Source organism: Pseudomonas chlororaphis (genome assembly GCF_001921865.1).
Lineage (GTDB): Bacteria > Pseudomonadota > Gammaproteobacteria > Pseudomonadales > Pseudomonadaceae > Aquipseudomonas > Aquipseudomonas chlororaphis_D.
On the sequence record NZ_MSCT01000025.1, the window covers coordinates 111547 to 226199 of the forward strand.

Annotated in this window: 101 protein-coding genes and 1 riboswitch (2 of these 102 only partly in view); of the genes, 49 read left to right on the forward strand and 52 right to left on the reverse strand. The window is 64.1% G+C overall.

The window, feature by feature from the left end:
- From BTN82_RS30005 to gshB, 6 genes are all read right to left on the reverse strand, one after another.
- Positions 1-729 carry the 5' portion of an aspartate carbamoyltransferase catalytic subunit gene (locus BTN82_RS30005; RefSeq protein ID WP_075122615.1) on the reverse strand. 276 nt of this gene lie to the left of the window's left edge, so the window shows 729 of its 1005 coding nt (coding positions 1-729); the start codon lies at positions 727-729; the stop codon falls past the left edge of the window.
- A 30-nt stretch (positions 730-759) separates the two neighbouring features.
- Positions 760-1266 carry a bifunctional pyr operon transcriptional regulator/uracil phosphoribosyltransferase PyrR gene (gene pyrR, locus BTN82_RS30010; RefSeq protein WP_075122616.1) on the reverse strand — a complete coding sequence of 169 codons (507 nt, stop codon included), beginning with the start codon at positions 1264-1266 and terminating at the stop codon, positions 760-762.
- 112 nt (positions 1267-1378) lie between these two features.
- Positions 1379-1816, reverse strand: coding sequence for a Holliday junction resolvase RuvX (gene ruvX, locus BTN82_RS30015; RefSeq protein WP_075122617.1), 438 nt, complete (start codon positions 1814-1816; stop codon positions 1379-1381).
- A complete protein-coding gene (locus BTN82_RS30020; RefSeq protein WP_075122618.1) occupies positions 1816-2385 on the reverse strand; it encodes a YqgE/AlgH family protein in 570 nt (189 codons plus the stop codon). The genes ruvX and BTN82_RS30020 overlap by 1 nt, the downstream gene beginning before the upstream one ends.
- A gap of 144 nt (positions 2386-2529) precedes the next feature.
- Positions 2530-3429, reverse strand: a complete 900-nt coding sequence (locus BTN82_RS30025) for an energy transducer TonB (protein WP_075122619.1) — start codon at positions 3427-3429, stop codon at positions 2530-2532.
- Between the two features lie 130 nt (positions 3430-3559).
- Positions 3560-4534, reverse strand: a complete 975-nt coding sequence (gene gshB / locus BTN82_RS30030) for a glutathione synthase (RefSeq protein WP_075122620.1) — start codon at positions 4532-4534, stop codon at positions 3560-3562.
- A 235-nt stretch (positions 4535-4769) separates the two neighbouring features.
- On the opposite strand from gshB, the gene pilG reads away from it, so the two are divergent.
- The 16 genes from pilG (at position 4770) to madM (ending at position 23327) form a co-directional block, all read left to right on the forward strand.
- A complete protein-coding gene (pilG, locus tag BTN82_RS30035) occupies positions 4770-5177 on the forward strand; it encodes a twitching motility response regulator PilG (protein ID WP_075122621.1) in 408 nt (135 codons plus the stop codon).
- A gap of 43 nt (positions 5178-5220) precedes the next feature.
- Entirely contained in the window at positions 5221-5586 is a 366-nt protein-coding gene (gene pilH, locus BTN82_RS30040; protein ID WP_075122719.1) for a twitching motility response regulator PilH, read from the forward strand.
- A gap of 11 nt (positions 5587-5597) precedes the next feature.
- The gene (locus BTN82_RS30045) at positions 5598-6137 is read left to right on the forward strand and encodes a chemotaxis protein CheW (protein ID WP_075122622.1); all 540 of its coding nucleotides are present in this window, start codon (positions 5598-5600) and stop codon (positions 6135-6137) included.
- Between the two features lie 99 nt (positions 6138-6236).
- Positions 6237-8300 carry a methyl-accepting chemotaxis protein gene (locus tag BTN82_RS30050; protein WP_075122623.1) on the forward strand — a complete coding sequence of 688 codons (2064 nt, stop codon included), beginning with the start codon at positions 6237-6239 and terminating at the stop codon, positions 8298-8300.
- 24 nt (positions 8301-8324) lie between these two features.
- A complete protein-coding gene (locus BTN82_RS30055) occupies positions 8325-14285 on the forward strand; it encodes an Hpt domain-containing protein (protein WP_075122624.1) in 5961 nt (1986 codons plus the stop codon).
- Positions 14278-14733: a chemotaxis protein CheW gene (locus BTN82_RS30060; RefSeq protein ID WP_075122625.1), complete on the forward strand. Its 456-nt coding sequence runs from the start codon at positions 14278-14280 to the stop codon at positions 14731-14733. The genes BTN82_RS30055 and BTN82_RS30060 overlap by 8 nt, the downstream gene beginning before the upstream one ends.
- 888 nt (positions 14734-15621) lie before the next feature.
- On the forward strand, positions 15622-15882 hold the full coding sequence (locus BTN82_RS30065) for a hypothetical protein (RefSeq protein ID WP_075122626.1): 261 nt from the start codon (positions 15622-15624) through the stop codon (positions 15880-15882).
- Positions 15883-16030: 148 nt separating this feature from the next.
- Complete coding sequence (mdcA, locus tag BTN82_RS30070) at positions 16031-17701, forward strand: malonate decarboxylase subunit alpha (RefSeq protein WP_075122627.1); 1671 nt, start codon at positions 16031-16033, stop codon at positions 17699-17701.
- Positions 17702-18577 (forward strand): triphosphoribosyl-dephospho-CoA synthase, encoded by an 876-nt coding sequence (locus tag BTN82_RS30075; RefSeq protein ID WP_075122628.1) that lies wholly within the window; start codon positions 17702-17704, stop codon positions 18575-18577.
- On the forward strand, positions 18577-18876 hold the full coding sequence (locus BTN82_RS30080) for a malonate decarboxylase subunit delta (protein ID WP_075122629.1): 300 nt from the start codon (positions 18577-18579) through the stop codon (positions 18874-18876). The genes BTN82_RS30075 and BTN82_RS30080 overlap by 1 nt, the downstream gene beginning before the upstream one ends.
- On the forward strand, positions 18869-19717 hold the full coding sequence (locus BTN82_RS30085) for a biotin-independent malonate decarboxylase subunit beta (protein ID WP_075122630.1): 849 nt from the start codon (positions 18869-18871) through the stop codon (positions 19715-19717). The genes BTN82_RS30080 and BTN82_RS30085 overlap by 8 nt, the downstream gene beginning before the upstream one ends.
- Positions 19717-20520 (forward strand): biotin-independent malonate decarboxylase subunit gamma, encoded by an 804-nt coding sequence (gene mdcE, locus BTN82_RS30090; protein ID WP_075122631.1) that lies wholly within the window; start codon positions 19717-19719, stop codon positions 20518-20520. Before BTN82_RS30085 ends, mdcE begins: the two co-directional genes overlap by 1 nt.
- A gap of 5 nt (positions 20521-20525) precedes the next feature.
- Entirely contained in the window at positions 20526-21146 is a 621-nt protein-coding gene (locus BTN82_RS30095) for a malonate decarboxylase holo-ACP synthase (RefSeq protein WP_410002852.1), read from the forward strand.
- Positions 21143-22078, forward strand: a complete 936-nt coding sequence (gene mdcH / locus BTN82_RS30100) for a malonate decarboxylase subunit epsilon (protein ID WP_075122633.1) — start codon at positions 21143-21145, stop codon at positions 22076-22078. The genes BTN82_RS30095 and mdcH overlap by 4 nt, the downstream gene beginning before the upstream one ends.
- A 66-nt stretch (positions 22079-22144) precedes the next feature.
- Positions 22145-22561 carry a malonate transporter subunit MadL gene (gene madL / locus BTN82_RS30105; RefSeq protein ID WP_075122634.1) on the forward strand — a complete coding sequence of 139 codons (417 nt, stop codon included), beginning with the start codon at positions 22145-22147 and terminating at the stop codon, positions 22559-22561.
- A gap of 1 nt (position 22562) precedes the next feature.
- Positions 22563-23327: a malonate transporter subunit MadM gene (gene madM / locus BTN82_RS30110; protein ID WP_075122635.1), complete on the forward strand. Its 765-nt coding sequence runs from the start codon at positions 22563-22565 to the stop codon at positions 23325-23327.
- A gap of 83 nt (positions 23328-23410) precedes the next feature.
- Here madM and BTN82_RS30115 read toward each other — a convergent pair whose 3' ends face one another.
- Positions 23411-24322 carry a LysR substrate-binding domain-containing protein gene (locus BTN82_RS30115; RefSeq protein ID WP_075122636.1) on the reverse strand — a complete coding sequence of 304 codons (912 nt, stop codon included), beginning with the start codon at positions 24320-24322 and terminating at the stop codon, positions 23411-23413.
- A gap of 151 nt (positions 24323-24473) precedes the next feature.
- On the opposite strand from BTN82_RS30115, the gene trhA reads away from it, so the two are divergent.
- Complete coding sequence (trhA, locus tag BTN82_RS30120) at positions 24474-25091, forward strand: PAQR family membrane homeostasis protein TrhA (protein WP_075122637.1); 618 nt, start codon at positions 24474-24476, stop codon at positions 25089-25091.
- Between the two features lie 124 nt (positions 25092-25215).
- Here the strand turns inward: trhA and BTN82_RS30125 are convergent, their stop codons facing one another.
- Positions 25216-26130: a LysR family transcriptional regulator gene (locus BTN82_RS30125; protein ID WP_075122638.1), complete on the reverse strand. Its 915-nt coding sequence runs from the start codon at positions 26128-26130 to the stop codon at positions 25216-25218.
- A gap of 107 nt (positions 26131-26237) precedes the next feature.
- Here BTN82_RS30125 and BTN82_RS30130 point away from each other — a divergent pair, with 107 nt between their 5' ends.
- Genes BTN82_RS30130 through BTN82_RS30140 form a run of 3 tightly spaced genes read left to right on the forward strand, consistent with a single transcriptional unit; the run spans position 26238 to position 28787 of the window.
- Positions 26238-27479 (forward strand): D-amino acid dehydrogenase, encoded by a 1242-nt coding sequence (locus BTN82_RS30130; protein WP_075122639.1) that lies wholly within the window; start codon positions 26238-26240, stop codon positions 27477-27479.
- A gap of 27 nt (positions 27480-27506) precedes the next feature.
- The gene (locus tag BTN82_RS30135; protein WP_075122640.1) at positions 27507-27857 is read left to right on the forward strand and encodes a RidA family protein; all 351 of its coding nucleotides are present in this window, start codon (positions 27507-27509) and stop codon (positions 27855-27857) included.
- Between the two features lie 27 nt (positions 27858-27884).
- Complete coding sequence (locus BTN82_RS30140) at positions 27885-28787, forward strand: transporter substrate-binding domain-containing protein (protein ID WP_075122641.1); 903 nt, start codon at positions 27885-27887, stop codon at positions 28785-28787.
- Between the two features lie 133 nt (positions 28788-28920).
- Here the strand turns inward: BTN82_RS30140 and BTN82_RS30145 are convergent, their stop codons facing one another.
- Entirely contained in the window at positions 28921-29640 is a 720-nt protein-coding gene (locus BTN82_RS30145; protein ID WP_075122642.1) for a 16S rRNA (uracil(1498)-N(3))-methyltransferase, read from the reverse strand.
- Between the two features lie 99 nt (positions 29641-29739).
- On the reverse strand, positions 29740-31146 hold the full coding sequence (locus tag BTN82_RS30150) for an adenosylmethionine--8-amino-7-oxononanoate transaminase (protein ID WP_075122643.1): 1407 nt from the start codon (positions 31144-31146) through the stop codon (positions 29740-29742).
- Between the two features lie 280 nt (positions 31147-31426).
- On the opposite strand from BTN82_RS30150, the gene BTN82_RS30155 reads away from it, so the two are divergent.
- Positions 31427-31978, forward strand: a complete 552-nt coding sequence (locus BTN82_RS30155) for a cytochrome b (RefSeq protein ID WP_075122644.1) — start codon at positions 31427-31429, stop codon at positions 31976-31978.
- Positions 31979-32010: 32 nt separating this feature from the next.
- Complete coding sequence (locus BTN82_RS30160) at positions 32011-32610, forward strand: YceI family protein (protein WP_007932534.1); 600 nt, start codon at positions 32011-32013, stop codon at positions 32608-32610.
- A gap of 206 nt (positions 32611-32816) precedes the next feature.
- On the opposite strand, the gene BTN82_RS30165 is transcribed toward BTN82_RS30160, so the two are convergent.
- From BTN82_RS30165 to ahcY, 5 genes are all read right to left on the reverse strand, one after another.
- Positions 32817-34694, reverse strand: coding sequence for a DEAD/DEAH box helicase (locus BTN82_RS30165; protein WP_075122645.1), 1878 nt, complete (start codon positions 34692-34694; stop codon positions 32817-32819).
- A gap of 224 nt (positions 34695-34918) precedes the next feature.
- Complete coding sequence (locus BTN82_RS30170; protein WP_075122646.1) at positions 34919-35734, reverse strand: substrate-binding periplasmic protein; 816 nt, start codon at positions 35732-35734, stop codon at positions 34919-34921.
- Between the two features lie 56 nt (positions 35735-35790).
- The gene (locus BTN82_RS30175) at positions 35791-36873 is read right to left on the reverse strand and encodes a hypothetical protein (RefSeq protein ID WP_075122647.1); all 1083 of its coding nucleotides are present in this window, start codon (positions 36871-36873) and stop codon (positions 35791-35793) included.
- 82 nt (positions 36874-36955) lie between these two features.
- Positions 36956-37801, reverse strand: a complete 846-nt coding sequence (metF, locus tag BTN82_RS30180) for a methylenetetrahydrofolate reductase [NAD(P)H] (RefSeq protein ID WP_075122648.1) — start codon at positions 37799-37801, stop codon at positions 36956-36958.
- 189 nt (positions 37802-37990) lie between these two features.
- Positions 37991-39400, reverse strand: coding sequence for an adenosylhomocysteinase (gene ahcY / locus BTN82_RS30185; protein ID WP_075122649.1), 1410 nt, complete (start codon positions 39398-39400; stop codon positions 37991-37993).
- 22 nt (positions 39401-39422) lie between these two features.
- Positions 39423-39529: riboswitch (S-adenosyl-L-homocysteine riboswitch) on the reverse strand.
- A gap of 197 nt (positions 39530-39726) precedes the next feature.
- Here ahcY and BTN82_RS30190 point away from each other — a divergent pair.
- A complete protein-coding gene (locus tag BTN82_RS30190; protein ID WP_053281242.1) occupies positions 39727-40131 on the forward strand; it encodes an acyl-CoA thioesterase in 405 nt (134 codons plus the stop codon).
- 77 nt (positions 40132-40208) lie between these two features.
- On the opposite strand, the gene BTN82_RS30195 is transcribed toward BTN82_RS30190, so the two are convergent.
- Both BTN82_RS30195 and BTN82_RS30200 read right to left on the reverse strand, forming a co-directional pair.
- Positions 40209-41468 carry a cation:proton antiporter gene (locus BTN82_RS30195; protein ID WP_075122650.1) on the reverse strand — a complete coding sequence of 420 codons (1260 nt, stop codon included), beginning with the start codon at positions 41466-41468 and terminating at the stop codon, positions 40209-40211.
- Positions 41469-41613: 145 nt separating this feature from the next.
- Positions 41614-42783, reverse strand: coding sequence for an MFS transporter (locus BTN82_RS30200; protein WP_075122651.1), 1170 nt, complete (start codon positions 42781-42783; stop codon positions 41614-41616).
- A 211-nt stretch (positions 42784-42994) separates the two neighbouring features.
- On the opposite strand from BTN82_RS30200, the gene BTN82_RS30205 reads away from it, so the two are divergent.
- Positions 42995-43828, forward strand: coding sequence for an EamA family transporter (locus BTN82_RS30205; RefSeq protein ID WP_075122652.1), 834 nt, complete (start codon positions 42995-42997; stop codon positions 43826-43828).
- A gap of 39 nt (positions 43829-43867) precedes the next feature.
- Positions 43868-44254 (forward strand): MAPEG family protein, encoded by a 387-nt coding sequence (locus BTN82_RS30210; RefSeq protein ID WP_075122653.1) that lies wholly within the window; start codon positions 43868-43870, stop codon positions 44252-44254.
- Positions 44255-44384: 130 nt separating this feature from the next.
- Here the strand turns inward: BTN82_RS30210 and BTN82_RS30215 are convergent, their stop codons facing one another.
- The gene (locus tag BTN82_RS30215) at positions 44385-45560 is read right to left on the reverse strand and encodes a murein transglycosylase A (protein ID WP_075122654.1); all 1176 of its coding nucleotides are present in this window, start codon (positions 45558-45560) and stop codon (positions 44385-44387) included.
- 128 nt (positions 45561-45688) lie between these two features.
- Between BTN82_RS30215 and BTN82_RS30220 the strand changes: the two genes are divergently transcribed.
- Positions 45689-46138 carry a c-type cytochrome gene (locus tag BTN82_RS30220; RefSeq protein WP_075122655.1) on the forward strand — a complete coding sequence of 150 codons (450 nt, stop codon included), beginning with the start codon at positions 45689-45691 and terminating at the stop codon, positions 46136-46138.
- A gap of 52 nt (positions 46139-46190) precedes the next feature.
- On the opposite strand, the gene BTN82_RS30225 is transcribed toward BTN82_RS30220, so the two are convergent.
- From BTN82_RS30225 to BTN82_RS30240, 4 genes are all read right to left on the reverse strand, one after another.
- The gene (locus BTN82_RS30225; protein WP_075122656.1) at positions 46191-46586 is read right to left on the reverse strand and encodes a DUF1090 domain-containing protein; all 396 of its coding nucleotides are present in this window, start codon (positions 46584-46586) and stop codon (positions 46191-46193) included.
- A 98-nt stretch (positions 46587-46684) separates the two neighbouring features.
- Positions 46685-48367: an NAD-dependent DNA ligase LigB gene (gene ligB / locus BTN82_RS30230; RefSeq protein WP_075122657.1), complete on the reverse strand. Its 1683-nt coding sequence runs from the start codon at positions 48365-48367 to the stop codon at positions 46685-46687.
- 213 nt (positions 48368-48580) lie between these two features.
- Positions 48581-49771 (reverse strand): methionine adenosyltransferase, encoded by a 1191-nt coding sequence (gene metK / locus BTN82_RS30235; RefSeq protein ID WP_075122658.1) that lies wholly within the window; start codon positions 49769-49771, stop codon positions 48581-48583.
- Between the two features lie 19 nt (positions 49772-49790).
- Positions 49791-50786, reverse strand: coding sequence for an ArsR/SmtB family transcription factor (locus tag BTN82_RS30240; protein ID WP_075122659.1), 996 nt, complete (start codon positions 50784-50786; stop codon positions 49791-49793).
- A gap of 273 nt (positions 50787-51059) precedes the next feature.
- Here BTN82_RS30240 and tkt point away from each other — a divergent pair, with 273 nt between their 5' ends.
- From tkt to BTN82_RS30280, 7 genes are all read left to right on the forward strand, one after another.
- Entirely contained in the window at positions 51060-53057 is a 1998-nt protein-coding gene (gene tkt / locus BTN82_RS30245; protein WP_075122660.1) for a transketolase, read from the forward strand.
- 153 nt (positions 53058-53210) lie between these two features.
- Positions 53211-54266 (forward strand): erythrose-4-phosphate dehydrogenase, encoded by a 1056-nt coding sequence (gene epd, locus BTN82_RS30250; protein WP_075122661.1) that lies wholly within the window; start codon positions 53211-53213, stop codon positions 54264-54266.
- A gap of 41 nt (positions 54267-54307) precedes the next feature.
- On the forward strand, positions 54308-55471 hold the full coding sequence (locus BTN82_RS30255; RefSeq protein ID WP_075122662.1) for a phosphoglycerate kinase: 1164 nt from the start codon (positions 54308-54310) through the stop codon (positions 55469-55471).
- Between the two features lie 31 nt (positions 55472-55502).
- Positions 55503-55721, forward strand: a complete 219-nt coding sequence (locus BTN82_RS30260; RefSeq protein ID WP_075122663.1) for a hypothetical protein — start codon at positions 55503-55505, stop codon at positions 55719-55721.
- 60 nt (positions 55722-55781) lie between these two features.
- A complete protein-coding gene (locus BTN82_RS30265; protein ID WP_075122664.1) occupies positions 55782-56111 on the forward strand; it encodes an MliC family protein in 330 nt (109 codons plus the stop codon).
- 255 nt (positions 56112-56366) lie between these two features.
- Positions 56367-57431, forward strand: coding sequence for a class II fructose-bisphosphate aldolase (gene fba / locus BTN82_RS30270; RefSeq protein WP_003229012.1), 1065 nt, complete (start codon positions 56367-56369; stop codon positions 57429-57431).
- Positions 57432-57924: 493 nt separating this feature from the next.
- Positions 57925-59931: an acyltransferase family protein gene (locus BTN82_RS30280; protein WP_081375528.1), complete on the forward strand. Its 2007-nt coding sequence runs from the start codon at positions 57925-57927 to the stop codon at positions 59929-59931.
- 260 nt (positions 59932-60191) lie between these two features.
- On the opposite strand, the gene BTN82_RS30285 is transcribed toward BTN82_RS30280, so the two are convergent.
- A complete protein-coding gene (locus tag BTN82_RS30285; protein ID WP_075122721.1) occupies positions 60192-60863 on the reverse strand; it encodes a polysaccharide lyase family 7 protein in 672 nt (223 codons plus the stop codon).
- A 318-nt stretch (positions 60864-61181) separates the two neighbouring features.
- On the opposite strand from BTN82_RS30285, the gene BTN82_RS30290 reads away from it, so the two are divergent.
- The 3 genes from BTN82_RS30290 to BTN82_RS30300 are packed head-to-tail and all read left to right on the forward strand — an operon-like array spanning position 61182 to position 64179.
- Complete coding sequence (locus tag BTN82_RS30290; protein ID WP_075122665.1) at positions 61182-63305, forward strand: putative bifunctional diguanylate cyclase/phosphodiesterase; 2124 nt, start codon at positions 61182-61184, stop codon at positions 63303-63305.
- A gap of 42 nt (positions 63306-63347) precedes the next feature.
- Positions 63348-63860: a M48 family metallopeptidase gene (locus BTN82_RS30295; RefSeq protein ID WP_075122666.1), complete on the forward strand. Its 513-nt coding sequence runs from the start codon at positions 63348-63350 to the stop codon at positions 63858-63860.
- A 22-nt stretch (positions 63861-63882) separates the two neighbouring features.
- Positions 63883-64179: a helix-turn-helix domain-containing protein gene (locus tag BTN82_RS30300; protein WP_075122667.1), complete on the forward strand. Its 297-nt coding sequence runs from the start codon at positions 63883-63885 to the stop codon at positions 64177-64179.
- Positions 64180-64291: 112 nt separating this feature from the next.
- On the opposite strand, the gene BTN82_RS30305 is transcribed toward BTN82_RS30300, so the two are convergent.
- Positions 64292-64744, reverse strand: a complete 453-nt coding sequence (locus tag BTN82_RS30305; protein ID WP_075122668.1) for a GNAT family N-acetyltransferase — start codon at positions 64742-64744, stop codon at positions 64292-64294.
- A 273-nt stretch (positions 64745-65017) separates the two neighbouring features.
- Here BTN82_RS30305 and BTN82_RS30310 point away from each other — a divergent pair, with 273 nt between their 5' ends.
- Entirely contained in the window at positions 65018-65755 is a 738-nt protein-coding gene (locus BTN82_RS30310; RefSeq protein WP_075122669.1) for a substrate-binding periplasmic protein, read from the forward strand.
- 3 nt (positions 65756-65758) lie between these two features.
- On the opposite strand, the gene yccS is transcribed toward BTN82_RS30310, so the two are convergent.
- The 9 genes from yccS to betI all read right to left on the reverse strand — a co-directional run bounded on the left by yccS (position 65759) and on the right by betI (position 79650).
- The gene (gene yccS, locus BTN82_RS30315) at positions 65759-67951 is read right to left on the reverse strand and encodes a YccS family putative transporter (RefSeq protein ID WP_075122670.1); all 2193 of its coding nucleotides are present in this window, start codon (positions 67949-67951) and stop codon (positions 65759-65761) included.
- A 186-nt stretch (positions 67952-68137) separates the two neighbouring features.
- Positions 68138-69316: an NAD(P)/FAD-dependent oxidoreductase gene (locus BTN82_RS30320; RefSeq protein WP_075122671.1), complete on the reverse strand. Its 1179-nt coding sequence runs from the start codon at positions 69314-69316 to the stop codon at positions 68138-68140.
- Between the two features lie 156 nt (positions 69317-69472).
- Positions 69473-70810: an ATP-dependent RNA helicase DbpA gene (gene dbpA / locus BTN82_RS30325; RefSeq protein ID WP_261793038.1), complete on the reverse strand. Its 1338-nt coding sequence runs from the start codon at positions 70808-70810 to the stop codon at positions 69473-69475.
- A gap of 168 nt (positions 70811-70978) precedes the next feature.
- Entirely contained in the window at positions 70979-72409 is a 1431-nt protein-coding gene (gene mdtD / locus BTN82_RS30330) for a multidrug transporter subunit MdtD (RefSeq protein WP_075122672.1), read from the reverse strand.
- A gap of 124 nt (positions 72410-72533) precedes the next feature.
- Positions 72534-73871, reverse strand: coding sequence for a TldD/PmbA family protein (locus BTN82_RS30335; protein ID WP_075122673.1), 1338 nt, complete (start codon positions 73869-73871; stop codon positions 72534-72536).
- Positions 73871-75313 (reverse strand): TldD/PmbA family protein, encoded by a 1443-nt coding sequence (locus tag BTN82_RS30340; protein ID WP_075122674.1) that lies wholly within the window; start codon positions 75311-75313, stop codon positions 73871-73873. Before BTN82_RS30340 ends, BTN82_RS30335 begins: the two co-directional genes overlap by 1 nt.
- 274 nt (positions 75314-75587) lie before the next feature.
- Positions 75588-77291, reverse strand: a complete 1704-nt coding sequence (gene betA / locus BTN82_RS30345) for a choline dehydrogenase (RefSeq protein ID WP_075122675.1) — start codon at positions 77289-77291, stop codon at positions 75588-75590.
- Between the two features lie 153 nt (positions 77292-77444).
- Positions 77445-78917 (reverse strand): betaine-aldehyde dehydrogenase, encoded by a 1473-nt coding sequence (gene betB, locus BTN82_RS30350; protein WP_075122676.1) that lies wholly within the window; start codon positions 78915-78917, stop codon positions 77445-77447.
- A 124-nt stretch (positions 78918-79041) separates the two neighbouring features.
- Positions 79042-79650, reverse strand: coding sequence for a transcriptional regulator BetI (betI, locus tag BTN82_RS30355; protein WP_075122677.1), 609 nt, complete (start codon positions 79648-79650; stop codon positions 79042-79044).
- 482 nt (positions 79651-80132) lie between these two features.
- On the opposite strand from betI, the gene BTN82_RS30360 reads away from it, so the two are divergent.
- On the forward strand, positions 80133-82073 hold the full coding sequence (locus tag BTN82_RS30360) for a BCCT family transporter (protein WP_261793039.1): 1941 nt from the start codon (positions 80133-80135) through the stop codon (positions 82071-82073).
- Positions 82074-82229: 156 nt separating this feature from the next.
- On the opposite strand, the gene choV is transcribed toward BTN82_RS30360, so the two are convergent.
- The 3 genes from choV to BTN82_RS30375 form a co-directional block, all read right to left on the reverse strand.
- The gene (gene choV / locus BTN82_RS30365; protein ID WP_075122679.1) at positions 82230-83408 is read right to left on the reverse strand and encodes a choline ABC transporter ATP-binding protein; all 1179 of its coding nucleotides are present in this window, start codon (positions 83406-83408) and stop codon (positions 82230-82232) included.
- Positions 83405-84250, reverse strand: coding sequence for a choline ABC transporter permease subunit (gene choW, locus BTN82_RS30370; protein WP_075122680.1), 846 nt, complete (start codon positions 84248-84250; stop codon positions 83405-83407). The genes choV and choW overlap by 4 nt, the downstream gene beginning before the upstream one ends.
- Before the next feature lie 70 nt (positions 84251-84320).
- Positions 84321-85274 (reverse strand): choline ABC transporter substrate-binding protein, encoded by a 954-nt coding sequence (locus BTN82_RS30375; RefSeq protein WP_075122681.1) that lies wholly within the window; start codon positions 85272-85274, stop codon positions 84321-84323.
- A 422-nt stretch (positions 85275-85696) separates the two neighbouring features.
- On the opposite strand from BTN82_RS30375, the gene BTN82_RS30380 reads away from it, so the two are divergent.
- Positions 85697-87073 (forward strand): L-serine ammonia-lyase, encoded by a 1377-nt coding sequence (locus BTN82_RS30380; protein ID WP_075122682.1) that lies wholly within the window; start codon positions 85697-85699, stop codon positions 87071-87073.
- A 518-nt stretch (positions 87074-87591) separates the two neighbouring features.
- Positions 87592-88686, forward strand: coding sequence for a GlxA family transcriptional regulator (locus tag BTN82_RS30385; RefSeq protein ID WP_075122683.1), 1095 nt, complete (start codon positions 87592-87594; stop codon positions 88684-88686).
- On the opposite strand, the gene aac(6') is transcribed toward BTN82_RS30385, so the two are convergent.
- From aac(6') to BTN82_RS30420, 7 genes are all read right to left on the reverse strand, one after another.
- Positions 88687-89133 (reverse strand): aminoglycoside 6'-N-acetyltransferase, encoded by a 447-nt coding sequence (aac(6'), locus tag BTN82_RS30390; protein ID WP_075122684.1) that lies wholly within the window; start codon positions 89131-89133, stop codon positions 88687-88689.
- A 62-nt stretch (positions 89134-89195) separates the two neighbouring features.
- Positions 89196-89456 (reverse strand): hypothetical protein, encoded by a 261-nt coding sequence (locus BTN82_RS30395; RefSeq protein ID WP_075122685.1) that lies wholly within the window; start codon positions 89454-89456, stop codon positions 89196-89198.
- A 378-nt stretch (positions 89457-89834) separates the two neighbouring features.
- Positions 89835-90998, reverse strand: a complete 1164-nt coding sequence (locus BTN82_RS30400; protein ID WP_075122686.1) for a gamma-butyrobetaine dioxygenase — start codon at positions 90996-90998, stop codon at positions 89835-89837.
- Positions 90999-91021: 23 nt separating this feature from the next.
- A complete protein-coding gene (locus tag BTN82_RS30405) occupies positions 91022-91498 on the reverse strand; it encodes a thioesterase family protein (RefSeq protein ID WP_075122687.1) in 477 nt (158 codons plus the stop codon).
- A gap of 149 nt (positions 91499-91647) precedes the next feature.
- Positions 91648-92613 (reverse strand): L-carnitine dehydrogenase, encoded by a 966-nt coding sequence (locus BTN82_RS30410; RefSeq protein ID WP_075122688.1) that lies wholly within the window; start codon positions 92611-92613, stop codon positions 91648-91650.
- A gap of 193 nt (positions 92614-92806) precedes the next feature.
- A complete protein-coding gene (locus tag BTN82_RS30415) occupies positions 92807-93694 on the reverse strand; it encodes a 3-keto-5-aminohexanoate cleavage protein (protein ID WP_075122689.1) in 888 nt (295 codons plus the stop codon).
- Positions 93695-93766: 72 nt separating this feature from the next.
- A complete protein-coding gene (locus tag BTN82_RS30420) occupies positions 93767-94711 on the reverse strand; it encodes a choline ABC transporter substrate-binding protein (RefSeq protein ID WP_075122690.1) in 945 nt (314 codons plus the stop codon).
- 194 nt (positions 94712-94905) lie between these two features.
- Between BTN82_RS30420 and BTN82_RS30425 the strand changes: the two genes are divergently transcribed.
- Complete coding sequence (locus BTN82_RS30425) at positions 94906-95853, forward strand: GlxA family transcriptional regulator (protein ID WP_075122691.1); 948 nt, start codon at positions 94906-94908, stop codon at positions 95851-95853.
- A 100-nt stretch (positions 95854-95953) separates the two neighbouring features.
- Here the strand turns inward: BTN82_RS30425 and BTN82_RS30430 are convergent, their stop codons facing one another.
- From BTN82_RS30430 to BTN82_RS30445, 4 genes are all read right to left on the reverse strand, one after another.
- The gene (locus BTN82_RS30430; RefSeq protein ID WP_075122692.1) at positions 95954-96370 is read right to left on the reverse strand and encodes a DUF3010 family protein; all 417 of its coding nucleotides are present in this window, start codon (positions 96368-96370) and stop codon (positions 95954-95956) included.
- 33 nt (positions 96371-96403) lie between these two features.
- A complete protein-coding gene (locus tag BTN82_RS30435) occupies positions 96404-96730 on the reverse strand; it encodes a helix-turn-helix domain-containing protein (RefSeq protein ID WP_075122693.1) in 327 nt (108 codons plus the stop codon).
- A complete protein-coding gene (locus BTN82_RS30440) occupies positions 96711-96965 on the reverse strand; it encodes a type II toxin-antitoxin system RelE family toxin (RefSeq protein WP_075122694.1) in 255 nt (84 codons plus the stop codon). The genes BTN82_RS30435 and BTN82_RS30440 overlap by 20 nt, the downstream gene beginning before the upstream one ends.
- 190 nt (positions 96966-97155) lie before the next feature.
- Positions 97156-97557, reverse strand: a complete 402-nt coding sequence (locus tag BTN82_RS30445; RefSeq protein ID WP_075122695.1) for a lysozyme inhibitor LprI family protein — start codon at positions 97555-97557, stop codon at positions 97156-97158.
- A 221-nt stretch (positions 97558-97778) separates the two neighbouring features.
- Here BTN82_RS30445 and BTN82_RS30455 point away from each other — a divergent pair, with 221 nt between their 5' ends.
- The 6 genes from BTN82_RS30455 to BTN82_RS30480 all read left to right on the forward strand — a co-directional run bounded on the left by BTN82_RS30455 (position 97779) and on the right by BTN82_RS30480 (position 105666).
- Positions 97779-98756, forward strand: a complete 978-nt coding sequence (locus BTN82_RS30455) for a dipeptidase (protein ID WP_075122697.1) — start codon at positions 97779-97781, stop codon at positions 98754-98756.
- A 210-nt stretch (positions 98757-98966) separates the two neighbouring features.
- Positions 98967-99497: a DUF5943 domain-containing protein gene (locus BTN82_RS30460; RefSeq protein ID WP_075122698.1), complete on the forward strand. Its 531-nt coding sequence runs from the start codon at positions 98967-98969 to the stop codon at positions 99495-99497.
- Between the two features lie 15 nt (positions 99498-99512).
- A complete protein-coding gene (gene dgcA, locus BTN82_RS30465; protein ID WP_075122699.1) occupies positions 99513-101573 on the forward strand; it encodes a dimethylglycine demethylation protein DgcA in 2061 nt (686 codons plus the stop codon).
- Between the two features lie 140 nt (positions 101574-101713).
- On the forward strand, positions 101714-103660 hold the full coding sequence (gene dgcB, locus BTN82_RS30470) for a dimethylglycine demethylation protein DgcB (RefSeq protein WP_075122700.1): 1947 nt from the start codon (positions 101714-101716) through the stop codon (positions 103658-103660).
- Entirely contained in the window at positions 103660-104880 is a 1221-nt protein-coding gene (locus tag BTN82_RS30475; RefSeq protein ID WP_075122701.1) for an electron transfer flavoprotein subunit alpha/FixB family protein, read from the forward strand. Before dgcB ends, BTN82_RS30475 begins: the two co-directional genes overlap by 1 nt.
- 15 nt (positions 104881-104895) lie before the next feature.
- Complete coding sequence (locus BTN82_RS30480) at positions 104896-105666, forward strand: electron transfer flavoprotein subunit beta (protein WP_075122702.1); 771 nt, start codon at positions 104896-104898, stop codon at positions 105664-105666.
- An 852-nt stretch (positions 105667-106518) separates the two neighbouring features.
- Here the strand turns inward: BTN82_RS30480 and gbcA are convergent.
- The gene (gene gbcA, locus BTN82_RS30485; RefSeq protein WP_075122703.1) at positions 106519-107814 is read right to left on the reverse strand and encodes a glycine-betaine demethylase subunit GbcA; all 1296 of its coding nucleotides are present in this window, start codon (positions 107812-107814) and stop codon (positions 106519-106521) included.
- 281 nt (positions 107815-108095) lie between these two features.
- Between gbcA and gbcB the strand changes: the two genes are divergently transcribed.
- Complete coding sequence (gene gbcB, locus BTN82_RS30495; protein ID WP_075122704.1) at positions 108096-109196, forward strand: glycine-betaine demethylase subunit GbcB; 1101 nt, start codon at positions 108096-108098, stop codon at positions 109194-109196.
- Between the two features lie 708 nt (positions 109197-109904).
- Here gbcB and BTN82_RS30500 read toward each other — a convergent pair.
- The 4 genes from BTN82_RS30500 to BTN82_RS30515 form a co-directional block, all read right to left on the reverse strand.
- Positions 109905-110729 carry an SDR family oxidoreductase gene (locus tag BTN82_RS30500; RefSeq protein WP_075122705.1) on the reverse strand — a complete coding sequence of 275 codons (825 nt, stop codon included), beginning with the start codon at positions 110727-110729 and terminating at the stop codon, positions 109905-109907.
- Positions 110730-110865: 136 nt separating this feature from the next.
- A complete protein-coding gene (locus BTN82_RS30505) occupies positions 110866-111690 on the reverse strand; it encodes a nitrilase-related carbon-nitrogen hydrolase (RefSeq protein WP_075122706.1) in 825 nt (274 codons plus the stop codon).
- A complete protein-coding gene (locus BTN82_RS30510) occupies positions 111687-113132 on the reverse strand; it encodes a purine-cytosine permease family protein (protein WP_075122707.1) in 1446 nt (481 codons plus the stop codon). The genes BTN82_RS30505 and BTN82_RS30510 overlap by 4 nt, the downstream gene beginning before the upstream one ends.
- Positions 113133-113300: 168 nt before the next feature.
- On the reverse strand, positions 113301-114341 hold the full coding sequence (locus BTN82_RS30515) for a low specificity L-threonine aldolase (protein WP_075122708.1): 1041 nt from the start codon (positions 114339-114341) through the stop codon (positions 113301-113303).
- Between the two features lie 213 nt (positions 114342-114554).
- Between BTN82_RS30515 and BTN82_RS30520 the strand changes: the two genes are divergently transcribed.
- Positions 114555-114653, forward strand: the 5' portion of a protein-coding gene (locus BTN82_RS30520) for a TraX family protein (protein WP_075122709.1). It continues 645 nt past the right edge of the window; only the first 99 of its 744 coding nucleotides appear in the window; the start codon lies at positions 114555-114557; its stop codon lies off the right edge, out of view.

The window sequence follows — 114653 nt, forward strand, 5'->3', positions numbered from 1 at the left end:
TTCGCGTTGCAGGCGCAGCATGATCACCACGTCGACGTCTTTCAGGCCTTCGGCCATGTCGGTGTAGACCTTCACCCCGTATTGCTCGATGCCGATCGGCAGCAGGGTCTTGGGCGCGATCACGCGGATATCCGAGCAACCGAGGGTTTTCAGGGCCAGCATGTTCGAGCGCGCCACCCGCGAGTGCAGGATGTCGCCGACGATGGCCACCGAGAGGTTCTCGAAGCCGCCCTTGTGCCGACGGATGGTGAGCATGTCGAGCATGCCCTGGGTCGGGTGGGCGTGCCGGCCGTCGCCGCCGTTGATGATCGCCACCTGCGGGCATACGTGTTCGGCGATGAAGTGCGCGGCGCCGGAGTCGCCGTGGCGCACCACGAACATGTCGGCGGCCATGGCTTCGAGGTTGCGCAGGGTGTCGAGCAGGGTTTCGCCTTTGCTCGCCGAGGAGGTGGACACGTTGAGCGTGATCACGTCCGCCGACAGGCGCTGGGCCGCCAGTTCGAAGGTGGTGCGGGTACGGGTGGAGTTCTCGAAGAACACGTTGCACACGGTTTTACCGCGCAGCAACGGGACCTTCTTGACCGCCCGGGCGCCGACTTCGAGGAAGGAGTCGGCGGTGTCGAGGATTTCCGTCAGCAACTCGCGACGCAGGCCGTCGAGCGAGAGGAAGTGGCGCAGCTGGCCCTGATCGTTGAGCTGCAGCGGGCGCTTGGCGTCTAGAGGCGTCATCGCAATGGACTCTGTTGAAAGGGCGAATAATTAAGGCGCGAGGTCTTGAAGCTCGAGTTGGAGCGGCGCAGGACCGGACAATTTTACCCGTTCGTGGGCCGCCAGCGACAGGGTGGCGCCAACCACGTTGGGGCGAATCGGCAGCTCGGCGGCGTCCAGGTCGAGCAGGCAGACCAGGGTCACGCTGGCCGGGCGGCCGTAGTCGAACAGTTCGTTGAGGGCGGCGCGGATGGTCCGACCGCTCATCAATACGTCGTCGATCAGGATCAGGTGCTGGCCCTCGATCTCGAACGGCAGTTCGGAAGGGCGCACCTGTGGGTGCAGGCCGTTCTGGCTGAAGTCGTCGCGGTAGAACGACACATCCAGGGTGCCCAGCGGCGCCTCGCTGCCCAGTTCGGCGAGCAGCGCTTGGGCGACCCAGACGCCGCCGGTACGAATACCGATGAAGCGGGGTTCGCTGATGGCGCGTTGTTCCAGGTGGGCCTTGAGGCGCACGGCCATCTGGCTGATCAGTTCGGCGGGGTTGGGCAGGCTCATGGTTGCTCCTTCGTGGGCCCGCGCCTCGTTGCATCCAGCAAGGCGCAGGGTCTTACGGCTGGTGTTGGGGCCAGGAAGCGCGGGTGAGCGCGCCTCTACAGGATTCGGCGTTTCAGGTGTTCAACAGCGCTGCGTTTTCGTCGAGCCAGCCTTGCAGCAGCAGGGCGGCGGCGATGGCGTCGAGCGGGTTGTCGCGGTAACTGCCTTTCTGGCCGCCGCGGGCTAGGCGTTCGCCCTTGGCCTCGAAAGTGGTCAGGCGTTCGTCGTGGGTATAGAAGGGCACGTTGAAGCGGCCGTTGAGACGTCGGGCGAACTTCTCGGCGCGCACGCACATCTCGCTCGGGGTGCCGTCCATGTTCAGCGGCAGGCCGACGACCACGGCGTCCGGTTTCCATTCCTTGATCAGGGCTTCGACCTGGTTCCAGTCGGGCACCCCGTTCTGCGCCTTCAGGGTGCACAGCTCGCGGGCCTGGCCGGTAATCGCCTGGCCGACCGCCACGCCGATCTGTTTGGTGCCGTAGTCGAAACCGAGGATCAGTCGCAGGGCCATCAGGCGTGGCCCGCCTGGCTGGTCAGCAGGGCGAGGTTGACGCCCAGGTGCCGGGCCGCCGCTTCCAGGCGCAGCTCGCTGCTGGTGTTGAACAGGATGTCGGCGTCGAACGGGCAGGTCAGCCAGGCGTTGTCCGCCAGCTCGGCTTCCAGTTGCCCGGCTTCCCAGCCGGCATAACCCAGGGCGATCAGGCTTCTGGCCGGGCCGACGCCGTCGGCGATGGCGAACAGCACATCCTGGGACGTCGACAGCGACAGGCCTTCAAGCTCCACCGTGGCCTGGAAGGTCGGGCCGCTGGGGTGCAGGACAAAACCGCGATCGGGCTGCACCGGGCCACCGGTGAAGATCGGCACATGCTGGCACAGCGCCGGCGGCTCGATGTCGGGGCGCAGTTGCTCGAGGATGTCGGCGAGGTTCAGGTCTTGCGGGCGATTGACCACCAGCCCCATGGCGCCATTGGCGTTGTGCTCGACGATGTAGGTCAAGGTGTGCGCAAAGTTCGGGTCGGCCATATGCGGCATGGCGATCAGGAACTGATGCTTGAGGTAGCTGGGGCTGACGTTTTTCATGAGCGCTAGTGTGGCGGTGGAGGGGCCGGCTGACAAGCTGGCGATGTGCGGCAATGTCCCTGCGTCTAACCCTGTAGCCGCTGCCGCAGGCTGCGATCGACAGCGGCTACAGGATGTATTGCCAGACAGATTGCCGTGTGGGGGTCAGTTGCTGGACAGCTTGTCGCCGCGGGCGAATTTCCAGGTGCGGATGATTTCCAGCCGGTCGATGTCCGACAGGTCGCCGGTAAAGGGCGCGAACGGCGCCGCCAGGCGCACGATGCGTTGCGCCGCCTGGTCCAGCAGCGGCTGGCCGGAAGACTCCAGCACCAGCACTTCGTACAACGAACCGTCGCGGTTGATCGACACCATCAGCCGCAGGTTGCCGTAGATCTGCTTGCGCCGGGCTTCCTCCGGGTAGTTGAGGTTGCCGATGCGCTCGACCTTCTTGCGCCACTCGTCCTTGTACCAGGCACCCTTGTCGCGCATGGTCGAGGCCGCGCTCAGGCGGTGGATGCGCGGGCGCTTGGCATAGAGTTGCTGTTCCTGGGCCAGTTCGGCTTCCAGGCTGGCGATATCGCTGGACAGCTGCGAGCTGTCGAACGTCGGCACGGGAACCTTGGGTTTGGCCTCGGTCTTGACCTCTTCGCGCTGGGTGACGGTCTTTTTCGGCTTCGGCGCGGTGGTGGCGACCGCGGCCTTGGGCGCGGCCTCCTTGACTTCGGTCTTGGCCGGAGGCGGCGGAGTGACCTTGTTCACCTTGTTTTCCTGGAACGGCGCGACTTCGGTGGTCTTCGGAATCGCTTTCTTGTCCAGGGTGCCGCTGCCCTGCTGGTTTTCCTGGGCGAGGAAATCGGCCTTCTTCGGCTTGGTTTCGCTCTTGAAGGTGGCCAGGGTGATTTCCAGGGTCTTGCTGATCTGCTTGGGTTCGGCGAAGGAAAACCCCAGGCCGAGGATCAGCGCGATATGCAGCAGGGCGGCCAGGAACAGGGTAAATCCCAGGCGATCGGCCGGGCGCACGCCGCTGTGGGCCAGCTCGGGGGGCAGGTCGGCAAGGAGTGTCATTGGTGGTTCAACATCACAGGAAGCATCACAGGACCAACATCGCGCGTTTCACAGGCGGCGCATGATAACGCAATGTTGGTTTCAAGCCGTAAGCCTCAAGCTTCAAGCGACAAGCTGCATGTGACGCCGGTCAAGCTTGTGGCTTGCGGCTCGCCGCTTGCAGCTTCTTCTCGATGGCATCCATCAGCATCGCGCCGATATGGGTGCCGAAGGCGTTGTCGATCTCACGGATGCAGGTGGGGCTGGTGACGTTGATTTCGGTGAGGTTCTCGCCGATCACGTCGAGGCCCACGAACAGCAGGCCTTTCTCGCGCAGGGTCGGCCCGACCTGGGCGGCGATCCAGCGATCCTTGTCGGTCAGCGGGCGGGCTTCGCCGCGACCGCCGGCGGCGAGGTTGCCGCGGGTTTCGCCGCTGGCTGGAATCCGCGCCAGGCAGTAAGGCACCGGCTCGCCGTCGATCATCAGGATGCGCTTGTCGCCGTCCTTGATCGCCGGCAGGTAGGCCTGGGCCATGATCTGCTGGGTGCCGAGGGCGGTCAGGGTCTCGAGGATCACCGACAGGTTCGGGTCGCCCGCGCGGTGGCGGAAGATCGAGGTGCCGCCCATGCCGTCCAGCGGCTTGAGGATCACGTCGCCGTGCTGCGCGGCGAACTCGCGCAGGATGTCGGCGCGGCGGCTCACCAGGGTCGGCGGGGTGCATTGCGGGAACAGCGTGGCGAACAGCTTTTCATTGCAGTCGCGCAGGCTCTGCGGCTTGTTGACCACCAGCACGCCGTCACGCTCGGCCTGCTCCAGCAGGTAGGTGGAGTAGACGAACTCCATGTCGAACGGCGGGTCCTTGCGCATCAGGATCACGTCCAGCTCGCTCAGGGCGCTGTCAGTCTCGGCTTCCAGCTCGAACCATTTGTCCGGGTTGGCGAACACCTTCAGCGGACGCATCCGCGCCCGGGCCACGCCGCCTGCGGCCTGATACAGGTCCTGCTGTTCCATGTAGAACAGGGTCCAGCCGCGTTCCTGGGCGGCCAGCAGCATGGCCAGCGAGCTGTCCTTCTTATAGGAGATGCTGGCGATAGGGTCCATGACAATCCCGACGCGAACGCTCATGGGCGGTTTCCTCGAAAATTTAGTGGGCGCAATGGCTTGAAAAGTGGCGTCAGAGTGGCGCTCGGGCGGTTCCCGGTCAAGGAAAAACCACCGTGCCGGCCGGCCGATAGATTGCGTAGGGAGAGTATGCTAAAAAGGCTCGCATGCCGGGCCCAGGCCTTGAACATCAAGGGCTTGAGGCACTGACAACCCGTACGGGCAGAAAATCGGTTCGCTGTGGCGACGGTAGAGAGATATGGAACAGCAATCCAGTGCCCTGAAGGTGATGGTGATCGACGATTCGAAGACGATTCGTCGCACGGCCGAAACGCTGTTGAAGCATGTGGGGTGTGAAGTCATTACCGCGGTCGACGGTTTCGAGGCCCTGGCCAAGATCGCCGACCACCACCCGGGCATCATCTTCGTCGACATCATGATGCCGCGGCTCGACGGCTATCAGACCTGCGCGCTGATCAAGAACAACAGCGCGTTCAAGTCCACGCCGGTGATTATGCTGTCCTCCAGGGATGGCCTGTTCGACAAGGCCAAGGGTCGCATCGTCGGCTCTGACCAGTTTTTGACCAAGCCTTTCAGCAAGGAAGAGCTGCTGAGCGCGATCAAGGCCCACGTGCCGGGGTTCGCCGCAGTAGAACAAGCACATTGAGGTTCGGCCTGCGGGCCGCGCGCCTATTCGTATGGGGAAGACCATGGCTCGTATTCTGATCGTCGATGATTCGCCGACTGAAATGTACAAACTGACCGGCATGCTGGAAAAGCACGGCCATGAAGTCCTGAAGGCCGAAAACGGCGCCGACGGCGTGGCCCTGGCGCGCCAGGAGAAACCCGACGCGGTACTGATGGACATCGTCATGCCCGGGCTCAACGGTTTCCAGGCCACCCGCCAACTGACCAAGGACGCGGAAACCAGCCATATTCCGGTGATCATCATCACCACCAAGGATCAGGAAACCGACAAGGTCTGGGGCACCCGCCAGGGCGCCAGGGATTACCTGACCAAGCCGGTCGAAGAAGACACCCTGATCAAGACCCTGAACAACGTCCTGGCCGGCTGACCGCCCGCGCCATGGCCGAGTCGCAAACCGCCTTCGAACTGCTGCTCGAGATCGACCAGCGCTGCCGCCTGCTGGCGGCCGACCTGCCTTCCCAGGAAACCCGCCAGCACGGCTGGAGCGGCATCGGCTTTCGCCTCGGCGAGCACTGGTACGTCGCGCCGATGGGCGAAGTCAGCGAAGTCCTGCACGAGCCTCGCTACACCCTGTTGCCTGGGGTCAAGCCGTGGGTCAAGGGCGTGGCCAACCTGCGCGGGCGGCTGCTGCCGATCATGGACCTGTGCGGCTTCTTCGGCCACGAGCTGTCGGCCCTGCGCAAACAGCGGCGGGTGCTGGTGGTCGAGCATAAAGAGGTGTTCGCCGGCTTGATGGTGGACGAAGTGGCCGGCATGCAGCATTTCCAGCAGAGCCGCCTGGAAACCGGCGCCGACGATGGCGAGCAGGGCGGCATTGCGCCCTATTTGCGCGGGTACTTCCCGTGCGAGCCGGTCTGGCGGGTATTCAGCCCTTTTGCCCTGGCGCAGTCGCCGGGCTTTCTCGACGTAGCGATTTGAGTGGTGTGATCGACCGATAGGCGCGGGCTCGCTCGCGATAGCCTTCTCGCAGACCACCCCTATAAACAGTGGCGCACAACCAGGCCGGGGGCCTGAACGATGACCAAAGCCAGACCAGGCAAGCCAATGGAAGGAACGCGCAGCCGCTCGCAGATCATCGTGCTGTTCATCGCCCTGATCGTGTTCATCATGCTGCTGTTCGCCAACTTCGCTTACCTCAACACCCAGGCCACTTACGACAAGCAGTACATCGGCCATGCCGGCGAGCTGCGGGTGCTGTCCCAGCGCATTGCCAAGAACGCCACGGAAGCTGCGGCGGGCAAGGCCGCGGCGTTCAAGCTGCTGGGCGATGCGCGCAACGATTTCGCCCAGCGCTGGGGCTACCTGAAAAAGGGCGACCCGGCCACCGGGCTGCCCGGTGCGCCCGTAGCGGTGCGCCAGGAAATGCACGCGGTGCAGGAAGACTGGGACAAGCTGGCGCATAACGCCGACGCGATCCTGGCCAGCGAACAGACCGTGCTGTCCCTGCATCAGGTGGCCGCGACCCTGGCGGAAACCGTGCCGCAGTTGCAGGTCGAGTATGAAAAGGTCGTGGAAATCCTCCTGCAACGCGGCGCCCCGGCGGCCCAGGTGGCCATGGCGCAACGCCAGTCGTTGCTGGCCGAACGGATTCTCGGCGCGGTGAACACGGTGCTGGCCGGCGACGAAAACGCGGTGCAGGCCGCCGATGCCTTCGGCCGCGACGCGGCGCGCTTCGGCCAGGTGCTCAGCGGCATGCTCCAGGGCAACCCGACCCTGAAGATCAGCCAGGTCGAGGACCGCGATGCGCGGGCGCGCCTGACCGAAATCAGCGAGCTGTTCCAGTTCGTCTCGGGTTCCGTGGACGAAATCCTCGAGACCTCTCCCGAACTGTTCCAGGTCCGCGAATCGGCGAGCAATATCTTCAGCCTGTCGCAGACCCTGCTCGACGAGGCCTCGCGCCTGGCCATCGGGTTCGAGAACCTGGCCGGCGGGCGCTCGCTGGACACCATCGGCGGCTACGTCCTGGGCCTGGCGGCGCTGGCCTCGATCATCCTGATCGGCCTGGTGATGGTGCGCGAAACCAACCGCCAGTTGCGCGAAACCGCCGAGAAGAACGAGCGCAACCAGAACGCGATCATGCGTCTGCTGGACGAGATCGAAGACCTGGCCGACGGCGACCTCACGGTGACCGCCTCGGTGACCGAGGATTTCACTGGCACCATCGCCGACTCGATCAACTATTCCGTGGACCAGTTGCGCGACCTGGTGGCGACCATCAACCTTACCGCCGGCCAGGTCGCCGGCGCGGTACAGGAAACCCAGGCCACCGCCATGCAGCTGGCCGAAGCCTCGGAGCACCAGGCCCAGCAGATTTGCGAAGCCTCCACCGCGATCAACGACATGGCCCAGTCCATCGACCAGGTGTCGGCCAACGCCGCCGAGTCCTCGGCGGTGGCCGAGCGTTCGGTGGAAATCGCCAACAAGGGCAACGAGGTGGTGCACAACACCATCCACGGCATGGACAACATTCGCGAGCAGATCCAGGACACCGCCAAGCGGATCAAGCGCCTGGGCGAGTCTTCCCAGGAAATTGGCGATATTGTCAGCTTGATCGACGACATTGCCGACCAAACCAACATACTGGCACTCAACGCGGCGATCCAGGCGTCGATGGCCGGCGATGCCGGACGCGGGTTCGCCGTGGTCGCCGACGAAGTACAACGCCTGGCGGAGCGTTCTTCGGCGGCGACCCGGCAGATCGAGACCCTGGTGCGGGCGATCCAGACCGATACCAACGAGGCGGTGATCTCCATGGAGCAGACCACCTCGGAAGTGGTGCGCGGCGCGCGGCTGGCGCAGGATGCCGGAGTGGCCCTGGAAGAAATCGAAGGCGTCTCCAAGACCCTGGCGGCGCTGATCCAGAGCATCTCCAACGCCGCCCAGCAACAGACCTCGTCGGCTGGGCAGATCTCTTTGACGATGAACGTGATCCAGCAGATTACTTCGCAGACCTCGTCCGGCTCGACTGCGACGGCCGAGAGCATCGGCAACCTGGCGAAAATGGCCAGTCAGCTGCGGCGCTCGGTGTCCGGTTTCACCTTGCCGGCGAGTCGCGGGCAGACGCCGCGTGAAAACCGCTGAGGCCGGGGCATGATGGGAGTGGTTATGGGTGATCGGCACGACTACGTGGCCCTGGAATGGGTCAAGGGCGAAATTGCCGAAACGCTGAAGCAGGCCCACCAGGCGCTCGACCATCTGGTCGACGAGCCCCAGGCGGTGGCGGCGCTCGACCAGTGCCTGGCGTGCATCCACCAGGTCCACGGCAGTTTGCAGATGGTCGAGTTCTATGGCGCGGCGCTGCTGGCCGAAGAAATGGAAGCCCTGGCCCTGGCCCTGCGCGAGTCCCGCGTGGCCCAGCGCGAGGAAGCCATCTACCTGCTGCGCCAGGCCATCAGCCAGTTGCCGCAGTACCTCGAACGGGTGCAAAGCGCGCGCCGCGACCTGCCGCTGGTGGTGCTGCCGCTGCTCAACGACCTGCGCAGCGCCCGCGGCGAAAGCCTGCTGAGCGAAACCAGCCTGTTCAGTCCGCAGCTGCCGGACGTGCCGGCGCTGGACGAAGCGGCGCTGCACCGCCTGGCGCCTCCCGACTTGACCATCCTCTTGCGCAAACTGCGGCACATGTTGCAGACCGCACTGGTCGACCTGCTGCGCGAACAGGATGTGAAAGCCAGCCTGGGCTACATGGCCAAGGTCTTCGAGCGGCTCCAGGGGGTGTGCCAGAACGCGCCGCTGGAGCCGTTATGGCAGATCGCCCTGGCCCTGGTCGAAGGCATGGGCAGCGGCGCGATCGCCAACAGCCCGGCGGTGCGCAGCCTGCTCAAGGATGCCGACCGCGAACTCAAGCGCCTCTATGAACAGGGCATGGTCGGGGTCAACCAGGCGGCTCCCGAGGAATTGCTGAAAAGCCTGCTGTTTTACATTGCCAAAGCCCGCTACCCCACCGCGCAGATGCAGACCATGAAAGAGCTTTACGGACTCGACGAGGCGTTGCCCGACACGGCGCTGGTCGATCAGGAACGCGCGCGCATGGCCGGCCCGGACCGCGACGCCATGCGTTCGGTGCTGGCGGCCTTGTGCGAGGAACTGGTGCGGGTCAAGGAGCGCCTGGACCTGTTCGTGCGCAGCGACCGCCAGCATGCGGCGGACCTGGACAGCCTGCTGGCGCCGCTGCGGCAGATCGCCGACACCCTGGCGGTGTTGGGGTTCGGCCAGCCGCGCAAGGTCATCATCGACCAGCTGGCGGTGGTGCTGAGCCTGGCCCAGGGCCAGCGCGAACCGAACGACGCGGTGCTGATGGACGTGGCCGGAGCCTTGCTGTACGTCGAGGCGACGCTGGCCGGCATGGTCGGCCCGGCCGAACCCGAGAGCCGCGAGGACAGCCGCCTGCCGACCACCGACCTGACTCAGATCCACCAACTGGTGATCAAGGAGGCGCGGATCTGCCTGCAACAGGCCAAGGACCTGATCGTCGACAGCCTCGACGCCGGCTGGGACCGCGAGCGCTTGCAGGCGCTGCCAGAGTTGCTGACCCAGGTGCGCGGCGCCCTGGCGATGATCCCCCTGGCCCGGGCGGCGGGCCTGCTGCAAGCCTGCATCGGTTTCGTGCGCGAACGCCTGCTGCCGGCCCCGCGCCGGCCCGGCGGGCAGCAGCTGGACAACCTGGCCGACGTGATCACCAGCATCGAGTACTACCTGGAGCGCTTGAGCGACGATCATCAGGCACCGGGCGAGAAGATCCTCGACGTCGCCGAGCAGGGCCTGGCCGCGCTGGGCTATGCGCCGCAAGAGCGGGCGCCGCAGGAGCTGTCGCCGAACGAACAGGTGCCGTTGCTCAGCGACGTGCTCAGCCCCAACGAAGCCCTGGTGATGCAGGACCTGCAAGAGCTGGACAGCCCGGAAGTGGCGCAGTCCCTGGCCGCGGTGCTGGCCAGCCCGGTCTCGGCGCTCAACCCGCCGGCGCTGGATACGCCGGGCAGCCTGTTGCCGCCGCCGGGCGACGAAGAACCGGTGGACGACGAGTTGCGCGAAGTCTTCCTCGAAGAGACCGAGGAAGTGCTCGACGTACTGCGCGAGTACCTGCCGCTCTGGGCCGCCGACCCGCACAGCACGGCCGCGCTGGGCGAACTGCGCCGGGCCTTCCACACCCTCAAGGGCAGCGGGCGCATGGTTCGCGCCCTGGTGCTGGGGGAACTGGCCTGGGCTGTGGAGAACCTGCTCAACCGGGTCCTGGAACTTAGCGTGGCGCCGGGCCCGCGGGTGCTGCAACTGCTCGAAGAGGTGTTGCAACTGCTGCCGGAGCTGATCGACGAGTTCGCCGCCCAGGCCCAGAGGCAGCGCGACGACGTCGACCGCCTGGCGGCCCGCGCGCATGCCCTGGCCAAGGGCGATGCCGCGCCGGCAGCCGGCGAGGAGCAGGACGACGAGTTCGATCCGCAGCTGCTGGAGATCTTTCGCAACGAAGCCGACAGCCATCTGCAGAGCATCGAGCGCTTTCTCGAACAGGCCTCCGAACACCTGCCCTTGCAGGCCAGCGACGCACTGCAACGCGCCTTGCACACCCTCAAGGGCAGCGCCTACATGGCCGGCGTCTTGCCGATCGCCGAACTGGCGGCGCCGCTGGACCTGCTGGCCCGGGAGTACCGGGCGCACTTGCTGCCCCTGGACCTGGACGAGGTCGAGCTGCTGCTGGAAGCCGAGGGCCTGTTGCGCCGCGGCCTGCGCCAGCTGGGCAACGATCCGCTGGCGCCCATCGACGGCGCCGACGACCTGATCGAGCGGGTTCGCGCGCTGACCGCCGAACGCCTGGAAGCCCTGCTCAACACCCCGAATACCGGGCTGCGGGTCAAGCGCGATGCGCAACTGATCAGCAACTTCCTGGCCCAGGGCATGGACATCCTGCTGGATGCCGAGAGCCTGTTGCGTCGTTGGCGGCAGCACCCCGGCGAGCGTCAGGAACTCAGCGCCCTGCTGGACGAATTGACCACCCTCGGCGAAGGCGCGCACCTGGCCGACCTGCGGCCGATGGACGAACTGTGCGAAGCGCTGCTGGACCTGTACGGCGCCGTGGAGGAAAGCAGCCTGGCGGTCGGCGAGCGGTTTTTCCATGAGGCGGAAAGCGCCCACGAAGCCCTGCTCAACATGCTCGACGAACTGGCCGCGGGGCAGGAAGTCAGCCCACAACCGACGCTGATCCGCGCGCTGCGCGAACTGCTGGAAGAAGGCCTCGACCCGGCGGCCATGGGGCTGATCCGCAGCGACGGCAGCCGCACCCTGAGCATCAGCGACCTGGCCAGCGTCACCGCCGAGCTGGAGCAACAGATACCGCCCGAGACACCCGGCCCGGACGCTGAAATCGTGGCGATCTTCCTCGAAGAGGCGGTGGATATCCTCGACAGCGCCGGGCAAGCGCTGGAACGCTGGCTGGCCGACCCGGACAACGGCGCGCCGCTGTCGTCCCTGCAACGCGACCTGCACACCCTCAAGGGCGGCGCGCGGATGGCCGAAGTCGGGCCCGTGGGCGACCTGGCCCAGGAACTGGAAAACCTCTACGAAGGCCTGGTGGACCGCCGTTACCAGCACGGCGAGGCCCTGGCCGAGCTGCTGCGACGCAGCCACGCGCAACTGGCGTTGCAGCTGCAGCAGTTGCAGGCGCAACAGGAGCTGGACGATCCCAAGGCACTGATCGAGGCGATTCGCGGCGTGCGCCAGCGCAGCGGGGTCGCCAGCGAAGGGCTGCCCGAAGCTGCGGCGGCCGACGATTCGGCGGCGCACGACCCGGAACTGCTGGAGATTTTCCTCGAAGAAGGCTTCGACATCCTCGACAGTTCCGGCGCGGCGCTGACCCGCTGGCAGGCCGAGCCGAGCAGCCGCCAGGAAATCGAAAACCTGCTGCGCGACCTGCACACCCTCAAGGGCGGCGCGCGCATGGTGGAAATCGCACCGATCGGCGACCTGGCCCATGAGCTGGAGTTTCTCTACGAAGGCCTGTCCAGTGGTCTGTTGCAGGCGACCCCGACGGTGTTCCGCCTGTTGCAGAAGAGCCACGACCGGTTGGCGCAGATGCTCGACGCCGCCCGGGCCGAGCAGCCGATCAAACCGGCCGACAGCCTGATCGAGGCGATCCGCGGGGTCAGCCACCCGGCCCAGGCCGAGGCGCCGCCCTTGCCGCCGACCGAGGCGCCCGCGGGCAAGCCCGAGACGCCGCTGCTGCCGGCCGATGCGGCGGTGGCCGGGGACATGGTCAAGGTCTCGGCCGAGCTGCTCGACGATCTGGTCAACCTGGCCGGGGAAACCTCGATCTTTCGTGGGCGTATCGAACAGCAGGTCAACGATGCGCGGGTGGCCCTGAGCGAAATGGAAACCACCATCGAGCGTATCCGCGACCAGTTGCGGCGCCTGGACACCGAGACCCAGGGGCGCATTCTCAGCCGCCAGCAGGTCGAGGCCGAGCGCCTGGGGTACGAGGAGTTCGACCCGCTGGAGATGGACCGCCATTCGCAATTGCAGCAGCTGTCGCGGGCCTTGTTCGAGTCGGCCTCGGACCTGCTCGACCTCAAGGAAACCCTGGACCGGCGCAACCAGGACGCGGAAAACCTGTTGCAGCAGCAAGGAAGGGTCAACACCGAGCTGCAGGAAGGCCTGATGCGTACGCGCATGGTGCCGTTCGAGCGCTTGGTGCCGCGTCTCAAGCGCATCGTTCGTCAGGTGGCCGAAGAACTGGGCAAGGACGTGGCGTTCAGCGTCGGCAATGCCGAGGGCGAGATGGACCGCAACGTCCTGGAACGCATGGTCGCGCCCCTGGAGCATATGCTGCGCAACGCCGTCGACCATGGCCTGGAGTCCGTCGAGGCGCGCCGCGCCGCGGGCAAGCCGGAGCAGGGGCGGATCACCCTGGACCTGTCCCACGAAGGCGGCGATATCGTCTTCGACATGCGCGACGACGGCGCCGGGGTGCCGCTGGACGCGGTGCGGCGCAAGGCGATCAAGCGCGGCCTGCTCGACCCCAATGCGCAGATCAGCGACCGCGACGTGCTGCAATTCATCATGCAGCCGGGGTTTTCCACCGCGGAGAAGATCACCCAGATTTCCGGGCGCGGGGTGGGCATGGACGTGGTCCATGAAGAGGTGCGCCAGCTCGGCGGCTCGATGACCATCGATTCGATTCCGGGGCAGGGCGTACATTTTCGCATTCGCCTGCCGTTCAGCGTGTCGGTCAACCGGGCGCTGATGGTGCAATGCCTGGATGAGCAATACGCGATCCCGCTGAACACCATCGAAGGCATCGTCCGTGTGTTGCCCCACGAGCTGGAAAGCTACTACCAGCTCGATTCGCCCCACTATGAATACGCCGGCCAGCGCTATGAACTGTGCTACCTCGGCGAGCTGCTGCACACCGTGCCGCGGCCGAAACTGCTGGGCCAGAGCCTGCCGCTGCCGGTGCTGCTGGTGCATTACAACGAACACCGAATCGCCGTGCAGGTGGATGCCATGGCCGGCACCCGGGAGATCGTGGTCAAGGGCCTGGGGCCGCAGTTCGCGGCGGTGCAGGGGCTGTCCGGCGCGACCATTCTCGGCGACGGCCGGGTGGTGCTGATTCTCGACCTGCTGGCGCATATCCGCGCCCTGCAAACCCGGCTGCCGCTGCCGCGTGTGGTGGCTGGCGACGAAGCGCCGGTTGAGGTCGCGCCGCTGCGGCCGCGGCTGGTGCTGGTGGTCGACGATTCGGTGACCGTGCGCAAGGTCACCAGCCGCCTGCTGGAGCGTCACGGCATGAATGTGCTGACCGCCAAGGACGGGGTCGACGCCATGGCGTTGCTGCAGGAGCACACCCCGGACCTGATGCTGCTGGATATCGAGATGCCGCGCATGGACGGCTTCGAGGTGGCGCTGCAGGTCCGCGCCGATCCGCGCCTGCGCCAGCTGCCGATCATCATGATCACCTCGCGCACCGGGCAGAAACACCGCGACCGGGCGATGGCCATCGGCGTCAACGATTACCTCGGCAAGCCTTACCAGGAGTCGGTGTTGCTGGAGAGCATCGCCCAGTGGAGCAGATCCCATGCATGACTACCGCGCCAGTTCCCTTACCGGGTTGCTGCTGCCCCTGGCCGACCGCACGCTGATCTTGCCCAATGTCGCGGTGGCCGAGTTGATCGACTACCAGCGCGGCGAGCCGGCCAGCGATGCGCCGCCCTGGTACCTGCGCCCGGTGGCGTGGCGCGATCGGCAGTTGCCGTTGATCAGCTTCGAGGCTGCATGTGGCCAGCCGATCGCCATCGGCGAGCGGGCGCGCATCGTGGTGCTCAATGCCTTGGGCGGTCGGCCTGAGTTGAAGTTCATTGCCTTGGTGATCCAGGGCATCCCGCGCTCGTGTCGGCTCGACAGTCAGTTGAGTTATGTCGATGTGCCGTTGGCGCCGCTGGAGAAAGCGGCGGTACAGGTGGGGGAGCAGGTGGCGAAGATTCCGGATTTGTTGGGGTTGGAGGCTTTGCTGGTGGCGGCGGGGGTGTCCTAGGGCCTTTCGTTCCGCGACCGTTTTTTACGATGGCACCGGACCTGTAGGAGCGAGCTTGCTCGCGATGACGTCTGTGTTGGCGCTGCATTTTTTTGATCGTGTACATATCCGTTTCTGCGGTCACGGCGGCTTAGGGTTCCGCCCTTACGGCGGGTCACTTTTGGCAAACGCCCCAAAAGTAACCAAAAAGTCTTGCCCCCGCGTACGGCCCTCGCTGCGCTCGGGTTCCCTCGTTCCGGCGTCCCTCAGGGGGCATCGCCGCCGGCGATGTCCTCGACTGCGTCGAGGGGCGCTACGCGCCATCCCCCTGATGAACGCCTCCACTCGGCCTGCCGAAGGGGCAGGTAGATCAAGATCAAAAGCCTGCGCTGGCGCGACCTACCGGTCGGCGCAGATCCCTGTAGCCGCTGCCGAGCCCGCGAGGCTGCGTACGAGGACGCAGTCCTCGCCAAACCTGGCGATGCGGTTTATCGGGAGGAATGGGGTGTCCGCCTTTGCGCCCGCTGCGCGGTCGTACGCAGCCTCGCTATGGCTCGGCAGCGGCTACAGGGCGTGGTGTTAGCAGGCATTTCAGTTGTAGGGAGTGGCAACAGTTTGCCGGTTGCTGGGGTGGGTATCAGGCGCCATAGTCCGGGCTGTCGCCGACGCATCGGCGGCCGATCTTAGCCGGTCGAAATGTGGGGCTATGAACGCTTAAGCGCCATCCATTACCATGCTGGCGCTTTTTGCTGCACGGCATCCTTTATGGCAGCTGTGCGCGGGACACCTCTGGGTGTGCCGGGGAATGTTCATAGCTCCATCCCTGGTCGGCTAACCCTCGCACAGCTGCCTCCCATTTGTTTAGCCGCAAAGAGTGGCAGCTCTTTATGCAACTAAGGAGCTATGACCATGACGGACTTCATCCCGCTGCAAAGCAACCTCACCTCCACCCCGGTGCTCTACCTCAACCCCAAGGCCTCTGCGGCCGACCTGCATGGCTGCGCTGTGCAGCGCGTCAAGGCCACTCGTGACTTGATGCACAGCCTCAACTGCCTGGGCCTCAAGGGCGTCCACGACCAGGACTTGCAACACATCGTCAATGCGGCCCATCTGTTGTTGCAGGACGGCTGCGATGCGCTGGATGCATTGCAGTGGCGAATTGAAGGGTAAGAACAACGCCGTTGCCGGGGCGTAGGCGTAATGGCCTAGGCCCCTCAACCATTACGCTCACCGTAACGATCCGCCGCTGTGCTTGATTGATGCCTTGCCTCCTGTGCTCCTAAGGTAGCGGCCACGACAGCGAACCCGTGGAGTGAGCATGACAACAACAATATCCCCCGACTCGCGCTGGACGCGGCGGCGCAGTGAGAAGCAGCGCCGGCTCGAGCAGGTGCGGGCGCTGGCCGATGGCGCCGTGTTGCCCACCGACAAGATTGTCGCGGCGTTGGAGGCGTTGATTCTGCCCGGCGACCGTGTGGTGTTGGAGGGCAATAACCAGAAGCAGGCGGACTTCCTCTCTCGCTCCTTGGCCAAGGCCGATCCGGCGAAGTTGCACGATTTGCACATGATCATGCCCAGCGTCGGCCGCTCGGAGCATCTGGATCTGTTCGAGCGCGGCATCGCGCGCAAGCTCGATTTTTCCTTCGCCGGTACCCAGAGCCTGCGCATCAGCCAGTTGCTGGAAGACGGCCTGCTGGAAATCGGTGCGATCCATACCTACATCGAGCTCTATGCGCGGCTGGTGGTGGACCTGATTCCCAACGTGGTGCTGTCGGCCGGGTTCATGGCCGACCGCGCGGGCAATATCTACACCGGGCCGAGCACCGAGGACACCCCGGCGCTGATCGAGCCGGCGGCGTTCAGCGACGGTATCGTCATCGTCCAGGTCAATCAGTTGGTGGACGACGTCAGCGAGCTGCCGCGGGTGGATATCCCGGCGTCCTGGGTGGATTTCGTGGTGGTGGCCGACAAGCCGTTCTATATCGAGCCGCTGTTCACCCGTGACCCGCGCCATATCAAGCCGGTGCATGTGCTGATGGCGATGATGGCGATCCGCGGCATCTACGAGAAACACAACGTCCAGTCGCTGAACCACGGCATCGGTTTCAACACCGCGGCCATCGAGCTGATTTTGCCGACCTACGGCGAATCCCTGGGGCTGAAAGGCAAGATCTGCCGCAACTGGACCCTCAACCCGCACCCGACGTTGATCCCGGCCATCGAAAGCGGCTGGGTGGAGAGCGTGCATTGCTTCGGCACCGAACTGGGTATGGAAAACTACATTGCCGCGCGGCCGGATGTATTTTTCACCGGGCGCGACGGTTCGTTGCGTTCCAACCGGATGTTCTGCCAGCTGGCCGGGCAGTACGCGGTGGACCTGTTTATCGGCGCGACCTTGCAGGTCGACGGCGACGGCCATTCCTCCACCGTGACCCGCGGCCGCCTGGCCGGCTTCGGCGGCGCGCCGAACATGGGCCACGACCCCCGCGGCCGGCGCCACGGCACCCCGGCCTGGTTGGATATGCGCCACGACGACTCGCCGCAACCGATGCTCGAGCGCGGCAAGAAGCTGGTGGTGCAGATGGTCGAGACCTTCCAGGAGGGCGGCAAACCGACCTTCGTCGAGACCCTGGACGCGGTGGACGTAGCGAAGAAAAGCGGCATGCCCCTGGCGCCGATCATGATCTACGGCGACGACGTGACCCACCTGCTGACCGAGGAAGGCATCGCCTACCTGTACAAGGCGCGTTCGCTGGAAGAGCGCCAGGCGATGATCGCCGCGGTGGCCGGGGTCACCGCCATCGGCCTGCGCCACAACCCGAAAGACACCGCGCGCATGCGCCGCGAAGGCTTGATCGCTCTGCCCGAAGACCTCGGCATCCGCCGCACCGACGCCACCCGCGAGCTGCTGGCGGCGAAGAGCGTGGCCGACCTGGTGGAGTGGTCGGGTGGCCTGTACAACCCGCCCGCCAAGTTCAGGAGCTGGTAAATGCACGCCTTCAACCTGCAAAGCAAACCCCTGAGCCTGGCCGAGCGCCTGGCGGACCTGGCGGTGGACGCGCTGATCGACGAAGCCGACCTGTCGCCCAAGCCGGCCCTGGTCGACCGTCGCGGCAACGGCGCCCACAGCGACCTGCACCTGGGGCTGATGCACGCCTCGGCCCTGTCGTTGTGGCCGGCCTTCAAGGAAATGGCCGAAGCCGCCCGCGAGTTCGGCGACGTCGGCTTGCCGCTGCGCGAAGCCCTGGGCCGTATCGGCCGCGAGGGCGAAGCGGCGATGCTCGCCACCACCAATGGAGTGAACACCCACCGCGGGGCGATTTGGGCCCTGGGCCTGCTGGTGGCCGCCGCCGCGCTGGAACCCGAGGCCAATACGGCCGGCGCCGTCAGCCTGCGGGCCGCGCGCCTGGCGCTGCTGGACGACCGTTACGCGCCGCGGCCCCTCAGCCACGGCGCGCAAGTGGCGCTGCGTTATGGCGTGCGCGGCGCCCGCGAAGAAGCCCAGCTGGGCTTTCCGGCGGTGCTGCAACGCGGCCTGCCGCAACTCCAGCGCAGCCGCGCCCAGGGGCACGGCGAACAGAACGCCCGGCTCGATGCGCTGCTGGCGATCATGAGCGGCCTGGCCGATACCTGCGTGCTTTATCGCGCTGGCGAAGAAGGCTTGCAGGCCATGCAACAGGGCGCCCAGGCGGTGCTCGAGGCCGGCGGCAGCGCCAGCCTCGCCGGGCGTCGTCGGCTGCATGAGCTGGACCAGTGCCTGCTGGCCTTGAATGCCTCGCCCGGCGGCGCCGCGGACTTGCTCGCGGCCTGCCTGCTGATCGACCGGATCGCCTCCGGCGCCGCCTTTATCCAGGGAGCAGAGTGATGGAAACCTTGTCTTTCGAATTTCCCGCCGGGCAGCCTGCCCGGGGCCGGGCGCTGGTGGGCTGTGTCGGCTCGGGCGACCTGGAAGTGCTGCTCGAACCCGGGCAGCCGGGCAAGCTGAGCATTCAGGTGCAGACCTCGGTCAACGGCAGCGCGTCGCGCTGGCAACACCTGTTCGCGCGCATGTTCGACGGCCAGACGCCGCCGGCGCTGAGCATCGACATTCACGATTTCGGCGCCACCCCGGGGGTAGTACGCCTGCGCCTGGAGCAAGGCTTCGAGGAGATCGGCCATGACTGACAGCGCCCGTTTGCTCAACAAACACAGCTTCGTCGAACTCGGCGCCCGGCAACGGGCCAAGGCCTTGCTCGACGCCGGCAGCTTTCGCGAACTGCTCGACCCGTTCCAGCGCGTGATGTCGCCGTGGCTGGCCCGCCAGGGCGTGGTGCCCCAGGCCGACGACGGCGTGGTCATCGCCAAGGGCAGCATCGACGGCTTGCCCGTGGTGATCGCCGCCATCGAAGGCGCGTTCCAGGGCGGCAGCCTGGGCGAAGTCGGCGGGGCGAAGATCGCCGGCGCCCTGGAGCTAGCCGCCGAAGACAACCGCAACGGCATTGCCACTCGCGCCGTGCTGCTGCTGGAAACCGGCGGCGTGCGCTTGCAGGAGGCCAACCTCGGGCTGGCGGCGATTGCCGACATCCATGCGGCCATCGTCGACCTGCGCCAGTACCAACCGGTGATCAGCATTGTGGCCGGCAGCGTTGGCTGTTTTGGCGGCATGTCGATTGCCGCGGGGTTGTGCAGCTACCTGCTGGTGACCCAGGAGGCGCGCCTGGGCCTCAACGGCCCGCAAGTGATCGAACAGGAAGCGGGCCTGGAGGAATACGACTCCCGCGACCGGCCCTTTATCTGGAGCCTGACCGGCGGCGAGCAGCGTTTCGCCAGCGGCCTGGCCGACCGTTATGTGGCCGACGACGTGGCGCAGATCCGCCAGCAGCTCGGCGAACTGCTGGCCCAGGGCTTGCCCGATGTGCAACGCAGCCGTCAGGCCGAGCTGTACCTGCAACGCCTGGCCCGGCTGGACACCCAGCCGCAGATCGAACCGGCAACGGTTCGCCAGCTGTATCGAGGAGACCGCTGATGAGCGCTTATTCCCTGAGGGGCCTGCACTGGTTCGCGGCGTTGAGCGCCGGGGCGACCCCGGTAGATGGTTTGCCCGCGTCGTTGCGGGTGGCGGACGGCACGCTGGGCGAACAGCCGGCGCGCTTTATCGCGGTGGTCGCCGACCCGGCCAACCCTTTCGTCCGGGCGCGTAAAGGCGAGGTCGGCCTGTTGGAAGGCTGGGGTCTGGCCAAGGCGGTGGACGAGGCGATCGAAGCCGATCGCGAGCAGAGCGCCAAGCGCGCATTGATCGCCATCGTCGATGTGCCGAGCCAGGCCTATGGGCGGCGCGAAGAAGCCCTGGGTATCCACCAGGCCTTGGCCGCGGCCGCCGACAGTTATGCCCGGGCACGGCTGGCCGGGCATCCGGTGATCGGTCTGCTGGTGGGCAAGGCCATGTCCGGGGCCTTCCTGGCCCACGGCTACCAGGCCAATCGCCTGATCGCCCTGCGCGACCCGGGGGTGATGGTGCATGCCATGGGCAAGGCCTCGGCGGCGCGGGTCACCCTGCGCAGCGTCGAGGAACTGGAAGCCCTGGCCGCCAGCGTGCCGCCCATGGCCTACGACATTGACAGCTACGCCAGCCTTGGCCTGCTCTGGGAGACCCTGGAGGTCAGCCGGATCGAACAGCCGAGCGCGGACGATCTGGCCCGGGTGCGGCAGTGCCTGAGCCAGGCGATTGCCGATGTGCGGGCCCATGGCCGCGACCTGTCGAGCCGCCTGGGCGCCAGCAACCGCGGCGCTTCCAGCCGCGTCCGCCAGTTGTTGCGCGAGCAATGGTGAGCGCCCTGCATGGCACCTTGTTGCCCCATGACCTGCTCTGGGGCCTGACCCCGGGGCAGTTGCCCGCCGAGGTCCCGGCCTGGGCGGTGGCGGCCATGGCCGCGGGGCAGCCGGTGGTGGTGCGCCGCGCGCTGACCGCGCCGGGGCAGGTGGCGGTGGGCGTGCGCGGCGCGTTGCGCGAGCAGCGTTATGCAACGCTGATGGCGGTGGCGGACATCCAGCGTCGGGTGCGGCCGGAAGACCTGTGCCATGTCGAGTCGGATCGTGGCTGGCCGGCGCTGCAAGCACTGGCTCAACTCCGCGCGTCGCTGGATAGCGGCAGCTGGACCTGGGGTGTCAGCGGCAGTGCCGGTTTCGAACTGGCCAGCGGTGTGCCGGCGTTGCATCAAGCCAGCGACCTGGACCTGATCCTGCGCACCGAACAGCCCATGAGCCGGGAGCAAGCCCGGACATTGCTGGCATTGCTTGACGGCGCCGCCTGCCCGGTGGACATGCAATTGCAGGTGCCCAATGGCGCCGTGGCCCTGCGCGAGTGGGCCGGCGCTTCGCCCCGGGTACTGCTGAAAAGCGCCAGCGGCGCGCGGCTGGTCGACGACCCGTGGCAAGCCCTGGAGCAGGTGGCGTGAGCAGCCTGCTGGTATTTCCGGGCCAGGGCGCGCAGCAGCCGGGGATGCTCCATCGCCTGCCGCCCAGCGCCGTGGCGCAGGCCTGCCTGCAACAGGCCAGCGAAGTGTTGGGCGAGGATGCCCTGGGCCTGGATACGCCCGCGGCCCTCGCCAGCACCCGTGCCGTGCAGTTGTGCCTGCTGATCGCTGGCGTGGCCAATGCCCGGGTGCTGCTGGAAAACGGGGCGCAGGCGGATTACGTGGCCGGCCTGTCGATTGGTGCCTACCCGGCTGCGGTGGTGGCTGGGGCGTTGGATTTCAGCGATGCGCTGCGTCTGGTCAGCCTGCGCGGCGAACTGATGCAGCAGGCCTATCCCCAGGGATATGGCATGACCGCGATCATCGGCCTGGAGTTGGCGGCGGTGGAGGCTTTACTGGCGCGGGTGCACAGCCCGGAGAACCCGGTGTACCTGGCCAATATCAATGCCGACAGCCAGGTGGTGATCGCCGGCAGCGAAGCGGCCATGGCCCAGGTCGCCGAGCTGGCCCGGGGCTGCGGGGTCGGTGTGGCCAAGCGCCTGGCGGTCAGCGTGCCGTCCCATTGCCCGCTGCTGGAGCAACCGGCCCGGGCCTTGGCCGAGGCCTTCGCCGGGGTGACCTTGCAGCCGCCGCGCCTGGGCTATCTCAGCGGCAGCCGGGCCCGGCCGTTGCGCACCCCGGAGCAACTGCGCGACGACCTGGCCTTCAACATGTGCCGGGTGGTGGATTGGCGCGGCACCGTGCAAAGCGCCTACGAGCGCGGCGTGCGGTTGCAGATCGAGCTGCCGCCCGGCGCGGTGCTCACGGGCCTGGCGCGCCGGGTGTTCGAGCAAGGCACCGTGATTGCCTGCGACGGCGCCCGGCTCGACACCTTGCAAGCGCTGCTGCGTGAGGAGGGAAGCCGCCGACCCTAGACACCGACTCAAGCTGGCGAAGCACAAAAACAACAACTTCGACGATGCACTTTGAGGATTACAACAATGATTATCTACGGTGTGGCGCTGCTGGCGATCTGTACGCTGGCAGGGGTGATTATCGGTGACATGCTCGGCGTGCTGCTGGGGGTGAAGTCCAACGTCGGCGGCGTGGGCATCGCGATGATCCTGTTGATCTGCGCGCGTTTGTGGATGCAAAAGCGCGGCGGCATGACCAAGGACTGCGAGATGGGCGTCGGCTTCTGGGGCGCCATGTACATCCCGGTGGTGGTGGCCATGGCCGCGCAACAGAACGTGGTCACCGCCCTGCGCGGCGGCCCGGTGGCGGTGCTGGCGGCCATCGGTTCGGTGCTGCTCTGCGGCTGCACCATCGCCCTGATCAGCCGTACCCACAAAGGCGAACCGTTGCCGGACGAGCCGGACGGTGCCGCTCCCGATGCCGCGCCGGCAGGGGGACGCTGATATGTGGGACCTGATCGAGAAAGGCCTGGAACACAACGGGTTGGTCACCGCCTTCGCCTTCGTCGGCGTGATCATGTGGATTTCGGTGCTGCTGTCCAAGCGCCTGACCTTCGGCCGGGTGCACGGCTCGGCCATCGCCATCGTCATCGGCCTGGTATTGGCCTGGGTCGGCGGTACGCTCACCGGCGGGCAAAAGGGCTTGGCGGACCTGGCGCTGTTTTCCGGGATCGGCCTGATGGGCGGCGCCATGCTGCGCGACTTCGCAATTGTCGCCACGGCCTTCGAGGTACAGGCCACCGAGGCGCGCAAGGCCGGAATGATCGGCGCCATCGCATTGCTGCTGGGCACGGTGCTGCCGTTCATCGTGGGCGCGAGCATCGCCTGGGCCTTCGGTTACCGCGACGCGGTGAGCATGACCACCATCGGCGCCGGCGCGGTGACCTATATCGTCGGTCCGGTGACCGGCGCGGCGATTGGCGCCAGTTCCGATGTGGTGGCGCTGTCCATCGCCACCGGGCTGATCAAGGCGATCCTGGTGATGGTCGGCACGCCCATGGCGGCGCGCTGGATGGGCCTGGACAACCCGCGCTCGGCGATGGTCTTCGGCGGCCTGGCCGGCACCGTCAGCGGCGTGACCGCGGGGCTGGCGGCGACCGACCGGCGCCTGGTGCCTTATGGCGCGCTGACCGCGACCTTCCATACCGGGCTGGGGTGCCTGCTTGGGCCTTCGTTGTTGTTTTTCATCGTGCGTGGGTTGGTGGGCTAGGGCCTTCTGGCCTTATCGCGAGCAAGCTCGCTCCTACAGACGCCGTGTACCTTGTAGGAGCGAGCTTGCTCGCGATGGCGTCCTCATGACCCGCGCGAATACATCCGGCATTCCGCCAACAGCGCCAACAGGTTCGGATCGCGTTCCTTGGCCTTGAGAAACACCACGCCGATATGCTGTTGCAGGCGGTAGCGCGCCTGCAGCGGAATCAGCTTCACGCGGTTTTCGTACACCGCCGCGATCCTTCCCGGCAGCAAGGCATAGCCCACCCCCGAGCTGACCATGCTCAGCAGGGTGAAGATGTCGTTGACCTGCATCGCCACCTTCGGCTCGAAGCCTGCCTGCTTGAACACCCGCACCCCGTCCTGGTGGGTGGCGAAACCCTGGGTCAGGGTGATGAAGGTCGCGTCGCGCACGTCGCTGAGGTCGACTTCGGCCTGCTGGGCGAACGGCGAGTCGGCGGGCGTCGCCAGGAAGATATCGTCGGAGAACAGCGGGATCTGCTCGCAGTCCGGGTCGCTGACGCTGTCGTCCAGCGACACCAGGATCGCGTCGACTTCCATGTTCTTGAGCTTGTACAGCAGGTCGATGTTGGAGCCCAGGATCAGGTCGATGTTCAGCTCGCTGCGGCGCAGCTTCAGGCCCATGATCAGCTGCGGCACGGTCTTCACCGTCAGCGAATACAGGGAGCCGAGCTTGAAGCGCTCCGCCGAGAACCCGGCGGCTTCGCGGGTCAGGCGCACGCTTTCGACCACGTCCTGGATCAGCTTCTGCGCCCGCTCTTCCAGGACGAAGGCGCTTTCCAGTGGCGTCAGGTTGCGCCCTTCATGCTTGAACAGCGGGCAGCGCAGGGCGCTTTCCAGGGAGTGGATGGCCCGGTGCACGCTGACATTGCTGGTCTGCAACTCGGCGGCGGCGCGGGCCAGGTTGCCGGTGCGCATGAAGGCGAGAAACACTTCGAGCTTTTTCAGGGTCAACTCTTCGTCGATCAGCATGGTCGGCACTCTTGGTCGAATGGTTCGATTGTGCCTGCCGGGTCATGACTTGGCTGGAGGTTTTTTCGTCCATACCTTATTCGGAAACATTGCGCTTGCAGGCTACAGGCCTGAGCCTTGCGCAGATTTCGCCTTGGGAGGTGAGTGGCACATGTATCACGGGGAACGACTCAACGCCTGGACGCACCTGGTCGGCGCGGTGGCGGCGCTGGTCGGGGGGATCTGGTTGGTGGTGCTGGCCAGCCTCGACGGCAGCCCGTGGAAGATCGTCAGCGTGGCGATCTACGGCTTCACCCTGCTGGTGCTGTACAGCGCCTCGACCGTGTACCACAGCGTGCGCGGGCGAGCGAAGAACATCATGCAGAAGGTCGACCACTTCTCCATCTACCTGCTGATCGCCGGCAGCTACACGCCGTTCTGCCTGGTGACCCTGCGCGGGCCCTGGGGCTGGACGCTGTTCGGGATCGTCTGGGGGCTGGCGCTGATCGGCATCTTGCAGGAAATCAAGCCGCGCTCCGAGGCGCGCATCCTGTCCATCGTGATTTACGCGGTCATGGGCTGGATCGTGCTGGTGGCGGTCAAGCCCCTGCTGGCGGCCCTGGGCACGGCCGGCTTCACCTGGCTGGCCATGGGTGGGGTGCTCTACACCGTCGGCATCGTCTTCTTTGCCCTCGACAGCCGTTTGCGCCACGCCCATGGGATCTGGCACCTGTTTGTGATCGCCGGCAGTCTGTTGCACTTCGTGGCGATCTTCTTTTACGTGTTGTGATCGGGAACCGCGTCATCGTTCATCGCGGGCAAGCCTCGTTCCTACAGGTGCGGCGCAGGTCCTGACGTTTCGCGTGCTTCTGTAGGAGCGAAGCTTGCTCGCGATGACGTCCTGACAGGCAACCTCAATCTGCGGCCATCAACCGATCCAGCTGCTCCTGCGCCTGTTTGGCGAAGATCTCCAGCAGGCTGCTCAAGGTGTGCGGCAGCGCCTCGGCGGCGCGGGTCACGGCGTACAGGGTGATCGGCAGCGCGGGCATCAGCGGGCGGATCGCGGTGCTGGCGGGGGAGGCGCCGAGGGCGGTGAACGGGTCGATCACCGCCAGCCCGGCCCCGGATTCGACCATGGCCCGGGCCAGGGAATAGGTCTGCACGGCAATGCCGACCCGCGGCGCCGGTTCCACGGCTTTCAGGTAACCGTCGAGTTTCGCCGCCAGCGGGTCGGCGCTGGACAGGCCGATCAGCGGCGCGCCCGCCAGTTCCTGCAACGGCAGCGGCGTGCCCCTGGCAGCGTGCGGCCAGTAGTCCAGCGGCGCCAGCGCCACCAGCACGCCGCGAGCCAGGGCCTGGGCGGTCAGCCCCGGATGGTCCGGGCGTTGCAGGGTCAGGGCGACGTCGATCTCGCGCATCAGCAGGTTCTGCACCAGTTCGCGGCTGTGGGCGCTGGACAGCTCGCAGACGATATCCGGGTAGCGCCGGGTCCACTGGTGGATGGCCGGCGGCAACAGCGACAGGGCCAGCGCCGGCGTGGCGCCGATGCGCAGGCTGTGGCCCGGCTCGCGGCGCAGGCTCTGGGCCAGGCGCCGCACCCCTTGCAGGCTTTCGCTGACCTTGTCGACCTCACGCTCCAGCTCCAGGGCCTCGGGAGTGGCCTGCAACTTGCCCTTGACCCGCAGGAACAGCGGGAAGCCCAGTTGCTGCTCGGCGTGTTGCAAGACCTTGGTCACCGCCGGTTGGGAGACGTGGAGCAATTGAGCGGCGCCGCTGACCGAGCCGGTCTGGCGGATGGCCTGGAAAATCTCGATATGGCGCAGTCGCATGATCAGTCCATAACCTTTGTTTATGGGTGGCTCATCTTTATTCATTGTCCCGCGCCTGTCATCTGCTCCTAACCTGAAGCCCGCTCAACACCGGTTTAAGGACTGACATGGCACAGCGGGTTTGCATCATCGGCGGCGGGGTCATTGGCCTCGCCAGCGCCTATGCCCTGGTTCGCGAGGGGTTCGAGGTCAGCCTGGTGGAGGCGCGGGAGTCCTTCGCCAGCCAGACCAGCTTCGCCAACGGCGGCCAGCTGTCGTACCGCTATGTGGCGCCGCTGGCCGATGCCGGCGTGCCCTGGCAGGCCCTGGGCTGGATGCTGCGTGGCGACTCGCCGCTCAAGCTGCGCCCGCGCCTGGACCCGGCGCAATGGCGATGGCTGGCCGGGTTCCTGGCGGCCTGCCGCGGTTCGGTCAACCGACGCAACGGTGCCCATCTGCTGCGCCTGGCGCTGTTGAGCCAGGCCACCTTGCAGCGCTGGCGCGACGAGGACGGCCTGGACGGTTTCCACTGGCGGCGCAACGGCAAGCTGGTGACTTTCCGCGAAACCGCCAGCTTCGAGCATGCCCGTCAGGGCCTGGCCGACCCGCGCCAGCAGCAGGTGTTGTCCGCCGGTGAATGCGTGCATCTGGAGCCGACCCTTGGCGGCGCGCCCTTCGTCGGCGGCATCTTCACCCCGGACGAAGAAGTGGCCGACTGCCACGCCTTCTGCCAGCAGCTGGTGGCGCGGCTGCACGCTTCCGGGCGCTGCCAGCTATTGGCGGGGCGCCAGGTCACGGGCATTCGCCAAGCGAACGGCCAGGTGCAGGCTATCGAGCTGGGCGACGAGGTACTGGCGGTGGATCAGCTGATCCTCGCCGCTGGCCATCGCAGCGGCGAACTGGCCTTGCCCGGCCTGAAGCTGCCGCTGTACCCGCTCAAGGGCTACAGCCTCAGCGTGCCGATCGGCGCGGGGCACCGGGCGCCGGACATCAGCATCACCGACTACAACCGCAAGATCGTCTACGCGCGGATCGGCCAGCAGCTGCGGGTGGCGGCCATGGTCGATATCGTCGGCTTCGACCCGGCCCTGGACCCCAAGCGCCTGGCCCTGATGCAGCGCCAGGCCCGGGAAACCTTTGGCAACGCCGGCGATTACGACGCCGCCGTCGAATGGGCCGGCATGCGCCCGGCGACCCCCAGCGGCGTGCCGCTGATCGGCGCCAGCGGTTTTCGCAACCTGTGGCTCAACCTCGGCCATGGCGCCCTGGGTTTCACCCTGGCTTGCGGCAGCGGGCGCCTGTTGGCCGAGCTGATCGGCCAGCGCCGGCCTTCCATCGACATGCAGGGCCTCGCGCCCCATGCCGCCTGACTTTTTCTGCGTACAAGGAGCGGTTCCATGACTATCCAGCGTCTTCACACCAACGAGCGTCTCAGCGGCGTCGTGAGCTTTGCCGAGCTGGTGTTTCTGTCCGGCCAAGTGCCGGGTTCGGCCACGGATGCGGCGGGCCAGACCCGCGAAGTGCTGGCCAAGATCGATGCCTTGCTGGCCGAGGCCGGCAGCGACAAGGATCATCTGCTCAGCGCGACTATTTACCTGAAAGACATCCAGCAGGATTTCGCGGCGATGAACGAGGTCTGGTCGGCCTGGCTGTCGCCCGGGCAGGCGCCGAGCCGCACCACGGTGCAGGCCGCGCTGGCGCGCCCGGAAATATTGGTGGAAATCACCGTCATCGCGGTTCGCCGCTAACGCCTTCACCCACAACGGAGAATAACAATGCAAAAAATCACGTTGCTTGGCTGCACCCTCGGCCTGTTGCTCGGCTCGCCACTGTACGCCAGCGAGGCGCCGCTGACCGGCACCCTGGGCAAGATCGCCAATGCCGGCAGTATTACCCTGGGTTATCGCGATGCCTCGGTGCCGTTCTCTTACGTGGGCGACAACAGCGGCAAACCCATGGGCTACTCGGTGGACCTGGCCAGCAAGATCGTCGAGCGCATTCGCGACAAACTGGCGCTGCCGCAACTGGCGGTGAAGTACAACCTGGTGACCTCGCAAACGCGCATCCCGCTGGTGCAGAACGGCACCGTCGACCTGGAGTGCGGTTCCACCGGGGTCACGGCCGAACGGCAGAAGCAGGTGGCGTTTTCCTATGGTTTCATCTACGTCAAAGGCCAGTTGCTGACCGCCAAGGACAGTGGGATCAAAAGCTTCGCCGACCTGCGCGGCAAGAACGTGGTGACCACCGCCGGCACCACCAACGAGCGGTTCCTCAAGAGCTACAACGTCGAGCACAAGATCGATATGTTCGTGATCAGCGCCAAGGACCACGGCGAAGCCTTCCAGATGCTGCAATCGGGGCGTGCCGCAGCGTTCTACATGGACGACGCGCTGCTCTACGGCGAACGGGCCAAGGCCCGCGATCCGCACAACTGGGTGGTGGTCGGCGAGGAGCAGTCGCGGGAGATCTACAGCTGCATGGTGCGCAAGGATGATCCGCAGTTCCTCGAACTGGTCAACGCCACCCTGGCGGACCTGTACCGCTCCGGGGAGATCAACGGCATCTACCAGCGCTGGTTCGAGCAGCCGATTCCACCCAAGGGCCTGAACCTGGAATTCCCGATGACCAGCGAGTTGAAGGCGATCATCGCCAAGCCGGTGAGCGACCCGGTGGAGTAAACGCTGCGTACGGAGGCGGGGCTGCTGCCGACGGGCTTCTGTAGGAGCCCAGCTTGCTGGCGATGGCCGCGCCGCGGTGTGTCAGGCAAAACGCCTCGCGGGCAAGCCTAGCTCCTACGCAGGCAGATGTGGGTTAGAAATCGCCCCAGAGTTGTTGCGCCACCGCCAGCGCCACCACGGGCGCGGTCTCGGTGCGCAACACCCGCGGGCCGAGGCGCGCCGAATGAAAGCCTGCCTGTTGCGCCTGCTCCACCTCGGCGTCGGACAACCCGCCTTCCGGCCCGATCAGGAACGCCAGGCTTGTCGGCTTGGCATGGCTGAGCAGCGGCTCGGCCACTGGGTGCAGCACCAGCTTGAGGTCGGCCTGGGTCTGTTTGATCCAGTCGGCCAGCAGCAGTGGTGGATGAATCACCGGCACCCGCGAGCGCCCGCATTGTTCGCACGCGCTGATCGCCACCTGGCGCCAGTGGGCCAGGCGCTTGTCGGCGCGTTCGTCCTTGAGCCGCACTTCGCAGCGCTCGCTGAAGATCGGGGTGATTTCATTGACCCCCAGTTCAGTGGCCTTCTGGATCGCCCAGTCCATGCGCTCGCCCCGGGACAGGCCCTGGCCGAGGTGGATCTGCAGCGGCGACTCGACCTGGCCGGCGAAGCTGTCGTCGAGCTGGACCACCACGCGTTTCTTGCCGACTTCCAGCAGCGTGCCGCGAAACTCGTTGCCCGAGCCGTCGAACAGCTGCAACGCATCGCCCTCGGCCATGCGCAGCACGCGTCCGATGTAATGGGCCTGGGCTTCGGGCAGTTCGTGCTGGCCGAGGCTCAGGGGGAGGTCGATAAAGAAGCGGGACAGTCTCATGGTGGTTCTCTGGGGAAGATTCTTGAGCGTTGTGGGGCAGTCGGATTTTTTCGCGAGCAGTCTCGCTCCTACAGGGGAGCGAGACTGCCCACGAAAGCGTCAGCCCGGATCGCGGAAGCCCGGGTGGAAGTCCTTGGGCACGGCCACGCTGACCTTGTCGCTGGTGGCGATGTCGATGCCTTCGCTGGCGACTTCTGCGAGGAAGTCGATCTGCTCCGGCGTGATCACGTAAGGCGGCAGGAAATACACCACGCTGCCCAGCGGGCGCAGTAGGGCCCCGCGCTCCAGGGCGTGCTGGAAGACTTTCAGGCCACGGCGTTCCTGCCACGGGTAGGCGGCTTTGCTGGCCTTGTCCTGGACCATCTCGATGGCCAGCACCATGCCGGTCTGGCGCACTTCGGCGACGTGCGGATGGTCCGCCAGGTGCGCGGTCGAGCTGGCCATGCGCTGGGCCAGGGCCCGGTTGTTCTCGATGACGTTGTCCTGCTCGAAGATATCCAGGGTCGCCAGCGCCGCCGCACAGGCCAGTGGGTTGCCGGTGTAGCTGTGGGAGTGGAGGAAGGCGCGCAGGGTCGGATAGTCGTCGTAGAAGGCGCTGTAGACCTCGTCGGTGGTCAGGCACGCAGCCAGCGGCAGGTAGCCACCGGTCAGGGCCTTGGACAGGCAGAGGAAGTCCGGGCGGATACCGGCCTGCTCGCAGGCGAACATCGTCCCGGTACGACCGAAACCAACGGCGATTTCGTCGTGGATCAGGTGCACGCCATAGCGGTCGCAGGCCTCGCGCAGCAGCTTGAGGTACACCGGGTGGTACATGCGCATGCCGCCGGCGCCCTGGATCAGCGGTTCGATGATCACCGCGGCGATAGTTGCATGGTGTTCGGCCAGGGTCTGTTCCATGGCGGCGAACATGTTGCGCGAGTGTTCTTCCCAGCCCATGCCCTCAGGGCGCAGGTAGCAGTCCGGGCTCGGCACCTTGAGGGTGTCCAGCAGCAGGGCCTTGTAGGTTTCGGTGAACAGCGGCACATCGCCCACCGACATCGCGGCGATGGTTTCGCCGTGGTAGCTGTTGGTCAGGGTGACGAAGCGCTTCTTGTCTTTCTGGCCGCGGTTGAACCAGTAGTGGAAGCTCATCTTCATCGCCACTTCGATGCACGACGAACCGTTGTCGGCGTAGAAGCAGCGGGTCAGGCCTTCCGGCGTGATCTGTACCAGGCGCTCGGACAGCTCGATCACCGGCTGGTGGCTGAAACCGGCGAGGATCACGTGCTCCAGCTGGTCGACCTGATCCTTGATGCGCTGGTTGATGCGCGGGTTGGCATGGCCGAAGGCGTTGACCCACCAGGAGCTGACGGCATCGAGGTAGCGTTTGCCTTCGAAGTCTTCCAGCCATACGCCGTCGCCCCGCTTGATCGGGATCAGCGGCAGTTGCTCGTGGTCTTTCATCTGGGTGCAGGGATGCCATAACACCGCGAGATCGCGTTGCATCCACTGTTGGTTGAGGCCCATGTTCAGTCTCCAGGAGGGGGTGTCGAAGCACGCCGGCAAACAATCGCGCAAGCCTATGCAATGCCTGGCTGTGTCACAACCCATTGCATGGGGTGCGAACCCATTCGACGCGGTGGCAGAACGCTCCGTCACGTTTGCCCCACGTAGACCTTAATGCCTGGTTAATTTACTGTTCGTACCCTCAACATCGTATTTCTCGATATTTCAAAGCGAAAATTTCCGCTTTAATTCGATAGTTAAACCGATAGTCTTGGCCAGCAGTTCTTACAGGATTCAAGCAATGCAGCTACGTAATTCGTCTTCCCGCTACGGCTGGGTCAGCATTTTTCTGCACTGGAGTGTGGCGCTGGTCGTCTTTGGATTGTTCGCCCTGGGCCTGTGGATGGTGGGGCTGGATTACTACAGCGCCTGGCGCAAAGACGCGCCGGAGCTGCACAAGAGCATCGGCCTGACGCTGTTCGCGGTCATGTTGCTGCGGGTGTTGTGGCGCTTCGTCAGCCCGCCGCCGCCCGCGCCGGCCAGCCACGGCCGCCTGACGCGCCTGGGTGCCCTGTTCGGCCATGCCTTTCTGTATCTCAGTCTGTTCGTTGTGATGATTGCCGGTTACCTGATTTCCACCGCAGACGGTGTCGGGATCCCGGTGTTCGGCCTGTTTGAAATTCCTGCCTTGGTTTCCGGTCTACCGGACCAGGCGGATGTGGCTGGCGAGGTGCACCTGTACCTGGCCTGGGCCCTGGTGATCTTTGCCGGGCTGCATGGTCTGGCCGCGCTGAAACACCACTTTATCGATCGTGACGCGACCCTGACTCGAATGCTGGGGCGCAAAGCCTGATGTTCAACCTCAACTCAAAAGGAATAGAAAGCATGTTGAAAAAGACTCTCGCCGCTCTGGCAATCGGTTCCGCCCTGCTGTCTGCTGGTCAGGCGATGGCCGCGGACTATGTGATCGACAAGGAAGGCCAGCACGCCTTCGTCGACTTCAAGATCAGCCACCTGGGCTACAGCTTCATCACCGGGACCTTCAAGGACCTGGACGGCAAGTTCAGCTTCGACGCAGCCAAGCCTGAAGACGCCAAGATCGAAGTCAACGTGCGTACCGCCAGCGTGTTCACCAACCACGCCGAGCGCGACAAGCACGTCAACAGCAAGGACTTCCTGGAGTCGGGCAAATTCCCTGACGCGAAGTTCGTGTCCACCAGCGTCAAGCCTACCGGCAAGAATGCTGACGGCAAGCAGACCGCTGATGTAGCTGGCGACCTGACGTTCCACGGCGTGACCAAGCCAATCGTGGTCAAGGCCACCTTCCTGGGTGAAGGCAAGGACCCATGGGGCGGCTACCGCGCAGGTTTCGAAGGCACCACCAGCATCAGCCGCAAAGAGTTCAACAAGGATGGGATGGATGTTGGCCCGCAGTCCGACACCGTTCAGCTGTACATCACCTTCGAAGGTGTGAAAGCGAAGTAATGCTTCGCCGTAGCCGCTGCCGAGCCTGCGAGGCTGCGTAAAGGTCCGCAGGACCTTGGGCCCTCGAGGCCTGCGACCGGTTCCCGCTCGATTGCGGCCTCGGCACCGGCGACAGAAGCAAAGAAATGCCCCAGGCATAGCGCTTGGCCTAAACAAAAACGCCCCTGATCTTGCGATCAGGGGCGTTTTTTATTGCCGTGGAAAACTCAGCGGTTGCGGGTCAGCAAGGCTGGTTTCTCGCCACGCGGACGGCTTGGCAGTTGATCGAGCTGCTCGGGTGTCGGGAAGCGGTCGGCTTTCGACTCCTTGTGCATGATCTTTGGCTGGTTGCCGCGAGGGTTTTGCACCGCCGGCTCCTGACGCGACTGGTCGTCACGGGCCGGGCGGCGATTGCGCGACTCTTCGCGACGGGCCTGGCCGTCACGTGGAGCGCCACTGCGCGGGCCGTTGCGCTTGGCGCCTGGGGTGCCGCTACCACCAGCCCCCCCGCTATTGGCGCCATTGTTGTTGCGCTGACCGCCGGTGCGACCCTGGCCGCCGCTGCGTGGGGCATTGTTGTTGGCCGCGCCCTGGCTTGGCGCGCCCGGACGGCGGCCGCGACCCTGGTTCTTGTTCTGGTACGGGCTGACGTAGTCGGCTCGGTTGCCGAAGTTATCCACGTCGTCGTCCAGGAACTCTTCCGGGTCACGGTCGGCGCTTGGCTTCGGCTGGCGCTGCTCGCGCGCCGGGGTGCCTTCGCGCGGCTTCTGTTCGCGGGCCGGACGGTCGCCGCGAGCGGCTGGTTTTTCCTTGTCCTTGCCTTTGTCCTTGCCTTTGTCTTTGCGACCGCTGCCACCGCCACCGCCGTTCGGGCCATCGCCGCGCGAGCTGCGGGAGTTACGCGGGTTGCGCACGTCCGGACGCTCGCGCACTTCCGGTTTCTCGGCTTCCACGGTGCTGGCGTCGAAGCCTGCCAGATCGCCGTCGGGGATCTTCTGCTTGGTCATGCGCTCGATGCTTTTGAGCAGCTTCTCTTCGTCCGGCGCAACCAGCGAGATCGCTTCGCCCGAGCGACCGGCACGGCCGGTACGGCCAATGCGGTGCACGTAGTCTTCGTCGACGTTCGGCAGCTCGAAGTTGACCACATGCGGCAGTTGGTCGATGTCCAGGCCGCGGGCAGCGATATCGGTGGCGACCAGGATGCGCACTTCACCGGCCTTGAAGTCGGCCAGGGCCTTGGTGCGGGCGTTCTGGCTCTTGTTGCCGTGGATGGCGACGGCGGTCAGGCCGTGCTTGTCCAGGTACTCGGCCAGGCGGTTGGCGCCGTGCTTGGTACGGGTGAAGACCAGCACCTGTTCCCAGGCGCCGGCGGTGATCAGGTGGGCCAGCAAGGCACGCTTGTGGCTGGCGGGCAGGCGGAACACCCGTTGCTCGATGCGCTCGACCGTGGTGTTCGGCGGCGTGACTTCGATGCGCTCGGGGTTGTGCAGCAGCTTACCGGCGAGGTCCGTGATGTCCTTGGAGAACGTCGCGGAGAACAGCAGGTTCTGGCGCTTGGCGGGCAGGCGCGCGAGGACTTTCTTCACGTCGTGGACGAAGCCCATGTCGAGCATGCGGTCGGCCTCGTCGAGCACGAGGATTTCCACGTGCGACAGGTCGACGCTGCCCTGGCCGGCCAGGTCGAGCAGGCGGCCGGGGCAGGCCACCAGCACGTCGACGCCGCGGGCCATGGCCTGGACCTGGGGGTTCATGCCGACGCCGCCGAAGATGCAGGCGCTGACGAACTTCAGGTCGCGGGCATAGAGCTTGAAGCTGTCATGCACCTGCGCGGCGAGTTCGCGGGTTGGGGTCAGGACCAGGACGCGCGGTTGGCGCGGGCCGTGACGCTGGGATTTGTCCGGGTGACCGTTGGGAAACAACCGTTCCAGGATCGGAAGGGCGAAACCGCCGGTTTTACCAGTACCTGTCTGTGCCGCCACCATCAGGTCGCGACCTTGCAACACGGCGGGAATGGCCCGCTGTTGCACCGGAGTAGGCTGGGTGTAGCCGGCGGCTTCGATGGCGCCGACTAAAGCCTCGGAGAGACCGAGGGAAGCAAAGGACATGAGTAATCCTGTTTTAGTGAGGGCTTGGCCCAAAGGGATAGTCTTGCCGGGCGCGAATGGCGTTCAAGAGGACGCAATCCCGTCCGGTCCTGCTGGCTCCTGAAGGCTCTTCGCGAGGGCTCGCGCGGGCCTTGTGGCTGCGCTGTAGCGGTATCGAGAGGCCTTGAACAGGGTCGAGCGTCCGGGCGTGAGCCTGGCGGGAAGGCCGGAGTATAACAGAGCAATCAGCGCGCGCTGCGTTCCTGCTGCTCAACGGTTTTCAGCGGCCTATCGAGCGCAGGGGTGTCGGAGCCGGCGACGGCCGGCGCCGCTCCATAACGAGCGCTCAACTCGGCGTAGGCCGGTTCCTGCTTGAAACGCTTGAGTTCGGCACCGAAACGTTGCACCAGCAGGTCCATGCCGGCGTTGCGCCGCACGGCCAGGAACTGGCTTTGCCGGCTGATGACCACGGGGTTTTCGCTGATCTGCTGGCGAATCTGCAGTTGGTCCAGCAGGTACTGGCCGACCCGCCGGTCGGTGATCAGCAGGTCGATGCGACCGCGCAGCAGCTTGCCGAAGTTGGCTTCGTGGGTCGGCGCCGGCTCCTGGGTGAACAGCGTGGACTCACGAAATTCCTGGCTGTACAGGTAGCCGGGGGAGGTGCCCACCGTCAGCCCGCGCAGGTCCTCCAGGGTGCGGAACGGGTGGGGCCGGGCGTTGGCGTAGAACATCACGAACTCGACGTCCGACAACGGTTCGTTGGGGTAGAGCAGGCTGCTTTCGCGCTCGTCGCTGTGGAAGATGTCCAGGGCGCCGTCGGCCTGGCCCTGCTCGAGCATGGCCAGGCAGCGCTTCCAGGGCAGGAACTGCCATTCGACCTCGATCCCCAGGCGCTGGAAGACAATGGCCGTGGTTTCGTAATCCAGCCCCCGGGCCTTGCCCTGTTCTTCGTAGACGTAAGGGGCCCAGGGCTCGGTGACAATGCGCAACTTCTCGCCATGGGCGGTCAGGCTCAGGCAAGCGAGGAAAAAGGCTGTCAGCAGTTGGACAATGGCGGGCATCGCTGGAGATTACGACGAGAGGTTGTCCAATGGCTAGAGGCTGTCTATCTCAAGCTTCAGTCGGCTTTTGTCTCGATCAGGTGCAGGTAGATCGCCCTGCGCCGCCGGCCCAGTACCAGGCGAATGACCGGATGGTTGAACCAGCGTTCGAGTTGGTGGCTGTTGAGTGGCTTTTTCAGCCGGCCTTCGGCGTTTTCCCGGGCCTTTTCCCACCAGACCGGGGCGCAGGCCTGATCGAATTCGTTGGTGTGGCGGTAGCAGCCATAGAGGATCTCGCGCATGAACTGGCGCTGGTGTCCGGGCAGGGCCAGGGTCACGACCTTGTAGGCCAGGCGCAGCAGTACCGGCGGACGTGGCAGCGTCGCGGTGACCAGGCGGGTTTCGTCCAGGGCGACCGTGCTGGTGGGGGCTGCGCTGTGCTTGTTCAGCCAGGCCTTGGTCTTGGCGCGAAACAGCTGCTTGCGGCTCCAGTAGTGGTGGATCAGGTCGGGGCATTCGCGGACCTGCTGGTTGCGGTAGGCCGCCACCGACAGGCAGAACTCTTCCAGGGTGTAGGCGCCATGGGCCAGGGGATACAGCTCGTCCATCAGGGCGATGGAGCGCTCCAGCACATCGGCATCGGTGCGGTGCAGGCCGATGACCCCGGAGTTGAGCAGCGGCATCCGGTCGTCGGCCAGTGAGCGTTCACGCAGCAGGTCGGCCAGATGCTGGTAGAGGCCGGATTCCTTGTTGGCGCCGTAGCACATGCCAAAGGCGTTGCACAGCAGGGTACCGGGCTCGATACGGCGGAACAGCTCCAGCGGCGAACAATGGAAGAAGGTGTCGGTGTCGATCAGCAGTGCCAGTTCGGATTCTTGCAGCACTTGGCGCATCACCACATGTTTGGCGCGGAAGTGGTAACCGTGCGGTGCGATCCACGCCTGACGGGTATTTTCGTCCAGTGGACGCACGCGCACGGGCAGGTCGCGATAAGGCGCGGCATTGTCGGTGAAGACCTGGATGTCGAGGGCCTCTCCCGGTGTTTCACGCAGCCCGGCCAGCGCGCTGGCGATACTGAACACGGCTTCCTGGTGGTAGGTCGCGGCACCGTAAACCAGGTAGATCAATTGCGGGCGCGCTGCGGTACTGCCTGTGGACATCTACGGCGATCCTTCGGATGGATAGGGGGATAAAAAAAGGCCTTGGATTTCGCCAAGGCCTTTTTCTGATGCGGTCGTGCGTTTAGCGCGGCAGCTTCAGATTGTTCCAGACGGCGAGGCTCGGCTCAGCCTGGTTCAGGGTATAGAAATGCAGCCCTGGCGCACCGCCCTGCAACAAACGTTCACACATTTCGGTGATGACCTGTTCGCCGAACGCCTGGATGCTTTGGCTGTCGTCGCCGTAGGCTTCCAGTTGCTTGCGGATCCAGCGTGGGATCTCCGCGCCGCAGGCATCCGAGAAGCGTGCGAGCTTACTGTAATTGGTGATCGGCATGATGCCCGGAACAATCGGAATGTTTACGCCCATTTTCTGAATGCGCTCGACGAAATAGAAGTAGCTGTCGGCGTTGAAGAAATACTGGGTGATCGCACTGTTGGCCCCGGCGTTGGCCTTGCGCACGAAGTTGTTGAGGTCGTCTTCGAAATTGCGCGCTTGCGGGTGCATTTCCGGATACGCCGCCACTTCGATGTGGAAGTGGTCGCCGCTCTCTTCGCGAATGAAGCTCACCAGGTCGTTGGCGTGACGCAGCTCGCCGCTGGCCATGCCCATGCCCGAAGGCAGGTCGCCGCGCAGGGCGACGATACGCTTGATGCCGGCTGCCTTGTATTGGCTCAGCAGGCCGCGCAGGTCGGCTTTGCTGTCGCCCACGCAGGACAGGTGCGGCGCGGCCGGAACCTTCACTTCGCTCTCGAGTTGCAGCACGGTGTTGATCGTGCGGTCGCGCGTCGAGCCGCCGGCACCGTAGGTGCAGGAGAAGAAGTCGGGGTTGTAGCTGGCCAACTGACGGGCAGTGGCGAGCAGTTTTTCATGCCCAGCATCGGTCTTGGTCGGGAAGAACTCGAAGCTGTAGCGACGGTCTTGGGACATGGAGGAAACCTCCAGCTACAAGCCGCAAGCCACAAGCTGCAAGAGTAGCGGAGGTGCGCTCAGCTCTTGTGCCTGGAACGGGCCGCTTGAAACTGTTTAAGCAAATAGGGACGAAGCCGCAAGCTTCGAGCGGCAAGTACGGCTTGTGGCCTTTGCTTGCCGCTTGAAGCTCAAAGCTTGCAACTGCTTTTAGTACCGATAAGCGTGTGGCTTGAACGGGCCTTCGACGGTCACGCCGATGTAGTCGGCCTGGGTCTTGGTCAGTTGAGTGACCACGCCACCGAAGCCGCGGACCATTTCCAGGGCCACTTCTTCGTCGAGTTTCTTCGGCAGTACTTCAACGGTCAGGCGCTCGGCTTTCTGGGCCGGCGACAGGTCGGCGTACTTCTGGCCGAACAGGAAGATCTGCGCCAGTACCTGGTTGGCGAACGAGCCGTCCATGATGCGGCTCGGGTGGCCGGTAGCGTTGCCCAGGTTCACCAGGCGGCCTTCGGCCAGCAGAATCAGGTAGTCGTCGTTCTGGGCGTCGAAAGCACCGGCGCCGGTACGGTGGATCTTGTGTACCTGTGGCTTCACTTCTTCCCATGCCCAGTTCTTGCGCATGAAAGCGGTGTCGATTTCGTTGTCGAAGTGACCGATGTTGCAGACCACGGCACGCTTCTTCAGGGCCTTGAGCATGTTGGCGTCGCACACATTGACGTTACCGGTGGTGGTCACGATCAGGTCGATCTTGCCCAGCAGGGCCTTGTCGATGCTGGCTTCGGTGCCGGTGTTGATCCCGTCGATGAACGGCGAAACCAGTTCGAAACCGTCCATGCAGGCTTGCATGGCGCAGATCGGGTCGACTTCGGAAACCTTGACGATCATGCCTTCCTGACGCAGGGACTGGGCCGAGCCCTTGCCCACGTCGCCGTAGCCGATGACCAGCGCTTGCTTGCCGGACAGCAGGTGGTCGGTACCGCGCTTGATCGCATCGTTCAGGCTGTGACGGCAGCCGTACTTGTTGTCGTTCTTGCTCTTGGTCACCGAGTCGTTGACGTTGATGGCCGGGATTTTCAGCTCGCCCTTGGCCAGCATGTCCAGCAGGCGGTGTACGCCGGTGGTGGTTTCTTCGGTCACGCCGTGGACGCGATCCAGCACCTGCGGGTACTTCTTGTGCAGCAACTCGGTCAGGTCGCCGCCATCGTCGAGGATCATGTTGGCGTCCCAAGGCTGGCCATCCTTGAGGATGGTCTGCTCCAGGCACCACTCGTACTCTTCTTCAGTCTCGCCCTTCCAGGCGAACACCGGGATACCGGCAGCGGCGATGGACGCAGCGGCCTGGTCTTGAGTCGAGAAAATGTTGCAGGACGACCAGCGTACTTCGGCGCCCAGGGCAACCAGGGTTTCGATCAGCACGGCGGTCTGGATGGTCATGTGGATGCAGCCGAGGATCTTCGCGCCCTTGAGCGGTTGTTCGGCGGCGTACTTGCGGCGCAGACCCATCAGGGCCGGCATTTCCGACTCGGCGATGATGGTTTCGCGACGGCCCCAGGCGGCCAGGGACATGTCGGCGACTTTGTAGTCGGTAAAATCTGCGGGCGTGATTACAGCGCTCATGAAGAGCCTCCATTCGTAAGTATGCGAATGGGCGCCGTTGTGCGTTTAGTGACTGATCGAACCTTCGCGACCAGACAACGCCCCATCCGAGCCTGACAGGTCGAACCTGCTGCAGCGCCCCTCGGACAGGTGGCGGGAAAACGGTACCAGCTGAGCGTTACCGTTTTGAAACGGAGGCGATTATAGCCGGGTGCCTGCGACTTCCCAAGGATTTCCGTCGGACGATGCGCGAACAGTAATCGCGACCATAGTAGAAGCCCAATAGAGCTCTGCGCCGGGGTCTGCCATGATGCCGGCATCAATCGGCAAGACGGTCAGGAGTGAGCATGAATTTCCACACCCGCAAATGGGTAAAACCCGAAGACCTCAACCCCAACGGCACGCTGTTCGGCGGCAGCCTGTTGCGCTGGATCGACGAAGAAGCGGCGATCTACGCCATCGTCCAGCTGGGCAACCAGCGCGTGGTCACCAAGTACATTTCCGAAATCAACTTCGTCAGCGCCTCGCGCCAGGGCGACATCATCGAGCTGGGCATCACCGCCACCGAGTTCGGCCGCACCTCGATCACCCTGACCTGCGAAGTGCGCAACAAGATCACCCGCAAGAGCATTCTCACCGTCGAGAAGATGGTCTTCGTCAACCTCGGCGAGGACGGCTTGCCGGCGCCTCACGGCCGTACCGAAATCAGGTATGTGAAGGACCAGTTCAAGGACGACGAGCCCGTCGCCTGACCCGCAAACCCCTTCCCCTTGTAGGAGAGAGCAAGCTCGCTCCTACAGGTACAGGTACAGGTACAGGTTCGGGAGTGTCAGTGAGCCTCGGGCACGGCGGGCGGTGCGTCCTTGGTGACATGACGCACCAGCTTGCCGATGGTCAGGCCCTGCAAGAGGATCGACGACAGCACCACGATGTAAGTGATGCTCAGCACCAGGTCGCGCTCCGGGCCCAGCGGCAAGGCCAGCGCCAGGGCCACCGAAACCCCGCCGCGCAGGCCGCCCCAGGTCAGGACCCGGATAGTGCCGCGCGGCACGCTGCGCCAGCGGCGTAGCAGGACGATGGCCGGGGCCACGGTGAGCAGGCGCGAGAGCACGATGGCCACCGCCAGCAGGCTCGCGGCCAGCAAGTGCAGCCAACTGAACGGCAGCAGCAACAGCTCCATGCCGATCAGGGCGAACAGCAAGGCATTGAGCATGTCGTCGAGCAGCTCCCAGAAACCGTCCAGGTAGCGCCGGGTCATCTCGTTCATCGCCAGGTTGCGCCCAAGGTTGCCGATGATCAGGCCCGCCACCACCATCGCGATCGGCGCCGAGACGTGCAGTTCGCTGGCCATCGCCGAACCGCCGATCACCAGGGCCAGGGTCAGCATCACCTCGATCTGGTGCTGCTCGATGCTCTTGATCATCAGGTACACCAGGTAACCGATCAGCCCGCCGAACACCACGCCGCCGATGGCTTCATGGGCGAATAGCAGGGCGGTGGCGCCAATGGTCGGGGTCTCGCCGAGCTGGGCGATGCCCAGCAGCACGGTGAACACCACCACCGCGGTGCCGTCGTTGAACAACGATTCGCCGACGATGGTGGTTTTCAGCGGTTTGGACGCGTTGGCGGTGCGCAGCACGCCGAGCACCGCGATCGGGTCGGTCGGCGAGATCAGGGCGCCGAACAGCAGGCAATAGAGGAAGCTCACGTGCCAGCCGAACAGGCCGAAGATCCAGTAGGCCAGGCTGCCGATGACGAATGTGGCGATCAGCACGCCGACCGTGGCCAACAGGCCGATGGGCCAGCGATAGCTGCGCAGGTCGTTGAGGTTGACGTGCAGGGCGCCGGCGAACAGCAGGAACGACAGCATCCAGTTCATCAGCAGGTCGCCGAAGTCGATCTGGCCGATCAGCTGTTGCACACGCTCTTCCAGGCCGGGGTAGCCGAGGAAGCTCAGGCCTTGCAGCAGCAGGGAAAACAGCAGGGCGGTGACCATCACGCCGATGGTCGGCGGCAGGCCGATAAAACGGAAGTTGACGTAGGTCAGCAGGGTGGTCAGGCAGATAAAGGCAGCGACAAGCTCGAGCATCCGGACTCCTTTGGATCAAAGCGTGAACAGAACGCCCGAACACCATCGGGCACAAGATTGGATGGACCGCTGGCGGGCGGGGGCACACCGGCCAGGAAAGTTCAGATTGTTCTATTGGCGCGTCGGCCCGAGGCGCGGCCCAGACTCAACCTGATACGTTGACCGCGGCAGTGCCGCGACGTTGCAGGTAAATGAAGAACAGCGCGGTCAGCACTGTCAGCCCGCCGACCAGGGCGCCGGTCCACGGCAGGTCGGCCAGGTCGGCGCCGCTGGCGACCACCAGGCCGCCGATCCAGGCGCCGGCGGCGTTGCCCAGGTTGAAGGCGCTCTGGTTCAGGGTCGAGCCCAGGTTGGGCGCCTCCGAGGCCTGGTCGATGATCAGCAATTGCAGGATCGGGCACAGGGCGAAGGCGAAAATGCCCCACAGCACCAGGGTGATCGCCGCCGGGATGACGGCCTGGCTGGTCTGGCTGAATGCCGCCAGCACCAGCACCACGGCCAGCGCCATGGCCACCAGCGACGGCAGCAGGCGGCTGTCGGCCAGGCGTCCGCCGAGCATGCTGCCGGCAGTCAGGCCGACGCCGAACAGCAGCAACATGATGGTCACGCCATGGGGGCTGACGCCGGTGACGTCCTGCAGGATCGGCGCGATATAGGTGAAGACGCTGAACAGGCTGGTGGACGCCAGTACGCTCATGCCCAGGGCCAGCAGCACATTGGCCTTGCCCAGCACCTTGAATTCGCTGGCCAGGTTGGCCTTGTCCATGGCGATATGCCGGGGCAGCCAGAGCCATTGGGCAATGGCCGCCAGCACGCCGATCACCGACACCGCCCAGAAGGTCGAGCGCCAGCCGGCGTATTGCCCCAGCGCGGTGCCCAGGGGGACCCCGAGCACATTGGCCAGGGTCAGGCCGGTGAACATCATGGCGATTGCCTGGGCCCGCTTGTTCGGGGCTACCAGGCCGGCGGCGACCACTGAACCGATACCGAAAAACGCCCCGTGGCACAGCGCGGTAATCACCCGCGCGGCCATCAGCGTGGCGTAGTTCGGCGCCAGCGCGCAGAGCACGTTGCCGAGGATGAACATCAGGGTCATGCCCAGCAGCGTGGCTTTACGCGGCATGTTGGCGGTGCCGACGGCGAGGATCGGCGCGCCGAATACCACGCCCAGGGCGTAGCCGGTAATCAGCAGGCCGGCGTCGGGAATGCTGACGGACAAGTCACGGGCGACATCGGGCAACAGGCCCATGATGACGAATTCAGTGGTGCCGATGCCGAAGGCGGCAACGGCCAGTGCAAGCAAGGCGAGTGGCATGCAAGGATTCTCTGTCTGTAGTCTTGACGCGCTGATCAGGCATACGCATGCCGGCTGTGTCCCTCCAGTGGATCGAGTCCAGCGGATCGGGCAGCGGCAGACATTATTGGAATAGGTACATGCGCAACTGAGTGCGGCGTGGTCGGCGTCAGTATAGACAGCCGCCGCGTTCAGGTGAATCGATTCTCTTCAAGTAAACAGGGAGTGTGAGGTGCTGGCGACAACTCTGGTTCTGGTGGCGGCGTTGCTGCATGCGGCGTGGAATACCCTGATCAAGTTCAGTGGTGAGCGGTTACTGGTGGTGGCTTGCATGGACAGCGTCGCCTTGCTGTTCGTGGCGCTGATGCTGGGGTTCGTCGAATGGCCGCCGCTGGCGCTCTGGCCGTGGATCCTGGCGTCGGCGGTCTTCGAGTTGCTCTATCGCTACCTGTTGATCCAGGCCTATCGGGTCGGCGACCTGGGCCTGGTCTATCCGCTGATGCGCGGTCTTTCGCCGTTGGTGGTGCTGGCCCTGACCCTGATCTTCGCGGGCGAGGTCCTCAGCCTCCAGCAGATCTTCGGCATCCTGCTGATTCCTTTCGGCATGCTCTGCCTGCTCTGGCAGGGCGGAGGCGGCGACCGCCTGCCGTGGTCGATGCTGCCGGTGGTGGCGCTGATCGGCCTGTGCATCGGTTGCTACACCTTTATCGACGGCCAGGCATTGCGCCGCTGGTCCCATCCGCTGGATTACCTGGTGTGGGTGACGCTGCTCAGTGCCTGGCCGTTTCCGCTGCTGGCGCTGCTGCGCAAGCGGGCGGCCTTCACCCTGTTCTGGCGCGAGCAATGGCAGCTGGGGTTGAGCGTCGGGTTCTGTGTGTTGTTCAGCTACGCTCTGGTGCTGTGGGCGATGCAACTGGGATCGATCGCCGAGGCGGCGGCGCTGCGGGAGATCAGCGTGATCCTGGTGGTGCTGTTTGGCATGCGCTACCTGAAAGAGCCTTTCGGCCGGCCCCGGCTCCTGGCTTGCGGCCTGGTGCTGATCGGCATGCTGGTGATGAAATTCTGACCCCGCTCCCTTCCTATAACGTTAAAAAAGGACCCTGCCATGACTGTCGCTTTCTGGTGTGTATTGATCGCAATCGTTCTGCCTTACCTGTGTGTCAGCGTCGCCAAGTTCAGCGGAGGCACCTACGGCGCGCAGCATAACCATGACCCGCGGGCCTATCTCGCGACCCTCGAGGGGTTCGCCAGGCGGGCGCATGCGGCGCAGCTCAACAGTTTCGAAGTGACCCCGGCCTTTGCGGCCGGGGTGATCATTGCCCATATCGCCAATGTCGCCGAGCTGGTGACCATCGATGTCATCGCGGTGCTGTTTATCACCAGCCGCCTGCTGTACATCATCTGCTACCTGGCGGACTGGTCGATCCTGCGTTCGCTGGTGTGGTTCGTCGGCATGGCGCTGATCGCCAGCTTGTTTTTCGTCTCGATCTGACCTGTCGCCGCTGCCGAGCCTGAGCGCGCAGCGCTCCGACGAGTGTCAATGCATGCTCAGGTTTGCGCCTGCTGCGTCGAAATGCCGCCCAAGTCGATCGCAGCCTCGCGGGCTCGGCAGTGGCTACAGGCTACTTGCTGTCGGCGACCTCGGGCACTTTTGGCAGCGTGGCGCCCTTGGGCCAGAGCATCCAGATCTGGCCCTGCTGTTTCATGTCTCCCGCCAGTTGCCCGGCCGCCTCGCCAGTGCCCCAGAACAAGTCGGCGCGCACTTCGCCGGTAATCGCGCCGCCGGTGTCCTGCGCCGCCACCGGACGGATCAGGCTGCTGCCGTCCGGGCGGGTGGTGGAGAGCCACAACAGGCTGCCCAGGGGAATCACCTTGCGGTCCACTGCCACGCTGTAGCCGGAGGTCAGCGGCACGTTCAGCGAACCGCGCGGGCCTTCGTTGCTGTCCGGGTTGCGGTTGAAGAACACATAGCTGGGGTTGCTGCCCAGCAGTTCCGGGATGCGGTTCGGGTTGGCCTTGGCCCAGGCCGCGATGGTGCCCATGGTCACGTCTTCTTTCTTCAGCTCTCCCTGGTCCACCAGCCAGCGGCCGATGGGCCGGTACGGATGGCCGTTCTGGTCGGCGTAGCCGATGCGCAGTTGGCGCCCGTCGTCCAGCTGGATGCGGCCCGAACCCTGGATCTGCAGGAATTGCAGGTTCATCGGGTCGGTCAGCCAGGCGATCACCGGCGCCTTGACCCCGTTGGCCTCGATGGTCGCGGCATCGTCGTAGGGTTTCAGCACCCGGCCTTCAAGGCGACCGCGCAGGCGCTTGCCCTTGAGTTCGGGGTAAATGCTGTCGAGGGCGACGACGATCATGTCTTCCGGCACGCCATAGACCGGCACCGACGCGGTCTTGGTCTGGCTCAGGCTGCCCGGGTAGACCGGTTCGTAGTAGCCGGTGATCAGGCCGTTGCTGCTGCCGCTGGCCGAGCGCAGGCCATAGACGTCCAGGTGTTGCTTGAGGAAGCTGCGCACGTCGAGGGCGGTGAGCGGGACGCTGGCCGCGGTGGCGCAGGTCGGGCCCCAGACTGGGTCGGCCTTCAGCCGGGTACAGGCGCTGCGCCAGGAGCCGAAGCCGGCCAGCAGGTCGTCGTCGGACACGCTGGGCAAGGCTTCCCAGGTGGCGCTGGTATAGGTGGCGATGGCGTGGGTCTGGGGCGGCTTGCCGACTTCGCCGCCATTGCAGCCGGCCAGCAGGATCGCCGTTGGTAGGGCCCAGGCCAGGTGTCGGCGCCACAGTTTGAAGCGGGTATTCATGGGGTATTTCCTTTGTGGCTTGCCCGGGCGGATTAGGCCGTCGGGCAACCCATATTATTAATAGGGCTATTGGTCTTTGCCGGGCAGGCGAGGATACTGGCGGCCGTTTCCCGTGACCCGAAGCCACCATGACTCTTAAAAGACTCTCTGTTGTATTGCTGGCCTGCCTGACGTTGTCCGCCTGCGGCGGCGTCGATCCGAACTCTCCGCTGGGTCAGCGCAAGGCGATCTTCAAGCAGATGCTCAAGACCGGCGAAGACCTGGGCGGCATGCTCCGCGGCCGCATTCCGTTCGATGGCCCGCGTTTTACCGAGGGTGCGATCAAATTGGACAGCTTGTCTCACGAACCCTGGAAGCACTTCCCGCAGGTCAAGGAACAGGACCACACCAGCGCGACCGACGATGTCTGGCAGAAGCAGGCCCGTTTCCAGGAACTGGCCCGCACCCTCGAGGCGGCCACCGGTGAATTGGTGATCGCAAGCCGAGTCCAGCCCTACAAGGCCAGCAACCTGGGGCCGGCGGTGCAGAAGGTCGAAGATGCCTGCAGCGCCTGCCATAAAGAGTTTCGCGATCACTGATCCCGTTGCCTGAGGCGACGGCGGCCGGTGCTAGCGCCGCCGTCGCGCCGACTTACTTGTCCAGTTCGTCGAGGGCTTCCTGCAGTTCCTTGCGGGATTCGGCCAGCTTGTCCTTGCGTTTGTTGATCTTCTCGGCGTCGCCTTTCTTCATGGCCTTTTCCAGGTCGGCCTGACGCCGGCTGACTTCATGCTTGGCTTCCAGCACTTTGTTTTCGCGCTCCTTTTTCAGCGAGGCGTCGGTGCAGTTGGCGGTGGTTTCGCTCAGGGCTTTTTCCAGGCCGGCCTGTTGTTCGCTGTTGCCGTGGGCCTTGGCCTGCTCGATCTGGGCGCTGATGGCCTGGCGCTTGGCGGCGCAGCCGGTCAGTTCGGGGGCTTGCTCGGCGGCCATCAGGGCGGAGGCGCTGAGACTGAGCGCGGCGAAAAGGGTGAACGGTGCAAGAAATTTCATAAGGGCTCCGTGTGAAAAAGGTCTGCATGTCAGGTGCGGGCGGTGGGCTGTTTGAGCCTGTCGCACCACTTGGGTTCAACTCCGCGGGAAGCGAGGGCTCAGAAGCCTTCGATCCCGGCGGCACGTAATTTTTCACTCAAGGCCAGGACCTGCGGATCGCGGAAGAAGGCACTCAACTGAGCGGCGCGTTCCGGGCCGATAGCGCTGTGGGTCTGCCATTGTTCGGTGGTTCTGGCTGCCAGTGCTTCCCAGCTGGATTCGAGCCTGGCGTTGCCGGTCGGGGGCAATCCGAGGGCCTTGAGCCATCGATGAAACGGCTGTTGGCGAGCACTGTGCAGGCTCTTCAGCAGGCGCGCGACGCTGCGCTCGCCCAGGCCGGCAATGTTAGCAAGCTCCGCGGGGTCGAGGGTCAACCAATCGACCAGCCCGTGGATCAGTTGTGCGTCTAGAAGTGTATTCCAGGTTCCGGGCCCTACATGCGGCAGGTTCAGCCCGGATTTGCCGCTGAGCCAGGTCAGGCGTGCCAGGAACTGGCTTCTGCAGCCGGGCAGGGGCTGCCAGCAACTGAGGGTGTGGAAGGCTCCGGCATCCGGGGGGTGTACCGCCAGACGCTGGCTTGACCGCAGGACCACGGTATCCAGGCGCGGTATGGTCAGGCCGGCCAGGCTGATCGACACGTGGTCGCCGGGGCGGATGTCCAGCTCCTGCCAGCGTGCCAACGACCCTGTACTGACCCGTCTGACCTGGCGGTCGTCGAGTTGGACCGGCTCGAGTTCGAGCACCGGGGTGATCCGGCCTGTGCGACCGATTCTGAAATCGACCTTGCGCACCACGGCCAGGGCCTGGGCGAACGGGTACTTCCAGGCGGCGATCCAATAGGGGGCCTTGGCTTGCCAGCGTTGTGCCTGCGGGCGCCTGCCCTGGCGCAGGACGATACCGTCGCTGGCAAAGGGCAGGGCCGAGCGGTACCAGGACTCTCGCCAATGCCGGACCTCGGCGAACGTGCTGGCGCGCTGGCTGTATTCGCTGCTTTCGGGAAACCCCAGGGCTTTGAGGCTGGCCAGCCGCTCCGGCAGGGTGTCCGGGCCTTGTGGCCAGTCCCAGACGAACAGGCCGATTTGCCCGGCCTGATCCCTGTCCAGCGTGTTTCGGGCGAGCAGGCCGGCGACCTGGCCACGGGCATTCAGGCTACCGGCATTGGCTTGTATGTGGTCGTTCTGGCGCCAATAGAGTTCGCCCTGCAGTAACAGGTCCCGCGGTTCGGGCAACTGCTTGGGGATGGCGCTTATCAAGCGAGCGGGAGCGGTCCAGTCCTGGCCCTGTAGGCCATCTCCGCGGCTGATGGCTTGCTGGAACTGTCCCCGGCGATAGATCAGCGTTACTGCCACGCCGTCGATCTTGGGTTGCAGCCAGACGTCCTCGCGCCCGGCGAGCCAATGCCGCACCGCGCTTTCGTCGGCCAGTTTCTCCACGCCGGTATGGGGAATGGGATGGCGGACGGTGCCGCGGGCGCTGCGCAGTGGGTTGTCGGGTTCCTGGATAACGCCGGGAAAGCAGCGTTGCCACTGCGCGAGCCGCGCGCGGGATTGGTCGTAAAGCTCGTCGGCCACCGGCGACTGGCCCGCGCGGTGGTAACTGTCGTCCCAGTGGTCGATTTGCCGGTGCAGGGCGTGCATTTCGGTGTGCGCCTGGGAGGCGCTCCAGTCGGGGCAAGTGCTGGCGGCGCCCGGCGAGGAGAAGGCGGTCAGGAGGCCGGCCAGCAGAAACGATCGGTAGGGCATGGGGAGCATCCTTGCTCGGGGGAATCTGCTTGCAGGCTAGAGGGGCGGGCTGGCGAGTGAAAGCGCCGATGGGTTGCCGGGTATTTCTCGGGAGTGGCTGGCGTGCTCGGCAGCGAGGCTGAGCGGGTTGGCGCGATAAACCATGACACCTTCAGGCACAAAAAAGCCCCGCAAGGCGAACCTTGCGGGGCTTGGGTGCTGCGGTGCCGGTGGTTACAGGCTGGCAGCGGCGCGCAGGGCTTCGGCGCGGTCGGTCTTTTCCCAGGTGAAGGTGGTGAAGGTGTCGTCGCCCACGGTCCGGGTTTGCGGGGTACGGCCGAAGTGGCCGTAGGCCGCGGTTTCGCGGTACATCGGGTGCAGCAGGTCGAGCATGGTGGTGATCGCGTACGGGCGCAGGTCGAATATTTCGCGGACCAGCTTGATGATCTTGTCGTCGCTGATCTTGCCGGTGCCGAAAGTGTTCAGCGAGATCGACGTCGGTTGCGCCACGCCGATGGCGTAGGACACCTGGATCTCGCAGCGCTCGGCCAGGCCCGCGGCCACGATGTTCTTGGCCACGTAGCGACCGGCGTAGGCCGCCGAACGGTCGACCTTCGACGGGTCCTTGCCGGAGAACGCGCCGCCGCCGTGGCGAGCCATGCCGCCGTAGCTGTCGACGATGATCTTGCGTCCGGTCAGGCCGCAGTCGCCCACCGGGCCACCGATGATGAACTGGCCGGTCGGGTTGATGTGGAACTGGGTGTCCTTGGACAGCAGCTCGGCAGGCAGCACGTGCTTGACGATCAGCTCCATCACGCCTTCGCGCAGGTCCTTGTACGACACTTCAGGGTTGTGCTGGGTCGACAGGACCACGGCGTCGATGCCGACCACCTTGCCGCCTTCGTAGCGGCAGGTGACCTGGGACTTGGCGTCCGGACGCAGCCACGGCAGCAGGCCGGATTTACGGGCTTCGGCCTGGCGTTGCACCAGTTGGTGCGAGAAGGTGATCGGGGCCGGCATCAGCACGTCGGTTTCGTTGCTGGCGTAGCCGAACATCAGCCCCTGGTCGCCGGCGCCCTGGTCTTCCGGCTTGGCGCGATCCACGCCCTGGTTGATGTCGGGGGACTGCTTGCCGATGATGTTCATCACGCCGCAGGTCGCACCGTCGAAACCGACGTCGGAGCTGGTGTAGCCGATGTCGGTGATGACATCGCGAACGATCTGCTCCAGGTCGACCCAGGCCGAGGTGGTGACTTCGCCGGCGACAATGGCGACGCCGGTCTTGACCAGGGTTTCCACCGCCACGCGGGCGTGCTTGTCCTGGGCAATGATGGCGTCCAGCACCGCATCGGAAATCTGGTCGGCGATTTTGTCCGGATGCCCTTCAGACACGGACTCGGAGGTGAAAAGGGAGTATTCGCTCATCTCGACGTTTTCCTAAATTTTACCGATGGTGAGTGTCGCCAGCCGGCCGCTGAAAATGGCGGACCTGGATCTGGAAACCATTACGTAAGCCTACATAGAGACTTTCCCCGGGAACGAGTCCCGCAGCGGTGGCCCAACGGGCCAGATCATCCTGGTCAAACCCCAGCCAGAGATCACCGCAGGCCTCCCTGGCCCAACTCTGGTTGTGGCTGCATAACTCTGTCACTAGCAGGCTGCCGCCCGGTTGCAGCAAACCGGCCATGGGCTTGAACGCGTCGGCCGGCGCGGCGAAATGGTGCAGGACCATGTTCAGCACCACGCAATCGGCGGTCAGCCTCACGCCATTCAATGCATCGGCCAGTTGCAGGCTGACGTTAGCCAGCGCTTCGCGGTCGCAGACCTGGCGTGCCAGGTCGAGCATCGCCGAGCTGTTGTCCAACGCGGTCACCCGGGCGAAGCGGCGGGCCAGTTCCGGCAGGAAACCGCCATCCCCGGGGCCGACTTCGATCGCCGTGGCGGTGTCCGTGAAGTTCAGCTTGTCGAGCAGTGCCAGCACGCTTTCGCGGTATTGCGGCAGTCCTGCGATCAGGTCCTGCTGGGCGCGAAACTTGTCCGCGACCCGGGAGAAAAAATCCTGGCTGGCGGCCGCTCGCTGGCGGTGCACCAGGCCGATACGCGACTGGACTTCACCGGGCAGCGCCAGGTTGTCCACTTCATCCAGCAGCGCGGCATGCAGCCGGCCGCCCAGCAGTTCGGTGTGGGGCAGGGCGCGGCGGTAGAAGATCGCGTTGCCTTCGCGGCGGGTCGCCACCAGGCCGGCCTGGGCCAGGACCTTCAGGTGGTGGCTCATGCCGGACTGGCCGATGGCGAAAATCTGCGCCAGTTCCAGTACGCCGAACGAGTCGTTGGCCAGCGCGCGCAAGACATTCAGCCGCAGCGGATCGCCGCCGGCCTTGCACAGGGCCGCCAGTTCGTCGCAATCGTCATGGCTGATGGAGGGCGCGCGTAGATTCATAAGGCCAGCAGTCTAGTGACGGCCCCCTAACCTCGCAAGACCAATATCAAAAAGTTTTGATATTGGTCGATAGATGGCACTTAACCGAGGGCGCTGTGTTCTACAGACGAACGGCGGAATGGTTTCATCAACCGATTGCGCCTTTATCCACGGGAAAAACGCCTCAGAGTGACTATCTGTCATTGCCCCCGGCCTACCGGCTGAGGGAAAATGCTCGCCTTTTTCCGATTCGTTTTATTCAACTCGATTTAGATAACCTCCAGGAGATCAGCGATGCCAAGCCGTCGTGAGCGTGCCAACGCCATTCGTGCCCTCAGCATGGATGCCGTGCAAAAAGCCAACAGCGGCCATCCCGGTGCCCCCATGGGTATGGCGGATATCGCCGAAGTACTTTGGCGCGATTACCTGAAGCACAACCCGAGCAATCCGTCTTTCGCCGACCGCGACCGCTTCGTGCTATCCAACGGCCACGGCTCGATGTTGATCTACTCGCTGCTGCACCTGACTGGCTACGACGTCACCATCGACGACCTGAAGAGCTTCCGCCAGTTGCACAGCCGTACCCCGGGCCACCCGGAATTCGGCTACACCCCGGGCGTCGAGACCACCACCGGCCCGCTGGGCCAGGGCCTGGCCAACGCCGTGGGCTTCGCCCTGGCGGAAAAAGTCCTGGCGGCGCAGTTCAACCGTCCCGGCCATAACGTCGTCGACCACCACACCTATGTGTTCCTGGGCGATGGCTGCATGATGGAAGGCATTTCCCACGAAGTTGCTTCCCTGGCCGGTACCCTGGGCCTGGGCAAGCTGATCGCTTTCTACGATGACAACGGCATCTCCATCGACGGCGAAGTCGAAGGCTGGTTCACCGACGACACGCCGAAGCGTTTCGAAGCCTACAACTGGCAGGTGATCCGCAACGTCGACGGTCACGACCCTGAAGAGATCAAGACCGCGATCGACACCGCGCGTAAAAGCGAGCAGCCAACCCTGATCTGCTGCAAGACCACCATCGGTTTCGGTTCGCCGAACAAGCAAGGCAAGGAAGACTGCCACGGCGCGCCGCTGGGGCTTGAAGAAATCGCCCTGACCCGCGCTGCGCTGAAGTGGAACCACGGCCCGTTCGAAATCCCGGCCGACATCTACGCCGAGTGGGACGCCAAGGAAGCCGGCCGCGCCGTGGAGGCCGAGTGGGACCAGCGTTTCGCGGCCTATTCCGCTGCCTTCCCAACCGAAGCCAACGAACTGGTGCGTCGCCTGAGCGGCGACCTGCCGGCCGATTTCGCCGAGAAGGCCGATGCCTACATCGCCGAAGTCGCCGCCAAGGGCGAAACCATCGCCAGTCGTAAAGCCAGCCAGAACGCCCTGAACGCGTTCGGCCCGCTGCTGCCGGAATTCCTCGGCGGTTCGGCCGACCTGGCCGGTTCCAACCTGACCCTGTGGAAAGGCTGCAAGGGCGTCAGCGCCGAAGACGCCAGCGGCAACTACATGTACTACGGCGTGCGCGAGTTCGGCATGACCGCGATCATGAACGGCGTGGCCCTGCACGGCGGCCTGGTGCCTTACGGCGCGACCTTCCTGATGTTCATGGAATACGCGCGTAACGCGGTGCGCATGTCGGCCTTGATGAAGCAGCGTGTGATCCACGTTTACACCCACGACTCCATCGGCCTGGGCGAAGACGGCCCGACTCACCAGCCGATCGAGCAGATCGCCAGCCTGCGCTGCACCCCGAACCTCGACACCTGGCGCCCAGCCGATGCCGTGGAATCGGCAGTGGCCTGGAAAAACGCGATCGAGCGCAAGGACGGCCCTTCGGCGCTGATCTTCTCCCGCCAGAACCTGCAGCATCAGACCCGCGATGCCCTGCAGATCGCCGACATCAGCCGCGGTGGCTATGTGCTCAAGGACTGCGCCGGCGAGCCTGAGCTGATCCTGATCGCCACCGGTTCCGAAGTCGGCCTGGCGGTGCAAGCCTTCGACAAACTGACCGAGCAAGGCCGCAAGGTGCGTGTGGTTTCCATGCCATGCACCAGCGTGTTCGACGCCCAGGACGCCGGCTACAAGCAGTCGGTCCTGCCGTTGCAGGTCAGTGCCCGTATCGCCATCGAGGCCGCTCACGCGGACTACTGGTACAAGTACGTGGGCCTGGAAGGTCGTGTTATCGGCATGACCACCTACGGCGAGTCGGCCCCGGCGCCGGCCTTGTTCGAAGAGTTCGGCTTCACCCTGGAGAACATCCTGGGCCAGGCTGAAGAGCTGCTGGAAGACTAAGCCCGGAAACAGGGTTGTCTGGCCTGACGCTATCGCGAGCAAGCTCGCTCCTACAGGAACGGTTGCAATCCCTGTAGGAGCGAGCTTGCTCGCGATGACGACGGAACAGTCAATCCGAAGCTGGCGGTTTCATCCCCGGTCATCGAGAACCCCATGCCTCAAGCGCGTCCTTACAAAGTTGCACTCAACGGCTACGGCCGGATCGGTCGTTGTGTCTTGCGTGCCCTGTTCGAGCGGGGGGCGGCGGCCGGGTTCGAGATTGTCGCGATCAACGATCTGGCCGACATGGCCAGCATCGAATACCTGACACGCTTCGACTCCACCCACGGCCGGTTTCCCGGCGAGGTGACGGTCGACGGCGATTGTCTGCATATCAATGGCAACTGCGTGAAAGTCTTGCGCAGCGCCACCCCCGAAGGCATCGATTGGGCGTCCCTGGACGTCGATCTGGTGCTTGAGTGTTCCGGTGCCTACCACACCCGCGAAGACGGCCAGCGTTTCCTCGACGCCGGCGCGCCGCGGGTGTTGTTTTCCCAGCCGATGGCTAGCGAGGCGGATGTCGACGCGACTATCGTCTACGGCGTCAACCAGGACTGCCTGACCGGCGCCGAGCTGCTGGTGTCCAACGCGTCCTGCACCACCAACTGCGGCGTGCCGCTGTTGCGCCTGCTGGACCAGGCCATCGGCCTGGAATACGTGTCGATCACCACCATTCACTCGGCGATGAACGACCAGCCGGTGATCGACGCCTATCACCACGAAGACTTACGCCGCACCCGTTCGGCGTTCCAGTCGGTGATCCCGGTGTCCACCGGCCTGGCGCGCGGCATCGAACGCCTGCTGCCGGAACTTGCCGGACGAATCCAGGCCAAAGCTGTGCGCGTGCCGACCGTCAACGTGTCCTGCCTCGACATCACGATGCAGACCGTGAGCGATACCGACACTGGCGAGGTCAACCGGATCCTGCGCGAGGCCGCCACCGGTGGTCCGCTCAAGGGGCTGCTGGCCTACACCGAGCTGCCGCACGCCAGCTGCGATTTCAACCACGACCCGCATTCGGCCATCGTCGATGCCAGCCAGACCCGTGTTTCCGGCCCGCGGCTGGTGAACATCCTGGCCTGGTTCGACAACGAATGGGGTTTTGCCAACCGAATGCTGGACGTTGCAGGGCATTACCTGCGAACAGCTGCTCCGCTCTCTGATTCTTAACTTTCCGTTTCCAGAAAACAGTAACCCAGGAATTGCGACCCATGACCGTGTTGAAGATGTCCGACCTCGATCTGCAAGGTAAGCGCGTACTGATCCGCGAAGACCTCAACGTCCCAGTCAAGGACGGTGTTGTCACCAGCGATGCGCGTATCCTGGCTTCGCTGCCGACCATCAAGCTGGCCCTGGAAAAAGGCGCGGCGGTGATGGTCTGCTCGCACCTCGGCCGTCCGACCGAAGGCGAATTCTCGGCCGAGAACAGCCTCAAGCCCGTGGCCGACTACCTGAGCCGCGCCCTGGGCCGCAACGTGCCGCTGGTGGCCGACTACCTGGGCGGCGTCGAGGCCAAGGCCGGCGACATCGTGCTGTTCGAGAACGTGCGCTTCAATAAAGGCGAGAAAAAGAACGCCGACGAGCTGGCCCAGCAATACGCCGCCCTGTGCGACGTGTTCGTGATGGACGCCTTCGGCACCGCGCACCGCGCCGAGGGTTCGACCCATGGCGTGGCCAAGTTCGCCAAGGTCGCCGCCGCCGGCCCGCTGCTGGCCGCCGAGCTGGATGCGCTGGGCAAGGCCCTGGGCGCTCCGGCCAAGCCGATGGCCGCCATCGTCGCCGGCTCCAAGGTGTCGACCAAGCTCGACGTGCTCAACAGCCTGAGCCAGATCTGCGACCAACTGATCGTCGGTGGCGGCATCGCCAACACCTTCCTCGCCGCTGCCGGTCACCCGGTCGGCAAGTCGCTGTACGAGCCGGACCTGCTGGACACCGCCCGCGCCATTGCTGCCAAGGTCAGCGTGCCGCTGCCGGTGGACGTGGTCGTGGCCAAGGAGTTCGCTGAAAGTGCCGCGGCGACCGTCAAGCTGATCGCCGACGTGGCCGCCGATGACATGATCCTGGATATCGGCCCGCAGACCGCGGCGAATTTCGCCCAACTGCTCAAGTCGTCCAAGACCATCCTGTGGAACGGTCCGGTCGGTGTGTTCGAGTTCGACCAGTTCGGCAACGGCACCAAGGTGCTGGCCCAGGCCATCGCCGAAAGCTCCGCGTTCTCCATCGCGGGCGGCGGCGACACCCTGGCGGCCATCGATAAATATGGCGTGGCCGAGCAGATCTCCTACATTTCTACCGGCGGCGGTGCCTTCCTCGAATTCGTCGAGGGCAAGGTGCTGCCAGCGGTGGAAGTCCTGGAAAGCCGGGCCAAAGCCTAACGCCCCAATGGCCAGGCAAAGGAGTGTTCATATGGTCAAGACAGTAGTGCCGTTGATTGTCGCGGGTTTGCTGGCCGGTTGCGGCAGCAGTCCTGTCCAGTCGCAAGCCGATTCGGCGGAGCCGGAGAAGGGCTGTTACCAGGCTGACTGGCAGGCCGAGACCGCGCCGGTGATCAACAAGCGCATGGGCCCCGAGGGTCTGGACAAGTACGAGACTCCAGCCAAGGCCAAGGAACATGGTTGCCCTTGACGGGTCTGATTCGATAACGCGTTGTGCTGACGGCCTTGGGCCGTCGGCCGAGGAACACCGATGAAAGGCTTTATCGCCGTGGCGGCGTTGGGATTGCTCGCAGGTTGCAGCAGCTTCGACCTGTTCAAGTCGTCCGAGACGGACCACTGGACGACCTGGGTCTGCGACAGCCAGGCCCAAGTGGTCTGGCGCTACACCGACGGCAGCCGCAAGGAAGTCGATGTGCGCCTGGGCGGGGCCGATCAGGTCTATCGCCTGAAACTGGAGCCGAGCGGTTCCGGCGCGCTGTACAGCAACGACATGCTGGCGTTTCACGAAAAAGGTGACGAGGGCCTGGTTTACTGGGTCGCCACCAACGATTTGATCGGCCGCGGCTGTAAAGCGCCGTAGGCCGGGAACCGATGCTGAACCTGTAGGAGCGAAGCTTGCTCGCGATAGCGATCCAACCATTCACAGAGATGTCGAATGTGACGACCCTGATCGCGAGCAAGCTTCGCTCCTACAGAGAGAGGCGCGGCTCTTGAGATTGATGAAGTAACGAATCCGCAGGCCGGGCCGACCCCCGATCTGCAATCACTTGAATAGCAGCCGCCGCTACGGCAGGCTTGCACGATTAACGACCCTCGACCGGGAGAGACACACACAATGGCACTCATCAGCATGCGCCAGATGCTGGACCACGCAGCCGAGTTCGGCTACGGCGTTCCAGCCTTCAACGTCAACAACCTTGAACAGATGCGCGCCATCATGGAAGCAGCTGACAAGACTGACTCTCCGGTGATCGTCCAGGCTTCGGCCGGTGCCCGCAAATACGCCGGCGCGCCTTTCCTGCGTCACCTGATCCTGGCCGCGATCGAAGAATTCCCGCACATCCCGGTGTGCATGCACCAGGACCACGGCACCAGCCCTGACGTCTGCCAGCGTTCGATCCAGCTGGGCTTCTCCTCGGTCATGATGGACGGCTCCCTCGGCGAAGACGGCAAGACCCCGACCGACTACGAGTACAACGTGCGCGTGACCCAGCAGACCGTGGCCATGGCTCACGCCTGCGGCGTTTCGGTGGAAGGCGAGCTGGGCTGCCTGGGCTCCCTGGAAACCGGCATGGCCGGTGAAGAAGACGGCATCGGCGCCGAAGGCGTGCTGGACCACAGCCAGATGCTGACCGACCCGGAAGAAGCCGCGGACTTCGTCAAGAAGACCCAGGTCGACGCCCTGGCCATCGCCATCGGCACCAGCCACGGCGCCTACAAGTTCACCAAGCCGCCTACCGGTGACGTGCTGGCCATCGACCGCATCAAGGAAATCCACAAGCGCATTCCGAACACCCACCTGGTGATGCACGGTTCGTCTTCGGTTCCGCAAGAGTGGCTGGCGATCATCAACCAGTACGGTGGCGACATCAAGGAAACCTACGGCGTGCCGGTCGAGGAAATCGTCGAAGGCATCAAGTACGGCGTGCGCAAGGTCAACATCGACACCGACCTGCGCCTGGCGTCCACCGGTGCGATGCGTCGCCTGATGGCCACCAACCCGAGCGAGTTCGACCCGCGCAAGTTCTTCGGCGCCACCGTGACTGCCATGCGCGACGTGTGCATCGCCCGTTACGAAGCCTTCGGTACCGCGGGCAACGCTTCGAAGATCAAGCCGATCTCCCTGGAAGCGATGTTCCAGCGTTACCTCAAGGGTGAGCTGAACGCCAAGGTCAACTAAGACTTGGTGTTGAACGAAAAAGCCCGCAGCGATGCGGGCTTTTTTGTGCCTGTGGTAAATGCTTCACCTTGTAGGAGCGAGGCCTGCACGCGATAGCTATTTGTCAGGCGACATCATTCGTTGAATGATCGTAAGCGCGCCATGAACCCCAGATTCAACTCCGGTAGTTGATCCCCGATGCTGTGTTCCCGAATTTTCTCAGGAGCCAGCTCACCATGATGCGACCCGGCGCAAAGGTCGAAAAACGTACCTATACCCCAAGTCCGTGGATTTTCGAAAATCCATCGACGGCCTCGAGGCCCCGATCGAGCTGGATATCAAGGTGGCGGTTTCCACCCCATCTCAGGCGCCGCCTGTTTGGATAGGTGGGGTTTATGGATCAGTTACATAAACAGACAAAGCCTGACGACTAATCTAGAATCGCCGGCGGCCAACCAACGACAATAAAAACTGTGGTGCGGGCAGCACCTACGCTCGTGCAGGATTCCAGAGAGTGCAACACATCGTGAGCCTGACTTCAGCAACCGCAAATAACGAAAAGTTCAGACGCGACATCAATGGGCTGAGAGCCTGGGCTGTCGTGGCGGTGATGCTTTACCACTTCAATATTCCGGGGATCACTGGCGGATTTATCGGCGTAGATATATTTTTCGTCATTTCAGGCTTGCTGATGACAAAAATAATCATCGAAGACCTCGAGAAGAAAAAAAGTGAAAACTACAGTTCGTTGTTGTGGAGTTTCTACCTGGCACGGGCAAAGCGAATTCTCCCAACGTTATTGGTACTCTGCGCAACATTACTAGCGGTAGGCTGGTTTTGTCTCGCTCCACTGGAATATGGAATTCTCGGTGAACACGCCATAAGTGCGGTTCTGTTTTTTTCAAATATCCAATTTCAGCAGGAAGCTGGATATTTTGATGCCGCGTCTCACGAAAAGTGGTTGCTGCACACTTGGTCTCTGGCGGTGGAGTGGCAATTCTATTTGACTATTCCATTGGCACTGCTTGCAGCCTGGAAAATAAAGGCTGGCAGATCACTCATCACAATCATGATCGTGCTCGTCTTTCTTGTTTCTTTGGGCGCTTCGATACATTACGCGAGTGTGGACCCTAGCAAAGCTTTTTATTATCTTCCGATGCGGATCTGGGAAATGCTTGCGGGCAGTTTGACATTTCTGCTCGGAGCCCATGTCAATTTTTCTCCGGTAAAACGTCGTGTAGTTGAAGTCGTCGGTTTGACTTTAATTGTTTTCAGTATCCTTGTATTCGACAAGAACACCGTTTGGCCGGGCAGTCATGCTTTAGTGCCTGTATTGGGTTCGGCTCTGGTATTAGCCGCCGCCCGTAATGACTCATTATTTACCAGTAACTTTTTTGTGCAATGGTTGGGGACCCGCTCTTATTCACTCTACCTATGGCACTGGCCCGTGGTCGTGGGGCTGTACTTTCTGGAATATCTGAACCTTCAAGCTGCTTTCATCGGCCTAGGTATAACGATCGTTCTGGGGCATTTTTCATATCGATTCATCGAGCAAAAGTCCCAGAAGGTGCTCAATAGTAGAAGCCGCATATTCTCCGCCTCAATGTTGCTCTTAGGTGTGCTTGCGGTACCTATTATCGGCAAAGTCATCGCGATGAATAGTGGATTCTCTGCTCGACTACCGGAAAAATATGTACAGATTTTAAGCGAGGCTCAAAACATTCATCCACGCAGGATGGTGTGCCATGTGGGGGGAACATCGAAAACCCCAGAGTGTACCTACGGAGGTGATCAACTTGGCGTGGTAGTCATCGGTGACAGTCATGCGGCGTCCATCATGACGGCAGTCGAAAATGCGCTGCCTGATAAGAAGCTGAATGTGCTGCACTGGACATTCAGTGCCTGCCCAACCTTCATGGGCGTGAAGCAGCTCAATACCACTTGCGGTGAGTTTGTCAGTTGGGCATTGGAAAAACAGAAAAGCCTGCCTTCCAATGTCCCCGTGGTCATCATGAATGAAACGTCTGCATATATACATGGGTTTTCAGAAGGCCAAAAGCCAACGGTGTATTTCGATAAACAATATGCGGAACGAACGCCTGAGTTTTTGCACGAGATGCGAGAAGGCCTGATTAATGCGGCTTGTGAAATCGCAAAATATCACCCGGTGTTCATGGTTCGTCCAATTCCAGAAATGAAGTCCTCTGTACCGACGGCCACAGCACGGGCTTTTTTACTCGGGAAGAATAGCGGTACCTCTATCAGCATGGAGGAGTACCAAGCGCGAAATGCGTTTGCCTGGGAGGCTCAGGACGCAGCAAGACAAAAGTGTGGAATCACCATTCTGGATCCCCTGCCGTACCTCTGCCACGATGGAAGGTGTTACGGCTCAAAGGATGAATGGCCCATTTACTACGATGACAATCATCTTAGTGAGCGAGGAGCCAGAATCGTTTCACCGTTGTTTCGGGAAGTATTCAAGGACTATCCACGTTCTTCCCAGGCAAAATTGACTCAATGACTGCTGGACTGGGCGGTTAGTTTATTTATCTATTTAAAATTTTCCCCGCTGTGTTTGCGGGGCTTCTAGATAAAAAACTAACCGTACGGACCGTTGGTGTTGTTTTTCCGAAATGGCTTGCCCGTTCATCTGCGCTTCCATCGCATCGCGGGCTTGCCGGGCATTGTTCAAAATTTCCTCTGCCTTTGCGTTCCAAACGCATTGGGTCGTCGTAATGATCCGCCCTCATCGCGAGCAAGCTCGCTCCTGCAGGGAGGGGCTCAGGTCTTGTTGTGGTCGATATCCAGCTTGTAGAAGGTCACCTTGCCGCCCTCGCTGGTGTAGCCGGTGTTGTCCTGTACGTAGACGCCGGCCTTGAAGTACAGCGGCTTGTCGCGCCAGGTGGCGCTGATCTGGGTGTCCCACTGATAACCCGCGGCGCTGATGCCCAGGGCGCCGCCCGGGCTCAGGTGGATCAGGTAGGAGAACTCGCGGTCCAGCGGCACGTTCTCGGCGACCATGATCACCCGGCTTTCACTGTCGTCCGGCCGCATGCGGACCTTGGCGACGATGTTGCCGTTCTGTTTGCTGGCCTTGTACTGGTACTCGACCTTCACCAGCGGCTTGGTGCTGTTGTAGGCGTGGATCTGGCCGATGACGATCTTGCCCGAGGACGGCACCTGGTTCACCGCCAGGGTGGCGTAGAGCAGGTTGTCGGCCTGCGGGTAGGTCCAGTTCCTCAGGGTGCCGTCGGCGTAGGTTTCGCGCAGTTCGCTGCGCGGGTAGATGGCGTTGGCGGTACGGGAGCCGGTGACGGGCGACCAGAAGAACAGCGTGCCGGTGTCGGAATGGAAGTACTGATCCTTGAAACCGCTCACCAGCTTGGGGGTGTCGATGGTCGCTGGTGGGCTGCCGACGGGAATGCTCAGATTCCAGGTTGCGAGGTCGATCATGGTCGAAGCTTCCCGATTGAATGCCGGATACGGACCGGCAAAGGCTTTGGCCTGCATTTTTGAGGGCGGTCTTTATAAGCGTAGAAGGCGTCTTTGTTAATGCCCGTCTGGCGGACAATTGACGTCAACCCTCTGTCGAAGTGCCATGTCGTCCGGTTTCAGCGGGCTGCAGGGCTGACCGTTAGTCGGGTGCCCGGGGCTTTGGTTAAATGATGGCGCTGTGACAGCTTCTGCTTTGGCGGATCCGGGTCTAGAGTGAAGGCTCAGTTTTTGTCCGGTCTTCTCGCGGGCCGGCCCTACACAGACAAGAGAAGCAGCATGGAATGCGCGCAACCTCGGCCAGGTGAAGCCAGCTCAGTCTTACTGATTGTCGATGATTACCCCGAAAACCTGATCAGCATGCGTGCGCTCTTGCAGCGCCACGATTGGCAGGTCATTACCGCCGCCTCTGGCATCGAAGCCCTGAGCCTGTTGCTGGAGCACGATATCGATCTGGTGCTGCTGGATGTGCAGATGCCGGAAATGGACGGCTTCGAAGTCGCCCGCCTGATGCGCGGCAGCCAGCGGACCCGCCTGACCCCGATCATTTTCCTCACCGCCAACGAGCAGTCCAAGGACGCGATGATCAAGGGCTATGCCAGCGGCGCGGTGGATTACCTGTTCAAGCCGTTCGACCCGCAGATCCTCAAGCCCAAGGTCCAGGCGCTGCTGGAGCACCAGCGCAACCGCCGCGCGCTGCAACGCTTGAGCCACGACCTGGAGAACGCCCGGGCCTTCAATGCCTCGGTGCTGGATAACGCCGCGGAAGGCATCCTGGTGGTGGACGAAAGCGGGACCATCCGGTTTGCCAACCCGGCGGTCTCGCGCTTGCTCAATGCCCAGGTGAGCGAGCTGGAAGGCTCGGGCCTGCTCGACTACCTGCACAAACCCCATGTGCCGCAGTGGGCTGAATCCGAGCTGTATGCCAGTTATCGCAAGGGCGAAACCTATCGCCTACACGACGCCACGCTGCGTACCGTACCGGGCCAGCAGGTCTCGGTGGCCTTGTCCTGCGCGCCGCTGCCGAGCGAACAGAAGGCCATGGTGGTGACGCTGCTCGACATGTCGGAAGTTCGCCACCTGCACCAGCAACTGGAATACCAGGCGGTCACCGATCCGCTGACCGGCCTGCTCAACCGCCGCGGTTTCTACCAGACCGTGGAAAGCGTGCTGGTGCGCAGCGAGCGTTCGGACAAGTCGCTGGTGCTGTTGTACATGGACCTGGACGGTTTCAAACGGGTCAACGATTCCCTGGGGCACGACGCCGGCGACCGGGTACTGCGCTGGGTGTCCGAGCAGTTGAAGGCCTGCCTGCGTTCCTTCGATATCCTCGCGCGGATGGGCGGCGACGAATTCACCGCCTTGCTGGAGCTGGAGTTTCCGGAACAGGCGGCGAAGATTTCCGAGAAGCTCATCGAGCGGATCTCCATCTGCCAGCAGATCGACGGCCTGGAGGTCGCCCTGGGGGCCAGCATCGGGATCGCCATCTACCCCGATTGCGGTTCCAACCTCGATGGCCTGATGCGTGCGGCGGATATCGCTATGTACGAGGCCAAGCGCGCCGGGCGCCAGCAATATCGCTACTACGACCATGAAATGAACGGCCGCGCCCGCTCGCGGCTGATGCTCGAGGAAAGCGTGCGCAGTGCCGTCGAACGCAAGGAGTTCAACCTGGTGTACCAGCCCCAGGTAGCGATTGCCGACGGACGCCTGCGCGGTTTCGAAGCCTTGTTGCGCTGGCAGCACCCGAGCGTTGGCGACGTGCCGCCGGGGTTGTTCCTGCCGCTGCTGGAGGAAGCGCGGTTGATCAGCCGCCTGGGCAGTTGGATCTATCAGCAGAGTACGCGTCAGCGCGCGGCCTGGAAGGGGTTGTTCGCCGAGCAGACCGTGCTCGGCGTGAGCTTGAGCGGCACCCAGTTCGCCATGCCGAACCTGGCCGCCGAACTGCGCCAGGTCTTGCAGCGGCATGGCCTGGAACCCTGGCAACTGGAGGTCGAGGTCACGGAAGATGCCCTGACCCAGAACCTCGACGAGACGCGCAAGCAACTGCGCCTGTTACGCCAGCTCGGCGTGCGAGTGGCGCTGGACGACTTCGGCTCCGGCGCCTGTTCGCTGGCCCACCTGCGGGATCTGGACCTGGATACCCTCAAGCTCGATCGGCACCTGATCGCCAGGCTGCCGGACTCGGAGCGGGATGCGGCGCTGGCGCGTTGCGTGATCGACCTGTGCCGGATGCTCGGCGTGCTGGTGATCGCCGAGGGCGTGGAAACCCTGGAGCAGTACCGCTGGCTGCAGGTCAACGGCTGCGAGTACGTGCAGGGTTTCCTGGTGGCGCGACCGCTGATGGCGGCGGATGTCGAGCGCTTCGCCAAGCCGTTCGACTGGAGCGCGTTGCCGGGCTGAATTCGCTACACTGGCGGCCTTTCGTGATTGCGTTGCCGCCCCATGACCGCGTTGAAATACCTCCAGGCCTATCCCGCTACCCTGCAAGAACAAGTGCGCCAGCTGATCGCGCAAGGGCGGCTGGGCGATTACCTGAGCCAGCGTTATCCCGGTCGGCACACAGTGCAGAGCGACAAGGCGCTGTACGGCTATGCCCTGGAGCTGAAGCAGGAATACCTGCGCAACGCCCCGGCCATCGACAAGGTGCTGTTCGACAACCGCCTGGACCTGACGCACCGCGCCCTGGGGCTGCACACCACGATTTCGCGGGTCCAGGGCGGCAAGCTTAAGGCCAAGAAGGAAATCCGCATCGCCTCGCTGTTCAAGGACGCGGCACCGGAATTCCTGCGCATGATCGTCGTCCACGAGTTGGCGCACTTCAAGGAAAGCGACCACAACAAGGCGTTCTACAAGCTCTGCGAGCATATGCTGCCGGGCTATCACCAACTGGAGTTCGACCTGCGGGTCTACCTGACCTGGCGCGACTTGCAAGGCGGGGCGGGCGGGGTCGAATAATCCGCGGCACAAGGAGCGGGCGATGGACGTGAGCAAGACCAAGAGCAGTTTTTACCGCCGGCTGTACGTGGCGTACCTGATCGACAGCGGCCTGGCCAGCAACGTCCCGGCCCTGACCGAGGCCACCGGCATGCCGCGGCGCACGGCCCAGGACACCATCGCCGCCCTGGCGGACCTGGATATCCTCTGCGAGTTCGAGCAGCAGGACGGCGCCCGCAATCATGCCGGCAGCTACCGGATCAACAGCTGGGGCGCGATCGACAAGCGCTGGATCGAGGCGAACCTGCCACGGATCAAGGCGGTGCTGGAGTATCCCTGAGGGATCGGTGGCGGCTGGTTGACCTGATCGCGAGCAAGCTCGCTCCTACAGGGGATTGCACGCTTTTCTGTAGGAGCAGCCAGTCGACGCTCGAGTGCTCGCGATAGCGGTATCAGTCCCGGCGCATGCCGATATGGGGAATATCGTCTTCCAGGTATTCCTCGCCAACGACGACAAAGCCGTAGCGTCCGTAATAGCCCTGCAAATGGGCCTGGGCCGACAGATAGATCGGCATTTGCGGCCAGTGCTTCTCGGCCTGTTTCAGGGCGTGTTCCATCAGTTCATGGCCCAGGCCCTGGCCGCGGGCCTGTGGGGCGATCACTACGCGGCCGATCACCACGTCGCCGCCCTGGGAGTTCGGGTCGAGCAGGCGCAGGTAGGCCACCAGTTGGTCATCGTCCCAGGCCATCAGGTGGCAGGTATCGCCTTCCAGGTCCAGGCCGTCGACTTCCTGGTAGGCGCATTTCTGCTCGACCACGAAGACCTCGGTGCGCAGTTGCAGGATCGCGTACAGCTGTTCTTTGCCCAGGTCGGTGTGATGTTTGCAGAGCCATTCGATTGTCATCGTTTCATCCCTTTAGAAGCTGTGCCCGGATGTTAAGCGCCTGGCGCAGGCTTGTCTTGCCCGGGAACGGGCCGGTGTTTTTGTGAGGTAGGTCAAAATGCCATCATCGCAATGGTTCACCGCTGTCTGGTTTGTGTAATCTGCGTTGAAGCGCTGTGCTGTGGCGCCCATGAGCTACTGTTAGGACCTGGGTCGCGGCCTTTTCACCGGCCGGAAATCCTCGAGTCTGGGCAAAAAAACGCAGGGCTGTCCGCCCGCTAAGGATCTTTTAGCATGCCGCGATTGCATCGAGCTTTTGCTTTGATCGGATTGCTGTTGCTGGGCCAGAGCGCTTATGCGGAAAAATTGCGGTTGGTGGCCGATGCCTGGCCGCCCTTCACCGATGCGACGTTGGTCAATGGCGGGTTGGCCACCGATATTGTCAGTACCGCGCTGGCGCGGGCCGGTTATGCCAGCGAATTCGAGCAGGTACCCTGGGCGCGGGCGCTGCTCGGTGTCGGCGAGGGACGTTACGACGTGCTGGTGAATGCCTGGTTCAACGAGGAACGCACCCGGTTGGGGCAATTCTCCTCGGAGTACCTGGTCAACCGGGTGCGTTTCATCCAGCGCAAAGACGCGCCCGTCGAATACAAAAACCTCAAGCAGTTGCACGGCTACCCCATCGCGGTGGTGCGCGGTTATGCCTATTCCCCCGATTTCGACAGCGATCCGGACCTGCAGAAAGTCCCGGTGCACAACTTCGCCATGGCGGTGCGGATGCTGGCGGTCGGTCGGGTCAAGCTGACGCTGGAAGACGAGTACGTCGCCCGCTATTACCTGGCGCGGGAGTCGCCGCGGGTACGTAATGCAGTGGAATTCCTGCCCAACTCCCTGAGCGAGAACGGCCTGCATATCCTGGTCAGCTTGAAGAACCCCGAGCATGCGCAGATCGTGGCGAAGTTCGACCGGGAGATCGCGGCGATGAAAGCCGACGGCAGCTACGACCGATTGTTGCGTCAGCACGGGATGTAGCCGCTACGCGACCTGTTCGTCGCCGGTGTCCTTTATCAGATGCGCCGCCAGGGTCCGCAAGGGGCCCAGCTGGCGGCAGATCAGCGCCAGCTGGGTCTGCACCAGACGCTGGCCTTCATCGATCTCGTCCGGCATCTGCTCCAGTTCGTTGGCCAGCGCTTCCTCGGCATCGCTCTGGATCGCCACTGGCTGCTTGCTCGCCAGCCCCTGGGCGATTTCATCGATACTCCTGGCCAGGCTGACCCCGGCGCCGTCGATCAGCTGTTCGCGGACTTCCGCCGGCAGCTGGGTTTCGCGGTGCGCGCCGAGGCCGGAGAGGTAGCTGAGCAGAGTGTGCGAGAGCACCAGGAAGCGAAAGCCGACGTCCGCTTCCTTCCGGAAGTGCCCAGGCTCCATCAGCATGTTGGCCAGGGTGGTGGACAGCGCCGCGTCGGCATTGTGGGCATTGCGCCGGGCCAGCCGATAAGCCAGGTCGTCGCTTTTGCCGGCCGCGTACTGCTGCATGATCTGCCGCAGGTAGATGCTGTTGCAGGTCAGGGTATTGGCCAGCACCTTGTTCAGGCGTCGGCCCTGCCAGTCGGGCAGGAACAGGAACACCGCCAGGCCGGCGATCAGGCTGCCCAGCAGGGTATCGAACAGCCGTGGCAGCAACAGCCCGTAACCGTCGCCCACCTGGTTGAAGCAGAACAGCACCATGATGGTGATGGCGGCCGTGGCCAGGGTGTAGCGGGTGGTGCGGTTGGTGAAGAACACCACCCCGGCGGCGATCGCGAACAGCGACTGCACCAGCGGGCTGGGGAACAGGTCGAACAACGCCCAGGCGACCACCAGGCCGATGGCCGTACCGATGATCCGCTGGCCCAGCTTGCGCCGCGTGGCGCCGTAGTTCGGCTGGCAGACGAACAGCGTGGTGAGAATGATCCAGTAGCCCTGGGACGGGTGGATCAAATGCACCATGCCGTAGCCGACGGTCAGCGCCAGGGGCAGGCGCAGGGCGTGGCGGAACAGCAGCGACGTCGGCGTCAGCTGGGTGCGCAGGCGGGTCCAGACGTCCCTGAGGTTGCGCGGCGAACGGTCCAGCAGGCTGCTGTCGGTGGCGTCGGCGAGGGCGTCGGGGTTGCTCGCGTCGCTGAGCAGGCGGTCGAGGGTGCCGAGGTTGGCGGCCAGCGCCCGCAGCGAACGCAGCAGGCCGCGCCAGGCCGGGTTGCTCTGGATGCGCAGGTGTTCCAGGGAGGCGTGCAGGTCGCTCAGGGCCTCGGCGAAACCGGCGTCGTAGACGAATGGCTGGCGCAACTGGATGGATTCGCCCAGGGCCCGGCAGGCCTTGCCTTGCTGGCGCAGCAGGCGCTGGCAACGGAACAGCACGTCGCTGTGGAAGAACGCGTCGGTCAGGGCGTTGTAGGGGTAGTGGGACGAGCTGGCGCGTTCGTGGATGTCCTGGGCGAGGAAATACAGCTTCAGGTAGCGGCTGACTTTCGAGCCCGGGCGGCCGTTGCCGACCCGGTGCAGGATGATCTCCTTGGCGGTGTTCAGGGCTGCCACCACCTTGCCGTTCTGCTGGGCCAGCTCCAGGCGGCGGGCTTCCACGTCCAGTTGGCGGATCGGCTCGAACAGCGACGACTTGAGCTTGAGGTAGTAACCCAGCTCGCGGAACAGCCGCGCCAGGCTCTGCTGCACCGGCTGGTTGGAAAACAGCGCTTGCCACAGCACCGACAGCAGGCCGTACCAGGCGGCGCCGGCCACCAGCAGCAGCGGCTCGTGCCAGAAGTCGGTGACCGCGCCGCCGCGCTGGTCCACGCCGATCATGGTGTAGACCGACAGGATCAGGGTCGCCGAGGCAATCGCCCCATAGCGTTCGCCCAGGGCGCCGAGCATGGTCAGGCCGAAGCTCGCCAGGGCCAGGGCGATGATGAAGATCCAGGGGTAGGGGAACAGCAGTTCGACGGACAGGGCGGCGACGCTGAAACACACCAGGGTCACGGCCAGGGCATTGATCCGGCCTTGCCAGCTGTCGTCGGTCTCGGCCAGGGCGCTGGCGATGATCCCCAGGAACAACGGGATCAGCAACGTCATTTCGTCCTGGTACCAGCACAGCGCCATGCTGCCGGTCAGGGCGATGAACACCCGCACGCTGTAGCTGAATTTATCCAGCGCCCAGAGGCGCCGCAGGGACTGGCGAAAGGTGGTCGAGGACATGAAGTGAGAAAGGCCTTCCGGGGCGATGCCGCTAAATTGAGCCAGTATTGACGACCGCGCAATGGGGGCGTCACATCTGCCAGCAAATTCTGTTCCTTGAGCGCGGGGGGCTGTTCACAAATCCTCTGCCGGATCCCTAAAACTGTAGGCGCGAGCAAGCTCGCTCCTACAGTTTTATCGACGGGCTCAGGCGTACTGCGCGGCCGCGTAGCCGGAGGCCCAGGCCCACTGGAAGTTGAAGCCGCCCAGGTGGCCGGTGACGTCCAGCACTTCGCCGATGAAATACAGCCCCGGGCTTTTCAGCGATTCCATGGTCTTGGACGACACCTCGCGGGTATCGACGCCGCCCAGGGTGACCTCGGCGGTGCGGTAGCCTTCGGTGCCGGCGGGCACCAGTTGCCAGCTCGCCAGCTTGTCGGCAATGTCCGCCAGCTCGGCGTGGGTGTACTGCTTCATCGGCTTGGAGACGAACCAGTTGTCGGCCAGCAGGTTGGCCATTTTCTTGGTGAAGATTTCGCCGAGCAGGGTTTTCAGCTCGCTGTTGGGGCGTTCGGCCTGCTGCTGTTGCAGCCAGCCCGGCACATCGTGGTCCGGCAGCAGGTTGATCTCGACCGTGTCGCCGGGTTGCCAGTACGAGGAAATCTGCAGGATCGCCGGGCCGCTCAGCCCGCGGTGGGTGAACAGGATGTTCTCGCGAAAGCTCATGTCGTTGCAGCTCACCAGGCAATCCACCGAGGTCCCGGAGAGCTCGCCACACAACTCCTTGAGCTGGTCGGTAATGGTGAACGGCACCAGCCCGGCGCGGGTTGGCAACAATTCATGGCCGAACTGCTTGGCCACTTGATAGCCGAAGCCGGTAGCGCCCAGGGTCGGGATCGACAGGCCGCCGGTGGCGATCACCAGGGATTGGCACTTCAGCTGGCCGAGGGTGGTTTCCAGCAGGTAGCCGGGGTCGAGCTTCTCGATCTGCTGGATCGAGGTGTCCAGGTGCAGTTGGACGCCGACCTGTTCGCATTCGTCGAGGAGCATGCCGAGGATGTCGCTGGACTTGTTGTCGCAGAACAGCTGGCCGAGTTTTTTCTCGTGGTATGGCACGCCGTGCTTGGCCACCAGGCCGATGAAATCCCACTGGGTGTAGCGGGCCAGGGCCGACTTGCAGAAGTGCGCGTTCTGCGAGAGGAAGTTGGCTGGCTCGGTATACATATTGGTGAAGTTGCAGCGCCCGCCGCCGGACATGAGGATCTTCTTGCCGGCCTTGTTGGCGTGGTCCAGCAGCATGACCTGGCGCCCCCGGCCGGCCGCGGTCAGCGCGCACATCAACCCTGCGGCGCCAGCGCCAATGATCACGACTTCGGTAGAGCGCAAAACGGTGTCCTCACACAAAGTTTCGAGGCGACCCCGTTCCCGTAGGAGCGAGGCTTGCCCGCGATGAACGATAACGCGGTCATGCCTGACAGACCGCGGTGCCTCGATCGCGGGCAAGCCTCGCTCCTACCAGAGCAGGAATTGGCCGCGGCGGTATTACAGGATGCGTACGCGCAGCGAACGACCCTTGATCTTGCCACTGTTCAGGCGTTGCAGGGCCTGCTTGGCAATGGCGCGGTCGACGGCGACATAGGCCTGGAAATCGAAAATCGCGATCTTGCCGACCTGGGCACCGGGGATGCCGGCGTCGCCGGTCAGGGCGCCGAGGATGTCGCCCGGGCGCACCTTGTCCTTGCGCCCGGCGGCAATGCACAGGGTGCTCATGGCCGGCAGCAGCGGGCCGCCGCCCTGGGATTTCAGGCTGTCGATCTGTTCCCAGTTCAACGGCGCCTTCTGCAACTGCTCGATGGCCTGGGCGCGGTGCGCTTCGGATGGCGCCACCAGGCTGACGGCCAGGCCTTTCTCGCCGGCGCGGCCGGTGCGGCCGACGCGGTGGATGTGGATTTCCGAGTCCCGCGCCAGTTCGACGTTGATCACCATGTCCAGGGCATCGATGTCCAAGCCGCGGGCGGCCACGTCGGTGGCCACCAGCACCGAGGTGCTGCGGTTGGCGAACATCGCCAGCACCTGGTCGCGGTCGCGCTGTTCCAGGTCGCCATGCAGGCCCACGGCGGACATGCCCTTGGCGGTCAGGTGGTCGACGGTGTCCTGGACCTGCTGCTTGGTGAAGCAGAAGGCCACGCAGGATTGCGGGCGGAAGTGGTTCAGCACCTTGACCACCGCGTCGATGCGCTCGTCCGGCGAGATCTCGTAGAAACGCTGCTCGATCTCGCTGTCGGCGTGCAGGGCTTCGGCTTTCACCTGCTGCGGGTCGCGCATGAATTTCGAGGCCAGTTGCTTGATGCCCACCGGGTAGGTGGCGGAGAACAGCAGGGTCTGCCGGCGCTCGGGGGTGTAGGCGATGATTTCTTCGATCGGGTCGTAGAAGCCCATGTCGAGCATGCGGTCGGCTTCGTCGAGGACCAGGGTGTTGAGGCCGTCGAGTTTCAGCGAGCCCTTGCGCAGGTGCTGGGACAGGCGGCCCGGGGTGCCGACGATGATGTGCGCACCGTGTTCCAGCGAGGCGATCTGCGGGCCGAAGGACACGCCGCCGCACAGGGTCAGGACCTTGATGTTGTCTTCGGCGCGGGCCAGGCGACGGATTTCCTTGGCCACCTGGTCGGCCAGCTCACGGGTCGGGCAGATCACCAGCGCCTGGCAACCGAAGTAGCGCGGGTTGATCGGGTTCAACAGGCCGATGCCAAACGCAGCGGTCTTGCCGCTGCCGGTCTTGGCCTGGGCGATCAGGTCCATGCCCTTGAGGATCACCGGCAAGCTTTGCGCCTGGACCGGCGTCATCTGGGCGTAACCGAGTGAGTCGAGGTTAGCCAGCATGGCGGCGGACAGCGGCAAAGTATTAAAAGCGGTGGCGATGGTGGTCACGGGACGGGCCTGCAAAACAAAATGTCGCGCAGTGTATCAGTCCCGCTCCCTCAACCTGCAATTTCTGGACGAAAAGTAGCCAGAAAGCACCGCCGCCCACGTACCTCCTACAGGGGGGCGTCAGTGTTCGATGTGCTGCTCCTGGACCTTCTTCGCCCGCCGGCCGTCCTTGGGCGACAGTTGCAGGAAGATCGCCGCCGCCAGCATCGCCATGATGCCCACGGTGAGGAAGGTCAGCTGGAAAGCACCGAGCACGGTATTCACGCCGTCGTTGCCGGCTTCGGCGGTGAAGCCGCCGAGCAACGCGCCGGCGCAGGCCACCCCGAGGCTCAGGGACAGTTGCGCGACCACCGACAGCAGGCTGTTGCCGCTGCTGGCGGCTGCGTCGTCGAGGTCGATCAGGGTCACGGTGTTCATCGCCGTGAATTGCAGCGAGTTGATCGCCCCCAGCACCGCCAGCATGCCCAGCAGCAGCGGGTAGGGCGTCTGCTGCGTGACCAGGCCCATGCTGGCGAGCATGATCCCCAGCGCCAGGGTGTTGCCGGTGAGGACGATGCGGTAGCCCAGGCGCTCGATCAGCGGGCGGGCGATGGATTTGGCGAGCATCGCCGCGGCCGCCAGCGGCAGCATGCTCATCCCGGCCTGGGACGGCGTGTAGCCGAGGGCGACCTGCAACAGCAGGGGCACGAGGAACGGCAAGGCGCCGCTGCCGAGGCGGGCGAACAGGTTGCCGAGGATGCCCACGGCAAAGGTCCGCACCTTGAACAGCGAAGGCGCGAACAGCGGGTTGTCGATATGCCCGGCCCGCAGCCAGTAGGCGGCCAGGCAGGCCAGGCCGCCGAACAGCAGCAACATCACCCGCAGGTGCGGCAGGTGCAGTTCGCCCAGGCCCTCCATGGCAATCGTGATCAGCACCATGGCCGCGCCGAACAGCAAGAAGCCCAGGCCGTCGAACCGCGTGCGCTCGCTGCCGCGCAGGTCGGGAATGAAGCGCCACACCGCGTAGCAGCCGATGGCGCCCACCGGCAGGTTGATCAGGAAGATCCAGTGCCAGGACAGGTACTGCACCATCCAGCCGCCCATGGTCGGGCCGAGCAACGGGCCGAGCAGCCCGGGAATGGTGATGAAGCCCATGATCCGCACCAGCTCCGAACGCGGGTAGGCGCGCAGCACCACCAGCCGCCCCACCGGCAGCATCAGGGCGCCGCCCAGGCCCTGGATCACCCGGGCGCCGACCAGCAGGCCCAGGGAGTTGGACAGCGCGCAGAGCAACGAGCCAATGCTGAACAGCAGGATGGCGCCGAAGAAGATCTTCTTGGTGCCGAAGCGGTCGGCGATCCAGCCCGACGCCGGGATCAGCAACGCCACGGTGAGCATGTAGGCGATGACCACGCCCTGCATGCGCAACGGATCTTCCGCCAGGTCACGGGCCATGGCCGGCAGGGCGGTGTTGAGGATGGTCCCGTCGAGGGATTGCATGAAAAAGGCGATGGCCACCACCCAGGGCAGCGAGCGGGCGGTGGTGGCGTCAAGCTCGGCACGGTTGGGCATGGGACCTCTTTCTCGTTATGAACACGTACCCCTGTTGCTGTAGGAGCGAGCTTGCTCGCGATAGCGTCCGAACAGCCAGCATCGAGGCTGAAGCTAACGCCGCCATCGCGAGCAAGCTGCGCTCCTACAAGGTCAGCGTCAGCCGGCTCACCAGCGCCCCCGGCAGTTGCGCCGAAGCCGTCTGGCGCTGGCTGTAGGTGCTGGCCGACAGCAGCAGTTCGCGCTCCCGGGTCAGGCCTTCCAGGTGCGAACCCAGCAGGCTGTAGACGCTGTCGTCGAAACGCATGGTGCTGACCGGTGCCTGGATCTCGCCGTTCTCCACCCAGAAAGTGGCGAAGCGGGTCATGCCGGTCAGGCGCGCCGCCGGCTGGTCCGAGTAGTTCAGGTACCACAGGTTGCTGATGTACAGGCCGGTGCCCAGTTGCTTGAGGATGTCTTGCTGCGACAACTGCCCGGCCGCCATGTTCAAGGCGGTGGGGTATTCGCCGCTGCTTGCGCCATTGGTCGCCAGGCCGTATTCGGCGGCGCTGCGGGAGTTGATCAGTTGCCCCTGGGCCACGCCGCCGGCGATCAGCGACAGATCACTGCGCGGGTAACCCTCGTCGGAAAACGCCGGGCTCAACGAGCCGCTGACCTGTTCGTCCAGCGCCACCATGGGGCTCAGGCGGGCATCACCGGCATAGAGTTTCTGCAACGGGCTGTGCTTGCTGGCGATGGCCTGGGCGGAAAAACCGCCCCAACTGAGCATGCCGACGATTTCTTCCAGGGCCGCTGGTGCCAGGTAGGCGCGATAGTGCCCGGGCGCCAGGGTGCGCAGCGGCCGCCCGAGGAATTCCAGCTGCTCGCGGGCCTGGCGCAAGCGCTGGGCCAGGCCGTCGCTGCTCCATTGGTGCCCGGCGTAGCTGGCCTTCACGGCCTGGCCGTTGTCGTGGAACAGGCTGAAATCGAAATTGAAGCTGTTGGCCTGATGCCAGCCAAATGCCCCAGAGGAGCTGGCGAAGCCCCGGCTGATCGGGCCGGCGGCGTAGAACCCCACCAGGTCCAGGCCGGCGGCGGCCGTGGCGATTTCGGCCACTACCTGCTCGCTGGGCGGCAGCGGCTGTTCCTGTACATCATGGGTTTTCCAGCCGTTGTGGTTGAGCTGCAGGTACGGGTCGCGGGGCAGCAGCGGCAGGGTTTCGCGCAACTGTTGCAGGCCTTCGGCCAGGCGCTGGACATCGACCTGCGGATCGCCGGCGAGGGTGATGGCGAGGTCGGCATGGCGTCCGTCATCGATCAGCTTGAGGTCGAGGCTGGCTTGCTGCACTTGCCCGGCCTGGCGCACCTTGGCGTGGTTGAAGCGGATGAACTGCGAGGATTCGGCGGCGTAGCTCAGGGTGAATTGCTCGGGTTCGCGCACGGCGTCGCCCAGCCACTGCACCAGCGCCTTGAACTGCTCGGCCTGACTCATGGACGTACTCATCAGGCGTCTCCTCCAAATACATCGACATTGCTGAAAACACAGGCCGGCGAGGCATGGCCGACGCGGATCACCTGGTTCGGTTCGCCTTTGCCGCAGTTCGGCGTGCCCAGCACCTTGAAGGTGCTGGCGTCGCCGACGGCGCTGAGGCTTTTCCAGAAGTGCGCGGAAATCGCCCGGTAGTTGGGGTTCTTCACCACGCCCTTGAGTTCGCCGTTCTCGATCAACTGGCCCCATTCGCAGCCGAACTGGAATTTGTTGCGCGCGTCGTCGATGGACCAGGAGCGGTTGGTGGACATCAGGATGCCGTGCTCGATGCCGCCAATCAGCTGCGCCAGCGGCTGGTCGCCGGGCTCGATGTTGAGGTTGGCCATGCGGTCGATGGGCGGACGGTTCCAGCTGCAGGCGCGGCTGTTGGCCACGCCGTCGAGGTCGGCGCGGAACTGCGAGAGCGCGCCGCCCAGCGGACGCAGCAGCAGGCCCTGCTTGATCAGGAATTGCTTGCTGGCGGGCGTGCCGTCGTCGTCATGGCGGTAGCTGGCCAGTTGCTCGGGAATGTCCGGGTCGAAGGTCACGTTGAGCAGGCTGGAGCCGTATTGCAGGTTGCCGAAGTCACTGCGTTTGACAAAGCTGGTGCCGGCGTAATTGCGCTCGTCGCCGAGGATGCGGTCCAGTTCCAGCGGATGGCCGATGGACTCGTGGATTTGCAGCATCATCTGGTCGGGCATCAACAGCAGGTCGCGCGCGCCTTGCGGGGTGTTGGGCGCCAGCAGCAGTTGCAGCGCCTGGTCGGCGACCTGGGGAGCGGAGCCGATCAGCCCGCAACGGCTGATCACGTCGGCGCCGCCCTGCTGGCCGAAGTTCTCGCGGCCCAGGCTGCGGGTCTGGCTGTCATTGCCGTCGTAGGCAGTGACGTCCAGGCCCGGGTAGACGAAGCGCTGGGCCTGGCGCAGTTCGGCGCCGGCGCTGTTGAGGTAGATCTGCTCGACCTGGGTGAGGCCGATGCTGACCTGCCAGTTCACCAGCCGCTCGTCCTTGGGCACCGCCGCCGACTCGTCGCCGAGCAATTGGTAGCAGTCGCTCAGGGACGGAAAGGGCTGTTCGAGGTTGGGCGAAAAATAATCGCCGCGGTCGCTGGAGACCGCCTGCTGGCGCAGGTCGAGCAGGGCGTGGGCGGCAATCAGCCGGGCCTGTTGCTCGGCGCGCTCCAGCGCCGTCTGCAGGCCATGTTGCGACAGGTCGTTGGTCGCGGCGTACGCTTCGACGCCCTTGACCCGCACGGTCAGCATCGCGCCTTCGTCGCGGCTCAGGCTCGGCGGCTCCGCCACGTTCTTGCGTACCGACAGGTACTGGCCGGACTCGCGCACGTAGCGCAAGGAAAAGAATTCGGCGCCCGTGCGCAAGGCAGCGAAGCGCTGCTTGAGCTGGGGGTGGAAATCGAACATGCGGGGAACCTCCATGTGAACAGCGTCGCTTTCGAGGGCCTTGTCGCCAGCCAGCTTTGTAGGAGCGAGCTGGCTCGCGATAAAGCACGAAGGGCTCGATACAGGCCGGAAACGAAGCGAAAGAAATGGGTGCCGCGGAGCATTGGCAGGCGCCTAGATTAGGCCTGTGCGGCGGGTGGTATCAAGCGCGGATGGGGAGGGGAATGTAGGAAATGTGTAGCGCTGGCCCGGACAGTAAAACGGCGCCGATCGTTGCGATCGGCGCCGTCTTGGCTTACTGCGCGGTGGCGCTCACTTCACGCACCGGCTTGCCGCGTACCGGGGCTTCGCCCGCCACGTAGTACGGCGCCTTGCTGCGTGGCAGCGGCTGGCGGCCGCGGATCTTGTCGGCGATTTTCTCGGCCATCATGATCGTCGGCGCGTTCAGGTTGCCGGTGGTGATGATCGGCATGATCGACGCATCGACCACCCGCAGGCCCTGCATGCCATGCACGCGGCCTTCGCCATCCACTACCGCCATCTCGTCGGTGCCCATCTTGCACGAGCAGGACGGGTGGAACGCGGTTTCGGCGTGCTCGCGGATGAACTTGTCCAGTTGTTCGTCGGTTTGCACTTCGATGCCCGGGCTGATTTCGCGGCCGCGGTACTGGTCCAGTGCCGGTTGCTGCATGATTTCCCGGGTCAGGCGGATGCCGTCGCGGAATTCCTGCCAGTCCTGCTCGGTGGCCATGTAGTTGAAGAGGATGCTCGGGTAGTCCCGCGGGTTCTTCGACTTCAGTTGCACGCGACCGCGGCTCGGCGAACGCATGGAACCCATGTGCGCCTGGAAGCCGTGTTCTTGTACACCGTTGCTGCCGTTGTAGTTAATCGCCACCGGCAGGAAGTGATACTGGATGTTCGGCCATTCGAACTCTTCGCGAGTGCGGATGAAACCGCCGGCTTCGAACTGGTTGCTGGCGCCGATGCCGGTGCCGTTGAACAGCCACTCGGCACCGATGGCCGGCTGGTTGTACCAGAGCAGCGACGGGTACAGCGAGACCGGCTGGGTGCAGGCGTATTGCAGGTACAGCTCCAGGTGGTCTTGCAGGTTTTCGCCGACGCCCGGCAGGTCGTGGACCACCGGGATGTCCAGGCTTTCCAGGAGCTTGGCCGGGCCGACGCCGGAGCGTTGCAGCAGTTGCGGCGAAGCGATGGCGCCGCTGCACACCAGGACTTCCTTGCGTGCACGGGCTTCGACGCGCTCTTCGGCGGAGCCGACCAGATAACGCACGCCGACGGCGCGCTTGCCGTCGAACAGGATCTTGTCGGTCAGGGCGTGGGTGACGATGCTCAGGGTCGAGCGCTTTTTCGCCACGTCGAGGTAACCGCGAGCGGTACTGGCGCGACGGCCTTTAGGCGTCACGGTACGGTCCATCGGGCCGAAACCTTCCTGCTGGTAGCCGTTGAGGTCTTCGGTACGCGGGTAACCGGCTTGCACACCGGCTTCGACCATGGCGTGGAACAGCGGGTTGTTGCCCGCTTTCGGCGTGGTCACGCTGACCGGGCCTTCGCCGCCGTGGTAGTCGTTCGGGCCGATGTCGCGGGTTTCCGCCTTGCGGAAGTACGGCAGGCAGTCCAGGTAGGTCCAGTCTTCCAGGCCTGGCAGTTTTGCCCAACCGTCGTAGTCCATGGCGTTGCCGCGGATGTAGCACATGCCGTTGATCAGCGAGGAGCCGCCCAGGCCCTTGCCGCGACCGCATTCCATCCGGCGGCCGTCCATGTGCGGCTCAGGATCGGTTTCGTAGGCCCAGTTGTAGCGACGGCCCTGCAGCGGGAACGCCAGGGCGGCTGGCATCTGGGTACGGAAGTCGAAACGGTAGTCCGGGCCGCCTGCTTCGAGCAGCAGTACGGTGACGCCGGCGTCTTCGGTCAGACGGGTCGCCAGGGTGTTACCGGCGGAGCCGGCACCGATGATGATGTAATCGTATTCTTGGGACATTGAATGCACCCTCTTTGAAGTTGGTCAGGTCTGGCCATGACGAGTGCTGCGCACTCGATCGCGGGCGAGCCTCGCTCCTGCAGGTCATACACTGTCCTTGTAGGAGCGAGGCTTGCCCGCGAAGGCGGCCTCGCAGGCAAAGCGAGTTTTGCCTTAGAACACCGAGGCGTAGTCGCCCAGCTCGACCTGTACCGATTTGATGCGGGTGAAGTTGTTCAGCGAACTGATGCCGTTCTCACGGCCGACACCCGACTGCTTGTAGCCGCCCACCGGCATCTTGGCGTCGGATTCGCCCCAGGCGTTGATCCAGCAGATACCGGCTTCGAGCTGATGAATCACGCGGTGCGCGCGGTTCAGATCCGTGGTCACTACACCGGCGGCCAGACCGAAGTCGGTGTCGTTGGCGCGACGGATTACTTCTTCTTCGGTTTCGTAGGTCAGGATGGCCATGACCGGGCCGAAGATTTCTTCACGAACGATGGTCATCTCGTCGGTGCAATCGGTGAACACGGTCGGCGCGACGAACGCGCCCTTGCCGAATGCGCCGTCGGTCAGGCGTTCGCCGCCGCACAGCAGGCGGGCGCCTTCTTCCTTGCCCTTGGCGATGTAGCCCAGCACGCTTTCCATGTGGGCGAAGCTGACCAGCGGGCCGAAGTTGGTGTTTTCGTCTTCCGGGTTACCGATACGGATGCGCGCGACGCGCTCGGCGATCTTGGCTTCGAAAGCAGCTTTCAGATGGCTCGGCACGAACACGCGGGTGCCATTGGTGCAGACTTGGCCGGAGCTGTAGAAGTTGGCCATCATCGCGGTGTCGGCGGCGCGGTCCAGGTCGGCGTCGTCGAAGATGATCAGCGGCGACTTGCCGCCCAGTTCCATGGTCACGTCTTTGAGCGAGGAGCTGGAAGCGCTGGCCATGACTTTCTTGCCGGTGTCGGTGCCGCCGGTGAACGAGACTTTCTCGATGCGCGGGTGCTCGGTCAGCCAGGTGCCGACTTCACGGCCGCTGCCGGTCAGGACGTTGAACACGCCAGCCGGAACACCAGCCTCGGTGTAGATCTCGGCCAGTTTCAGGGTGGTCAGCGAAGTCACTTCGCTTGGCTTGAAGATCATCGCGTTGCCGGCCGCCAGGGCTGGCGCGGATTTCCACAAGGCGATCTGGATCGGGTAGTTCCACGCGCCGATACCGGCGACCACGCCCAGGGGCTCGCGACGGGTGTAGACGAACGAGGTGGTGCGCAGCGGGATCTGCTCGCCTTCGATGGCCGGTACCAGGCCTGCGTAGTATTCCAGGACGTCGGCGCCAGTGACGATGTCGACATAACGGGTTTCGGAGTAGGCCTTGCCGGTGTCCAGGGTTTCCAGGGCGGCCAGCTCGTCGTTGCGCTCGCGCAGGATGTCCACGGCGCGACGCAGGATGCGCGAGCGCTCCATGGCGGTCATGGCGGCCCAGATTTTCTGGCCTTTTTCGGCGCTGACGACGGCGCGTTCCACGTCTTCCTTGGTCGCACGCTGCACTTGTGCGAGAACTTCGCCGTTGGCCGGGTTGATGGCCTCGAAGGTGGCGTCGCTGCCAGCGTCGGTGTAGCCGCCGTCAATGTAGAGTTTTTGCAGTTCGAAACGGGCCATAAAGTCCTCGCAAGTGCATGAGTGTGGCGGGCTGATAACGATGGCGGGCAGGGCACGCACCTGATGCTGCGTGGAAACCTTCGCTCGCTACGTTTTCAAGCCACGTAGTTATTAATGTTGCTGGCTATGCATTCGTGCCGGTGCGCTCTTGCTTAGCCAATTGAAGATCCATGTATTCGTAAGCAATCCGTATCGCCTGGTCGGTGTCGAATGCATCACCCGACAGGGCGCCACGCAGCCACAAGCCATCGATCAAAGCCGCCAGGCCGCGGGCTGCCTTGCGCGCATGGTAGAGCGGCAGGACGCGGCGGAACTGGCAACACAGGTTGGAATACAAGCGGTGGTCGTTGATCCGCTGCAACCTGTGCAAATCGGGCTGGTGCATGCTGGAAGCCCAGAAAGCCAACCAGGTTTTCATTGCCGGGCCGTTCACCTGGCTGGCATCGAAGTTGCCCTCGATGATCACTTTCAGGTGAGCGCGCGGGCTGTCGTCCGTGAGGGCCTGGCGGCGTGCTCTGACGCCTTCGTTGAGCATGCTCATGATGTAACCCATCGTCGCTGCGATCAGGCCGTTCTTGTCCTGAAAGTAGTGACTGATGATGCCGTTCGAGACACCGGCCAAACGGGCGATCAGCGCAATGCTGGCGTCTCCCATTCCGACCTGGTCGACCGCCTGCAACGTGGCTTCGATCAACTGCTGGCGGCGTATGGGTTGCATACCGACCTTGGGCATCTTGCACATCTCCTTAGGCCTGCCGGCAGTCGTGAAACGGCTACCGGCGTGAGGGCCAGTCTATTTTGTTTTGATTGAACGTTCAATCAACAAAGAATAAGATCTGCGACAAATCGTCGCTGCCTCCAGGTCCTTCCTGCATGTAGATGGCGGAAAAGCGACCTCCGAAAAAGCCTGAAACCCAAGCAGGGCATGGCGTGAACCAGTGAGGACGGATGTGTTGAATGGGCAAGACGCTTAAGGCCGGGTGACGAACTGCATGTTTGCACCAGGCCTTCGACGCTGGTTCTCAACGCAGCTTCTGCAGGTTCGGGCTTTTTTCGGGGTGTCTTTATATCACCCGTCGGTCGGCTGCCAACTAACCGATTGGTCGGGTGGAGCATTGCCTTGCGTTCTTCTCTCGCACTGCCTGGAGCATCTGTGCCATGAGTTCTGCCTCTCTTATAAAGACCCCACCGGAAAAGGTGCGGGTCAACGGTTGGGTGTTCTACACCTCGACCGCGTTGATCCTGCTGCTGACTGCCATCCTGATCGCCGCCCCGCAAGAAGCCGGCAGATTGCTCGGCATTGCCCAGGCCTGGCTGTCCCGCAGCTTCGGCTGGTACTACATGGTGGTGATCGCCGCCTACCTGGTATTCGTCGTCGGGCTGGCGTTTTCCTCCTACGGCAAGCTCAAGCTGGGGACCAAGCAAGACACCCCGGATTTCAGCTATGGCGCCTGGGCCGGCATGCTGTTTTCGTCCGGTATCGGTATCTCGCTGCTGTACTTCGGTGCTTCCGAACCGTTGGACCACTATTTCAACCCGCCTGAAGGCGTGCCGGGCAGCAACCTGGCAGCGCGCCAGGCGTTGCAACTGACGTTCCTGCACTGGGGCCTGCATGGCTGGGCGATCTACGCCCTGGTCGGCCTGGCCGTGGCCTACTTCGCCTATCGCCACAACCAGCCGCTGGCGTTGCGTTCGGCGCTGTATCCGCTGGTGGGCGAGCGCTGGGTCAAGGGCGCGGCCGGCCACGCGGTGGACGGCTTCGGCATGTTCGTGACCCTGCTGGGCCTGGTGACCAACCTGGGCATCGGCTCGATGCAGGTGTCGTCCGGCCTGGAAAACCTGTTCGGCATGGAACACAGCAACACCAACCTGCTGATCGTGATCATCGTCATGAGCACCGTGGCCACCATCGCCGCGGTATCCGGCGTGGAAAACGGTATCCGCCGCCTGTCCAACCTGAACATCGTGCTGTTCAGCGGCCTGCTGATCTTCGTGCTGTTGTTCGGTCCGACCCTGCACCTGCTCAACGGTTTCGTGCAGAACGTCGGCGACTACCTCAACGGCGTGGTGCTCAAGACTTTCGACCTCTATGTGTACGAAGGCGACAGCGCCAAGTCCGACCGCTGGCTGGGCCTGTGGACCCTGTTCTACTGGGCCTGGTGGATTTCCTGGGCGCCATTCGTGGGCATGTTCATCGCGCGTATTTCCCGTGGCCGTACCGTGCGCGAACTGGTGGCCGGCGTGCTGTTGATTCCGCTGGGCTTCACCCTGGCCTGGCTGTCGGTGTTCGGCAACTCGGCCCTGGACCTGGTGATGAACCACGGCGCGGTGGAACTCGGCAAGACGGCGCTGGAGCAGCCGTCCATGGCGATCTACCAGTTGCTGGATCATTACCCGGCGTCGAAAGTGGTGATCGGCGTGTCGATTTTCGTCGGTTTCGTGCTGTTCCTGACCCCGGCCGACTCCGGCGCGGTGATGATGGCCAACCTTTCCTGCAAGGGCGGCAACGTCGACGAAGACGCCCCGCACTGGCTGCGGATCTTCTGGTCGGCGGTGATCACCCTGGTGACCATCGGCTTGCTGTTCGCCGGTAACTTCGAGGCCATGCAGACCATGGTGGTGCTGGCCGGCCTGCCGTTCTCGGTGGTGTTGGTGTGCTTCATGTTCGGCCTGCACAAGGCCATGCGCCAGGACACGCAGATCGAACAGGAACAGGCCGAACTGGCGGCCCGCGGCCGTCGCGGTTTCAGCGAGCGCCTGACCCAACTGGAACTGCAACCGACCCAGGCGGTGGTCCAGCGGTTCATGGACAAGCACGTGACGCCTGCCCTGGAAGAAGCCGCGACCCAGTTGCGCAGCCAGGGCCTGGACGTGCAGACCCTGCTCGGCAAGTCCAAGCGCTGCATGGGCGTGCGGATCGAGATGGAAGAGGGCAATCCGTTTGTCTATGAAGTGAGCCTGGACGGCTACCTGGCGGCGCCGAGCGAATCGGCCGATGTGCCGGAAGAGCGTGCGCGCTACTACCGTGCCGAGGTCTACCTGCACAACGGCAGCCAGGAATACGACTTGATGGGCTTCACTCAAGAGCAGATCACCCGTGACGTGCTCGATCAGTTCGAAAGCCATCGGCAGCTCCTTGGCCGGGTTTATAGCTAAGGCGTAAAGGATGCGGTGTAGTCCTGCTGCACCGCGTTGCGAAGCGTCATCCTTGGCCCACCGCGGTGCCTGCATCGCCAGCAAGCTGGCTCCTGCAGGTCCCGATAAACAAAACGCCGCGATCGATGTCGCGGCGTTTTTGTTTGCGTGTCGCTGTCAGCCCAGGTTCTTGCCGAGCAGCGCGTGGTAGAGCTCGCTGTCGCCGAGAATCCCCACCACTTTGTTGTTGTCGTGCAGCACCAGTTTGTTGCCGGTCTGGTAGCGGATCTGCAGCGCGTCGCGCATGCCGATGTTCGAGTCCACCAGGGTCGGCTTGCGCCCCAGGCCTTCCACCGCCTGGCCCGGCACCCAGTTCTGCAGGTCGAGGCTGGCGCCGTTCTGGCGCGCGCCCTTGATGGTGTTGCCTTCGGCCAGGTCCAGCCAGGAGTCGCCGCCCGGGTCCAGGCACACCGAACCGTTGATGCGCTTGCAGTTGTCCAGGGTACGCATCAGGCTGCGGCCGCAGAGCACGTTGAGCGGGTTGGTATGGGCGACGAAGGTGCGCACATAGTCGTCCGCCGGGTTCAGCACGATCTCTTCCGGCTTGCTGTACTGGATGATCCGGCCGTCTTTCATGATGGCGATGCGGCTGCCCAGTTTCAGGGCTTCGTCCAGGTCGTGGCTGACGAACACGATGGTCTTGCTCAGCTTGCGTTGCAGTTCCAGCAGTTCGTCCTGCAGGCCCTGGCGGATCAGCGGATCGAGGGCCGAGAAGGGTTCGTCCATCAGCAGGATGTCGGCGTCCATCGCCAGGGCGCGGGCCAGGCCGACCCGTTGCTGCATGCCGCCGGACAATTCGTCGGGCTTCTTGTTGCGCCACTGGGTCAGGCCCACCAGTTCGAGTTTCTCGTCCACCAGCTTGCGCCGTTCCTTCTCCGGACGGCCCTGCATCTCCAGGCCGAAGCTGATGTTTTCGCGAACGGTCAGCCAGGGCATCAGGGCGAACTTCTGGAACACCATGGCGATGCGCTTGGTACGCATCATTTTCAGTTCCGCCGGGGTGCAGGAGGCGATATCGATCTGCTTGCCTTCATGCTCGACGAACAGCTTGCCGCGGCTGACGGTGTTGAGGCCGTTGATGCAACGCAGCAGGCTCGACTTGCCGGAGCCGGAGAGGCCCATCAGCACGCAGATTTCGCCTTTCTCGATGTCCAGGCTGGCCTTTTCCACGCCGACGATCAGCCCGGTCTTTTTCAGGATCTCGTTGCGGGTCATGCCCTGGTCCAGCAGCTTGAGCGCCTCGCGTGGGTCCTTGGAGAAGATAACGTCGACGTTATCGAAGCGGATTATGCTCATGCGTCACCCCCTACTTTGCCTTCGGGTTGTTTGCAGATGCGGTCGAGCATGATTGCCAGCAGGACGATTGCCAGGCCTGCTTCGAAGCCCAGGGCGATATCGGCGGTGTTCAGTGCGTTGACCACGGGTTTGCCCAGGCCGTCGGCGCCCACCAGGGCAGCGATCACCACCATCGACAACGACAGCATGATGCACTGGGTGATACCGGCGGCGATGCTCGGCATGGCGTGGGGCAGTTCGATGCGCGACAACAACTGACGGCGCGAGCAGCCAAAGGCTTTGCCGGCGTCCATCAGCTCTTGTGGAACATCGCGGATACCCAGGTAGGTCAGGCGGATGGGCGCGGCAATCGCGAACACCACCGTAGAGATCAGGCCGGGCACCACACCCAGACCGAACAGGGTCAGGGTAGGAATGAGGTAGACGAAGGTCGGTACGGTCTGCATCAGATCGAGCACCGGACGCATCATGGTGTAGAACATCGGCTTGTGCGCGGCGACGATGCCCAGCGGCACGCCGATGACCACGCAGACCAGGGTGGCGAACAGCACTTGGGCCAGGGTTTCCATGGTTTCCTGCCAGTAACCCAGGTTGAGGATCAGCAGGAAGGAAGCAATCACGAAGACCGTCAGGCCCCACTTGCGTTGGATGACGTGCGCGAGCAAGGCAATCAGGCCGATCAGGGCCAGTGGGTTGAACCAGGTCAGCGCAAACGTCACGCCGTGGATCATCGTTTCCAGGGTCGATGCGATCGCATCGAAAATGTTGGCGCCGTGTTGCGTCAACCATTCGACGAAGGCAGCGATGTACTGGCCTAGAGGGATTTTCTGATCAATAAGCATGGTATTGAACGTCCGCATGCAAGGAATAAACAGCCCGGGCGGGCAAGCCCGCCCGGCATAAGCGAGTTACTTAATTAGCCTGCGCCAGCTTGGCTTTCACGGCCTCCAGGCCTGGTTTTCCGTCAATGGTGGTCACGCCAGCGAGCCAGGTATCGAGTACCTCGGGGTTTTTCTGCAACCAGGCCTTGGCGGCGGCTTCAGGCTTCATCTTGTCGTCCAGGACGTTGCCCATCAGGGTGCTTTCCATGTTCAGGGTGAACGACAGGTTCTTCAGCAACTGGCCCACGTTGCTGCATTCCTCGGCGTAGCCCTTGCGGGTGTTGGTATAGATGGTCGCCTGGCCGTAGTTCGGGCCGAAGAACTCGTCGCCGCCGGTCAGGTATTTCATCTTGAAGCGGGTGTTCATCGGGTGCGGTTCCCAGCCCAGGAACACCACCGCGGTGCTGCGCCGTTGCGCGCGTTCGACTTGCGAGAGCATGCCGGCCTCGCTGGACTCGACCACCTTGAAGCCGGCGTCCTTGAGGCCGAAGGCGTTCTTGTCGATCATGCTCTGGATCATGCGGTTGCCGTCGTTGCCCGGCTCGATGCCGTAGATCTTGCCGTCCAGTTCCTTCTTGAACTTGGCGATATCGGCGAAGTCTTTCAGGCCCTTGTTGTACAGCTCTTCCGGGACCGCCAGGGTGTACTTGGCGTTTTCCAGGTTGGCGCGCAGGGTGGCCACGGTGCCGGCATCGCGGTAGGGCTTGATGTCGTTTTCCATGGTCGGCATCCAGTTGCCGAGGAACACGTCCATGTTCTTGCCGTCGGCCAGGGACTTGTAGGTCACCGGCACGGAAATCATCGTGGTCTTGGTCTTGTAGCCCAGTGCCTCGAGGACGACGCTGGTGGTCGCGGTGGTGACAGTGATGTCGGTCCAGCCGACATCGGAGAAGTTTACGGTACTGCACTGTGCCGGTTCTGCGGCGTGCGCCAGAAACGGCAGACTCAGCATGGCGGCCAACAACAACGACGGGGAACCTTTCATGGGGTGGACTCCTGGGTGTTTTCTGGCGGTGTGACCGCACTTATAAGTATTGCGGTTGGGGCGAGTGGGACAGCTCTACCACAGTGCCTTGCAATCGAGTCGAGACTGATCATGTACCAGTGAAAATCTGTCGCCTACAGGGTGCGTCGTATCCAGTACAGGGAGGGTCGCATCCAGTGTCGGTGAGGTCGCTTACAGCTTTTTTCAGCACTTTTTACCCCTCTGAACCGCAAAAAAACGGCCGAAACCGGAGGTCGGCAGGCCACGGCGTTGGTGGGCATGAGTGAGTCGGTGTGAGACGTCGAACGACCGCGCAAAAACCGGATGATGCGCGTATCTCGGCGGATTGCAGCTTGAGCGTAGCAGCTCCGTCACCGGGCGCCTGGCCGCCCGGAGTGTGCTCATCGAGGAGTCTTGCAGTCATGGCAATCAGCGTTTTCGACCTGTTCAAAATCGGCATCGGCCCCTCCAGTTCGCACACCGTCGGGCCCATGCGCGCCGCGGCGTTGTTCGTCCGGGCGCTGGGCGAAAAAGGCCTGCTCGAGCAGGTGCGGCGCGTCGAGGTCCGGCTCTACGGTTCGCTGTCGGCGACCGGCATCGGTCACGGCAGCGACAGCGCGGTGATCATGGGCTTGATGGGCGAATGGCCGGACGCGATCGACCCGTCGCAGATCGGCAGCCGCATCCAGACCCTGCGCGAAACCGACACCCTGCAACTCGACAACCGCCTGCCGATTCCTTTCGTCTGGGCGCGCGACATGCTGCTGCTCGACGAGAACCTGCCGTTCCACCCCAACGCCATGACCCTGGTGGCCGAAGGCGAAGCCGGGGAGCTGTACCGCGATACCTATTATTCCGTGGGCGGCGGTTTTGTCGTCGACCAGGCCCAGGCCAGCAGCGGCGTGGTCGATCTGGACCGCACCGAATTGCCCTATGACTTTTCCAGCGCCGTGGAGCTGTTGAGCCTGTGCCAGAAGCACAACCTGCGGGTGGCCGAGCTGATGATGGCCAACGAGTTGGTCTGGCGTTCGGAGGAGGAAATCCGCGGCGGCCTGATGAAGCTCTGGCAAGCCATGCAGGACTGCGTCGAGCATGGCCTGAAGCATGAAGGCATCTTGCCGGGCGGCCTGAACGTGCGGCGCCGCGCGGCCAAGCTGCACCGCAGCTTGCAGGAATTGAACAAACCCAATGTGATCGGCTCGACCCTGAGCGCCATGGAGTGGGTCAACCTGTACGCCCTGGCGGTCAATGAAGAGAACGCCGCCGGCGGGCGCATGGTGACGGCGCCGACCAACGGCGCGGCGGGGATCATTCCGGCGGTGCTGCATTACTTCATGCGTTTCAGCGAAGAGGTCACCGACGCCAACGTGGTGGATTTCTTCCTCGGCGCGGCGGCGGTGGGCATCCTGTGCAAGAAGAACGCCTCGATCTCCGGCGCCGAAGTCGGTTGCCAGGGCGAGGTCGGCTCGGCCTGCGCGATGGCCGCCGCCGGGTTGGCGGAGATCCTCGGCGCGTCGCCGGAGCAACTGTGCAACGCCGCGGAAATCGGCCTGGAGCATAACCTCGGCCTGACCTGCGACCCGGTCGGCGGCCTGGTGCAGGTGCCGTGCATCGAGCGCAACGCGATTGCCGCGGTGAAAGCCATCAACGCCGCGCAAATGGCCCTGCGCGGCGACGGCCAGCACTTCATTTCCCTGGACCGGGTGATCCGCACCATGCGCGATACCGGCGCCGACATGCACGACAAATACAAGGAAACCTCCCGCGGCGGGTTGGCGGTCAGCGCGGTCGAGTGTTGAGGTTTTAAGGGCCGCTGCGCGGCCCATCGCGAGCAATGCAGACCTGTAGGAGCGAGCTTGCTCGCGATGACGTCGGATAGTTCACCGCCATCGCCAATCCGCTGCGCATAAATTGAACACCCAGCGACACCCGCGCCACCTTTTGGCGCGTCGCAAACAGGCAAGTCGCCGCCTGCAACGGTCAGGTTTTTCGCCTGCTCTCGGGATGCGCCCGACTGTGCTTGCGGTGACACTCTTTTCGCGGGACGTTCCTCGCCGTTCCCACAAGTGCTACCGATTTGCTCACGGCCACCGGGCCAGGGCTCCCTACGTACGATTCGACGCTTATAACCCATACATTGCGCGCGGCTTATATAGACGCATCGCGACGTCGTTTTCAGGAGTTATTGAATGGCCATTCAACTTTAGGCATGGCAATTGCTCTGTCATCACAAAGCCCGTCTCCCACGTGAGAACGATGGCAATAACAAGAGCCTCCGCCTGAGGCCATCACCCGCTTTGTGTGAGGAGATACTGCGATGACGTCGTTCAACTCCGGGGCGCAGCCCCAGAACCGTGCGCCTCAATCCATCGGCTTTCTGCTGCTGGACAATTTCACGCTGATTTCCCTGGCTTCCGCGGTCGAACCGCTGCGCATGGCCAACCAGTTGTCCGGCCGCGAGCTGTATCGCTGGAGCACCCTCACCGCCGACGGCGGCCAGGTCTGGGCCAGCGACGGTCTGCAGATCACCCCCGACGCCTCCATGCACAAAGCGCCTGCCCTGGACACCGTGATCGTCTGCGGCGGCATCGGCATTCAACGTACCGTGACCCGCGAGCATGTGTCGTGGCTGCAGAGCCAGGCGCGCCAGTCGCGCCGTCTCGGCGCGGTCTGCACCGGCAGCTGGGCCCTGGCCTGCGCCGGCCTGCTCGACGGCTTCGATTGCAGCGTGCACTGGGAATGCCTGGCCTCGATGCAGGAAGCCTTCCCGCGGGTGGCCATGAGCACGCGCCTGTTCACCCTCGACCGCAACCGTTTCACCAGCTCCGGCGGCACCGCGCCGCTGGACATGATGCTGCATCTGATCAGCCGCGATCACGGCCGCGAACTGTCGGCGGCGATCTCGGAAATGTTCGTCTACGAGCGTATCCGCAACGAGCAGGACCACCAGCGCGTGCCGCTCAAGCACATGCTCGGCACCAACCAGCCGAAGTTGCAGGAAATCGTCGCGCTGATGGAAGCCAACCTGGAAGAGCCGATCGACCTCGACGAACTGGCGGTCTACGTCTCGGTGTCGCGCCGGCAGCTGGAGAGGCTGTTCCAGAAATACCTGCACTGCTCGCCGTCGCGCTACTACCTGAAGCTGCGGCTGATCCGCGCCCGCCAATTGCTCAAGCAGACGCCGATGTCGATCATCGAAGTGGCCTCGGTCTGCGGCTTCGTGTCCACGCCGCACTTCTCCAAGTGCTACCGCGAATACTTCGGCATTCCGCCGCGCGACGAGCGCGTGGGTTCCAATACTGCCCAGCAGGTGGCGATGATGCCGATCCCGCAGGCGCTGGTGTTGGCCGGGCCGATGTCCTCGCTGAGCCAGGCGCGCAACGAATCGACCTTCGCCAGCGTCCGGCTGTAGTCAGAGGGTTTTCTTGAAGTACACGACGCGCTCGGTTTCCGCGAAACCGAGCGCCTTGTGCACGGCCTGGCTCGCCAGGTTTTCCAGGCCGGTGTCCGATGCCATCTCCACGCAGCCTTGCTCGCGTCCCCAGTGGGCGACGGCCTCGATCAGCCGCTCGGCAATGCCCTGGCGGCGTTGTTCGGCGCTGACGTACAAACCTTCCAGGAACACCACCGGCGAATGTTCGGTGCCGTTGACGTAGTCGCGGCGCAACGAGGCTTCGGCCAACCCCACGGGCAGGCCATCGGCGGTGTAGGCCAACAGGTTGAGATAGCGCTGCGGGTTGTTGAAAAGGTCGGCGATTTCGTCCTGGTGTTCCTGGGCCGGGCAATGCGGCCAGAGTGCCTGGCGCAGCGCCAGCCAGCCCGCTTGACGGGCCGACTGGCAAGGTTCGATACGAATCATGGGAGCGGCTCCACCTGTCAGAAGAACCGCACTCTACCCCGGGAGCGCCTCCCGGCGAAGGCTCAGGCGCGGCTGCTCTGGAAGTGGGCCAGGGCCGGCAACAGCTGTTTGTCGATGGCCTGGCGCACGGCCGGGAGGATGGTCGCGTTACCGGTGAGCATCTGCTCGACCATGCCCTTGAGGGCCTTGGCCCGGGCATCGCTCAAGCCGCGCACCGCGCACTCGCAGGCCTGGTCGGCGGTGGCGCCGGCCGGCATTTCGAAACCCAGGGCCCGGAGTTGGCCGAGCAGGTCGTCCTGGTCAATCAGATCCGCGTGCATCATGACTCTTATCCTTGTTCAGGGAGCGTGGTCGTGGGTCGATTCTGGTAGCCGTCCAGACCGTCGGCAAGGGCGATTTGTCGCAATGTCCGGGATGCCTATGAACAGGTCGTTTTCGGCTAACTTGCGGCATGGGCGACTGTGCACACTGGACGCAAGCTCGGTCATCGAAGGTTTGGTCACCCTCGTGTCGGCTCCTCAGAAACCCTCCTCAGCCCCGGTCCTGTCACGGCTTGACCGGGGTCTTTTTTTGCCTGGAGAAAGGTGGCGCCTGGGCCATTTTTTCGCGAGCAAGCTCGCTCCTGCAGGGGTACGCCGTCGTTTCCGCGAACGCCGCCGAACTTGTAGGAGCGAGCTTGCTCGCGATTGACGCGACGCGGTCTAACGCTGCAACACCAGGATCCGCGACAACAGCTCGTCGCGGTCGATGTAGCAACCCTGGAAATGCCGCGCGCCGCTGGCGGGGTCGAAGGCGTTGCGCGCGTGCAGGGTACGGCGGTTGTCGAAGCACCACAGCTCGCCGGGCGCGAGGCGTCGGACCAGGCGAAAGCGCGCTTCGCGGGTCATGGCGATAAAGCGTCGATAGGCGCGGTAGAGCCGGGGCATGTCGTCCACCGAGGCCTCGAACGGCCCGCGCAGGAAGTTGGCCATGCGGATCTCCGCGACCTCGCCCACCGCGTTCAGGGCGATCACCGGCGCCAGGCAGCGGTAGTCGCTGTGGCGGTCCTTGTTGCGAAACTCCACGGGGATCTCGCACAGCGCGCGGAATGCCTCGGGGTCTTCGCGGCGCAGGGCGTCGGCGATGGCGAAACCGTCGACGAAGATGCTTTCGCCGCCCTCGGCGTCGTTCACCAGGCAGTGCAGGAATTGCAGGCCCGGTTGCAGCTCGCGGGTCGGCAGGTCGGTGTGCAGCGGCAGGTTGAAGGCGGTGTAGGCATTGCTGTCGGCATCGGCCTTGGATTGCACGTTGAATAGCACGCCGAAATTGCTCTCGCGGATAAACGAAATGCGCCGCGCGACCTCGGCCAGCGAACCCGGTTCGGTGGGCACGCCGCGGACCTGGGTAAGGCCGACGTCGCGCAGCGCCAGCAGCCATTGCAACAGCGCCTGCGGATCGTCCTGCAGCGCCTGGTAGTCGAACACCGGCAGTGGCAGGTGGCTGTCCCACAGCTGGCTCTGGGGGCGGCGCGCGCGGCGTTCGGCGCGACTGGCGTCGTCATAGGCGTGGGCCCGCAGCCAGCCCGGGTCGAAGCGGCTCTGGTGGCCGTCCTGCCAGTCGACGCTCAGGCAACCCTGGGCGTCGATGCGGCTGGCGGTCGGTGCGAGCTCTTCGGCGACGTCGACGATCTCCAGCACCTGCTCGCGGGTCACGCTGTAGACGCACTGCGGACAAGGGCAGTTGTCGCGCAGCCACTGGTGATGGAAGGGGCTGGCGCGGCCGTCGGCCCACTGCACCTGAACACGGTCCGCCAAGGCTTGTACGGCGGTCAACGCGCTGATCAACGGATAACGGCGAAAGTCGGCAAAAGCGGTGGCGGTATTCACGGTGCGCTCCTTTTTTTGGGTGTTTATTTTTCCGGCGGCAGGGCTATCACTCGACCGATCCAGGCCGGGGCGGGGAGGTCAGCTTGTTCCGCGGCGATGGCCTGCAAACGTTGCAGGACGGCTTCGCTGAACGGCGCCGAACGCGGGCCGGCGAGGTCGACGTGGAGCAGCATCTGTTCGTTGCCGGCCAGCTCCAGGTCGTCGCCGATCTTGTACAGGCTGTGGTACAGGTGCAGGCGTTTGCGGTCGTGGCCGATGATCTGCGTGCGGACCTCGACCTCGGTGTCGAGCTTCACCTCGTGCAGGTAATTGAGGTGCAGCTCCAGGGTGAACAGCGAGTGGCCGCTGGCTTCGCGGTTGTCGCTGTCCAGGCCGAGACGGTCCATCAAGGCGTCGGTGGCGTAGCTGAAAATCAGCAGGTAGAAGGCGTCCCGCAGGTGGCCGTTGTAATCGACCCAGTCGGGGCTGATGCGGGTGCTGTAGGTGGTGAGTGCGGGCATGTCATGGCTCACGAAAATGGTGGGCTGAAACCCTGTAGCCGCTGCCGCAGGCTGCGAAAAGGCTCGAAGAGCCTTCCGAGGGCCGCAAGAGCGCGTCTCCTTCGGAGCCGATCGCAGCCTACGGCAGCGGCTACAGGGAACGTCAGAAATTACTCGCTGAAGCTCATGCCATGCTTGGCCTTGGTGGCTTTCACCGCGTCGAGCACGGCCAGCAGGCAGTCGTCACGATAGCGCTCCAGGGCCGAAATGCTGTGGGTGCCGAGCTGCTCGGTGGTGCCTTCGACCACGTCGTCGATCAGCTTGTCGGTCAATTCCGGCGCCGGCAGGTAGGTCCACGGCAGCTGGAGGGCCGGGCCGAACTGGGCCATGAAGTGGCGCATGCCGGCATCGCCCCCGGCCAGGGTGTAGGTCAGGAAGGTACCCATGAACGACCAGCGCAGGCCGGCGCCGAAGCGGATCGCGTCGTCGATCTCGCCGGTGGTGGCCACGCCATCGTTGACCAGGTGCAGGGCCTCGCGCCACAGCGCTTCCAGAAGACGGTCGGCGATAAACCCCGGGACTTCCTTGCGCACGTGCAGCGGGCGCATGCCGAGGGATTCGTAGACCTTGATCGCGGCCTGGATCGCCTCCGGCGCGGTGTTCCGGCCGCCGACCACTTCCACCAGCGGCAGCAGGTACACCGGGTTGAACGGGTGGCCGACCACGCAGCGTTCCGGGTGGGTCGAACCCTCGTAGAATTCGCTGGGCAACAGGCCGGAGGTGCTGGAGCCGATCAACGCATCGGGCTTGGCCGCGGCGCTGATCTTGGCGTGCAGGTCGAGTTTCAGCTCCAGGCGCTCCGGCGCGCTTTCCTGGATGAAATCGGCGTCTTTCACGCACTCCTCGATGGTCGCCACGAACCGCAGGCGGTCCTGCGAGGCGCCCGGTGCCAGGCCTTGTTGCTCCAGGGCGCCCCAGGCATTGGCCACGCGCTTGCGCAAGGCCGCCTCGGCGCCGGGCGCCGGGTCCCAGGCCACCACGTCCAGGCCATGGGCGAGGGCGCGGGACACCCAGCCGCTGCCGATGACACCGCTGCCCAGGGCGGCGAAGGTTTTGATTTCGGTGATAAAGCTCATGGCAACTTCCTGAAGGTTAAAGGTGAGCGTATCTGTAGCCGCTGCCGAGCAACGCGAGGCTGCGTCCGGCGGCGAAGCCGTCGTAAAACCGGACGGCGCGGGGTGTCAGGTAACTCGCGGTTGCCGTTGTGGCGACTGCGTTGCAGCCGTGCGCAGCCTCGCGGGCTCGGCAGCGGCTACAAGGCGGAGGCGGTTATCCGCGCTTTTTCAGGCCCATCCTGGCCCGGCCCTCGGCCGGGGTCAGGACGCGGGCGCCCAGGCGGCTGAGGATCTCGCCGGCGCGCTCCACCAGTTGGCCGTTGGTCGCCAGCACGCCCTTGTCGAGCCACAGGTTGTCTTCCAGGCCAACCCGCACGTTGCCGCCCAGCAGCACCGCTTGCGCGGCCATCGGCATCTGCATGCGGCCGATGCCGAAGCCGGCCCAGACCGCGTCCGGCGGCAGGTTGTCGACCATGGCTTTCATGGTGGTGGTGTCGGCCGGCGCGCCCCAGGGAATGCCCAGGCACAGCTGGAACAGCGGGTCGTCCAGCAGGCCTTCCTTGATCATCTGCTTGGCGAACCACAGGTGGCCGGTGTCGAAGATTTCCAGCTCGGCCTTGACCCCCAGTTCCTGGATGCGCTTGGCGCCGGCTCGCAGTTGCGCCGGGGTGGACACGTAAATGGTGTCGCCGTCGCCGAAGTTCAGGGTGCCGCAGTCCAGGGTGCAGATTTCCGGCAGCAGTTCCTCGACGTGGGCCAGGCGGGTCAGGGGGCCGACCAGGTCGGTGTTCGGGCCGAACTCCATCGGGTTCTCGCCGGCGCCGATCTCCAGGTCGCCGCCCATGCCGGCGGTGAGGTTGACGATAATGTCGATGTCCGCCTCGCGGATGCGCTCCATCACTTCGCGGTACAGCGCCACGTCGCGGCTGAACTTGCCGGTCTGCGGGTCGCGCACATGGCAGTGGACCACCGTGGCGCCGGCCTTGGCCGCTTCCACCGCGGCGGCGGCAATCTGTTTCGGGGTGACCGGCACGTGCGGGCTCTTGGCGGTCGTGTCGCCAGCACCGGTGAGTGCGCAGGTGATGATGACGTCGTGGTTCATGGTGCGGTTCCTTACAGGCGTGGTGGGTCGCTGCGCAGCCGGTTGGTGCTGCGCAGAGGGAGTCCGGGTCGGTTATTTACTGGTGAGTTTGAGGTTGTCGGCGGCCGGCTTGCCGTCGAAGGTGGTCACGCCTTCGAGCCAGCGGTCCTTATCCTGCGGGTGGTCGGCCAGCCATTGCCTGGCCGATTCCAGGGCGTCCTTGTGGTCGAGCAGCGGTTGCATCATGCGGCTCTCGTCCTCGGCGCTGAAGGTCAGGTTGCTCAGCAGCCGGCTTACGTTCGGGCACTGCTGGGCGTAGGTTGGCGCGGTGACGGTCCACACGGTGGCCATGCCTTCGTTCGGGCCCAGGGCGTCGTCGCTGCCGGTGAGGTAGGTCATCTGCACATTGACGTTCATCGGGTGCGGCGCCCAACCGAAGAACACCACGGCTTCCTTGCGCCGCACGGCGCGATCGACCGCGGCGAGCATGCCGGCCTCGCTGGACTCCACCAGCTGGAATTTGCCCAGGCCGAACTGGTTCTTGGTGATCATGGCCTTGATCTGCGTATTGGCGCCTGAGCCGGGCTCGATGCCGTAGATCTTGCCGCCCAGTTCTTTCTCGAACCTGGCGATGTCGGCGAAGGTCTTCAGGCCCTTGTCGGCCAGGTAAGTCGGCACCGCGAGGGTGGCGCGGGCGTCCTTGAGGCTCGGCTCGGCCAGGACCTTGACCTGCTTGGCGTCGACGAACGGGGTGATGGTCTGGGTCATCAGCGGGTTCCAGTAGCCCAGGAACAGGTCCAGGCGCTGGTCGCGGATGCCGGCGAAAATGATCTGCTGCGAGGCGCTGGTCTGCTTGGTCTTGTAGCCGAGGCCGTCGAGCAGGACCTGGGCCATGGCACTGGTGGCGATCACGTCGGTCCAGTTGACCACGCCCAGGCGCACGTTCTGGCAACTGGCGGCGTCGGCGGCCATGGCGCCCGAGCTGAGAAAGACGGTACCGCTGAGTGCAAGAACACAGCTGCTGATCAGTCGTTTCATGAGGGTTTCCTCGGCAGGTCGTTATTGTGAGTTCCGGCGTCTTTGTGCGCCGGTGATGCCACGTTACGCAGCTGGCGAGGGGCGAAAACGCACAGCGGCGACCGGCTCTTGCACTGCAGCGACCTTGTGTCTTGAACACGCCACGGAAACGGCGTATCACAGGGGCCACGCTGCCCGTCACCCGAGTGCGTCCCATGTCCCAGGATTTCTACTTCTTGCTGATGCCCGGCTTCTCGGCCATCGGCTTCATCTCGGCCATCGAACCGCTGCGCGTGGCCAATCGCTTTCGCGGCGAGCTGTACCGCTGGCATGTGCTGAGCGCCGACGGCGGCGCGGTCCTGGCGAGCAACGGCATGTCGGTCAACGCCGATGCCGCGCTGGAGCCGCTGAAGAAAGGCGCGACCTTGCTGGTGGTGGCCGGCTTCGAGCCGCTGAAGTTCGCCAGCCCGGCGCTGGCGCACTGGTTGCGCCGCCTGGATGTGGAGGGCGTGACCCTGGGCGGCATCGACACCGGCAGCGTGATCCTGGCCGAAGCCGGGCTGCTCGAAGGCCACCGCGTGACCCTGCACTGGGAAGCGATCGAGGCGTTCAAGGAGTCTTATCCCCAGCTCAGCGTGACCCAGGAATTGTTCGAGATCGACCGGCGACGCATCACCTCGGCCGGCGGCACCGCGTCAATCGACATGATGCTCGACCTGATCGGCCAGGCCCACGGCCCGGAACTGGCGATCCGGGTTAGCGAACAGTTCGTGCTCGGGCGCATCCGCCCGCGCAAGGACCACCAGCGCATGGAAGTCGCCACCCGCTACGGCATCCGCAACAAGAAACTGGTGCAGGTGATCGGCGAGATGGAGCAGCACAGCGAGCCGCCCCTGAGTACCCTGCAACTGGCCGAGTCGATCAAGGTCACCCGGCGCCAGCTCGAACGCCTGTTCCGCCTGCACCTGAACGACACCCCGAGCAATTTCTACCTGGGCCTGCGCCTGGAGAAAGCCCGGCAACTGCTGCGCCAGACCGACATGAGCGTGCTGGAGGTCAGCATTGCCTGCGGTTTCGAGTCACCCTCGTATTTCACCCGCAGCTACCGCGCGCGGTTTGCCCAGTGTCCGCGGGAAGATCGGCGGCAGAGCCAGAAGGCCTGACCCACTTGATCCTGTAGGAGCAGGGGGGGACGCCCAGTCCTTGCCCGCGATGGCGGCCTGTCTGACGCCGCGCGTTGTCTGCATCGCGAGCAAGTCAGGCTTATTTCTTCAGCAACGCCGCGCAGGCTGCCTTGTACGCCTCATGCTGATACTTGTTCAGCGTCGCCGGCAGGTCGAAGTTGTGCTTCTTGTGCTGGGCGTTGAGGGTCTGCGGCGACAGCAGGGTCACCTCGCAGCCATCCAGCAGCTGGAACACGCCTTCGATCTTGAAGGTGGTCGGGCCGCCGGCGAATTCGCCTTTCTTGCTGCGTTTCTTGATGGCGATGCGCTGGATGCCGTGGTCGCGCACGAAAGCGCCGACCTGGCTGGCGAAGGCCTTGACGTTGGCGGCTTCGTCATCGTCGTCCAGGGCGATTTTCTTGCAGGCGACCGCCTGGTGTTGCAGCGTGCCGTCTTGCAGGGTGGCGATGGCGAAGATGGCTTCGCTGCCTTTGATTTCGATGCCGCAGATGCTCATGGGAAGACCTTTTCTCGGTGAATGGCGTGCAGCTTACAGTTCCAGCTGGTCGGCGCGAATGCCGAAGGCCGCGGCAATCTTCTCGCGGGTGGCGCGGCGCGGCTTGGCGACGCTTTCCTGCTGGGCGAAGGCCGGCTGGGAAATGCCCAGGCGCTGGGCGACCTCATCCTGGGTCAGGTGCAGGTGCTCGCGCCAGGCGCGGATCGGCGTGGCGCCGTCGACGATGCGGCTGACCACGTCATGGGGGATCAGGTCCGGCGCTTTCTGTTGCGCCACATACTGGGCGTAGGGAATGACCACGAAGGCCGGCTGGCCGTCCGCGCCCTTGATGATCTGGATGTCAGTCGGTGCGTTCGTCACGTTTCTTGACCTCTTGGATACTGACCACTCGGATAGCGCCGTCCCAGTCGAACAGGATTCGGTAATTGCCCACTCGCAGGCGGTAGGCATAGGTGTGGCCGCTGAGCGCCTTGACGTTGCCGGTGTCGGGCATGTCGCCGAGCAAGGTCACCGCGTCGCGAATCTGTACCTGGTGGGCGCTGTGCAATCGCAGCAGTTGTTTGACGGCCTTGCGGGTCCACAGAATGCTGTTCATGAGCGAATATAAGCCTTTTATAAGATTAATCAATCTTTGCTTATATCTGCCCGAGCGCCAAGGAAGGAACCTTGTCCGGGTATTACTCATGTCTGGTTACAGCGGTGGCCGGGCGATTTTTCGCGAGCAAGCTCGCTCCTACAGAAGCGAGCTTGCTCGCGATGGCGGTATTACAGGCGCAGAAGAACTGTTATTCCTGCCCGATCGACTCGAGAAACTCCGACCGCTCGTCGCTCATCCGCGCCAGGCAGTCGTTCTGGGCAATGTTGTAGGCCTTGCTCCCGGGCTTGGCGGGGAAGGTGTCGACGGCGCAATCGGCGTCGCGCTGTTTCTGCCACAGCTGCTGGGCGGCCCGGACCTTGGCGGTGATGTCGGCCAGTTGCGCCTTGTCGCTGCCGTACTGCGTGCCCAGGCGTTCCAGCAGGCCCTGCAGGTTGTCGTTCAGCAGTTGCTCGGCTGTGGTCTTGTTGAAGGTGGCGCATTCCAGGGTTTGCTGGTCGTTTTCGATGGCGTCGCAAGGGGAGGTGTCGGCCTCTTCAGCCGCGTGTACGCCAGTCGCCAGCAGTGCCAAAGCCAGGAGGATCGGTTTCATTGCGTCGCCCTAAATCTGATGATGCGGCGGATTCTGGCCCATGCCGATGACAAAGAACAGATGGGGCAAGGAGCGCCCGGCAGACCCTTTGTCGCTCCTTGACGCTTTCGGCAATTCCCCTGTCGTTTTTGCACCCGGCTGCCCAGGCACCGAGGCATATGCTGACCCCAAAGCGCCGGCAGACGATTCGGCGCATGAATCGCCAATAAGGGGACTGCCTGATGAGCCCAGCCGAATTGCACGCCGACAGCATCGTTATCGACGGGCTGATCATTGCCAAGTGGAACCGTGAGCTGTTCGAGGACATGCGCAAGGGCGGCCTGACTGCCGCCAACTGCACCGTGTCGGTGTGGGAGGGCTTCCAGGCCACGGTCAACAACATCGCCTCCAGCCAGAAACTGATCCGCGACAACAGCGACCTGGTGATGCCGGTGCGGACCACCGCCGACATCCGCAAGGCCAAGGAGCAGGGCAAGACCGGCATCCTGTTCGGCTTCCAGAACGCCCACGCTTTCGAGGACCAGATCGGCTACGTCGAGGTGTTCAAACAGCTGGGCGTGGGCATCGTGCAGATGTGCTACAACACCCAGAACCTGGTGGGCACCGGCTGCTACGAGCGCGACGGCGGCCTGTCGGGTTTCGGCCGCGAGATCGTCGCCGAGATGAACCGCGTCGGCGTCATGTGCGACCTGTCCCACGTCGGTTCCAAGACTTCTGAGGAAGTCATCCTCGAATCGAAGAAGCCGGTCTGCTATTCCCACTGCCTGCCGTCGGGCCTCAAGGAGCACCCGCGCAACAAGTCCGATGAAGAACTGAAATTCATCGCCGACCACGGCGGTTTCGTCGGCGTGACCATGTTCGCGCCGTTCCTGGCCAAGGGCATCGATTCGACCATCGACGACTACGCCGAAGCCATCGAATACACCATGAATATCGTCGGCGAAGACGCCATCGGCATCGGCACCGACTTCACCCAGGGTCATGGCCAGGACTTCTTCGAGTACCTGACCCACGACAAGGGCTACGCCCGGCGCCTGACCAACTTCGGCAAGATCATCAACCCGCTGGGCATCCGTACCGTGGGCGAGTTCCCCAACCTCACCGAGACCCTGCTCAAGCGCGGCCACCCCGAGCGCGTGGTGCGCAAGATCATGGGCGAGAACTGGGTGAATGTCCTGAAGGACGTCTGGGGCGAGTGAATACCTCTGGAGCCTACTCCGCTCGCCGATAGCTGCGTCAGGTCCTCACGCCAAGCTCGCCGTACGTTCCGTACTGTCTCGCTTGTCGTTCCGGTCCTTCCTTGCTCTCGACGTGCTCGCTACGGCTCCAAAGGCATTCACACAGCTTTTCATGAATGCAAAGCCAAGGCTTTGCTAAGCCAAAAACGAATTTTCCGGAGTTAAGTTTCCATGGCCAAGATCGCCCCGCAACTGCCTATCGAAGTCGACAGCGAAACCGGTGTCTGGACCTCCGACGCCCTGCCGATGCTGTACGTGCCGCGTCACTTCTTCGTCAACAACCACATCGGCATCGAGGAAGTGCTGGGCGCCGACGCCTACGCCGAGATCCTCTACAAGGCCGGCTACAAATCCGCCTGGCACTGGTGCGAGAAAGAAGCCGAATGCCACGGCCTGGAAGGCGTCGCGGTGTTCGAGCACTACATGAAGCGCCTGTCGCAGCGCGGCTGGGGCCTGTTCAAGATCCAGGACATCGACCTCGACCAGGGCACCGCCAGCGTCAAGCTCGAACACTCGGCCTTCGTCTACGTGTACGGCAAGGTCGGGCGCAAGGTCGACTACATGTTCACCGGCTGGTTCGCCGGCGCCATGGACCAGATCCTGGCCGCCCGCGGCAGCAAGATCCGCACCGTTGCCGAGCAGGTGTACGGCGGTTCCGAAGAAGGCCACGACGATGGCCTGTTCACCGTCAAGCCGTTGTAAGCGGAGTTAAGAAAAATGGCTTTCGAAGCGATGTTCCAGCCGATCCAGATCGGCAAATTGACCATCCGCAACCGCGTGCTCAGCACCGCGCACGCCGAGGTCTACGCCACCGACGGCGGCATGACCACCGACCGCTACGTGAAGTATTACGAAGAGAAAGCCAAGGGCGGCATCGGCCTGGCGATCTGCGGCGGCTCGTCCGTGGTGGCGATCGACAGCCCGCAGGAATGGTGGAGCTCGGTGAACCTGTCTACCGACCGCATCATCCCGCACTTCCAGAACCTGGCCGACGCCATGCACAAGCATGGCGCCAAGATCATGATCCAGATTACCCACATGGGCCGCCGCTCGCGCTGGGACGGTTTCAACTGGCCGACCCTGATGTCGCCGTCGGGCATCCGCGAACCGGTGCACCGCGCCACCTGCAAGACCATCGAGGTCGAGGAGATCTGGCGGGTGATCGGCAACTACGCCCAGGCCGCGCGCCGCGCCAAGGCCGGCGGCCTGGATGGCGTCGAGCTGTCCGCCGTGCACCAGCACATGATCGACCAGTTCTGGAGCCCGCGGGTCAACAAGCGTACCGACGAATGGGGCGGCAGCTTCGAGGGCCGGATGAAGTTCGGCCTGGAAGTCCTGAAAGCCGTGCGCGCCGAGGTCGGCGACGATTTCTGCGTGGGCATGCGTATCTGCGGCGACGAGTTCCACCCGGACGGTTTGTCCCATGAGGACATGAAGCAGATCGCCAAGTATTACGACGACACCGGCATGCTCGATTTCATCGGCGTCGTGGGCTCGGGTTGCGACACCCACAACACCCTGGCCAACGTGATTCCGAACATGAGTTACCCGCCGGAGCCATTCCTGCACCTGGCCGCCGGGATCAAGGAAGTGGTCAAGGTCCCGGTGCTGCACGCGCAGAACATCAAGGACCCGAACCAGGCCACCCGTATCCTCGAAGGCGGCTACGTCGACATGGTCGGCATGACCCGCGCGCACATCGCCGACCCGCACCTGATCGCCAAGATCAAGATGGGCCAGATCGACCAGATCAAGCAGTGCGTGGGCGCCAACTATTGCATCGACCGCCAGTACCAGGGCCTGGACGTGCTGTGCATCCAGAACGCCGCGACCTCCCGCGAATACATGGGCGTGCCGCACATCATCGAGAAATCCACCGGGCCCAAGCGCAAGGTGGTGATTGTCGGGGCCGGTCCTGCCGGGATGGAGTCGGCGCGGGTGGCGGCCGAACGCGGCCACGACGTGACCCTGTTCGAGAAGAAGGAAGCGATTGGCGGGCAGATCACCACCGCCGCGAAAGCCCCGCAGCGCGACCAGATCGCCGGCATCACCCGCTGGTACCAGCTGGAGCTGGCACGGCTGAAGGTCGACCTGCGCCTGGGCACCGCGGCCGATGCCGAGACCATCCTCGACTTGCGTCCGGACATCGTGGTGCTGGCCGTCGGCGGGCATCCGTTCCTCGAGCAGAACGAGCACTGGGGCGCCGCCGAAGGGCTGGTGGTCAGCAGCTGGGACGTGCTCGACGGCAAGGTCGCGCCGGGCAAGAACGTGCTGGTCTACGACACCATCTGCGAGTTCACCGGCATGTCGGTGGCCGACTTCCTCGCCGACAAGGGCAGCCAGGTCGAGATCGTCACCGACGACATCAAGCCGGGCGTGGCCATCGGCGGTACGTCGTTCCCGACCTACTACCGCAGCATGTACCCCAAGGAAGTGATCATGACCGGCGACATGATGCTGGAAAAGGTCTACCGCGAAGGTGACAAGCTGGTGGCGGTGCTGGAGAACGAATACACCGGCGCCAAGGAGGAGCGGGTGGTCGACCAGGTGGTGGTGGAGAACGGCGTGCGGCCGGACGAAGCGATCTACTACGCGCTCAAGGAAGGCTCGCGCAACAAGGGCCAGGTCGACGTCGAGGCGCTGTTCGCGATCAAGCCGCAACCATCGTTGAGCCAGGCGGGCGACGGTTACCTGCTGTTCCGCATCGGCGACTGCGTGGCCCAGCGCAACACCCACGCGGCCATCTACGACGCCCTGCGGATCTGCAAGGATTTCTAAGCCATACCTGTAGCCGCTGCCGAAGGCTGCGATCGACTGCGAAGCAGTCGCGCTCTTGAGTCCGCCGGGAAGTCCTGCGGACTTCATCGCAGCCTGCGGCAGCGGCTACATCGACCGAAACGGTCTTTGGGAGCTTCATCATGCTCAACACCCTTCTTCCCATCCTGCTGTTCGCTGCCCTGGGCCTGGCGGTCCTCGGCGCGTTGCGGCGGGTGGCCATGTGGCGCCGGGGCCGCGCGTCCAAGGTCGACCTGATCGGCGGCCTGCTGGCCATGCCCAAGCGCTACATGGTCGACCTGCACCACGTGGTGGCGCGGGACAAATACATCGCCAACACCCACGTGGCCACGGCCGGCGGCGCGGTGGCGTCCATCGTCCTGGCGATCCTGGTGCACGGTTTCGGCCTGCATAACCGCATCCTCGGCTATGCGCTGCTGCTGATGTCGGCGGTGATGTTCGTTGGCGCGATCTTCGTCTACCGGCGCCGGCGCAACCCGCCGAGCCGCTTGTCGAAAGGCCCGTGGATGCGCCTGCCGAAAAGTCTGCTGGCGTTCTCGGCCTCGTTCTTCCTGGTGACCCTGCCGGTGGCCGGCATTCTTCCGGAAAACTTCGGCGGCTGGGTGTTGGCGGTGGTCCTCGGGGTCGGTGTGTTGTGGGGCGTGTCCGAGCTGTTCTTCGGCATGACTTGGGGCGGGCCGATGAAGCACGCCTTCGCCGGTGCCTTGCATCTGGCCTGGCACCGCCGCGCCGAGCGCTTCGGTGGCGGCCGCTCCACTGGCCTCAAGCCGCTGGACCTGGAAGACCCGAACGCGCCGCTGGGGGTGGAAAAACCCAAGGACTTCACCTGGAACCAACTGCTGGGCTTCGACGCCTGCGTGCAGTGCGGCAAGTGCGAAGCGGCGTGCCCGGCCTTTGCCGCCGGCCAGCCGCTGAACCCGAAAAAGCTGATCCAGGACATGGTGGTCGGCCTGGCCGGCGGCAGCGACGCCCAGTTCGCCGGCAGCCCGTACCCAGGCAAACCGATCGGTGAGCATTCGGGCAACCCGCACCAGCCGATCGTCAACGGCCTGGTGGATGCCGAGACCCTGTGGTCCTGCACCACCTGCCGCGCCTGCGTCGAGGAGTGCCCGATGATGATCGAGCACGTCGATGCCATCGTCGACATGCGCCGGCACCTGACCCTGGAAAAGGGCGCGACGCCGAACAAGGGCGCCGAAGTCCTGGAAAACCTGATCGCCACCGACAACCCGGGCGGTTTCGCCCCGGGCGGGCGGATGAACTGGGCGGCGGACCTCAACTTGACGCTGATGAGCGACAAGCCCGACGCCGACGTGCTGTTCTGGGTCGGCGACGGGGCCTTCGACATGCGCAACCAGCGCACCCTGCGCGCCTTCGTCAAAGTGCTGAAAGCGGCCAAGGTCGACTTCGCCGTGCTCGGCCTGGAAGAACGCGACAGTGGCGACGTGGCCCGCCGCCTGGGCGACGAGGCGACCTTCCAGCTGCTGGCCAAGCGCAATATCCAGACCCTGGCCAAATATGGCTTCAAGCGCATCGTCACCTGCGACCCCCACAGCTTCCATGTGCTGAAAAACGAATACGGCGCCCTGGGCGGCGAGTACCGGGTGCAGCACCACAGCACCTACATGGCCGAGCTGATCGCCGCTGGCGCCCTCAACCTGGGGCAGCCCAAGGGCAACAGCGTGACCTATCACGACCCGTGCTACCTGGGCCGCTACAACGGCGAGTACGAAGCGCCGCGCGATGTGCTGCGGGCGCTGGGCATCGAGGTCAAGGAAATGCAGCGTTCGGGCTTCCGTTCGCGCTGCTGCGGCGGTGGCGGCGGAGCGCCGATCACCGACATCCCGGGCAAGCAGCGAATTCCCGACATGCGTATGGACGACATCCGCGAAACCGGCGCTGAGCTGGTGGCCGTGGGTTGCCCGCAATGCACCGCGATGCTCGAAGGCGTGGTCGAGCCGCGGCCGCTGATCAAGGACATCGCCGAACTGGTGGCCGATGCCTTGCTCGAAGACGCCGCGCCGACCAAGCCGAGCCCAGCCAAACGTGAACCCGCGGAGGCCCACTGATGAGCGACATTATCCGCCGCGACCCTCGCGCCGAGTGGATCGCCCGTAACCGCCTGCACCCGCTGCACGCGGCCATGCAGCCGGCGCAACACAGCTGGATGGGGCCCAACGGCGTCATCCGCAAGAACCCCCACGGGGTCGGCTTCATCGGCCCCAACGGCCTCAAGCGCATCGACCGCAGCGGCGCCCAGCAGGGCGGCGCGGTCAAGCGCAGCGCCGCGGTCGAAGTGCAACTGCCGCTGCATCAAGTGGCGCAGCCGGCGTTCTACATCGGCGTGGTGCCGGACATGGTCGGCGGCCGCCTGAGCAGCCACGACCGCGACCTGCTGGGCCTGGCCCATCAGCTGGCCGGCAAGGACGGCGCGGTGCTGGCCGTGGTGTTCGGCGAGCACAAGGAAACGAGTTTCGCCACGGCCGGCGTCGACCGCCTGTTGGTGCTCGACGGCAACGAATTCGACGGTTATGCACCGGAGCAACGGGTGCAGGGCCTGCGGGCTGTGGATAACCAGTTCGACCCGCGCCACTGGTTGCTGCCCGACAGCCGCACCGGCGGTGGCGAGCTGGGCCGGCGTTTCGCCGCGGCCCTGGGCGAGCGCCCGGCCACGCGGGTCTGGCAGGTCAAGGACGAGCAGTGCGTCGGCCGCGCCGGCGCCGGTTTGCAGGACCTGGCCCGGCCGGTCGCGCGGTTGCTCCTGGCTGCCGCCGAATGCGCCGAACCGGTCAGCGAAACCCGCCACGAAGCCCTGCCGGTGGAGTTATCCACAACAGTGGCGCGCAGCCTGGCGCGGATCGAAGACCTGGGCGCGGTGGCGGTGGACCCGGCGGCGATTCCCATGGCCGAGGCTGAATTCATTTTCTCCGGCGGCAACGGGGTCAAGGACTGGGAGCTGTTCCACCGCACCGCCGCGGCCCTGGGCGCCACCGAAGGCGCGTCGCGGGTGGCGGTGGACGACGGCTTCATGGCCCGCGACCGTCAGGTCGGCGCCTCGGGCACCTGGGTCACGGCCCGGGTGTACGTGGCGGTGGGGATCTCCGGGGCGATCCAGCACCTGCAAGGCATCGGTGCCTGCGACAAGGTGGTGGCGATCAACCTCGACCCGGGCTGCGACATGATCAAACGCGCCGACCTGTCGGTGATTGGCGAAAGCGCCGAGCTGCTCCAGGCCTTGATCGCCGCGGTCGAGGCTTACCGCAACGGCGCCAAGCGCGATGCGGCTTAAGGGAAGGATAGGGTTATGAGTACTCATGTGATCAGCCTGGTGTCCATTGGCGCCCACCCGACTTCCGGCCGGCCGCGGCGTGCCGAGCAGGATGCGCGGGCGGTCGAGCTGGGGCTGCAACTGGCCGGGGACCAGCTGCAAGTGCTGCACGCCGGGGATGTCGCCGAGCCGGCCCTGCGCGCCTACCTGGGCATGGGCCTGGAACAGATGCATGTGCTGGAGCAGTCGGCCGGGGCCGACGCGCTGCCGGCCCTGACCGATTACCTGCGCGATGCCGGGGCGCAAGTGGTGCTCACCGGCAGCCAGGCGGAAACCGGCGAAGGCTCGGGCATGCTGCCCTTCCTGCTGGCGGAAAACCTCGGCTGGCCGTTGGTGGTGGGCCTGGCCCAGGTGGAATCCATCGATGGTGGCGTGGCCCTGGTGCTGCAAGCCCTGCCGCGCGGCCAGCGGCGTCGGCTGAAGGTGCGCCTGCCGTTCCTCGCCACTGTGGATAACGCCGCGCCCAAGCCGCGGCAGAGCGCCTACGGCCCGGCCCGGCGTGGGGTGTTGCAGGCGCGGCAGGTGGAGGTGCTCGACGACGAGTTGTTCGCCAGCGCCAGCCTGCAACCGGCCAAGCCACGGCCCAAGCGCTTGAAAGTGATCAAGGCCAAGAGCGGCGCCGACCGCATGAAAGCCGCGACCGCCAAGGCCAGCGGTGGCACCGGCCAGGTGCTCAAGGGCGTCAGCGCCGAGGCCGGGGCCGAGGCCATCCTCAAGCTGTTGATCGAAGAGGGCGTGGTCCGCTAGGGCCTTATCGCGAGCAAGCGTGCTCCTGCAGGAGCACGCTTGCTCGTGATCAATCCTCCCAAACACCCCATACCTTCCAGGTTTACCCACAATCCCTGTGCGCGCCTCTGTGGATAAGATGTTTGTCCCTCTCTACAACCCTCACCCATCAAGCGCCGCAGCGCGCTGTACAAAAAACGATCAAGCTAAGTCGAGGTTTTTATGAAGGTTTTTCTGTGGATAAGGCATTCCTTCGGACCTCGGCCGCTGCCGAGTTGCCCCCAAAGTCTGTTGGCCTCTTTGTGGATAAGATGTTCGCTATCCGCTGAAAGCCTTATAAATAGCGGCCTGCAAAGTGATGATCAAAAAATAAGCAAAGCCAGGGTTTTATCCCGTCGGCGCCCCTGAATCTTCGATATTTCGTGCTATTCCGTGGTTTTCCACAGCTCGCCGGGTTTTACCGCGAAGTTGCCCCCAAACTCTGTTGGCGCTTCTGTGGATAAGGTGTTCGCCTTCGTCTAGATGCCTTTAAATACGTGGCTTACAGCGGCCTGATCAAAAAGTGAGCAAAGCCTTGCAGGAACGGCCTTTCTGAATAAGTCACGGATTTTCTTCGGATTTTGCCAATGAGTCGGCGGGCTGAAAGCCGAGTTGCCCACATTTGCTGTGGGTGGAGATGTGGATAACTTGTTCGCGAAAGGCTGGGGGCCTTGCCGGCCATGGCCGAGAGGGCTTTAGATCAAATTTTGTACAGGGACGCCGCTCTTCCGTAGGAGCGAGGCTCGCCTGCGATGGGGACGATGCGGGCCGTCTGGCAGACCGCGTTATCGTTCATCGCGAGCAAGCTTCGCTCCTACAGGTACAGAGGGTGGATCAGCCGTGGACGGGCACGCCCTTGAGGTACGGCGCCGGTTCGGCGCCGAGGTTGCTCAGCATGCGCTCGCTGTACCAGTCCACGAAATTGACCACGCCGAACTCATAGGTCTTGGAGTACGGGCCGGGCTGGTAGGCGGTGGAGTTGATGCCGCGCTGGTTTTCCTCGGCCAGGCGACGGTCCTGGTCGTTGGTCGCGTCCCACACCTGGCGCATGCGTTCCACGTCGTAGTCCACGCCTTCGACCGCGTCCTTGTGCACCAGCCACTTGGTGGTGACCATGGTTTCCTGGGCGCTGATCGGCCACACGGTGAACACGATGATGTGGTCGCCCATGCAGTGGTTCCACGAATGCGGCAGGTGCAGGATGCGCATCGAGCCCAGGTCCGGGTTCTTGATCCGGCCCATCAGCTTGGCGCAGCCCTGCTTGCCGTCCATGGTCATGGACACGGTGCCCTTGAGCAGCGGCATGCGCACGATACGGTTGCGCAGGCCGAAGCTGGCGTGGGCGTAAGGGATCTTCTCAGCGTCCCAGGCGGCGGCGGAGGCGGCCACATGGTCCTTGAATGCCTGGTCGGCGCGCGGGTCGGTGACGTCGTCCCATTCCAGCAGGGTTTTCAACAGTTCAGGGTGCGAACCGCCGCAGTGGTAGCACTCGCGGTTGTTTTCCAGCACCAGTTTCCAGTTGGCTTTTTCCATCAAGGTGGTCTGCACCGCCACCTTGGTGTTCTCCATGTCGTAGGGTTCCATGTAGTGCGTCAGGGTCGACAGGAAGTCGTCGATGGCCGGCGGGTTCTCGGCCAGCGAGATGAAGATGTAGCCGCCCGCGGTCTTCACGTTCACCGGCTTGAGGCCGTACTGCTTCATGTCGAAGTCGGCGCCCATCTCGGTGCCGGCGAACAGCAGGCGGCCGTCCAGTTCGTAGGTCCACTGGTGGTAGTGGCAGACCAGCTTGGCGACCTTGCCTTTTTCGCTGGTGCACAGGCGCGAGCCACGGTGGCGGCAGACGTTGTGGAAGGCATGGACTACGCCGTCGGCGCCGCGGATCACGATGATCGGGTTCTTGCCGACCTGCAGGGTCAGGTAGTTGCCCTTGGTCGGGATCTCGCAGGTCATGCCGGCGATCAACCATTCCTTCTGGAAGATCTCCTGCATGTCGATATCGAACAGGCGCTCGTCGCAGTAGAACGGCTGCGGCAGGGAGAAGGTCCGCTCGCGTTCTTGGAGCATCTGTGCGGTGGCCTTGCGTGCGGGTTCCAGCGGATCGCCCAGGCTCAGGGTTGCGGTGACGTCCATCGTTTTAGTCCTCATGGCCATCTGTGTGGCCGGCGAAAGTGGCTACGGGTGTGCTACGCAAGGCTGAAAAATCAGCGGTTATCAGTTGAGGCGAGTGTGCGGCCGGCGCGCCCCTCAACCTTATCCATGGGCGACACGGCCCAATCTGTTCCCGACGCGCAAGCCCCGGTGGTTGGGGGCTGGTCGCGATAAGCATGTGAATGTCGCGGATAGGTAAATGGGCGTTCATGGGCCTGCGCACAATCGCCACATGAGGCCGGCAGTCGGCCGTGGAGAACAGCATGTCCAACAACTTCCTGAACCCGGTAACCACCCAGACCTGGGCCAATGGCCGACACATCGTCCGTTGCGTCAAGGTCATCCAGGAAACCTGGGACGTGCGAACCTTCTGCTTCATGGCCGACCAGCCGATCATGTTCTTCTTCAAGCCGGGGCAGTTCGTCACCCTGGAGCTGGAGATCGACGGCCAGCCGGTGATGCGTTCCTACACCATTTCCAGCTCGCCCTCGGTGCCCTACAGCTTCTCGGTGACCATCAAGCGCGTGCCGGGCGGCAAGGTCTCCAACTGGCTGCACGACACCCTGCACGAAGGCCAGGAACTGGCGGTGCACGGGCCGGTGGGGCTGTTCAACGCCATCGACTTCCCGAGCCCGAAAATCCTCTACCTCAGCGGTGGCGTCGGCATCACTCCGGTGATGTCCATGGCGCGCTGGTTCTACGACACCAACGGCAATGTCGACATGGTGTTCATCCACAGCGCCCGTTCGCCCAAGGACATCATTTATCACCGCGAGCTGGAGCACATGGCGTCGCGGATCGACAACTTCAGCCTGCACCTGATCTGCGAGAAGCACGGCCTGGGTGAGCCCTGGGCCGGCTATCGCGGCTACCTGAACCACAAGATGCTGGAGCTGATGGCGCCGGACTTCCTCGAGCGCGAGGTGTTCTGCTGCGGCCCGACGCCTTATATGAACGCGGTCAAGCGCCTGCTCGAAACCGCCGGCTTCGACATGTCGCGCTACCACGAGGAGTCCTTCGGCGCGACGCCGGCGGAAGCCCGCGCCGATGCGGTGGAACAGGCGGAACAAGCGGCCGAGGCGCCGGAAGTCGACGCCGCCGACTTGCATCAGGTGGAGTTCACCACGTCGGGCAAGAGCATCCGCGTGGCGCCGGGCGAGACCGTCCACGCCGCCGCGGCCAAGCTCGGCCTGATGATCCCCAAGGCGTGCGGCATGGGCATCTGCGGCACCTGCAAGGTGCTCAAGCTGGGTGGCGAGGTGGAGATGGACCACAACGGCGGCATCACCGAGGAAGATGAAGCTGAAGGCTACATCCTGTCCTGCTGCAGCGTGCCGAAGGGGGATGTGCGGGTCGAGTATTGAGTGGCGGTTGCCGATCCCGGGGTCAGCCCGGGGTCGACCGCGCAATGACGCCAGCGTCGCAATGGCTGCCTGGACATATTGCAGAAAGTCGTAATGCGGATAACCGAACTTATGAGTCGTTGAATTAGTTACTTGAGGTGACGAAGTTAAGTTGGTTTTTTATGGGGTGGAGCTTGAGCCTCAGAAGGGCAGGATAAAGATTCGTCAATCTATACGTGCGCTGTGTTTTGGTATGAACACCGGGCGACTATATTAAAGCCGCCCAATATTCATGACGCCAGGGATTAAGGGAAGATTCCAATATCCCCAGCATCTACGCACTGGCCGCTTGGGAAGCAAATGCACTTGGGCTCGCCATATTCGCAAGGGTTTTTTGCTGCGTACGCCACGCTGTTGATCGACAAGAGCGAGAAAGCCAATATCAGGTACTTCATTGTTACCTCTCTTTAAGTTGGGGGTTGATAGGGTTCACGAGAAGGAACTGAAGTCTGGCGCAGGGGCCGTATCCTATCCATAGGACGAGTACTAAGTTCATGCTGTTGCTTGCTGGATAGTTGATGCTCCGAGTAGGGAAGTGTCTTTTGTCGACTCAAGTTGATGAAGTTGAGGCAACCGTCATCAAACTTCTGTCCTGGTCTGTCATGCAAAAGGGCACCGTCGGTTTACGACGGCGGCGCCGGAATGCTAGTCGCCGTCGGGCCGACCCCTTCAATCGACAAACAAGTCAGTCATCAGCGTTTCGCTGCCATCGGGATCGAAGCGGTAATGGCTGAAGTCGCTCACCCCTTGTTCGCGCAGGATTTCCTCGTCGATCAATAGCCGCCCGGTGATGCGGCGCTGGCCGCTGGAGAGGATCGCGTGGGCGGCGTCGGCCATGATCGCCGGGGTGCGCGCATGCTTGAACGATTCGCGGCTGCCCAGTTGGAACTCGATGGCGGCGGTGGCGATCATGGTCTGCGGCCACAGCGAGTTGACGCTGATGCCGTAGTTGCCGAATTCCTCGCTCATGCCCAGGGTCAGCATGCTCATGCCGTATTTGGTCACGGTATAGGGGCTGTACTGGGCGAACCATTTGCTCGCCAGGTTCAACGGCGGCGACAGGTTGAGGATGTGGCCGGCGCTCTGTTTCAGGTAGGGCAGGGCCGCCTGGCTGCACAGCAGCACCGCGCGGGTGTTGATCTGGTGCATCAGGTCGAAGCGCTTGAGTTCGATGTGCTGCACCCCGGTCAGCTTGATCGCCCCGGCATTGTTGACCAACGCATCGATCGCGCCGAACCGCTCGGCGGCCTTGGCCAGGGCTTGGCGCACCGCGTCTTCGTCGCGCACGTCCAACTGCAAGGCCAGGGCCTGGCCGCCGGCCGCCTCGACTTCGCGGGCGACGCTGAAGATGGTGCCGGGAAGCTTGGGATGGGGTTCGGCGCTCTTTGCCGCGATCACGATATTGGCCCCGTCTCGCGCCGCTCGCAGGGCGATCTCGCGGCCGATGCCGCGGCTGGCGCCGGTGATGAACAGGGTCTTGCCTTGTAAGGACATGGAAACGCTCCTGAATCATTGTCGTTGTCCGAGCGGATGCAGCGGCTCGCCAGTCAATCTAGTCGATGTCTGGCGATGCGCGCGATTCAGGGGCGAAAAGGCCGGGACCGCGCAGCGGCCCACAGCGGGGGCGGGATCAGTACAGCGCCGGGCGACGGTCGAGGTGGACGTGGTTATGGCGGCTGATGTGCTTGTGCCGCGCATCCGCCAGAGGCAACTCGGCCAGCAGCAGTTGGCCCTGGGCGTTGCGCATGGCACCGGCCAGCGGATAACCGTCGGCGTCGACGATCAGCGAGCCGCCGACCCAGGCCACGCCACGTTCGTCGCCGCAGCGGTCGCAGGCGGCGATGAACATACGGTTGACCGCCGCGTTGGCCTGGACCCGGACCATTTCCGCCGGGCGCTCGCCCGCGGGGCGCGGTCCGTCCGGCCAGTTGACCGGCGCGCAGAGCAGGGCGGCGCCGGCCAGGGCTGGCAGGCGCACCCATTCCGGGAACTCCAGGTCGTAGCAGATCATCAGCGCGATGGCGCCGAAGCGCGTCTCGACCACTGGCGGCGGCTGCTCGCCGACCGTGAACACGAGTTTTTCCCGGTCCCACAGATGGGCCTTGCGGTACACCGTCACCCGCCCTTCAGGTTCGACCAGCGCGGCGCTGTTGGCCACGGCCTGGTCATCCAGGCGTTCGCAGAAACCGCCGACTATCACCACCTGCAGCTCTTCGGCCAGGGCTTTCCACAGGCTCAGCGTCGGCCCGTCGAGGGTCTCGGCCAGGGCCAGCGCTTCCTCCCGGTCGTTGAACACGTAACCGCTTTGCACCAGCTCCGGCAGCACGATGACCTGGGCGCCCAGGGCTGCCGCTTCGCGGATGGCGCGCTGGCCCAGCTCACGGTTGTAGGCGAGGTCGCCGACCCGCGGGGCGACCTGCTGGCAGGCGACTTTCAGGGTGTCGGGTGCGGTCATCGGGCTTCTCCTTCCAGTTGGCGTTCGCTGGCCTGGATCGCCAGGCGCTCGGCGTCGAGGTCCAGGCCGCGGGTCAGGGCCCAGTAGGCGACGCCGGCCACGGCCAGGCCGACGACGAAGGCGATGTCCGCGCCGTCAAGCGCCTGGGAAACCGGGCCCTGGTAGAAGCTCAGGGACATGAACGGAATCATCGCGATCAGGCCGAGGAAATAGGCGACCAGGCCGGGCATGGCCCAGCGGCCGTAGATCCCGGCCGGGTTGAAAATGTCGTTGATGGCGTAGTGACCTTTGCGCACCACGTAGAAGTCCGCCAGGTTGACCGCGGTCCAGGGCACCAGGAAATACAGCATCAGCAACACGAAGGTGTTGAAGCTTGCCAGGTAGCTGTCGGGAATGTTCATGGCGATCAGGAAGATCACCACCGCCACCAGGGCGATGCCCACCACCCGGCTCTTGAGGGTCGGCTGGACTTGCAGGAAACCGTCGATGGCGCTGATGCCGGTGAGCATCGCGCCGTAGCAGTTGACCGCCATGATGCCGACCAGCGCCGGCACGGCGATCAGCACGGTAAAGGTGCCGAAGCCCGGGATCACTTGGTTGCCGACTTCACGCACGCTGCCGATGGCGTCGGGCGAGGGCAGGGCGGAGGCGAGGAAGGCGCCCAGGGACATCAGCCACAGCGCCGAGCCCGCGGCGCCCAGGTAGGTCCAGAAAATCACCTGGCGCGACGGGGTCTTGTGCGGCAGGTAGCGCGAGTAGTCCGAGACGTACACCGAATAGCTGATCTGGTAGCCGGCGGCCGCCGACAGCTGGATCAGGAAGGCCGACCAGGAGAAATGTGCGTCGGCCACGGCGGCATCGGCGTGCAGGGTCATCAAGGCGCTGACGGTCAGCACGGTGAACACGCTGATCATGAGGTAGGTCAGCCAGCGCTGCACGGCGTGCAGCAGGTCGTGCCCGACCACGGCGATGATCACCGCGATGACGATCATCAGGCTGTACCAGGGCGCGCGGGTGCCGGGCATCACGGTGTTGATGGCGTCGGTGGCGAGGATCACGTTGAACACGTTGAAGCCGATGTAGACGAAGACCACGGCGGTGAAGGGCACGATGGCCCCGCGCAGGCCGAATTGCGCCCGCGACTGGATCATCTGCGGCAGGCCCATGCGCGGTCCCTGGTTGGCGTGGAAGGCCATGCAGAAGGTGCCCAGGCAGACGCCGATGACGATGGCCAGGATCGAGTAGTACAGGCTCAGGCCCAGGGCCGCGCCGGTGAAACCGGTGACCATGGTGGTCAGGACGAAGTTGCCGGTGAACCAGAAAGGCCCCTGGTGCCAGACTTTGCCGTGGCGCTCGTCGCGCGGTACGTAGTCGATGGAGCGGGTTTCGATCTTGAGCGTCGGTGACGGGGCTTTTTCCGTTGCCGCAGGCAGGCTGGTCATGGGGTCGTTGCCTTGTTTTTATAAAATTGACCCGGAGTCTCGGATATACGCCTGTGATGTTGAATCAGCGAGGGGAAATAATCAGTTTAGAAATCTGTGAACTGATGCCGGATCCACGGCTTGTCGCCCGGCGCCTGATGCTGGCAGGAGCCGGGCGGCGCGCGGGTTTCAGCCGGCCATGACCAGGCGAATGTCCGCCGCCAGTTCGCGCACCCGCGCTTCTTCGGTATCCCACGAGCACATGAAGCGCGCGCCGCCTTTACCGATGAAGGTGTAGAAGCGCCAGCCCCTGGCGGTCAGCGCGGCGATGGCCGGCTCCGAGAGTTGCAGGAACACGCCGTTGGCCTGCACCGGGAACATCAGTTCCACGCCGGGAATGTCCGCCACCAGCTGCGCCAGCAACTGCGCGCAACGGTTGGCGTGGCGGGCGTATTTGAGCCAGGCGTCGTTCTCCAGCAGGCCGACCCAGGGCGCGGACAAGAAGCGCATTTTCGAGGCCAACTGGCCGGCCTGCTTGCAGCGGTAGTCGAAGTCTTCGGCCAGCTTGTGGTTGAAGAACAGGATCGCCTCGCCCACCGCCATGCCGTTTTTCGTGCCGCCGAAGCACAACACGTCGACCCCGGCCTTCCAGGTCAGGTCGGCGGGCGAGCAGCCGAGGAAGGCGCAGGCGTTGGAGAAACGCGCGCCGTCCATGTGCAGGTTCAGCCCCAGTTCCTTGCAGGTGGCGCTGATGGCGCGGATTTCTTCCGGGGTGTAGACGCTGCCGACCTCGGTGGCCTGGGTCAGGGTCACCACCCGGGGCTTGGGGTAGTGGATGTCCTGGCGCTTGAGGGCGATGTCGCGGATCGAGGCTGGGGTCAGCTTGCCGTTCTCGGTGCCGGCGATCAGCAACTTGGAACCGTTGGAGAAGAATTCCGGGGCGCCGCATTCGTCGGTTTCGACGTGGGCGGTTTCCGAGCAGATGACGCTGTGGTAACTCTGGCACAGCGACGACAGGGCCAGGGAGTTGGCGGCGGTGCCGTTGAAGGCGAAGAACACTTCGCAGTCGGTTTCGAACAGTTTGCGGAAATAATCGGAGGCGCGCGCGGTCCACTGGTCGTCGCCGTAGGCGCGTTCGTGGCCATGGTTGGCCTGTTCCATGGCCGCCCAGGCCTCGGGGCAAATGCCGGAATAGTTGTCGCTGGCGAATTGTTGGCTCTTGTCGGTCATGGCCGTCTTCCGTGCTAAAGGTCCGAGAAGGGAGCCCTTCGATAAAAGGCCCCGGATAAGGCGCTCCAGGGTAAGGAGCCCTTGGGTAAAGCTGCGCAACGAGGTTTGACCCGGCAGGGCCGGCAAAGGTCGGTGGTGCGCCACTTTACCCAAGATTGGCGAGGGAGCACACGCACTGTTTATGGGCGAAAAATGCACAGGCCATGAGGATTTATGCCAGACCCGATACCGACCCCGATTGCCGCCCGGCGCGAGGGCGCCCTGGACCTGCTCAAGTGGCTGGCGCTGCTGTGCATGCTGCTCGACCACCTG

Coding starts and splice junctions, on each gene's coding strand:
- BTN82_RS30265 (WP_075122664.1), top strand. CDS start 55,782: ATGAAAGGCTTTATCGCCGTGGCGGCGTTGGGATTGCTCGCAGGTTGC.
- BTN82_RS30425 (WP_075122691.1), top strand. CDS start 94,906: ATGTCCCAGGATTTCTACTTCTTGCTGATGCCCGGCTTCTCGGCCATC.
- mdtD (WP_075122672.1), bottom strand. CDS start 72,409: ATGCCCAACCGTGCCGAGCTTGACGCCACCACCGCCCGCTCGCTGCCC.
- fba (WP_003229012.1), top strand. CDS start 56,367: ATGGCACTCATCAGCATGCGCCAGATGCTGGACCACGCAGCCGAGTTC.
- yccS (WP_075122670.1), bottom strand. CDS start 67,951: ATGTCCTCGACCACCTTTCGCCAGTCCCTGCGGCGCCTCTGGGCGCTG.
- BTN82_RS30190 (WP_053281242.1), top strand. CDS start 39,727: ATGAATTTCCACACCCGCAAATGGGTAAAACCCGAAGACCTCAACCCC.
- BTN82_RS30200 (WP_075122651.1), bottom strand. CDS start 42,783: ATGCCACTCGCCTTGCTTGCACTGGCCGTTGCCGCCTTCGGCATCGGC.
- BTN82_RS30455 (WP_075122697.1), top strand. CDS start 97,779: ATGAGCCCAGCCGAATTGCACGCCGACAGCATCGTTATCGACGGGCTG.
- gshB (WP_075122620.1), bottom strand. CDS start 4,534: ATGAGCGTTCGCGTCGGGATTGTCATGGACCCTATCGCCAGCATCTCC.
- BTN82_RS30375 (WP_075122681.1), bottom strand. CDS start 85,274: ATGAAAGGTTCCCCGTCGTTGTTGTTGGCCGCCATGCTGAGTCTGCCG.
- BTN82_RS30415 (WP_075122689.1), bottom strand. CDS start 93,694: ATGAACCACGACGTCATCATCACCTGCGCACTCACCGGTGCTGGCGAC.
- dgcA (WP_075122699.1), top strand. CDS start 99,513: ATGGCTTTCGAAGCGATGTTCCAGCCGATCCAGATCGGCAAATTGACC.
- BTN82_RS30085 (WP_075122630.1), top strand. CDS start 18,869: ATGACTGACAGCGCCCGTTTGCTCAACAAACACAGCTTCGTCGAACTC.
- BTN82_RS30335 (WP_075122673.1), bottom strand. CDS start 73,871: ATGAGTACGTCCATGAGTCAGGCCGAGCAGTTCAAGGCGCTGGTGCAG.
- BTN82_RS30045 (WP_075122622.1), top strand. CDS start 5,598: ATGGCCGAGTCGCAAACCGCCTTCGAACTGCTGCTCGAGATCGACCAG.
- BTN82_RS30055 (WP_075122624.1), top strand. CDS start 8,325: ATGGGTGATCGGCACGACTACGTGGCCCTGGAATGGGTCAAGGGCGAA.
- betA (WP_075122675.1), bottom strand. CDS start 77,291: ATGTCCCAAGAATACGATTACATCATCATCGGTGCCGGCTCCGCCGGT.
- BTN82_RS30225 (WP_075122656.1), bottom strand. CDS start 46,586: ATGAAATTTCTTGCACCGTTCACCCTTTTCGCCGCGCTCAGTCTCAGC.
- BTN82_RS30215 (WP_075122654.1), bottom strand. CDS start 45,560: ATGAATACCCGCTTCAAACTGTGGCGCCGACACCTGGCCTGGGCCCTA.
- BTN82_RS30310 (WP_075122669.1), top strand. CDS start 65,018: ATGCCGCGATTGCATCGAGCTTTTGCTTTGATCGGATTGCTGTTGCTG.
- tkt (WP_075122660.1), top strand. CDS start 51,060: ATGCCAAGCCGTCGTGAGCGTGCCAACGCCATTCGTGCCCTCAGCATG.
- BTN82_RS30475 (WP_075122701.1), top strand. CDS start 103,660: ATGAGCGACATTATCCGCCGCGACCCTCGCGCCGAGTGGATCGCCCGT.
- madM (WP_075122635.1), top strand. CDS start 22,563: ATGTGGGACCTGATCGAGAAAGGCCTGGAACACAACGGGTTGGTCACC.
- BTN82_RS30170 (WP_075122646.1), bottom strand. CDS start 35,734: ATGCCCGCCATTGTCCAACTGCTGACAGCCTTTTTCCTCGCTTGCCTG.
- BTN82_RS30210 (WP_075122653.1), top strand. CDS start 43,868: ATGACTGTCGCTTTCTGGTGTGTATTGATCGCAATCGTTCTGCCTTAC.
- BTN82_RS30150 (WP_075122643.1), bottom strand. CDS start 31,146: ATGGGCCTCAACCAACAGTGGATGCAACGCGATCTCGCGGTGTTATGG.
- trhA (WP_075122637.1), top strand. CDS start 24,474: ATGTATCACGGGGAACGACTCAACGCCTGGACGCACCTGGTCGGCGCG.
- metK (WP_075122658.1), bottom strand. CDS start 49,771: ATGAGCGAATACTCCCTTTTCACCTCCGAGTCCGTGTCTGAAGGGCAT.
- ahcY (WP_075122649.1), bottom strand. CDS start 39,400: ATGAGCGCTGTAATCACGCCCGCAGATTTTACCGACTACAAAGTCGCC.
- BTN82_RS30160 (WP_007932534.1), top strand. CDS start 32,011: ATGTTGAAAAAGACTCTCGCCGCTCTGGCAATCGGTTCCGCCCTGCTG.
- mdcE (WP_075122631.1), top strand. CDS start 19,717: ATGAGCGCTTATTCCCTGAGGGGCCTGCACTGGTTCGCGGCGTTGAGC.
- BTN82_RS30405 (WP_075122687.1), bottom strand. CDS start 91,498: ATGCCCGCACTCACCACCTACAGCACCCGCATCAGCCCCGACTGGGTC.
- BTN82_RS30130 (WP_075122639.1), top strand. CDS start 26,238: ATGGCACAGCGGGTTTGCATCATCGGCGGCGGGGTCATTGGCCTCGCC.
- BTN82_RS30025 (WP_075122619.1), bottom strand. CDS start 3,429: ATGACACTCCTTGCCGACCTGCCCCCCGAGCTGGCCCACAGCGGCGTG.
- BTN82_RS30020 (WP_075122618.1), bottom strand. CDS start 2,385: ATGAAAAACGTCAGCCCCAGCTACCTCAAGCATCAGTTCCTGATCGCC.
- BTN82_RS30075 (WP_075122628.1), top strand. CDS start 17,702: ATGCACGCCTTCAACCTGCAAAGCAAACCCCTGAGCCTGGCCGAGCGC.
- epd (WP_075122661.1), top strand. CDS start 53,211: ATGCCTCAAGCGCGTCCTTACAAAGTTGCACTCAACGGCTACGGCCGG.
- BTN82_RS30060 (WP_075122625.1), top strand. CDS start 14,278: ATGCATGACTACCGCGCCAGTTCCCTTACCGGGTTGCTGCTGCCCCTG.
- BTN82_RS30145 (WP_075122642.1), bottom strand. CDS start 29,640: ATGAGACTGTCCCGCTTCTTTATCGACCTCCCCCTGAGCCTCGGCCAG.
- BTN82_RS30165 (WP_075122645.1), bottom strand. CDS start 34,694: ATGTCCTTTGCTTCCCTCGGTCTCTCCGAGGCTTTAGTCGGCGCCATC.
- choW (WP_075122680.1), bottom strand. CDS start 84,250: ATGCTTATTGATCAGAAAATCCCTCTAGGCCAGTACATCGCTGCCTTC.
- BTN82_RS30460 (WP_075122698.1), top strand. CDS start 98,967: ATGGCCAAGATCGCCCCGCAACTGCCTATCGAAGTCGACAGCGAAACC.
- BTN82_RS30500 (WP_075122705.1), bottom strand. CDS start 110,729: ATGTCCTTACAAGGCAAGACCCTGTTCATCACCGGCGCCAGCCGCGGC.
- BTN82_RS30340 (WP_075122674.1), bottom strand. CDS start 75,313: ATGTTCGATTTCCACCCCCAGCTCAAGCAGCGCTTCGCTGCCTTGCGC.
- gbcB (WP_075122704.1), top strand. CDS start 108,096: ATGTCCAACAACTTCCTGAACCCGGTAACCACCCAGACCTGGGCCAAT.
- pyrR (WP_075122616.1), bottom strand. CDS start 1,266: ATGAGCCTGCCCAACCCCGCCGAACTGATCAGCCAGATGGCCGTGCGC.
- BTN82_RS30050 (WP_075122623.1), top strand. CDS start 6,237: ATGACCAAAGCCAGACCAGGCAAGCCAATGGAAGGAACGCGCAGCCGC.
- mdcA (WP_075122627.1), top strand. CDS start 16,031: ATGACAACAACAATATCCCCCGACTCGCGCTGGACGCGGCGGCGCAGT.
- BTN82_RS30175 (WP_075122647.1), bottom strand. CDS start 36,873: ATGTCCACAGGCAGTACCGCAGCGCGCCCGCAATTGATCTACCTGGTT.
- BTN82_RS30285 (WP_075122721.1), bottom strand. CDS start 60,863: ATGATCGACCTCGCAACCTGGAATCTGAGCATTCCCGTCGGCAGCCCA.
- BTN82_RS30220 (WP_075122655.1), top strand. CDS start 45,689: ATGACTCTTAAAAGACTCTCTGTTGTATTGCTGGCCTGCCTGACGTTG.
- BTN82_RS30410 (WP_075122688.1), bottom strand. CDS start 92,613: ATGAGCTTTATCACCGAAATCAAAACCTTCGCCGCCCTGGGCAGCGGT.
- BTN82_RS30195 (WP_075122650.1), bottom strand. CDS start 41,468: ATGCTCGAGCTTGTCGCTGCCTTTATCTGCCTGACCACCCTGCTGACC.
- BTN82_RS30290 (WP_075122665.1), top strand. CDS start 61,182: ATGGAATGCGCGCAACCTCGGCCAGGTGAAGCCAGCTCAGTCTTACTG.
- BTN82_RS30065 (WP_075122626.1), top strand. CDS start 15,622: ATGACGGACTTCATCCCGCTGCAAAGCAACCTCACCTCCACCCCGGTG.
- BTN82_RS30505 (WP_075122706.1), bottom strand. CDS start 111,690: ATGACCGCACCCGACACCCTGAAAGTCGCCTGCCAGCAGGTCGCCCCG.
- ligB (WP_075122657.1), bottom strand. CDS start 48,367: ATGCCCTACCGATCGTTTCTGCTGGCCGGCCTCCTGACCGCCTTCTCC.
- pilH (WP_075122719.1), top strand. CDS start 5,221: ATGGCTCGTATTCTGATCGTCGATGATTCGCCGACTGAAATGTACAAA.
- BTN82_RS30515 (WP_075122708.1), bottom strand. CDS start 114,341: ATGACCGACAAGAGCCAACAATTCGCCAGCGACAACTATTCCGGCATT.
- BTN82_RS30240 (WP_075122659.1), bottom strand. CDS start 50,786: ATGAATCTACGCGCGCCCTCCATCAGCCATGACGATTGCGACGAACTG.
- BTN82_RS30155 (WP_075122644.1), top strand. CDS start 31,427: ATGCAGCTACGTAATTCGTCTTCCCGCTACGGCTGGGTCAGCATTTTT.
- BTN82_RS30385 (WP_075122683.1), top strand. CDS start 87,592: ATGACGTCGTTCAACTCCGGGGCGCAGCCCCAGAACCGTGCGCCTCAA.
- BTN82_RS30440 (WP_075122694.1), bottom strand. CDS start 96,965: ATGAACAGCATTCTGTGGACCCGCAAGGCCGTCAAACAACTGCTGCGA.
- BTN82_RS30295 (WP_075122666.1), top strand. CDS start 63,348: ATGACCGCGTTGAAATACCTCCAGGCCTATCCCGCTACCCTGCAAGAA.
- BTN82_RS30395 (WP_075122685.1), bottom strand. CDS start 89,456: ATGATGCACGCGGATCTGATTGACCAGGACGACCTGCTCGGCCAACTC.
- BTN82_RS30480 (WP_075122702.1), top strand. CDS start 104,896: ATGAGTACTCATGTGATCAGCCTGGTGTCCATTGGCGCCCACCCGACT.
- betB (WP_075122676.1), bottom strand. CDS start 78,917: ATGGCCCGTTTCGAACTGCAAAAACTCTACATTGACGGCGGCTACACC.
- dbpA (WP_261793038.1), bottom strand. CDS start 70,810: ATGCTGGCTAACCTCGACTCACTCGGTTACGCCCAGATGACGCCGGTC.
- madL (WP_075122634.1), top strand. CDS start 22,145: ATGATTATCTACGGTGTGGCGCTGCTGGCGATCTGTACGCTGGCAGGG.
- BTN82_RS30115 (WP_075122636.1), bottom strand. CDS start 24,322: ATGCTGATCGACGAAGAGTTGACCCTGAAAAAGCTCGAAGTGTTTCTC.
- BTN82_RS30430 (WP_075122692.1), bottom strand. CDS start 96,370: ATGAGCATCTGCGGCATCGAAATCAAAGGCAGCGAAGCCATCTTCGCC.
- BTN82_RS30080 (WP_075122629.1), top strand. CDS start 18,577: ATGGAAACCTTGTCTTTCGAATTTCCCGCCGGGCAGCCTGCCCGGGGC.
- dgcB (WP_075122700.1), top strand. CDS start 101,714: ATGCTCAACACCCTTCTTCCCATCCTGCTGTTCGCTGCCCTGGGCCTG.
- BTN82_RS30140 (WP_075122641.1), top strand. CDS start 27,885: ATGCAAAAAATCACGTTGCTTGGCTGCACCCTCGGCCTGTTGCTCGGC.
- BTN82_RS30380 (WP_075122682.1), top strand. CDS start 85,697: ATGGCAATCAGCGTTTTCGACCTGTTCAAAATCGGCATCGGCCCCTCC.
- BTN82_RS30305 (WP_075122668.1), bottom strand. CDS start 64,744: ATGACAATCGAATGGCTCTGCAAACATCACACCGACCTGGGCAAAGAA.
- metF (WP_075122648.1), bottom strand. CDS start 37,801: ATGTCCCAAGACCGTCGCTACAGCTTCGAGTTCTTCCCGACCAAGACC.
- BTN82_RS30420 (WP_075122690.1), bottom strand. CDS start 94,711: ATGAAACGACTGATCAGCAGCTGTGTTCTTGCACTCAGCGGTACCGTC.
- BTN82_RS30125 (WP_075122638.1), bottom strand. CDS start 26,130: ATGCGACTGCGCCATATCGAGATTTTCCAGGCCATCCGCCAGACCGGC.
- BTN82_RS30300 (WP_075122667.1), top strand. CDS start 63,883: ATGGACGTGAGCAAGACCAAGAGCAGTTTTTACCGCCGGCTGTACGTG.
- gbcA (WP_075122703.1), bottom strand. CDS start 107,814: ATGGACGTCACCGCAACCCTGAGCCTGGGCGATCCGCTGGAACCCGCA.
- choV (WP_075122679.1), bottom strand. CDS start 83,408: ATGAGCATAATCCGCTTCGATAACGTCGACGTTATCTTCTCCAAGGAC.
- BTN82_RS30510 (WP_075122707.1), bottom strand. CDS start 113,132: ATGACCAGCCTGCCTGCGGCAACGGAAAAAGCCCCGTCACCGACGCTC.
- ruvX (WP_075122617.1), bottom strand. CDS start 1,816: ATGGCCCTGCGACTGATCCTCGGTTTCGACTACGGCACCAAACAGATC.
- BTN82_RS30445 (WP_075122695.1), bottom strand. CDS start 97,557: ATGAAACCGATCCTCCTGGCTTTGGCACTGCTGGCGACTGGCGTACAC.
- pilG (WP_075122621.1), top strand. CDS start 4,770: ATGGAACAGCAATCCAGTGCCCTGAAGGTGATGGTGATCGACGATTCG.
- BTN82_RS30260 (WP_075122663.1), top strand. CDS start 55,503: ATGGTCAAGACAGTAGTGCCGTTGATTGTCGCGGGTTTGCTGGCCGGT.
- BTN82_RS30255 (WP_075122662.1), top strand. CDS start 54,308: ATGACCGTGTTGAAGATGTCCGACCTCGATCTGCAAGGTAAGCGCGTA.
- BTN82_RS30135 (WP_075122640.1), top strand. CDS start 27,507: ATGACTATCCAGCGTCTTCACACCAACGAGCGTCTCAGCGGCGTCGTG.
- betI (WP_075122677.1), bottom strand. CDS start 79,650: ATGCCCAAGGTCGGTATGCAACCCATACGCCGCCAGCAGTTGATCGAA.